Source organism: Streptomyces venezuelae (assembly GCF_008642375.1).
GTDB classification, from domain to species: domain Bacteria; phylum Actinomycetota; class Actinomycetes; order Streptomycetales; family Streptomycetaceae; genus Streptomyces; species Streptomyces venezuelae_G.
This window is the reverse complement of sequence record NZ_CP029194.1, coordinates 7,430,901-7,543,934: the sequence shown is the minus strand read 5'-3', so window position 1 is coordinate 7,543,934 and position 113,034 is coordinate 7,430,901. Positions and strand designations below refer to the sequence as shown.

Genomic DNA, 113,034 nt, shown 5'->3' with positions numbered 1-113,034 from the left:
ACGCCGGGGCCGCCGGGGAGGACGGGGGCGGTGACGGTGCCGGCGGGCGGATGCTGGTCGAGACCTCGGAGGGCGTGTACGCGACGCGCGCCCTGATCAACGCGACCGGTACCTGGGACCGCCCCTTCTGGCCCCGCTACCAGGGCCAGGAGACCTTCCGGGGCCGCCAGCTGCACACCTCCGGCTACCCGGGCCCGGAGGCGTTCGCCGGGAAGCGGGTGATCGTCGTGGGGGGCGGGGCCTCCGGGACCCAGCACCTCATGGAGATCGCCGAGGTCGCCGCGGAGACGACCTGGGTGACCCGGCGCGAGCCCGTCTTCCGCGAGGGCCCCTTCGGGGAGGCCGAGGGCCGCGCCGCCGTGGCGCTCGTCGAGGAGCGCGTACGGCTCGGCCTGCCGCCTCAGAGCGTCGTCTCGGTCACCGGCCTCCCGCTCAACGACGCGATCCGCGAGGCCCGCGCCAGCGGTGTCCTGGACCGGCTCCCGATGTTCGACCGGATCACCCCGACCGGGGTGGCCTGGGACGACGGGCGGACCGTCGACGCGGACGTGATCCTCTGGGCGACCGGCTTCCGCCCCGCGATCGACCATCTGACACCGCTGCACCTGCGGGAGCCCGGCGGCGGCATCCGGGTCGAGGGGACGCGCGCGGTCCGGGACGAGCGTGTCCACCTCGTCGGATACGGCCCCTCGGCCTCGACGATCGGCGCCAACCGGGCCGGCCGCGCGGCCGTCACCGACATCCGCCGCCTGCTCACCCGCGAGACCGTCGCCGCCGCGACGGCCTGACCGACGAGGCGGCCGGCGCGTTCGGATACGGCTCGGCGTTCGGGTACGACTCGGCGTTCGGATACGGCTCAGCGTTCGGATACGGCGCGGCGCTCAGCCTGCGGTGGCCGCGCGCCGGTTCGCGTTGAACTCCGCCACGTTCTCCTGGTGGAGCGCGTAGTCGGCCGTGAAGCGGGTGTCCCCCGGGGCCACGGTGACGAAGTACAGCCAGTCCCCGTCCGCCGGGCGGATCACCGCGTCCACCGCCTGCTCCCCCGGGTTCCCGATGGGTGTCGGCGGGAGGCCCTTCCGCTCGTACGTGTTGTAGGGGCTTTTGATCTTCGTGTCGGCGACGCTCGTGTCGACGGTGCTGCGGCCCAGCGCGTAGTTGAGGGTCGAGTCCATCTGCAGGGCCATGCCCCGGGCGAGCCGGTTGTGCACGACCCTGGCGACCTTGGCCATGTCCTCCGGGCTGTCGGCCTCCGCCTGCACGATGCTGGCCGCGGTCACCGCCTGGTAGACGCTCATCCCGTAGGCCCGCGCACCCTCGGCGATCCGCTCGGTGCCGAACCGTTCGCCCGCGGTCTGCGCCATGTAGCGGAGGAGGCCCTCCGGGGTGGTGGCGGCCACGACCGGGTACGTCGCGGGGAAGAGGTAGCCCTCCGGGTTGCCCCCGGCCGCGGCGGGGAGCGGGAGGACGGCGCCCGGTGCGGTCGCGGCCTTCCGCGCGGTTCCCTCGGGCAGACCGAGCGCCCGGTCGACGGCCGTGTAGACCTGTCCCGACCGCCACCCTTCCGGGACGAGGAGCGTACGGGGCTGTTCGACGGCCGGTTCCTCGCGCGGGAGCAGCAGGAGCGGGACGGTGATCGCGGCGGCCACGGCGACGACCGCGCCGAGCAGCAGCGCCAGGCGGCCCCGTCGGGTGAGACGGCCGCGGCGGGGCGGCCGGGGTGACCTGGGCGACCGGGGAAGTGAGGGGCGGCGAGGGTGTGCGTACGGTGACGCCTGCCGGTACGTCATGGGCGCACGCTAACCCGCGTCGCACAGGATTCCGGGGAGCCCCGCGCACGCGGCGGCGCCGCCGGTCCCCTGGGACGGGGGACCGACGGCGCCGGGCACTGCGATCGTCAGACGAGCCAACCCAGGAAGTGGAAGACGCCGGCGAGCAGATCGGTGATGACGTTCATGGTGGTGCTTCTCCTCGTACAAGTACATCAGTGGGACTGTGCGGTCGCGGTCTGCAGCCCGTCGCTCGCACTCCGTAATCTTCCGATGCCGTACGGGAGTTGGGCAACGATTCCCGAAACGATCACACGTTCTGGGGAACAACCGCTCCCACGTTCGTTTGTTCGCCTCCGGCGCGGCCCCCGATGGGGCCTTCGGCGGCGCCGGTCACGGCGGCCCGGGCGTCCCTGCGGACCAGGGCCGCGTACCGCCCGTCCCGGGCGAGCAGCTCCTCGTGTGTCCCGCGCTCCGCTATGTGCCCCGCCTCCAGGACGACGATCTGGTCGGCGTCACGGACGGTGGAGAGCCGGTGGGCGATGGTGATGGTGGTACGGCCGGCCGAGAGGGCGTCGATCGCCTGCTGCACAGCGTGCTCCGTACGCGTGTCGAGGGCGCTGGTCGCCTCGTCGAGGATGAGCACCGGCGGGTCGCGCAGGATCGTGCGCGCGATGGCCAGACGCTGCTTCTCGCCGCCCGAGAAGCGGTAGCCGCGCTCGCCGACGAGGGTGTCGTACCCGTCGGGGAGGGAGGCGATGTGGTCGTGGATCTGCGCGGCGCGCGCGGCGGCCTCGATCTCCTCGTCGGTGGCGTCCGGCTTGGCGAAGCGGAGGTTGTCGGCGACGGAGGCGTGGAAGAGGTACGTCTCCTGGGAGACGACGCCGACGGCGCGGGCCAGTGTGTCGAAGTCGAGGTCGCGCACGTCGACGCCGTCGAGGGTGACCCGGCCGCCGGTGACGTCGTACAGCCGGGGCACGAGGTAGCTGAGCGTGGACTTCCCGGAGCCGGTGGGGCCGACGACGGCCAGGCTGCCGCCGGCGGGGACGGTGACGTCGATCCCGTCGAGGGTCGGGCGCGCCTGGCCCTCGGGGTCGTAGCGGAACTCGACCTTCTCGAAGCGCACCTCGCCGCGGACCTTCGCGAGCCGGACGGGCTCGGCGGGCTCGGTGATGTCGACGGGCAGGTCCAGGTATTCGAAGATCCGGTGGAAGAGGGCGAGCGAGGTCTGCATCTGCACCCCGGTGGAGAGCAGGCTCACGGCGGGCCGGAAGAGGCCCTGCTGGAGCGAGACGAAGGCGACGAGCGTCCCGAGCGAGATCGCGGGGCCGCCCGACTGGAGCGCGATGCCGGCGGCCCAGTAGATCAGGGCGGGCATGGCGGCCATGACGATGCCGATGGTGGACATGCGCCACCGCCCGGCCATGGAGGAGCGCACTTCGAGGTCGACGAGGCGCTCGGACTCCTCGGCGAAGGACTTGGTCAGGGAGTCGGCGCGGCCCATGGTGCGGCCGAGCAGGATGCCGCTCACCGAGAGGGACTCGGTGACGGTCGCGGCCATGGCGGCCATCTGCTTCTGGCGCTGGGTGGTGATCGCCTTGCGCTCACGGCCGACGCGACGGCTGATCCAGACGAAGACGGGCAGCAGGAGCAGGGAGACGACGGTGAGCCGCCAGTCCAGGGCGAGCATGGCGACGACGGTCGCCACGACGGCGGTGAGGTTGGAGACGAGCGAGGTGGCCGTGGAGGTCACGGTCGCCTGCATGCCGCCGATGTCGTTGGCGATGCGGGACTGGACCTCGCCGGTGCGCGTGCGCGTGAAGAAGGCGAGCGGCATCCGCTGGAGCTGCTCGTAGACCCCGGTGCGCAGGTCGTGCATGACGCGCTGGCCGACCGTGGTGGAGATCAGGGTCTGGAGCACGCCGAAGACGCTGGTCAGGACCGCGGTGGCGATCATGCCGAGGGCGAGGAGACTGAGCAGCCCCGTCCGGCCCTGCGGGATCGCGGTGTCGAGGATCTCCTTGAGCAGGAACGGCGAGGCGACCGAGACCAGCGAGGCGGCGCCGACCAGGAGGCCGACGAGTGCGAGGCGGGCACGGTAGGGACGGAAGAGCCGCAGGATGCGCCGTAGCTGTGCGGGCTCCTTGGGCTGGGTGGAGTCGCGGGGCGGGGGCGTCCAGTCGGACTGGTCGTGGGGGCGCATGGGCTCCTTCGGGAGGCGGACGTACGTCGGTCGACAGATACCCTAGCTCATTGTTACCTATGCTCACAATGAACATGGTCCTGATATTGTTCCCGGCATGAGCACCTCCGACCACCCGAGTGGGACCGATCGGCCGAGCGGGAACCACCGGCCTGGCGGGACCGATGCCGACGGCCTCCTCGCCGAGCAGCTGCTGCGGCTCACCCGGCGCCTGCACCGCATCCAGAAGCACCACCTGGAACCGGTCGGCATCACCCCCGCGCAGTCCCGGCTCCTGCGCACGGTCGCGCACTTCGGGGAGCCTCCCCGAATGGCCGATCTCGCGACCCGGCTCGAGGTCGTCCCGAGGGCCGTGACCAGTCTCGTCGACGGGCTTGAGGCGGGCGGGCGGGTGCGCCGGGTCCCGGATCCGAGCAACCGCCGCGTGGTCCGGATCGAGCTCACCGAGGAGGGGCGCGCCACGCTGCGGGAGCTGCGCAGCGCGCGCCGGGCCGCCGCAGAGGACATCCTTGCTCCATTGACCGTCGATCAGCGCGAGGTGCTCGGAGGTCTGCTGTCCGCTCTGGTCGACCGGGTCCCGGAGAGCGGCTGCTGATCCCCCGGACACGGGGACGCGCCGAAGGGGAGCCGCTCCATGCCGCTGTTCGAGCCGAACCCGCAGGCCCTCCGGCCCGGTACGAAGCGGAGTCCGGCCCCGGACCGGGTCCCCGAGCTCCAGTCGAAGGGCACGCCGCGGCGGCTGCGCGAGGAGCTCTCCGCGCTCCTCGGCGCGGAGAAGGTCCTTTCGGGCCTCTCCGACCTGGTCCGTTACGCCTCCGACGCCAGCCCGTACCGTTTCGTCCCGCAGGTCGTCGTGGTCGCCGAGGACATCGACGACATCTCCGCCGTCCTGTCGTACGCGCACGGCAAGGGCCGCGAGGTCGTCTTCCGGGCCGCCGGGACCAGCCTCAACGGTCAGGCGCAGGGCGAGGACATCCTCGTCGACGTCCGCCGGCACTGGGCGGGCGTCGAGGTCCTCGACGGCGGCGCCCGCGCGCGGATCCGCCCCGGCACGACCGTCGTCCGGGCCAACGCGGCACTCGCCCCGCACGGGCGGGTCCTGGGACCCGATCCGGCCAGCGCGATCGCCTGCACACTCGGCGGCGTCGTCGCCAACAACGCCTCGGGGATGACCGCGGGGACCACCCGGAACTCGTACCGGACCCTGGCCTCGCTCACCTTCGTGCTGCCGTCCGGGACGGTGGTCGACACCGCGGACCCCGCGGCCGACGAGGAGCTCGCGCGCGCCGAGCCGAAGCTGTGCGCGGGGCTCCTGGCACTCAAGGCGGAGATCGAGGCGGACGCCGAGCTGACGGCCCGGATCCGGGCCAAGTACGCCATCAAGAACACCAACGGCTACCGGCTCGACGCCTTCCTGGACGGTGCCACGCCGGTCCAGATCCTGCGGGGTCTGATGGTCGGCTCCGAGGGCACCTTCGGCTTCATCGCCGAGACCGTCTTCGACACCCTCCCGCTGGACCGCGAGGTCTCCACGGCCCTGCTCTTCTTCCCCTCTCTGCCGGCCGCCGCGGCGGCGGTGCCGCTGTTCAACGAGGCCGGGGCGCTCGCCGTCGAGCTGATGGACGGCAACACCCTGCGGGCCTCGGTGAGCGTGGCGGGCGTCCCCGCCGACTGGGCGGAGCTGCCGAGGGCGACGGCGGCGCTCCTGGTCGAGTTCCGGGCCCCGGACGCGGCGGCGCGGGAGGCGTACGAGCGGGCGGCGGACGCGGTGCTCGCCGGGCTCGACCTGGTGGCCCCGGTGCCATCCGTGGAGAACTCCTTCACCCGGGACCCGAAGCGGATCAGCGGCTACTGGAAGGCCCGCAAGGCCTTCGTGTCGGCCGTCGGCGGCTCGCGGCCCTCGGGGACGACCCTGATCACCGAGGACTTCGCGGTGCCGCCGGCGCGGCTCGCGGAGGCCTGTGCCGAGCTGCTGGAACTCCAGTCCCGGCACGGCTTCGACGCGGCCGTCGCCGGCCACGCGGCCCACGGGAACCTCCACTTCCTCCTCGCGTTCGACGCCGGAGACCCGGCCGACGTCGAGCGGTACGCGGCCTTCATGGAGGAGTTCTGCAAGCTGACCGTGGAGCGGTTCGACGGCTCGCTGAAGGCCGAGCACGCCACCGGACGCAACATCGCGCCGTTCCTGGAGCTGGAGTGGGGGACGAAGGCGACCGAGCTGATGTGGCGGGTCAAGGAGGTCATCGACCCCGACGGGGTCCTCGCCCCCAGGATCGTCCTCGACCGCGACCCGGAGGCCCATCTGCGCGGCCTGAAGACGATCCCGGCCGTGGAGCGGATCGCGGACCCGTGCATCGAGTGCGGCTTCTGCGAACCGACCTGCCCCAGCCACGACCTGACGACCACTCCGCGCCAGCGGATCGTGCTGCGCCGGGAGATGATGCGCCAGCCGGACGGCTCCCCCGTCGAGGCCCGCCTCCTGGAGGCCTACGGCTACGACGCCGTCGACACCTGCGCCGGCGACTCCACCTGCAAGCTGGCCTGCCCGGTCGGGATCGACACGGGCGCGCTCATGAAGGAGTTCCGGCACGAGCGGCACTCGCCGCGCGAGGAGCGGATCGCCGCCCTGGCCGCGAGGAACTTCCGCGCGGTGGAGGCCTCGGCGCGGCTCGCGGTGGCCGCCGCCGACCGGATCGGCGACCGGGTCCTGGAGCGGGTGACCGGCTTCGCCCGCAAGGCCGTCCGGCCCGACCTCGTACCGGAGTGGCTGCCCGAGATCCCCGGCGCCGCAGCGCGCCGGCTGCCCCGCACCCACCGCCCGGCGGCCGTCGCGGTCTACTACCCGGCCTGTGTGAACCGGATCTTCGGCGGCCCCGACGGGCAACGCGGCCCCTCCCTGCCGGAGGCGGTCGTCGCCGTGTCGGCGCGGGCCGGGAAGCCGGTGTGGATCCCCGACGACGTGGCCGGAACATGCTGCGCCACGATCTGGCACTCCAAGGGGTACGAGCGGGGCAACGAGGTGATGGCCAACCGGATCGTCGAGGCCGCCTGGGGGTGGACCTCCGGCGGGAAACTGCCCCTCGTCGTCGACGCCTCCTCGTGCACGCTCGGCATCGCGCACGAGGTCGTCCCGTACCTCACGGCGGACAACCGCGAGCTGCACGCCGAGCTCACCGTCCTCGACTCCCTCGTCTGGGCGGCGGACGAGCTGCTCCCCCGGCTCGACGTGCGCCGCCGGGTCGCCTCCGCGGTGGTCCATGCGACCTGCTCCATGCGGCACCTGGGCGACGAGGAGCAGCTGACCCGGCTCGCCGAGGCGTGCGCCGAGGAGGTCGTCGTCCCCGCCGACGCGGGCTGCTGCGCCTTCGCGGGCGACCGCGGGATGCTGCACCCGGAGCTGACGGCCTCGGCGACGGCGCGCGAGGCGGCCGAGGTCACGGCCCGCTCCTTCGACGCGCACCTGTCGGCCAACCGGATGTGCGAGATCGGGATGGACCGGGCCACCGGCCGCACGTATCAGTCGGTGCTGCTCGCCCTGGAGCGCGCGACCCGTCCCTGACCTTCCGTCAGCCCGAACCCCGAAGGACCCCTCACCCCGGCCGGTGAGGGGTCCTTCGTATGTTCGGGTGATCGCACGGTGTCGGGTACGACTCCGTGCGATATCCGGAACAGTAAAGTCCAACTACCCGTCGCAAGAGTCCTATCCGCGCCCTTGCGCACCGTCGGCCACCGGGGCCAGGGTCCTGTGCGGGATTCATGAAACAGCCGTGCACACAGCTCCTGGAGGTTCCATGAACGAGCAGGTACCGCCCAGCCCGAGCCGTCGCAAGGTCCTCAGGACCACCGCGGGCGCGGCCGGAGCAGGCCTCGGCCTCGCCGCGGCCGGCGCCCCGGCCGCCCAGGCCGCCACCGCGTCCGCCGCCGCCACGGCCTCGGCGGCAGCGAAGACGGAGACCGCCGCCGAGGCCGCGCCCCGGCGTCGCGGACAGACCATGGCCGGCGTCCCCTTCGAGGGCCGTTCCACGGTCCGTGTCGGGATCGTCGGCCTCGGCAACCGGGGCAACGGCATGATCGGCCTCTTCCTCGCGCTCCCCTGGGTGCGGGTGGTGGCCGTCTGCGACCCGGTGCGGGAGAAGGCCGAGCGGGCCGCCGGCAAGGTGGTCGCCGCCGGTCAGCCCGCGCCCGCCGTCTACACCAACGGCGAGGACGACTACGAGAACCTCTGCGCCCGCTCCGACCTCGACTTCGTGTATGTGGCCACCCCCTGGGACCAGCACTTCCCGATGGCCAAGGCGGCGATGCTGAACGGCAAGCACGTCGGCGTCGAGTGTCCGGTCGCGATGACGATCGCCGAACTCTGGGAGCTGGTCGACCTCTCGGAGCAGACCCGCCGCCACTGCATGCAGCTGGAGAACTGCTGCTACGGACGGAACGAGATGCGGGTCCTGCGCATGGCGCACGCCGGCAGGTTCGGCCAACTCCTGCACGGCGCGGGGGCGTACAACCACGACCTGCGCGGCCTGATGTTCTCGCCGACGTACTACGAGGGGCCGTGGCGCCGGCTGTGGCACACGAAGCTGCGCGGCGATCTCTACCCCAACCACGGCTTCGGGCCCGTCGCCAACTACATGGACGTCAACCGGGGCGACCGGGTGGTGAGCATCAGCAGCTTCGGCACCCCGGCGCTCGGTCTCGCCGAGTACCGCGCGGAGCACATGCCGCCCGGCGACCCGAGCTGGAAGGAGACGTACATCGAGAGCGACCGGACGATCAGTCTGGTCCAGACGGCCAAGGGGCGGCTCATCCGGCTGGAGCACGACGTCTCCACGCCGCACCCGTACAGCCGGATCAACAGCCTGGGCGGCACGAAGGGCGTCTTCGAGGACTACCCGGCCCGGATCTACCTGGAGCCGGACCACACGAACGACCAGTGGGCCGACTTCTCGTCGTACGCCGCCGAGTTCGACCACTGGCTGTGGAAGGAGCACGCCAATCCGCCGGGCGGCCACGGCGGCATGGACTACATCATGATCTACCGGCTGATGCAGTGCGTGCAGCTGGGCCTCGTCCCGGACTTCGACGTGTACGACGCCGCCACGTGGACGGCTCCGGTGCCGCTGAGCCACGCCTCGATCAAGGCGAAGGGCGCGCCGCAGGAGATCCCCGACTTCACGCGGGGCGAGTGGCGCAAGGCCCGCTCGGGCGTGGACTCGGTCAGGCCCTCCTGAGCTGCGCGGCGCCCGGTCCCCGCGTGACGGGGGCCGGGCACCGCCGTGTTCAGCAGCTCCGCCGGTCCTCGGTGAGCGTCCCCTGAACCGTCGTCAGGCTCCGGTCCCAGCAGCCCTCGGAGCCGTACAGCCGGTAGCGCTCGGTCGTGGTGCCGACCGCGTGCCGCTGGTCGCGCGGCACACCGGTGGTGTAGGTCGCGTCCCCGGTGTACGTGTCGTCCAGGCGCGACCAGGAGAGGCGCCGCCCGTCGCGCAGGACGACGGTGTCGGCGCGGTCCCCGAGGGTGAGGACCGTCCGCAGCCGGTCGCCCGCGCCGACCGTCGTCTCACCGTCCATCGTGTACGCGCGCCGGACGTGTGTGGCGGTGCGGTCGCTGGTGACGGTCTCGTCGTCCGTCCAGCGTCCGGTGAACGCGTCCGGGTTCTCGCCCTCGCCCCAGCGGTGGACCGAGGTGTGGCCGACGGTCCGGTCGACGGTGGTGGCGATCCGGCCGTGCGAGGTGTTCAGGTGTCCCGCGACGGTGAGCCGGTGCCCTGCCCCGGTGTCGACGGTGTGCGGGGCGGTTCCGGAGGCCGCCGTGTAGACGGAGGAGTTGCGCGGGACGCTCTCCTCGTGCCGGTCGAGCCCGCCGGTGACGACCCGGCTGCCCTCGTCCTGCCAGAGCAGCACGTTGGTGGGGACGGACCAGCCGCTCAGACCGGCCGGGACGCCGGCGACGGAGACCTCCACACGGTGGGCGCGGCCGTCGTTGAGGAGGGCGGCGAAGGGCGTGAGGTCGTAGACGACCGGCCGGACGTCGAAGGCGCGCGGGCCGGGGGTGACGTACCAGAGGAAGGGGTTGGACCAGCCGCCCGTCCAGACCGTGGGGAAGGGGGCCGCGATGCCCGCGAGGCGGCCGTCGACGGCGATCCGGACCTCGCGGTGCGGGCCGTCGGTCGCCCGGCAGGAGTAGGGGGCGGTGTCGGGGACGGAGAGGTACCAGTATTCCTCGCAGCCGCCGCCGGAGCCGGTGGCGTACACCTCGGCGAGGAGCCGTTCGGTGTTGCGCGGAGTGGTGAGGGTGGGGCCGGTGAGGGGGATGACCCGGTCGGGGGTGCCGGCGGCGGGTTTCACGCGGCCCTCGGCGGTGTGGAAGGTGAGGGTGACCCGGACGTCGAGGACACCGGTGTACGTCTCGTTCACGACATTGCCGATGAGCATCTCGACGGGCTGGGGGCGGCTGAGGGTGTCGCGGTAGCGGGTGACGTCCTTCTCGACGGACCAGGTGATGCCGTCGGGCGAGGGCTGGGGCGTGGAGGTGCGGAAGATCTCCACGCCGCCGACGGCGACGTGGCCGAGGCGGTCGTACTGGCGGCCCTTGACGCTTCCTTCGAGCCGGAGGACGACCTTGTTCCAGCGGGTGCCGCACTCCTTCGGCGGGGTGTATCGGCCCTGGTACGGGGTGAAGTCGCGGAACTGCGCGGCGGCGAGGGTGACCTCGCAGCTGCGGGTGCCTGGGGTCTCGACGGGCGGGCCGGCGGTCACCGGGTCGTGCCAGTCGGAGGTGAACTCGGCCGGGGGCGTCGGGCCGTTCGGACCCTCGGCGGCGGCCGGGTGGGCGGTGAGGAGCGCCCCGGCCGCCAGGACCAGACCGCTGAGCATGCTCATGATCTTGAGTGATCTCATGGGCCGGAAGTGAAGCGCGGTCACCGCGGTGCGGTCCAGAGGACGATGAGCGGACATGGCGCGATCTGTTCCCTCGTGGGGAAAATCGATTGCCGCTCCCTGGGGAAGAAGCGAACCTTGCACGGTTTCCACTCCGCCGCCGCACCCCCGGCGCGCGATCCCCCGCACAGACAGACCCGGAGACCCTGGGACGCCATGCAGATTCGAGATCTTCCCTACGCCGACCCAGGGGTCCCCGATGTCCGCTCGGGTACCCGGTTCCTCCTCTGGCTCGGCCGCAACCAGCTCGGCGGACAGGTGAAGGCCCTCCTCTGGGGCCTGCTCCTCCAGCTGGGCATCGCCGGGCTGCCGCTCGGCGTCGGCGTCGCCGTGCAGGCGGTCGTGGACCGCGACGGCGGGCGGCTCGCCCTCGCCGCGGGCCTGCTCGTGGGCTGCGGGCTGGCCATCGCGGTGGGCGACACGATGCTCCACCGCGTCGCCGTCACCAACTGGATCACCGCCGCCGCCCGGGTCCAGCAGCTCCTCTCCCGCAAGACCGCCGAGCTGGGCTCGGTGCTGACCCGGCGGGTCGCCGCGGGCGAGGTCGTCTCCGTGTCCACGGGCGACGTCGAGAAGATCGGCTGGTTCGTCGAGGCGCTGTCCCGGTTCGCCGCCGCCGCCCTCTCCCTGCTGATCGTCTGCGTCGCCCTCGTCGTCTACCAGCCGGCCCTGGGCATCGTCGTCGCCATCGGCGTCCCCGTTCTCGCCCTCGCCGTGCTGCCGCTCCTCCCCCGCGCGACGCGCCGGGCCGACGTCCAGCGCGAGAAGGCGGGCAAGGCGACGGAGCTGGCCTCCGACACCGTCGCCGGGCTCCGCGTCCTGCGCGGCATCGGCGGCGAGGAGCTGTTCCTCGGCCGCTACCGCGCCGCCTCCCAGGAGGTCCGCAGGGCCGCCGTGCACAGCGCGCGGATGTGGGCGCTGATCGCCGCGATCCAGGTCCTCCTGCCCGGCGTCCTGCTCATCGTCGTGGTGGCGTACGGCGCGCGGCTCGCGCTCGACGGGCGGATCACGGTCGGCGAACTCGTCACCGTCTACGGCGCCGTGGCCCTCACCCATCACCCGATGCGGAACTTCGAGGAGATCGCGATGGCCTTCTCCTTCTCCCGGCCGTCGGCGAAGCGGGCCGCCCGGGTCCTCTCCCTGACCCGCACCACGACCACGACCACCACCGGTGCCGCGGGCGAGGCGGGCAAGGCGACCGGCGATCTGTACGACCCGATGACCGGGCTCGTCGCCCCGGCCGGCCGGTTCACCGCCGTCGTCTGCGGCGACCCGGACGTGGCCGGACGGCTCGCGGACCGGCTCGGCGGGCACCCGGCCGACCGGGACGAGGGGCACACCTCGGTCCTGCTCGGCGGGGTCCCGCTGGACGAGCTGCCGCTGGCGGCCGCCCGTACGGCCGTCCTCGTCCAGGACAAGGACCCGGTCCTGCTCTCGGGCACGCTCCGCGAGCTCCTCGACGTGCCCTCCTCGGGCGCGGTCCGGGCCGAGGACGCGCTCGCCGCCGCCCAGTGCGGCGACGTCCTCGACGCGCTCGCGCAGGCCTCCGTCGACACCGACGGGGACCCGATGCGGACGCGGATCACCGAGCGGGGCCGGTCGCTCTCCGGCGGCCAGCGCCAGCGGCTCGCGCTCGCCCGCTCCCTGGTGACCGACCCGGAGGTGCTCGTCCTGGACGAGCCGACGTCGGCGGTCGACTCGCACACCGAGTCCCGGGTGGCGGACGGGATCGCCCGGCTGCGCGAGGGCGGGACCACCGTGGTCCTCGCTTCCTCGCCGCTGCTCCTGGACCGCGCCGACCGGGTGGTCCTGGTCCACGCCGGGCAGGCGGTCGCCGTCGGCACCCACCGTGAACTGCTCGCGAAGGAGCCCCGCTACCGCGCGGTCGTCACCCGCGAGACCGACGAGGAGCTCGCCGCGGCGGACAGCCGCCTCCCCGACATCGACACGGACGAACTCGAAGCACTGGAAGGGGAAACGGCATGATCGGCCTGGCGCCACCGGAGTACGACCCGGCGGCCCCCACGACGGCGACGACGCTGCCCGTCGCGGCCGGCCCGACCGTACGGATCTACGTACGGGAGCTGCTGCGCCGGCACCGCAGGGCGTTCGCGCTGCTCATCGGGGTGAACGCGGTCGCCGTGATCGCCTCGATGGCCGGACCGTACCTCCTCGGTTCGGTGATCGACGAGCTGAGTGCCGGGGCCCGCGACCTCCATCTGGAGCGGACGGTCGCGCTGTTCGCGGTCGCGCTGCTCGTCCAGACGGTCTTCGTGCGGCTCGTCCGGCTGCGTGGGGCGATGCTCGGCGAGGAGATGCTCGCCGATCTGCGCGAGGACTTCCTCGTCCGCTCGGTGGGCCTGCCGCCCGGCGTCCTCGAACGGGCCGGGACGGGCGACCTGCTCTCCCGTATCACCACGGACATCGACCGGCTCGCCAACGCGATGCGCGAGGCCGTGCCCCAGCTGGCCATCGGCATCGTCTGGGTGGGGCTGCTGCTCGGCGGGCTCGCCGTGACCGCGCCCCCGCTCGCGCTCGCGGCGCTGCTCGCGGCGCCGGTGCTCGTCGTGGGCTGCCGCTGGTACTTCAAGCGGGCGCCGTCGGCGTACCGCTCGGAGTCCGCGGGGTACGCGGCGGTGGCCGCCGCGCTGGCCGAGACGGTCGACGCGGGCCGCACCGTGGAGTCGCACCGCCTCGGCGCGCGGCGGATCGCCCTCTCCGACAAGCGCATCACCGAGTGGGTGGCGTGGGAGCGGTACACGCTCTTCCTGCGGTCGGTGCTCTTCCCGGTCGTCACGCTCACGCACACGACGGTGCTGTGCGGTGTCCTTCTCCTCGGCGGGGTCTTCGTCTTCCAGGGCTGGATCGACGTGGGCCAGCTGACGACGGGCGCGCTGCTCGCCCAGATGCTGGTGGACCCGATCGGGATCGTGCTCCGCTGGTACGACGAGCTCCAGGTCGCGCAGGTCTCGCTGGGCCGGCTGGTCGGCGTCCGGGACATCGAACCGGCCGCGGGTGACCACGAGGTGCGCCCGGACGGGCGGGCCGTGCGGGCGGACGAGGTCCGGTTCGGCTACCGCGAGGGCGTCGACGTGCTGCACGAGGTGTCCCTGAAGGTGGCGCCGGGCACCCGGCTCGCGCTGGTGGGCCCGTCGGGCGCGGGCAAGTCCACGCTGGGCCGGCTCCTCGCGGGCATCTACGCCCCGAGGGAGGGCTCGGTCACCCTCGGCGCCGCCGAGCTGGCGCGGATGCCCGCAGAGCGGGTCCGCGAGCACGTGGCCCTGGTCAATCAGGAGCACCACGTCTTCGTCGGCTCGCTCCGGGACAATCTGCTGCTCGCCCGGACGGGCGCCGCCGATGCCGACCTGTGGGAGGCCCTGTCCGCGGTGGACGCGGACGGATGGGCCCGGGGCCTCGACGAGGGCCTGGACACGGAGGTCGGCTCGGGCGGCCGTTCGCTCACCCCGGCGCAGGCCCAGCAGGTCGCGCTGGCCCGGCTCGTCCTCGCCGACCCGCACACACTGGTCCTGGACGAGGCGACCTCGCTGCTCGACCCCAGGGCGGCCCGGCACCTGGAGCGGTCCCTCGCCCGGGTCCTCGACGGGCGCACGGTCGTGGCCATCGCGCACCGGCTGCACACCGCGCACGACGCCGACCTGATCGCGGTGGTCGAGGCGGGCCGGATCAGCGAGCTCGGCAGCCACGACGAGCTGGTGGCGGCGGACGGCGCGTACGCGGCGCTGTGGCGGTCCTGGCACGGCTGATCCTCGGCGACGAAAGGGGGCCCGCACCGGATGTCCGGTGCGGGCCCCCTTCCCGTACGCCTAGAAGAAGCCGAGCGCCGAGGCCCCGCCGACGCCGCCGAGCAGCATGAAGGCGGGCATCAGGACCTTGAGCTCGACCCAGCTGCCGGCCCGGAAGCGCATCCCCTTGGGCGGGCCGATCGGGTACCAGCGCTTGCGGCCCACCGGGATGGGCCACAGGATCGGGCAGCCGGAGACCGTCAGGGCGTCGCCGATGTCGTGGACGAGGGCGCCGAGGACGATCGGCAGGCCGAGCCAGAGGTACTCCTGGCCGGGGCCGGTGAAGAACCAGTCCGCGCCGTTGCCGGGCTTGTCGAGGACGCCCGCGAGGATCCAGGCGCTCGTGGCGCCGAGCAGCCAGACCAGGACGTCGCTGGACATCCGGGCGGCCCGCCACAGCAGCCCTTCGACGGCGAGGACCAGGTGGACGAAGAGGATGGCCAGGACCGCCCACCGGCCGCCGGTGACCGCCGCGGCGGAGGCGCCGGCGCCGATCAGGACGGCCCAGAGCCAGGTGTGGGTGAGCGTCCGGTGCCCGCCGGACCTGCGGGGGTCGGCGGAGGAGCGGGTGGCCTTGTAGACGGCGTACGAGAGCTTGTCGACGATCTCGCAGAGGAGCTTGGAGACCGGCCCGAAGGCACGGGAGATCGTCGCCGACTTGTGGTCGAGGTCGGGGGCGAGGGCGGCGCCCGCGCAGATGAGCGCGCCGACGAGGAGGACGGGCCAGGGCATCGGGCGGTCGAAGGCGGCGGCAGCCGCTCCGACACCCAGCCAGGCCGCCGCTCCGGACAGTGAGTGCGCCGGTCCCATCATGGTCGCTGCCGCCCCCGTTTCTCGTGCGCCGGCGCTCAGTTGACGACCGGTCGACGGACGAGCCTACCGTCCGTGATCAAGAAGGCCTCCGGCCGGTTCCCTCATCCGAACGGAATCCAGGCAAGATGGGGGCGTGACCCTTATCGATCGCCTTCCGCCGACCGCCGACCCCGACGCCCTCTTCGAGGCCTTCTCCTCATGGGCCGAGGACCGGGGCATCACGCTCTACCCGGCCCAGGAGGAGGCGCTGATCGAGGTGGTGTCCGGGGCGAACGTGATCCTGTCCACCCCCACCGGCTCGGGCAAGTCGCTGGTCGCGGCGGGGGCGCACTTCACGGCCCTGGCGAACGACCAGGTCACCTTCTACACGGCGCCGATCAAGGCGCTGGTGTCGGAGAAGTTCTTCGACCTGTGCAAGATCTTCGGCACGGAGAACGTCGGCATGCTCACCGGCGACGCCTCCGTGAACGCGGACGCGCCGGTCATCTGCTGCACGGCCGAGGTCCTCGCCTCGATCGCGCTGCGGGACGGCAAGTACGCCGACATCGGCCAGGTCGTCATGGACGAGTTCCACTTCTACGCCGAGGCGGACCGCGGCTGGGCCTGGCAGATCCCGATCCTCGAACTGCCGCAGGCGCAGTTCGTCCTGATGTCGGCGACGCTCGGCGACGTGTCGATGTTCGAGAAGGACCTGACGCGGCGGACCGGACGGCCGACCTCGGTGGTCCGCTCGGCGACCCGGCCGGTGCCCCTGTCGTACGAGTACGAGCTGACGCCGATCACGGACACCCTGACGGAGCTCCTGGAGACGAAGCAGGCCCCGGTCTACATCGTCCACTTCACGCAGGCGCAGGCCGTCGAGCGGGCCCAGTCGCTCATGAGCATCAACATGTGCACGCGCGAGGAGAAGGACAGGATCGCCGAGCTGATCGGCAACTTCCGCTTCACCACCAAGTTCGGGCAGAACCTCTCGCGGTACGTCCGCCACGGCATCGGCGTGCACCACGCCGGCATGCTGCCCAAGTACCGGCGGCTCGTCGAGAAGCTGGCCCAGGCCGGTCTGCTGAAGGTGATCTGCGGGACGGACACGCTGGGTGTCGGCGTCAACGTGCCCATCCGTACGGTGCTGTTCACGGCGCTGACGAAGTACGACGGCAACCGGGTGCGCACGCTGCGGGCCCGGGAGTTCCACCAGATCGCGGGCCGGGCCGGGCGGGCCGGCTTCGACACGGCGGGTTACGTGGTCGCGCAGGCGCCCGAGCACGTCATCGAGAACGAGAAGGCGCTCGCGAAGGCCGGCGACGACCCGAAGAAGCGCCGCAAGGTCGTCCGCAAGAAGGCTCCGGAGGGCTTCGTCGCGTGGAGCGACACCACCTTCGAGAAGCTGATCGGCTCCGAGCCTGAGCCGCTGACCTCGCGCTTCAAGGTCACCAACATCATGCTGCTCTCGGTGATCGCGCGGCCGGGCAACGCCTTCGACGCGATGCGCAAGCTCCTGGAGGACAACCACGAACCGCGCAAGGCGCAGCTGCGGCACATCCGCCGGGCCATCGCGATCTACCGCTCGCTGCTCGACGGCGGTGTGGTGGAGCAGCTGGACACCCCGGACGCCGAGGGCCGCACGATCCGGCTGACGGTCGACCTCCAGCAGGACTTCGCGCTGAACCAGCCGCTGTCGACGTTCGCGCTCGCCGCCTTCGACCTGCTGGACCCGGAGTCCCCGTCGTACGCGCTCGACATGGTGTCGGTCGTCGAGTCGACGCTCGACGACCCGCGCCAGATCCTCGCCGCGATGCAGAACAAGGCGCGCGGCGAGGCCGTCGGGCAGATGAAGCGCGACGGCGTCGAGTACGAGGAGCGGATGGAGCGGCTCCAGGAGATCTCGTACCCGAAGCCGCTGGAGGAGCTGCTCTGGCACGCGTACGACGTCTACCGGAAGTCCCACCCGTGGGTCGGCGACCACCCGGTCTCGCCGAAGTCGGTCATCCGTGACATGTACGAACGGGCCATGACCTTCACGGAGTTCACGTCCTGGTACGAGCTGGCGCGGACCGAGGGCATCGTGCTGCGTTACCTCGCGAGCGCGTACAAGGCGCTCGACCACACCATCCCGGACGACCTGAAGACGGAGGACCTGGAGGACCTGATCGCCTGGCTGGGCGAGATGGTGCGGCAGGTGGACTCCTCGCTGCTCGACGAGTGGGAGCAGCTGGCGAACCCGGAGGTCCAGACGGCCGAGGAGGCCCAGGAGAAGGCCGATCAGGTCAAGCCGGTCACGGCGAACGCCCGTGCCTTCCGGGTCCTCGTGCGCAACGCGATGTTCCGCCGGGTGGAGCTGGCGGCGCTGGACAACGTGGACGCGCTGGGCGAGCTGGACGCGGAGGCCGGCTGGGACGCGGACGCGTGGGGCGAGGCGATGGACGCGTACTGGGACGAGTACGACGACCTCGGTACGGGCCCGGACGCGCGCGGCCCGAAGCTGCTCGCCATCGAGGAGGACGCGGCCCACGGTCTGTGGCGCGTCCGGCAGACCTTCGCCGACCCGAACGGCGACCATGACTGGGGTGTCAGCGCGGAGGTGGATCTCGCGGCCTCCGACGAGGAGGGCCGTGCGGTCGTGCGCGTGACGTCCGTCGGACAGCTGTAGAGGAGAGACCTGTCGTGACCAATCCCGCCGAGAGGCTCGTCGATCTGCTCGACCTGGAGCGGATCGAGGTCGACATCTTCCGTGGGCGGAGCCCGCAGGAGTCGCTGCAACGCGTCTTCGGCGGGCAGGTCGCCGGGCAGGCCCTCGTCGCGGCCGGCCGGACCACCGAGGGGGACCGGCCGGTGCACTCGCTGCACGCCTACTTCCTGCGGCCGGGCCGGCCCGGGGTGCCGATCGTGTACCAGGTGGAGCGGGTGCGGGACGGCCGGTCGTTCACGACCCGCCGGGTCACGGCGATCCAGGAGGGGCGGACGATCTTCAATCTGACGGCCTCCTTCCACAAGCCGGAGGAGGCGGGCATCGAGCACCAGCTGCCGCCGCGGCACCTGACCGACCCGGAGAGCCTGCCGAACCTCGCGGACGAGATCCGCGAGCACCTGGGCGCGCTGCCGGAGGCGCTGGAGCGGATGGCCCGCCGCCAGCCGTTCGACATCCGGTACGTGGACCGGCTGCGCTGGACCCAGGGCGAGGTCAAGGGCGCGGATCCGCGCTCGGCGGTGTGGATGCGGGCCGTGGGGCCGCTGGGCGACGACCCGCTGGTCCACACCTGCGCGTTGACGTACGCCTCGGACATGACGCTCCTGGACGCCGTCCGGATCCCCGTGGAGCCCCTGTGGGGTCCCCGCGGGTTCGACATGGCGTCCCTGGACCACGCGATGTGGTTCCACCGGCCGTTCCGCGCCGACGAGTGGTTCCTGTACGACCAGGAGTCCCCGATCGCGACGGGCGGCCGGGGGCTCGCGCGCGGCCGCATCTACGACCGCGAGGGGCGCCTCCTCGTGTCCGTGGTCCAGGAGGGCCTGTTCCGCAAGCTGTGAGGGGCGCCCGGGCCGGTCACTCGTACTCCGTGCCGCCCTTGCGGGTCAGGTAGGCCGGGCTGACCGCCTTGGCGATGGCCCGGCCGCCGACGACCGGGCTGTACCGCTCGGTGGCCGGGCGGATGACGACGCCCTCCCGCAGGTGCGCCTCGCGCCCGGAGACGGTCTCCCGGCCGCTGGCGTGCGCGAGGACCGTGTCCAGGTCGTACGGGCCGGTGTAGAGGCTCGGGACGAGCGGGACCTCGCCGGGTGCGAGGACCTCGGCGGGGGCCAGCCAGTGGACCTGGCCGTCGATCTCGGCCGACACGTCGAAGAGGGCGTAGCCGACCGTCTGCGAACGGCCGTCGGCGCCATACGTGAGGTCCTGCACCCCGGCTCCGAAGACCTCGCCGAAGAAGCCGATCCTGCGGGCGCCGAGGCGCTCGGCGAGCCGCTGCGCGACGGCGGGCAGGCCGTGCGCGTGGACGGCGCGCCAGTACAGGTTGCGCGGGTCCTCCTGGAGGGCGAGGCCCTTCGCCCCGTACCCCTTGGAGGAGACCTGGACGCGCCCGTCCTCGGCGTGCCAGGTCAGCAGGCAGGCGGTGCCGTGGAGCTTCTCCGTCAGGACGACGGGCTCGCCGGGCTCGAAGATGTCCGGGTAGCGCTGGAGGTTCTCGATGTCGACCCAGGGCAGCAGGTCGGGGGCGGACTCGACGTCGCCGTTCATGGTGGTCGGGACCGGCGGAACCCATTTGGTGATGCCGAGGGTCTCGGCGAAGTCGGTCCCCTCGGCCGCGGCGCGCTCCAGGTCGGTGCCGGCGAGCGCGGCGGGGCGGCAGACGATGCCCTGCGACAGCTCGCCGCGCAGCCGTACGGCCCTGACCCGGTCGGAGTCCTTCCCGGCCAGGCGGCCGGTCAGCCCGAGCTCGTCGACGAGGGCGGCGGGCAGTACGGCCTGCTCCGGTATGTAGAGGGCCGCGTCGCCGGTGCGGTAGGCGCCCTTGGCGACGACGGCGCGGTAGAGGCCGACCTGAGCGAGTTCCAGGGCGTCGGCGTTGGGGTGGGGGTGGACGGTCAGGACTTCGGCGGTGACGCGCAGGGTCGACATGTCAGGACTCCGGTGGCTCGGGTTTCGTTCTCATCGGTGATCACTGTGCCGATGCGAATTTGCCTGGGCCATCGTTTTGTCGCCTGGTACCGTCGCCCGGTCGCGGGGGCGCCCCTAGATGCCCGGGAGGGTGTCCTGCGCGACCTCGTGGCGGCGCGAGCGGATGTCGGGGCCCGGCGGGTGGAGTCTGGCGTCGCAGGTCGGGCCGAGGCCCGTGCGGCGGGAGTCCGCGCCGGTGAGGGGCCGGCCGCAGAGCCGGCAGCACACGCGGCGGGGCTCTTCCTCCGTCGCGGAATCGATCGCGATCGCCAGTCGTTCTTCACCCATACCGAGATCAAACCCCATTTCGACCAGGAGCGGTCCATGAGCCTGTACGACATCCCCCTGAAGACCCTGACCGGGGAGCCCGTCTCCCTCGCCGACTACCGGGACCGCGCGGTGCTCGTCGTGAACGTGGCCTCGAAGTGCGGGCTGACCCCGCAGTACGCGGGTCTTGAGCGGCTGCAGAAGGAGTACGGGGAGCGCGGCCTCACCGTGCTCGGTGTGCCCTGCAACCAGTTCGCGGGCCAGGAGCCGGGCAGCTCGGAGGAGATCCAGGCCTTCTGCTCGGCGACGTACGGGGTGTCCTTCCCGCTCCTGGAGAAGACGGACGTCAACGGCGGCGACCGCCACCCGCTCTACGAGGAGCTGACGAAGGTCGCCGACGCCGAGGGCGAGGCCGGTGACATCCAGTGGAACTTCGAGAAGTTCCTGATCGGCCGGGACGGCACGGTCACCCGCTTCCGTCCGCGCACCGAGCCGGAGGCCGCGGAGGTCGTCGCCGCGATCGAGGCGCAGCTCGCCTGACGGTCCCCCGCCGCCGTTGCCGTCTCCGGTGGGCGCCTAGGCCCTCCTGGGGCGGAGCCGGCAGCGGGCCGGGCCCGCCGCCTGGAGGGTGATCGCGGGGGCGACCGGGACCTCGGTGTCGACGGCCTCGAACTCGTACTTCTGGAGGAGCATCGCCAGGGCGACCACCGACTCCAGCATCGAGAAGTGCTGGCCGATGCAGGCGCGCGGGCCGCCGCCGAAGGGGAACCAGGCGTACCGGGGGCGGGCGGCCTCCGCCTCGGGCGTGAAGCGGTCGGGGTCGAAGCGCTCCGGGTCCTCCCAGTAGGCGGGGTGGCGGTGGGTGACCCAGGGGGCGACGATGACGTCCGCGCCGGCCGGGACGGTGACGCCGTCGATCTCGGTGGCGGCGACGGCACGGCGGCCGATGACGGGCGCGGCCGGGAAGAGCCGCATGGCCTCCTTGAGGACCTGCGTGACGTACGGCAGGGAGTCCATGTCGGCGGCGCCGGGGGTACGGCCCGCGAGCACCCGGTCGACCTCCTCGTGCGCCCGCTTCTGGAACTCCGGGTGCAGGCCGAGGAGGTGGAGGGCGAAGCCGAGGGAGGTCGCGGTCGTCTCGTGGCCCGCGACGAGGAAGACGAGGACCTGCTCGCGCAGCTCGGTGGCGCTGAAGCTGCCGTCCTCGGCGCTCTCGGCCTCGGCGAGGAGCGTGAGGAGGTCCTGCCCGTCGCCGGGGGCGCGGCCGGACTCCCGGCGGTCGGCGATGATCCGGTCGCAGACCTCGTACAGCGCCTTGTGGACCGCGGCGGCCCGGCGGTTGCCGGGGGTGGGCCAGTCGCGGGGGGTGTTGAGCGGCGCGTAGCCGCGGCGCAGGACGTAGGCGCCGACCTCGGGGAAGCAGCGCTCGACGACCTCGACGGCCGCGTCGACGTCGGTGCCGAAGAGGATGCGGGCGACGGCGCGGAGTGCGAGCCGGGTCATCCCCTGGAGGACGTCGACGGTGAAGGCGGCGTCCTCCTGCCACTCCTCGGTGAGGGCGGTGACCTCGGCGGCGATGGCGGCTGCGTAGCCGTCGACGCGGCGCTTGGTGAAGAGGGGCTGGACGAGCCGGCGCTGGCGCAGGTAGTCCTCGTCCTGGCTGGTGAGCAGACCGTTGCCGAAGGACTCCCGTACCTCCTGGTAGAAGGCGTTGTCCTTGCGGAAGTTGGCCGCCTCGCCGGCGAGGACCTGCTGTGCGCCCGCGGCGGAGAAGACGCCGTAGACGGTGGCGCGGATCCCGGGCGGCCCGGCGGTGATCCGGACGACGTCGCCGTGCTCGCTCCGCGCGCGCAGGAAGGTGCCCAGTGAGTCGTTCTTGAGGTCGCGCATGGAGCCGAGCAGCGGATGTCCCGCGAGTTCGGGCGCTTCGGCCCGCGTGGTGGTGGCCATGATCGGTTCCCCTCGATTCGTCACTGCTGGGCGATTCTCCCCCAGGCAGTAACCCACACGTAGCCCGGACTGAACACCCGTCCGAATGCGCCCGGTTGGTCCGGCCCCGGGCGGCTGTCGGTGGCGTCTGCGAGGCTCGCTCCATGGACCGCCCCGAGCTCACTCTGCAACTGACGATCGACTGCGCGGACCCCCAGCGGCTCGTGCCCTTCTGGCTGGACGCCCTGCGGTACGTCCCCGACCCGCCGCCCGCCGGACACGCCTCCTGGCGGGAGTACTGGCGGGCGATCGGCGTGCCCGAGGAGGAGCTGGGCGAGGACGCCGGGGAGCTGCCCGAGTCCATCGTGGACCCGAAGGGCGTGGGCCCCCGCGTCTGGTTCCAGCGGGTCCCGGAGCCCAAGGCCGCCAAGAACCGCGTGCATCTCGACCTCAAGGTCGGCGGCGGCCGCGAGGTGCCGCTCGCCCTGCGCCGGGAGCGGGTGGACAGCGAGGTGGCCCGCCTGACGGCCCTGGGCGCCACGATCCTGTACGCGATGGACGAGCCGAACGGCATGGACTACTACGCGGTGGTGCTCCAGGACCCGGAGGGCAACGAGTTCTGTCTCGTGTGAGACGTCCGGGGGCGGGGTGTCCCGTGTCCCGCCCCCGGCGCCGGCTACTTCGCGAGCGCGCGGCTGATGACCATCCGCTGGATCTCGCTCGTGCCCTCGAAGATGGTGTAGATGGCCGCGTCGCGGTGCATCCGCTCCACCGGGTACTCGCGGGTGTAGCCGTTGCCGCCGAGGATCTGGATGGCCTGGCCGGTGACCTGCTTGGCGACCTCGCTCGCGTACAGCTTGGACATGGAGCCCTCGGCCGAGGTGAAGGGCTTGCCGGCGGTCGCCATCCAGGAGGCGCGCCAGACGAGGAGCCGGGCCGCGTCGATCTGGGTGCGCATGTCGGCGAGCTGGAAGGCGACGCCCTGGTTCTCGATGATCGGGCGGCCGAACTGCACGCGGGTCTTCGCGTAGTCGAGGGCGACCTCGTACGCGGCGCGGGCGGTGCCGACGGCCATGGCGCCGACCGCCGGGCGGGAGGCCTCGAAGGTGGCCATGGCGGCGTTCTTCACGCTCGCGCCGCCGCCCGCCTTCGCCTTCTCGCGGGCCCGGGCGAGGCGCTCGTCGAGCTTGTCCTTGCCGCCGAGGAGGCAGTGACCGGGGACGCGGACGTCCTCCAGGACGACCTCGGCGGTGTGCGAGGCGCGGATGCCGTGCTTCTGGAACTTCTGGCCCTGGGAGAGGCCGGGGGTGTTCGGCGGCACGATGAAGGAGGCGTGGCCGCGCGAGCCGAGCTCGGCGTCCACGACGGCGACGACGACGTGGACGTTGGCGATGCCGCCGTTGGTCGCCCAGGTCTTGGTGCCGTTGAGGACCCACTCGTCCTTGGCCTCGTCGTACACGGCCCGGGTGCGCATGGCGGCGACGTCGGAGCCGGCGTCGGGCTCGGAGGAGCAGAAGGCGGCGACCTTCACGTCGTTCGCGTCGCCGTACATCTGCGGGACCCAGGTGCCGATCTGCTCCTCGGTGCCGTTGGCGAGGACGCCGACGGCGGCGAGGCCGGTGCCGACGATGGAGAGGGCGATGCCCGCGTCGCCCCAGAAGAGCTCTTCCATGGTCATCGGGACGCCGAGGCCGGTCGGGTCGAAGAACTGCTGGGCATAGAAGTCGAGGGAGTAGATTCCGAGCTTGGCGGCTTCCTGGATGATCGGCCAGGGGGTCTCCTCACGCTCGTCCCACTCGGCCGCGGCCGGACGCATCACATCGGCGGCGAAACCGTGCAGCCAGTCCCGGACCTGCTTCTGGTCGTCGTTGAGTTCGAGCGTGAACTCGGCCATAGTTCCCTCCCAGCAGTACGTTACTTGCGGTAACAGCAGTCTGTTACCGGTGGGTACGGGCTGTCAACCTGCGGCGGAGCACTTCGGGCCGCCCGGCGCCGGGCGCCGGGCGGGTGTTACGTTGCGACAGCCTCACGGAATCGCACGGGCGGGGAGACACGCTTATGGACATCACACACCGGACCACCGATCAGCAGAAGCCCGCGGAACAGCGACGGCGCGAACTGCTGGAGGCGGCGGACCGGGTGGTGCTCCGGGACGGACCCAAGGCGTCCATGAACGCCATCGCGGCGGAGGCCGGCATCACCAAGCCGATCCTCTACCGGCACTTCGGCGACAAGGGCGGCCTCTACCGCGCCCTCGCCATCCGCCACACGGACGCGCTGCTCTCGGCGCTCCGGACCGCGCTCGACGCCCCCTCCGACCGGCGCCGCCGCGTCGAGTCCACCCTCGACACCTACCTCGCCTCGATCGAGGCGATGCCCCAGGTCTACCGCTTCCTCATGCACCCGGCGGAGGAGTCGCACCAGTCCGAGCAGGGCTTCGACGTCGGCCGCCACTCGGCCCCGCTGCTGCGCCGCATGGGCGAGGAGCTCGGCCAGGTCATCGCCGAACGCGTCGACCTGGGACCCGCCGCCGACGTCCAGGCCCGGATCTGGGGCCACGGCATCGTCGGCATGATGCACGCGGCCGGCGACTGGTGGCTCGGCGAGCGACCCTGCTCCCGCGCCGAGCTGGTCAGCAGCCTGGCCGACCTGCTGTGGGGCCGGCTCGCGATGGCCGACGACCGCCCCGGCGGGCCGGGGTTCTGACCGGACGCTCAGCCCTCCAGCACGGACGCGTCGCCGCCCCACGGCTGCTTGCGGATCGTCCGCAGCAGACGTGACTTACGCCACCCCGTCACATGGTCGGCGTAGACCCCGCCCTCCAGGTGGTCCGTCTCGTGCTGGAGGCAGCGGGCGAAGAAGCCCGTGCCCTCGATCCGTACCGGAGTACCGTCCAGCCGGACGCCCTCCACCACGGCGCGGTCGAAACGCGGCGTCGGCGCCTCCAGTCCCGGCAGCGAGAGACAGCCCTCCGGGCCCCGGATCACGTCGCCGTCCGCCTCCACCAGCGTCGGATTCACCACATGGCCCAGGTGGCGCGTGTCCTCGTCGTCAGGGCAGTCGTAGACGAAGACCCGCAGGCCCACGCCGACCTGGTTGGCCGCCAGTCCCACGCCGTTCGCCGCGTACATCGTCGCGAACATGTCCTCGACGAGCCGGGCCAGTTCGGGGCCGAAGTCGGTGACGGGCTCACAGGGCGTGTGCAGTACGGGGTCGCCGAGCAGAGTCATCTCTCGCACGAGGCCGGAACTGCCGGGGATGGGGCGGTTTCGCATGGCCGTAAGGGTACGGTCCGCCGTGACCAGGCTGTTTCGCGCGGCCTCGCACGGTGCCGCTGTTCGGGCTGCTGGCCTGATCTCGATAGGCTGAGCCCGGACCGACGCAAGGAGGAACAGGAACGATGTCAGGACACCCCGGTAATCCAGAGCCGCTGTCGCCGCGTGCCAAGCTGGCCGTGACGGCGGGCAGGGCCGCGGCCGCGGTGTCGCGGGCGGCGGGGCGCGGCAGCGGATCGGTGATCGGCGGCAAGGTCGCTCTCAAGCTCGACCCGGACCTCCTCGGCCGGCTCGCGCAGCATCTGGACGTCGTCCTGGTGTCGGCGACCAACGGCAAGACGACGACGACCCGGCTGATCGCGGAGGCCCTGCGAGCCGCCGGCCCCGTGGTCTCGAACGCCCTCGGCGCCAACATGCCCGCGGGCATCACCTCGGCGCTGGCCGGCGGCTCGGACTCCAAGTACGGCGTCATCGAGGTCGACGAGAAGTACCTCGCCGGCGTCGCCCGTGACACCACGCCCAAGGTCATCGCGCTGCTCAACCTCTCGCGCGACCAGCTCGACCGCGCCGCCGAGACCCGCATGCTCGCCGAGAAGTGGCGCGAGGGCCTCAACGGCACGAAGGCCGTCGTCGTCGCCAACGCCGACGACCCGCTCATCGTGTGGGCCGCCTCCTCCTCCCCCAACGTCGTGTGGGTGGCCGCCGGCCAGGAGTGGAAGGACGACGCCTGGTCGTGCCCCGCCTGCGGCGGTGTGATGCAGCGTCCGGGCGACGACTGGTTCTGCGGCGAGTGCGGCTTCCGCCGTCCCGCGCCGAGCTGGGCGCTCAACGGCGACCACGTGCTCGACCCCCACGGTTCGGCCTGGCCGATCCGGCTCCAGCTGCCCGGCCGCGCCAACAAGGCGAACGCCGCCACCTCGGCCGCCGTCGCCGCCGTCTTCGGCGTGCCGCCGCAGGTCGCCCTGGAGCGCATGTACCAGGTGCAGGCCGTCGCGGGACGCTACGACGTCGTCTCGTTCCAGGGCCGCGACCTGCGACTCCTGCTCGCGAAGAACCCGGCCGGCTGGCTGGAGACGTTCTCCCTGATCGACGCGCCGCCCACGCCGGTGATCCTCTCCGTCAACGCCCGCGGCGCCGACGGCACGGACACCTCCTGGCTGTGGGACGTGGACTACGGGCGGCTCGCGGGCCACCCGATCATGGTCATCGGCGACCGCCGGCTCGACCTGGCGGTCCGCCTGGAGGTCGCGGGCGTGGACTTCCGCGTCTGCGAGACGCTCGACGAGGCCGTCACGATGGCCCCGCCCGGGCAGATCGAGCTGATCGCCAACTACACCGCCTTCCAGGACGTCCGCCGCCGCGTCGGCAACTGACCCGTAGAGGACATGCAGCATGACTGACAGCAGCCTGCGCCTGGTCTGGGTCTACCCGGACCTGCTCAGCACCTACGGCGACCAGGGCAACGTCCTCGTCGTCGAGCGCCGCGCCCGCCAGCGCGGCCTGAACGTCGAGCGCGTCGACGTCCGCAGCGACCAGCCGGTGCCGACCTCGGGCGACATCTATCTGATCGGCGGCGGCGAGGACCGGCCGCAGCGGCTCGCGGCCGAGCGGCTGCGCCGCGACGGCGGGCTCAGCCGGGCCGCGTCCAACGGCGCGATCATCTTCTCTGTCTGCGCCGGCTACCAGATCCTGGGCCACGAGTTCATCAACGACCTCGGCGAGCGCGAGACCGGCCTCGGTCTGATCGACGTGATCTCGACCCGCGGCGAGGGCGCCCGGTGCGTCGGCGACGTCCTCGCGGACATCGACCCGCGCCTCGGCCTGCCCCAGCTGACCGGGTTCGAGAACCACCAGGGCATCACGCACCTCGGCCCGACGGCCCGGCCGTTCGCCCGGACCGTCTTCGGCAACGGCAACGGCACCGGCGACGGCACCGAGGGCGCGTACAACGACACCGTCTTCGGTACGTACATGCACGGCCCCGTCATGGCCCGGAACCCGCAGATCGCGGACCTGCTCCTGAAGCTGGCCCTCGATGTGAACGCGCTGCCGCCCACCGACGACCGGTGGTACGAGGCGCTGCGCGCCGAGCGCATCGCGGCTGCCACGCAGCCCGCCTGACGCGCCCTCACAGGCTCGTACGAAACGACGATGTCCACTGTGCGGACATCCGTTTCGGCCCCGCCACCCAGCACCGATAGGGTGGCGGGGATCCAGCCGGACGACGTGGTCCGGGAGTCGGCCCACGTTGCAAAGGTTTTTGGGCTATGCGCATTGGTGTGCTCACCTCCGGCGGAGACTGCCCCGGTCTGAATGCCGTCATCCGTTCCGTCGTGCACCGCGCCGTCGTCGACCACGGTGACGAGGTCATCGGCTTCCACGACGGGTGGAAGGGCCTGCTGGAGTGCGACTACCGCAAGCTCGACCTCGACGCGGTGGGCGGCATACTCGCCCGCGGCGGCACCATCCTCGGCTCCTCCCGGGTCCAGCCCGCGCACCTGGTCGGCGGCGTCGAGACCGCCCGCGGCCACGTCGCGGACCTGGGCCTCGACGCCATCATCCCGATCGGCGGCGAGGGCACCCTGAAGGCGGCCAACCTCCTCTCCGAGGCGGGCCTGCCGATCGTCGGGGTCCCCAAGACCATCGACAACGACATCGCCTCCACCGACGTCACCTTCGGCTTCGACACGGCCGTCACCGTCGCCACCGAGGCGCTCGACCGGCTGAAGACGACCGCCGAGTCGCACCAGCGGGTCCTCGTCGTCGAGGTCATGGGCCGCCACACCGGGTGGATCGCGCTGCACTCCGGCATGGCCGCCGGCGCGCACGCGGTCGTCGTCCCCGAGCGCCCCTTCGACATCGACGAGCTGACCGCCCGCGTCGGCGAGCGGTTCGAGGCCGGCAAGCGGTTCGCGATCGTGGTCGTCGCCGAGGGCGCGAAGCCGCGCGAGGGCTCGATGGACTTCAAGTCCGCCGGGAAGGACATCTACGGCCACGAGCGGTTCACCGGCATAGCGAACCAGCTCTCCGTCGAGCTCGAGCGGCGCCTCGGCAAGGAGGCCCGCCCGGTCATCCTCGGCCACGTCCAGCGCGGCGGCACCCCGACCGCGTACGACCGCGTCCTCGCCACCCGCTTCGGCTGGCACGCGGTGGAGGCGGCGCACCGCGGCGAGTTCGGCATGCTGACCGCGCTGCGCGGCACGGACATCGTGATGGTCCCGCTGGCGCAGGCCGTCGAGTCCCTCAAGACGGTCCCCGAGGACCGCTACAGCGAGGCCGAGTGCGTGCTCTGACGCCGCCATGAGCCCAGAACCGCCCCCGGTCGCGATCGCGGCCGGGGGCGGTTCTAGTCTGGTGCGGACAACAAGCGCGAATCGGGCTCCAGGAGTACTCAGATGGATCACAGCGGACACGGCATGACCATGGATCTGCCGCCGTTCACGCTGGCGCGGGGCCTGGAGTTCTCCCCCGACCTCTTCTTCCTCGTCGGCTGCATCGCGGGGCTCGGGCTCTACGGCTGGGGTGTGGCGCGGCTGCGGCGGCGCGGTGACGCGTGGCCCGTGAGCCGGACGGTGTTCTTCACCGTCGGTGTCCTGTCCGTCGCCCTGGTGATGTGCACCAAGCTCAACGACTACGGCATGGTCATGTTCAGCGTGCACATGGTGCAGCACATGGTGATCTCCATGCTGTCGCCGATCCTCCTGCTCCTCGGCGCACCGGTGACGCTGGCGCTGCGGGCACTGCCGGTGGCGGACCGGGGTTCGACGGGGCCGCGCGAGCTGCTCCTGAAGCTGCTGCACAGCCGGTACGTCAAGGTGATCACGCACCCCGGCTTCACGATCCCGATGTTCATCGCGAGCCTGTACGCGCTGTACTTCACGCCGCTCTTCGACTTCCTGATGGGCTCCAAGCCCGGGCACATCGGGATGATGGTGCACTTCCTGATGGTCGGCGTGGTCTTCTTCTGGCCGATCATGGGCGTGGACCCGGGCCCGCACCGGCCGGGTTACGTGATGCGGATGCTGGAGCTGTTCGCGGGCATGCCGTTCCACGCCTTCTTCGGCATCGCGCTGATGATGGCGAGCGAGCCGATGGTCGGGACGTACCAGAGCCCGCCCGCCTCGCTGGGGATCGACGCCCTCACCGACCAGAACGCGGCGGGCGGCATCGCCTGGGCGTTCAGCGAGATCCCGTCCGTGCTGGTGCTGATCGCGCTGGTCTACCAGTGGTACCACTCCGAGCAGCGGCAGGCGGTCCGCATGGACCGGGCCGCCGACCGGAACGGGGACAAGGAGCTGGAGGCGTACAACGCGTACCTGGCCTCGCTCCGGGCCAGGAGCTGAGACGAGGCCCGCTTCCGGCCCCGGCGCACGCGGGGGCGTCCAGGGAGTAGCGCGCGCCCCCCTTCCGGGGTCACGATGGGGACGACGACTTCCGCGGCCCCGGTCGGGAGGAGGCGGATCGATGTCCGGTCCCACGAAGACGATGGCGGCGCTCACCGGCGCGGCACTGGTCCTGACGACGACGTACACGGTGGCGCTCGGCAGCAGCGGATGGCTGTGGTTCGGCCTGATGGTGCTGGTGGTCGCCACGATCGGCATGGCGGCGGCGGACAGCTCGACGCCCGATTCTCCTCGCCGGCGCCCACGGGGCCGGCCCGGCCGACCGGGCACGACGACACAGCCCTGACCCGTCCTCGCTGCCCTGCCCGCAGACGCTGCCCCGCCCCCGCTAACCGCGCGGGGCGAGGACGACCCAGGTCTGACCCGGGGCGAAGGCGAGGGGCTTCCCGTCCGGGGTGGTGAAGGTGGTGCCCGCTTCGGGCGTGGGCCGGGACCAGCGGGCCTCGTACGAGCGGCCGTCGCGCAGCACGAGCGCGCTGCCGCTGCCCGTGGTCTCGGTGTACGGGGAGACCGAGCCGAACTTGTCCCGGAAGTCGGACGGGCGGATGGTGACGCGCTGGACGACGACCGTCTCGGGGGTGAGCGGTCCGGTGTCCGTGGCGCGGGCCTCGCGGCCGTCCATCGCGACCCGCCAGGCGCGGTCCGCGGCGGACCACGTGAAGGTGTAGCGGGCTGCCGGGAAGCGGACGGACGACGTGTCGACCGGGGTGCCGCCGGGCGGCGCGGACCCGAAGCGGAAGCCGATGTCCTGGGCGTTCTCCGCCGACGGATCGGTGGCGAGGGCGCGTTCCGGGCGGACGTAGAGGTTGTGCGGGGCGGCCCGGTCAGGGGAGCGCCGGAAGGCCCCGGGGGCGGTGGACTCGGTGACGAGGTGCAGCGGCGCGGCGTTCAGCAGGGGGTTCAGGGCGCTCTGCGCGCCGGAGTAGGCGAGCACCGGCCGGCCGTAGGGCGCGAGGAGCGATATGTCGGACTCCCGGGCGCTGCGGACGGGTCCGGTGAGCTCAGGGAGCCGGGAGGAGTACACGGCGAGGAGCCGGGTCACGCCGCCCTCGACCTGCTCGACGTAGACGAGGTCGGCGGCGCCGAGACCGGTGTGGGGGCGGGCCGCTTGCACGTTGTCGATCTTCACGGCGACGACGGGGGCGGGCCGCGCGGGGAGTCCGGTGAGCGGTGACCGGCCGGCGGGCGCGGGGGCCGTCGTGGGGGACGCCGGGGCGGTCGTGCCGGGGGGCGTCGTGGCCGGTGAGGGCGTCGGTGTGGGGCTGGGCTCCCGGGGGCCGGGGTCGGAGCAGCCGTACAGACCGGCCGCCGTCACCGCGCAGAGCACCGCGGTGAGGACACGGCCGGGACGTCTCGTTCCGTGCTGTCCCGTCATCGTGACGCTCCCCCACCAGTGGACCACGGGCCCGCGCGCCGATACAACGGGCATGACGACGACGAACGGGGGTCGCGGGTGTTCTACCACCTGATGAAGCACGTACTGCTGGGTCCGCTGCTCAGGCTGCTCTTCCGGCCGCGGATCGAGGGGCTGGAGCACGTCCCGGAGGAGGGCGCGGCGATCGTCGCGGGCAATCACCTCTCCTTCTCCGACCACTTCCTGATGCCGGCCGTGCTCGACCGGCGGATCACCTTCCTCGCCAAACAGGAGTACTTCACGGGGCCCGGCATCAAGGGGCGGCTCACGGCCGCGTTCTTCCGGGCCGCCGGTCAGATCCCGGTGGACCGGTCGGGGAAGGAGGCCGGGCAGGCGGCGATCCGCGAGGGGCTCGGCGTCCTGGGCAGGGGCGAGCTGCTCGGGATCTATCCCGAGGGGACGCGCTCCCACGACGGGCGGCTCTACAAGGGCAAGGCCGGGGTGGCGGTGATGGCCCTGACCGCCGGGGTGCCGGTGGTGCCGTGCGCCATGGTCGGCACGTTCGAGATCCAGCCGCCCGGAAAGGTCGTGCCGCGGATCCGCCGGGTCACGATCCGCTTCGGGGCGCCGCTGGACTTCTCCCGCTTCGCGGGGTCCGCGGACGAGCGGGCGGTGGTCCGCGCGGTCACCGACGAGATCATGTACGAGATCCTGCGGCTGTCCGGGCAGGAGTACGTGGACGAGTACGCGGCCGTGGTGAAGGCGGCGGAGGCGGGGACGGACGTGCCCGCGCGAAGGTTCCGCCGCCGGGAACGCCGAGGGCGGATCCGCGCACGGCGCAATCGCTTGGGGCGCCGGTCCCGCCGCCCGTAGCGTCGCGATCATGACCAAGGGAAACGCGTTCGTACTGGGCGGGTCGGGACAGGTGGGGCGGGCGGCCGTGCGGGCCCTCGTCTCGGACGGCTGGGAGGTGACGGCCGCCTCGCGGGGCGGCGCGCGCGACGAGAGGTGGCCGGACGAGGTCCGGACGGTGCGGCTCGACCGGACCGAGGAAGGGGCGCTCTCGGCGGGGCTCGGCGACGGCTGCGACGTGCTCGTCGACATCGTCGCGTACGGCGGCGGGCACGGACGGCAGCTGACCGGGCTCGCCGACCGGATCGGCTCGGCGGTGGTGGTGTCGAGCGGCGCCGTCTACGAGGACGAGGAGGGCCGCAGCTTCGACACCCAGGACCGGCCCGACGGTTTCCCCGCCTTCCCGGTGCCCGTCCCCGAGGAGTGGCGGACCGTCGCGCCGGGCGACACCACGTACAGCAGGCGGAAGATCGCCCTGGAGCGGGAGCTGCTGGCGGCGGGCGACGCGCTGCCGACGACGCTGCTGCGCGCGGGCGCGATCCACGGGCCCTTCTGCCCGGGCCCGCGCGAGCTGTGGTTCGTCAAGCGGGCGCTCGACGGGCGGCCGGTGCGCGTCCTCGCGTACGGCGGCGCCTCGCGGTTCCATCCGGCCCACGTGGACAACCTCGCCGAGCTCGTCCGGCTCGCGGCGGCGAAGCCGGGGAGCCGGGTGCTCAACGGCGCGGACCCCGAGGCGCCGACGGTGGCGGAGATCGGGGCGGCGATCGACGCGGTGCTGGGCGTGCGGAGTGAGCTGGTGCTGATGGAAGGGGAGCCGGCGGAGACCGTGGGGCTCACTCCGTGGACCGCGCCGCACCCGATCGTCTACGACATGACGGCGGCGGAGCGGGAGTTGGGATACCGGCCGGTCGTGTCGTACGCCGGGTCGCTCCCGGAGACGGTGGCGTGGCTGACCGCGCACCTGGCGGACCGGGACTGGCGTGAGGCCTTTCCCGGTCTCGCGAAGTACGGGGTGGACTTCTTCGACTACGCGGCGGAGGACGCCTGGCTGAAGACCCGGGGCTGACCGTGACCGGCCGGAGGGGCGGCCCCCTGACGACCGCCCCTCGCGTCAGTGCGGGGCGAGTTCGGCCAGGGCCGTGTCGAGGAGGCGGCGGAGCGCGAGGGCGTCGGGGGCGACGGCGGTGACGAGGGCCGCGGGGCCGGCGAGCGGGGCGATCACGGCCCCTTCGTCGAGAAGCCTCGACTCCCTGGGCTTGTCGGCGAAGTCGGGGTCCACCACGAGGAGTTGACCGGTGGCCCGGTGGCCGCCGAGGACCGCGCCGCCGTCCCAGCCGCCGGGGGCCCCGGGGCCGTACGCCAGTTCCTGGTCGAGCAGGGGCCGTCCGGCGCGGCGGACGGTGAGGCGGGTGACGAGGGTGCCGGGCGCTTCGCCGTGCCGGCCGAGGACCTGCTCCTCGCGGAGGACGAGCCGGGCCGTGGCGGCGAGCTCGACGGTGGTGCGCATCCGCAGGTGGGAGCCGTGGGCGGAGACGAGCTGCTCGGGCAGCCAGTGGAGGACGCTGGCCTCCCCCACCGCGATCCGGACGTCGTACGTGGCGGGCTCGGCGCTCCGGCCCGGCAGGGCGAGGGTGGCGGCGGCGGAGTCGACCAGGAGCCGGGCCCCGTCCCGTACCTCCGTCTCGATCGCGAGCCGGTCGCCGCCGAGCGGGGCGCTCATCGCCCCGACGACGGTGACCCGGGTCCAGCCGGCGGCGGCCCTGGTGCGGCGCAGGGCGAGGGGACCGTCGCTCTCCAGGAGCGGCAGCCGGCCGTCGGCGGCGGCGGCGATCCGTGCGGTGGCGCGCAGGCTCACGCGGCCGGCGCCCCGGCCGCGGTCCACGCGTCGAGCCGGCCGCGGACCCAGTCGGCGACGGGCCCGACGCCGTTCTCGGCGCGCAGGGAGGTGAAGGCGACGGGCAGCTCGCCGCGCTGCGCCTTCGCGTCACGGGCCATGCGCTCCAGGTCGGAGCCGACGTGCGGGGCGAGGTCGGTCTTGTTGACGACGAGCAGGTCGGCGGTGGTGACCCCCGGTCCGCCCTTGCGCGGGATGTCGTCGCCGCCGGCCACGTCGATGACGAAGATCTGGGCGTCGACGAGCCCCTTGGAGAAGGTGGCGGTGAGGTTGTCGCCGCCGGACTCGACCAGGATGAGGTCGAGGGGGCCGACGGCCTCCTCCAGTTCCTCGACGGCTTCGAGGTTGGCGGAGATGTCGTCGCGGATCGCGGTGTGCGGGCAGGCGCCGGTCTCCACGGCCTGGATGCGCTCGGGCGGCAGGACGGCGTTGCGGAGGAGGAACTCGGCGTCCTCGCGGGTGTAGATGTCGTTGGTGACGACGGCGATCGAGAGGGTGTCCCGCAGGACCCGGCAGAGGGCGGCGACGGTGGCGGTCTTCCCGGAACCGACCGGTCCGCCGAGTCCGACGCGCAGGGCGCGGCGGGTGCCGTCGGGGCGGTGGGCGTCGGCGGAGACCGCTCCGTGGTGGGTGTGGCCGTGGTCGAGGTGCATGGCTCTCCTGTCGGAGTGGTTACGAGGCGAAGAGGCGGACGGGCCAGGCCGCGTGCTGTTCGGCGGTGAGGTCGAGCAGCGGCGCGGAGGCGGCCGGCAGGGCTTCGACGCCCTGGCGGGCGGCGGCCGCCGCGCGGTCGGCGATGTCGTCCATCTCGGGTGCGAGGCGGGCGAGGACGGCGGTCGCCCGGTACGGGTCGAGGCTGAGGAGGCGTACGGCGGCGGTGGCGGGGCCGCCGACCGTCTCGTACGCGACACAGTGGGCGGCGTCCTCCGGGCCGAGTCCCGCGGCCCGGGCGGTGGCGCCGAGGACGACGGGCTGATGGGCACCCCGCGGGAAGGCCGCCGCGAGCGCGTCGAGTTCGGGGCTTGGCCAGGTGGCGCGGGCGGCCCGCATCAGCTGGCGGCCGAGCCTGCGGGCGGCGGCGCGCAGGGCGGGTGAGGGCGTGCGGGCGTCGGCGGCCGCGTCGAGCTCGTACGGGTCGAGTCCGTTCGCGGCGGCGGCGGCCAGGCCCGCGGAAGTGAGGCCGGTGGTGTGGAGCCGGCCGCGGCAGAAGGCCTCCAGGTCGTCGGCGTCCTTGATCCGGCCGGCCCTGACCGCCGCCTCGGCGCCGCCGGAGTGGGCGTGCCCGCCGGCGGGGAACCGTCCGTCGGCGAGCACGAGGAGTGCGGAGCGTGTCATCGTGTCCGCACCCTCAGAAGAGGAAGTAGCGCTGGGCCATGGGGAGTTCGATGGCCGGTGCGGGTTCGACCGCCTCTCCGTCGATGGTCACCGAGAAGGTGTCGGCGTCGACCTCGACCCGGGGCAGGGCGTCGTTCTCCCGCATGTCGGCCTTGGTGACCCGCCGGGTGTCCCCGATCGCGGTGAACTCCTTGTGCAGGCCCAGCTTCCGGGGCAGGTCGTCCTCGATCGCCGCCCGGGCCGTGAAATTGACGGAACCGGCCGCGGCCGCCCGGCCGAGCGCGCCGAACATGGGGCGGGGCATGACCGGTTGCGGGGTCGGGATGGAGGCGTTGGCGTCGCCCATCTGCGCGTACGCGATCTGGCCGCCCTTGACGACGGTGAGCGGCTTCACGCCGAAGAAGGCGGGGTCCCAGAGCACGAGGTCGGCGAGTTTGCCGGTCTCGACGGAGCCGATGAGGTGGTCCATGCCCTGGGCGACGGCCGGGTTGATCGTGTACTTGGCGACATAGCGACGGGCCCGGTGGTTGTCGGCCCGGCCGTCGCCGGGCAGCGCGCCGCGCCGCTTCTTCATGACGTGGGCGGTCTGCCAGGTCCGCATGATCACCTCGCCGATCCGGCCCATGGCCTGGGAGTCGGAGGAGATGATCGAGATGGCGCCCAGGTCGTGGAGGACGTCCTCGGCGGCGATGGTGGAGGGCCGGATGCGGGACTCGGCGAAGGCGAGGTCCTCGGGGACGGCGGGGTTGAGGTGGTGGCAGACCATCAGCATGTCGAGGTGTTCCTCGATGGTGTTGACGGTGTGCGGGCGGGTCGGGTTGGTCGAGCTGGGCAGGATGTACGGCTCGGAGACGACCGTGATGATGTCGGGAGCGTGCCCTCCGCCGGCGCCCTCCGTGTGGTACGCGTGGACGGTGCGGCCCGCGATGGCGGCGAGGGTGTCGCCGACGAAGCCCGCTTCGTTCAGGGTGTCCGTGTGGATGGCGAGTTGGGCGCCGGTCTCCTCGCAGACGCCGAGGCAGGCGTCGATGACCGCCGGGGTGGCGCCCCAGTCCTCGTGGATCTTGAATCCGAGCGCTCCGCCGCGGAGTTGGGAGTGCATGGCCTCCCGGGACATGGTGTTGCCCTTGCCGAGCAGGCCGATGTTGACGGGGAAGGTGTCCAGGGCCTCGAACATCCGGGCAAGGTGCCACGGGCCCGGTGTGACGGTGGTCGCCTTGGTGCCCTCGGCGGGTCCCGTGCCGCCGCCGACGAGCGTGGTGACGCCGGTGGCGAGCGCCTGCTCGACGACGGTCGGGGAGATGAAGTGGACGTGGGCGTCGACGGCGCCGGCGGTGACGATCTTGCCGTTGCCGACGATGATCTCGGTCTCGGGGCCGATCACGAGGTCGGGGTGGACGCCGTCCATGGTGTCGGGGTTGCCGGCCTTGCCGATGCCGGTGATCCGGCCGTCGCGGATGCCGATGTCGGCCTTGACGATGCCCCAGTGGTCGATGATCACGGCTCCGGTGATCACGGTGTCGGGGGCGCCCTCGGCGCGGGTGGTGCGGGCCTGGCCCATGGACTCGCGGACGACCTTGCCGCCGCCGAAGACCGCTTCCTCGCCGGCGCGGCCGGGGCCGCCGCAGCGGTCCTCCTCGATCTCGACGAGGAGGTCGGTGTCGGCGAGCCGGATGCGGTCGCCGGTCGTGGGGCCGAAGAGGTCGGCGTAGACGGCGCGCTGCAGGTCAGGCACGGGGGGCTCCGTTCGGGCCGGCGGCCGCGGCGAGCTCGGCATCGGCGACGGGGGCGGCTTCGGCGGTGCGGGCGGCTTCGGCGTCGAGGGGACCCGCGGTCTCGCCGCGCAGGCCCGGGACGATCCGGCGGCCCGCGATCGGGACGAACTCGACCTCGACGGGGATGCCGGGTTCAAAGCGGACGGCGGTCCCGGCGGCGATGTGGAGGCGCTGTCCGCGCGCGGCGGCGCGGTCGAACTCCAGGCCCGGGTTGACCTCGGCGAAGTGGTAGTGGGAGCCGACCTGGACGGGCCGGTCGGCGGCGTTGAGCACGGTCACGCGGGTGACGGGGCGCCCCTCGTTGAGGGCGACCGGGTCCTGCGCGTACAGGATCTCTCCGGGGATCATCGGCGTCCCCGCTCAGACGATGGGGTCGTGGACGGTGACGAGCTTGGTGCCGTCCGGGAAGGTGGCCTCGACCTGGACGTCGTGGATCATCTCGGGGATCCCCTCCATGACGTCCTCGCGGGAGAGCACCTTGCGGCCGGAGGCCATGAGTTCCGCGACGGTGCGGCCGTCCCGGGCGCCCTCCAGGATGTGGGAGGTGAGCAGGGCGACGGCCTCGGGGTGGTTGAGTCTCACACCCCGCGCCCGGCGCTTCTCGGCCACGTCGGCCGCGACATGAATGAGCAGGCGTTCCTGTTCGTGCGGGCTCAGTTGCACTCTTCCACCTCACAGTCGTCGACCGGGAAGGCACCCGGACAGCTGCGGACCCTACCCAGCTTCAACAGCCTGTTGAGCTGCCGGGACGCGGTCCGCGGCCGGACATTGCACGTTAGGGCGGAAGTTTTTCCGGCTCGTTAACTCCGGCTTTGCAGTTTCATGATCATCAGGTCGGATCGACGGTCATCGACATCAGACCCCTGAGTCCGTCCTCCAGGATGTCCACGGCCACGTCCCCGAAGAGCGCCTGCTGGGCGATGAAGCCCTGGGCGACGGCGATCAGCGTGCGGGCCACATGGTCGGCGGGGACGTCGGCGGTCAGGATGCCGCTCTCGCGGTAGGCGGTGACGAGCTTCGCCCAGGCGATGCGCATGCCGTGGTACCCCTCGGCGAGGGTCTTCGCCAGCTCCTCGTCGCGCAGGGTCTCCGTCCACACCTGGATGATCAGACGCGCGAAGGCCTGCCGGTCGGCACCCTCGATCCGCTCCTCCAGGAAGAGCCGGAGCACCGCGCCGAGCAGCACGTCGGGGGTGGGTGGCGGGGTGGCCCTGGACGCCTCCTCGAACGCGCCCCGGATGCCCGCGAAGGCCTCGGTCGCGATGGCGGCGATCAGTTCGTCCTTGCCGCGGAAGTAGCGGTAGACCGCGCCGGCCGACAGGCCCACCTCGGCCAGCACGTCCTGCATCGAGGTCGCGTGGAAGCCGTTGCGGGCGAAGCAGCGCGCGGCGCCGTCGAGGATCTGCCGCCGCCGGGCGTCGAGGTGTTCCTGGGAGACACGAGCCATGGAGCGAACCTAAAACGAATATTCATTCTTGACAACTCCGCGACGCCGCAGGACAGTGACATCAAGAAAAACGAACGATCCTTCTCTTTGATCGGAGGACGCCATGTCCGCCACCACCACCGCCCCCGGCGCGGGGCGCAGGACCATCGCGGTGATGGTGCTGATCCCGACCGTCGTGGCCCTGGCCCTCTGGGCCTTCGCCTGGCCGGCGGCCCGGACGGCCCCCCGCGACCTGCCGATCGGCGTCGCCGGCCCCGCGACGGCGGTGACCGCCCTGGAGGAGGGGTTCAGCCGCCACGAGGGGGCCTTCGAGGTCCACCGCTACGAGGACGGCGCCGCGGCCCGGTCCGCGATCGCGGACCGGGACGTATACGGAGCGGTGGTCGTGACACCGGGCGGTACGGAGCTCCTGACCGCCTCGGCGGCGAGCCCGGTGGTGGCCGGGCTGCTCCGGGAGGCCGTGACCGCGCAGGCCCCGGAAGGCGCGAAGGTGACGGTCACGGACGTGGTCGCCGCCCCGGCCGGTGACCCGCGCGGGGCCGTGCTCGCCTCCAGCCTGCTGCCGCTCGCCCTGGCGGGGGCCGCGGCGGGTGTCGTCACGACCCTCCTCGGGCTGCGCGGGACCCGGGCGGTGACCGCCCTCGTCGGCGCCTCGGCGCTCGCGGGGCTGGCCGGCACGGCCCTCGCCGACAGCTGGCTCGGCGCGCTCACCGGCGACTGGTGGGCGGAGGCCGGGGTCCTGTCCCTGACCGTCCTGGCGATCGGATCGACGTTCGCGGGGCTCGCCGCGCTCATCGGAAAGCCGGGCTTCGGGCTCGGGGCGCTGCTCGTGATCCTGATCGGCAACCCCTTCTCCGGGGTGTCGAGCGCACCGGAGCTGCTGCCCACCGCGGCCGGCTCGCTCGGGCAGCTGCTGCCGCCGGGCGCCGGGGGCGCGGCCCTGCGGTCGGTCTCCTTCTTCGACGGCGCGGCGGCGGGCGGACCGCTCCTCGTGCTCAGCGTCTGGGCGGCGGCGGGTCTGACCGCGACCCTGCTGGGCACCCGCAGGCGCCGTACGGAGCCGGCGGCGGCGCCTCTTCCGGTCCCGGCACCCGTGGGCTGAGCCCGCGGGCGACGAAAGACGGCCGCGTACCCCCGCTGCAGCGGACGGGGGTACGCGGCTCTTTCGTGCGCGCGGCCGCGACGTGCGCACGGCCCGCGTCGAGCGGACCGGAGCAGCGGCGGAGGTCGGCGGCGGAGGTCTAGGAGACGCCCGGTTCGCGGTGGTGGGCGGCGATGCCGAAGCGGCGCTGTTCGCCCGTGGCGGAGTCGACCGGACGCAGCGCGGAGACCGAACCGACCACCCGCTCCGGCGCCGGCTCGCCCGCCGCTTCCAAAGCCTCCAGGTCAGCGGCCGAGACCAGGGCGACCAGGGGCTTCCCGTGGCGGGTGACGACCACGCGCTCACCGCCGTACACGACGCGGTTGATGAGGTCGGCGAGCTCAGCCCGCGCTTGCGTCACCGGGATCTCGTAGGTCATGCTCCCCATCTTACGGTCTGTACGTCCTGTACATTTTTCACAGACAGTTCGATGGAGGTGCTCAGCCATGGACGCGCGCTACGTTCTGCCCGAGTTCACGGAGCGGACCAGCTTCGGAACCCGGACCCTCGACCCCTACTCGAAGCTCCTGGAGTCCCGGATCGTCTTCCTCGGCACGCCGGTCGACGAGACCTCGGCCAACGACGCCATCGCCCAGTTCCTCCACCTCGACCACGCGGCGCCGGGCCAGGACATCTCCCTCTACATCAACTCCCCCGGCGGCTCCATCAGCGCCATGACCTCGATCTACGACACGATGCGGACGCTCTCCTGCGACGTGGAGACCACCTGTCTGGGCCAGGCCGTCTCCACCGCGGCCGTCCTGCTCGCGGCCGGCACCCCGGGCAAGCGCCTGATCCTGCCCGGCGCCCGGGTCACGCTCCGTCAGCCGACCCTGGACGAACCCCTCCAGGGACAGCTCAGCGACCTCGACCTCCAGACCGCCGAACTGCTGCGCATGCGCGCGCTGGTCGCCGGGATGCTTGCCGAGCACACCGGGCAGGACCGGGAGCGGATCGACGCCGACACCGACCGGCTGACCGTCCTGGACGCACCGGCGGCCGTCGCGTACGGCCTGGCGGACCACGTGGTCGCGAACCGGCGCACCGCCGCCGGCGGTACGGGCCGGTGAGCCGGCCGTGGTCCCCGAACTGCCGCCGCTGCCGGCCCTGACGCGGGCCGAGGGCGAACTCGTCGACGCGTACCTCGAAGTCGTCGACCTCCTGGGGAAGATCAATCCATCCAGGAGCACGCATACTTATGGGGCGTTGCGCGCGGCCCAGGCCCTGGTGGGACGCGCGGAGGCGCTGCGCGAGGCCCTGACGCTCATGCATATACGGGGCGAGGCCGAGGTCCACGCGGACACATTGGCGCGCGCCCTAAGGGTGTTGGACGGGGAGCGCCGGACCGGCCGCGTCACCGTCCCCCGGACCCGGGCGAGTTGACATATTCGCGTGTCGTGTCGAGGTCCGGTCGGCCGACAGGCACCGCAGAATCCCTCGCTCGTTCGGCGTAGTCGACGAGTCGACATATGAAGCGGGGAAGTTGCGCAACAGGTGTACGCATTTGGCGGAATCGAACGTTCCATCGCTGGTACGCGGCTCGTCGGCCAAACCTCCGAAGATCACAAAGGCTCTCTGTCCACCCGAACGGATCAGTCGTGAGGAGCCTCACATATCGACGTTTCAGCTCGGTTTTCGCCCATGTCATGGGTCAAGATCCCTGTCGACGACAAGCCCCCGCCACCGCGGCGGGGCGGTCCGGGCGGACGCCGAGTCCTGCCGCTGTCCCGGACGTCTGGTCGACAGGAGTGGATCGGCAGGAGTGGAGGACCCAATCAGTACGGGACGTTCGAGCTGTCACGACAGCGAGGACCGTTCCTTGGGGTGAAGCCGCAGCCGCGGCCGGGCATCTTCGCCTGCCCGAACCCGACAGGTCATCCTTCTCAGGCGGCTGACGAAGGGTTGCGCATGACCGCGCAGATGCATGTCCCGTCCCTGCTGTCCCGGGCCGGAGCCGTCTCGGCTCTCACCCTCGCCGCCGTCGGCGGCACGCTGTTCGCACCAGGTGCGGCACCGGAGGCCCAGGCAGCGACGACACACGCGAACAAGGCACTGAGCGTCGCCGTGTCCAAGAAGGGATCGCCGTACCGGTACGGATCCGCCGGACCCACGCGGTTCGACTGCTCCGGGCTGACGCTCTACGCGTACAAGAAGGCGGGCAAGTCGCTGCCACGCACCGCGCAGCAGCAGTACAACAAGACCCGGCACATCTCCAAGTCCAGCAGACAGAAGGGGGACCTGGTCTTCTTCCACTCGGGCGGGAAGGTGTACCACGTCGGCATCTACGCCGGCAGCGGCAAGATCTGGCACTCGCCCAAGACGGGTTCCTGGGTGAAGCTCGACAGGATCTGGTCGTCGAAGGTCTACTACGGCCGCGTCCGGTGACGGCCCCCGGGCGCTGACCTCGGACGAGGGGTGTGGTGGCGCCGCCGCACCCCTCGCCTCAGTGGTACGAGCCCGACACCGGGGCCATCGCCCACGGCAATGTGATCCAGACCGTCTTGCCGCCCTCCTCGGTCGGAGTGACCGAGAGGCGGCCACCGGCCTCCGCCGCCAGGACCCGGATGATGACCATGCCCCGCCCGTTGTCCTGCTGGACCGCCGCCGGGAGGCGGCGGGGCCAGCGGGGATGGCTGTCGGTCACACCGATGTGCAGCCGCTCCTCCCGCTCCAGGCGGAGGTCGACCGTAAAGGTGGGCGACTGACCGAAGGTGTGCTGGACGGCGTTGGTGGCCAGCTCCGAGATGATGAGCCGGATCGAGTCCGCGATCTCCGCGTCACCGTCGAGCCCCCAGTCCCCCAGGACGTCCGCGACGTATCTGCGGGCCGTGCGGACCGAGGCGGGATCGCTCGGCAGAGTGACGGATACTTCCTGATGGTCTGCCATGGCGGCGCTGTCCCTTTCCCGCCGGGGACACCACCCCGGATTGCGCTTCGCGTCAGAGTGCCACCGATCGTGCCGCCCCGTACGGGGTTCCACCACGATATGTGCGCATCTATCGCCCGAAGCGGTGAACTCTGCTGCCCGGAAACTCTCTTGGGCAGCGGAGTCGACACGGTCAGACGGCGGCGGGCGCGGTGCGCAGGATCGTCCGCACCGCCCGCTCGATTTCGGAGTCCGTCAGGTCGGCACGGGCCGTGAGCCGCAGCCGCGAGATGCCGTCCGGGACGGACGGGGGCCGGAAGCACCCGACCGCCAGGCCCTGTTCGCGGCAGTCCGCGGCCCAGCGCAGCGCCGCCTCGGGTGAGGGGGCGCGCACCGAGACGACGGCCGCGTCCGGCCGCGCCGCGGTCAGTCCGGCCGCCGTGAGGAGCTCGTACAGGGTGGTGGCGACGGTCCGCGCCCGCCCGGCCAGCGCCGGTTCGGCCGCGATCAGACGCAGGCTCGCGAGCGCGCCGCCCGCGGCCGCCGGGGCGAGCCCGGTGTCGAAGATGAAGGTGCGCGCCGCGTTCACCAGGTGCTCGATGACACGGGCCGGGCCGAGGACCGCGCCGCCCTGGCTGCCCAGGGACTTGGAGAGGGTGAGCGTGGCGACGACGTCCTCGTCGCCCGCGAGGCCGGCCTCGTGCAGGGCTCCCCGGCCGCCCTCGCCGAGGACGCCGAAGCCATGGGCGTCGTCGACGACGAACCCCGCGCCGTGGGCGCGGCAGGCCTCGGCGAGCTCCGGCAGGGGCGCCTTGTCGCCGTCGACGGAGAAGACGGAGTCGCTGACCACGAGCGCCCGGTGCGCCGGCCACGCCTCCAGGGTCTTGGCGACGGCCTCGGGATCGGCGTGCGGCACGACGGCCGTCTCGGCGCGCGCGAGCCGGCAGCCGTCCACGATGGAGGCGTGGTTGGAGGCGTCCGAGACGATCAGCGAGTCCCGGCCGCCGAGTGCGGTGAGCGCGGCCAGGTTGGCGGCGTAGCCGGAGGAGAAGACGAGGGCCGCCTCGAAGCCGCAGAAGTCGGCGAGTTCGCGCTCCAGGCGGGTGTGCAGCCGGGTCGTTCCGGTGACGAGCCGGGAGCCGGTGGCGCCCGCGCCCCAGCGCCTCGCCGCCTCGGCCGCCGCCTCGGTGACCTCCGTACGGCGGGTGAGGCCGAGGTAGTCGTTGCTCGCCAGGTCGAGGAGCTCCGACTCGGCGGCCCGGGGCCGCAGCGTACGGACGAGACCGGCTTCCGCCCTGCGGCGCGCCTCGGCGTCGGTCCAGTCGAACGCGGTCCGGCGCGGGCCCTCGGCCCGGGCGTCGTCGGCCAGTGGCATGCGGCGATCCTTTTGTAGGCAGCCCACAGACCCTAACCGGAGTCCGTCGAGGTCGGGATGTGGTCATCCACACACCTCGTTCGGGGGCGTTTGTTCGGATCCTCCTTGGCCCGAGGGCGGGCGGTAGGCAAGGATCAGCGTTTATGGACCTGCTGAACACGCTGGTGGAGAAGGGGCTGCGGCGCGAGCTGCCGACCCGTGAAGAAGCGCTCGCCGTACTGGCGACCTCCGACGACGAGCTGCTCGATGTGGTGGCGGCTGCCGGGAAGGTGCGCCGTCAGTGGTTCGGGCGGCGCGTGAAGCTGAACTACCTGGTCAACCTGAAGTCGGGGCTGTGCCCCGAGGACTGCTCGTACTGTTCGCAGCGGCTCGGCTCCAAGGCCGAGATCCTCAAGTACACGTGGCTGAAGCCGGACGAGGCGTCCCAGGCCGCCGCCGCGGGTGTCGCGGGCGGGGCCAAGCGGGTCTGCCTGGTCGCGAGCGGGCGCGGTCCGACGGACCGCGACGTCGAGCGGGTCGGCAAGACCATCGAGGCGATCAAGGAGCAGAACGAGGGCATCGAGGTGTGCGCCTGTCTCGGTCTCCTCTCGGACGGCCAGGCGGAGCGGCTGCGGGACGCCGGCGCCGACGCGTACAACCACAACCTGAACACCTCCGAGGCGACGTACGAGGGGATCACCAAGACCCACACGTACGCGGACCGGGTGGACACCGTGCAGAAGGCGCACGCCGCCGGTCTGTCGGCCTGCTCCGGTCTGATCGCGGGCATGGGCGAGACCGACGAGGACCTCGTCGACGTCGTGTACGCGCTGCGCGAGCTCGACTCGGACTCGGTGCCGGTCAACTTCCTCATCCCCTTCGAGGGCACGCCGCTCGCCAAGGAGTGGAACCTGACCCCGCAGCGCTGCCTGCGGATCCTCGCGATGGTGCGGTTCGTCTGCCCCGACGTCGAGGTGCGGATCGCGGGTGGCCGTGAGGTGCACCTGCGCTCGATGCAGCCGCTGGCGCTGAACATCGCGAACTCGATCTTCCTCGGCGACTACCTGACGAGCGAGGGCCAGGCCGGCCAGGCCGACCTCGACATGATCGCGGACGCGGGCTTCGAGGTGGAGGGCGCGGGCACGACGACGCTGCCCGCGCACCGGGCGGACGCGCTCGCGGCGGCGGGTGCCGCCGCGGCCGGCGGCTGCGGTTCGCACGGCTCGGCGGAGGGCGCGGGCTGCGGCTCGCAGGCCCCGTCCGAGGGCGCCGGCTGCGGTTCGCACGCGGGCGGCGGCTGCGGTCCCTGCGGGGGCCACGCCGCACCCGCGGCCGAGCCCTTGGCGGCCGAGGCGGCTGCGGCGCCCGAGGCGGTCCCCGCGGCGAACACCGCGCGGACCGACCTGGTGGCGGTCCGCCGCCGGGGCGCCGGCACGGACCTGGCGCCGAATGCGTAACGACGAACTCCTCGCCCTGGACCGGGCGCACGTCTGGCATCCGTACGGCCCCATGCCGGGCCGTACGGACCCGCTGGTCGTCGCGTCCGCGTCCGGGGTGCGGCTCCGGCTCGCCGAACCCGCCGAGGGCCGGGACGAGTTGATCGACGGCATGTCCTCGTGGTGGTCGGCGATCCACGGCTACAACCACCCCGTGCTCAACGAGGCGGTGCGCGGCCAGCTCGACCGGATGAGCCACGTCATGTTCGGCGGGCTCACCCACGAGCCGGCCGTACGCCTCGCCGCGCGCCTCGTCGAGATCACCCCCGAGCCGCTGCGCCACGTCTTCCTCAGCGACTCGGGTTCGGTCGCCGTCGAGGTCGCGGTCAAGATGTGCCTCCAGCACTGGCGCTCGGTCGGCCGGCCCGGCAAGCAGCGGCTGCTCACCTGGCGCGGCGGGTACCACGGGGACACCTGGCAGCCGATGTCGGTGTGCGACCCCCAGGGCGGGATGCACGAGCTGTGGTCGGGGGTGCTCCAGCAACAGGTGTTCGTGGACGCCCCTCCGGTCGCGTACGAGGAGTCGTACGCGGAACTGCTGCGGACCGAGATCGCGCGGCACGCGGACGAGCTGGCCGCGGTGATCGTGGAGCCGGTCGTGCAGGGCGCGGGCGGGATGCGCTTCCACGACCCGGCGTATCTGAAGGTGCTGCGCGAGGCCTGCGACGCGCACGACGTCCTGCTCGTCTTCGACGAGATCGCGACCGGCTTCGGCCGCACGGGCACGCTCTTCGCCGCGGACCAGGCGGGTGTCTCCCCCGATGTGATGTGCGTGGGCAAGGCGCTGACCGGCGGCTACCTGTCGATGGCGGCGACGCTCTGCACGAGCCGGGTCGCCGACGGGATCTCCCGGGGCGAGGTCCCGGTCCTGGCCCACGGGCCGACCTTCATGGGGAACCCGCTGGCCTCGGCGGTGGCCCTCGCCTCGATCGACCTGCTCCTCTCGCGGGACTGGGCCGTGGACGTCAAGCGCATCGAGGCGGGGCTGCGCGACGGACTCGCTCCGGTCGCCGCCCTCCAGGGCGTGAAGGACGTACGCGTGTGCGGCGCGATCGGGGTCGTCCAGCTCGACCACGCCGTCGACATGGCGGCGGCCACGCGGGCGGCGGTCGGGGCCGGCGTGTGGCTGCGCCCGTTCCGGGACCTGATCTACACGATGCCCCCGTACGTGACCGGTGACGAGGACCTGGCCCGGATCTGCGCGGGGGTCCACGCGGCCGCCGCGGCGGGCTGAACGACGGACGGAAGGACAAGGACAGCGGTGGGAATCGTCGTGGTCTCCGGTACGGGGACGGAGATCGGCAAGACGGTCGTGACCGCGGCGGTGGCCGCCCTGGCCACGGCCGCCGGCCGGTCGGTCGCGGTCCTGAAGCCGGCGCAGACCGGGGTCGGGCCGGACGAGACGGGCGACGCGGACGAGGTCGTCCGGCTGTCCGGCGCCGCGGCCTCGGTCGAGCTGGGGCGCTTCCCGGAGCCGCTGGCTCCGGGCACGGCCGCGAAGCGGGCCGGACTCGCCCCGGTCGGGCCCCGGCAGGTGGCCGAGGCGGCTTCCGCGCTGGCCGCCTCGCACGATCTGGTGCTCGTGGAGGGGGCGGGCGGGCTGCTCGTCCGCTTCGACGAGGAGGGCGGCACGCTCGCCGACGCGGCGGCGCTGGTGGGCGCCCCCGTCCTGTGCGTGGTGCCTGCCGGTCTCGGGACGCTCAACTCGACGGCCCTGACGGCAGAGGCACTGGCGGCCCGCGGCATCGAGCAGCTCGGCGTCGTGGTCGGCAGCTGGCCGGCCGCGCCGGACCTGGCGGCCCGCTGCAACCTGGCGGACCTGCCGCAGTCGGCGGGCGCGCCCCTGCTCGGGGCCGTACCGGAGGGTTCGGGCTCGCTCGGCCCGGCGGAGTTCCGCGCGGCGGCGGCCGACTGGCTGGCGCCGGTGCTCGGCGGGACGTGGGACGCGGAGGCGTTCGGGGCACAGTTCGCGGCGGAGTTCCGGGCCTAGCCCGCCGTCGGCATCCGGACGTGGCCTGCCGCCGGATTCCGGGCGTAGCCCGCCGCCGGCATCCGGACCGACTTCGGGGGCCGATCCTGGGCGGACTCCGTACTCTGGGCGCATGCGTGCTCGCGTTCAGGAGATCGTCTTCGACTGTGCCGATCCGGCTGCCCTCGTCCGTTTCTGGGCGGGCCTGCTGGGCGGTGATCCGGTCGACCGCTCCGGCGACTGGTCGTACGTCGACCCGCCGGAGTTCGTCCGGCTCGCCTTCCAGCGTGTGCCGGAGGGCAAGTCGGTGAAGAACCGCGTCCATCTCGACCTGGAGGTGGCGGACCCGGACCGGGCCGCCACCGAGGCGGGGCCCGCCGGCGCGGTCCGTGTCGGCGGACTCGTGGCGGACGAGCAGGGCTCCTTCCAGGTCATGCGGGACCCGGAGGGCAACGAGTTCTGCTTCGTGACCGGGTGAGGGGCGCCCGATGACCCCGCCGTCCCCTCCGCTTCCCCCGGGTCCTCGGGTCCACCACCCGCTCTTCGCGCGCTTCTACGCCCGCGTCAGCGTGTCGGCCGAGACGCGCGGCGGGCTCGCCGCCCTGCGCGAGGAGCTGCTCTCCGGGCTCACCGGCCGGGTCGTCGAGATCGGGGCGGGGAACGGGCTGAACTTCGCCCACTACCCGGCCGGTGTCACGGAGGTCGTGGCCGTCGAACCGGAACCCCGGCTGCGCCGGCTCGCCGAGGAGGCCGCACGGCGAGCGCCCGTGCCGGTGACCGTCCGGCCGGGCACGGCGGAGGCGCTGCCTGCGGAGGACGGGGTCTTCGACGCGGCCGTGGCCTCGCTCGTGCTCTGCACGGTACGGAGCGTCCCGCGGGCTCTCGCGGAGGTGCGGCGCGTCGTGCGGCCCGGCGGTGAGCTCCGCTTCTTCGAGCACGTGGCGGCGGGGACGCCCGGGCTCGCGCGCGTACAGCGGGGACTGGACCGCACGGTCTGGCCGCTGCTCTTCGGCGGCTGCCACACCTCGCGGGACGCGATCGGGGAGATCGGGGTGGCGGGTTTCACCCTCGGCCCGTACCGCTCCTTCGACCTCCCGGAGCGCGGGCCGCGCCTGCCGAGCTCCCCGTGCGTACTGGGCGCGGCCCGGCGGTGAGCGGCGTGTCCCACCCGCCGGAACTCCGTGGCACGGGCTCCGATCCGCGTGGTGGGATCCGGCCATGACTGATCCGCAGATTCGTTCCGCCCGGCCCGACGAGGCCGACGCCGTCCTGGCCTTCTGGAAGGAGTCCGCCGAGGGGACGTCCGTCTCGGACGACGTGCTCGGGGTGACCCGGCTCGTCGAGCGCGATCCGGACGCGCTCATCCTCGCGGTCGCCGACGGGGTGATCGTGGGCTCCGTGATCGCCGGCTGGGACGGCTGGCGCGCCTCCCTCTACCGGCTCGCCGTGCTGCCCTCCCACCGTCGCCGCGGCATCTCCACCGCGCTGCTGCGCGCGGCCGACGAGCGGTTCGCCGCGCTCGGCGGGCGACGGGTGGACGCGATGGTCCTGGAGGCGAACGAGACGGGCAGGCTGCTCTGGACGGCCGCCGGGTACGAGCGCCAGGATCATTGGCGCCGGTGGGTGAAGCCTCTCCGGAGCTGATCCACGGCGGGCGGAGGAAGCCCGTCGCAGGCTGGTCGGCGGCGGGCGGGCCAGGCTCACCGACGGCTGATCATGACGCCGCTTTGCCCGTCCTTTACCATGGTCCTTCATCCCGACGACCGAAAGGTGTGAGCGTCCGCCCATGGGCGAGCCTCCCAGTAGCACTGGTTCCACGTTCCGACATCGAGCGATCCTCTCCCCTCTGGCTGATCATGGGACGGAGGTGAACCGATGACCGAAGTGCTTCTGCTCGTGCTGGCGCTCCTGCTCTCGCTCGCGTGCGGCGCCTTCGTCGCGGCCGAGTTCTCGCTCACGACCGTCGAGCGCGGCGAGCTCGAAGCCGCCGCCGAGCGCGGCGAGCGCGGCGCGGCGAGCGCCCTCAAGGCCGTCCGGTCGCTGACCTTCCAGCTCTCCGGCGCCCAGCTCGGCATCACCGTCACCAACCTGGTCGTCGGCATGCTCGCCGAGCCCTCGGTCGCCAAGCTGATCAAGGGCCCGGTCGAGGCCCTCGGCCTCTCGCCCACGGTGGCCTCCTCGGTCGCCCTCGTCATCGGCACCGCCCTGTCGACCGTCGTCCTGATGGTCGTCGGCGAGCTGGTCCCGAAGAACTGGGCGATCTCCTCACCCCTCGCGATCGCGAAGGTGGTGGCGACCCCGCAGCGGGTGTTCACGGCCGCCTTCAAGCCGCTGATCAGCCACCTCAACAACACCGCGAACCGGATCCTGCGCCGGCTCGGCATGGAGCCGACCGAGGAGCTGGCCTCCGCGCGCTCCCCGCAGGAGCTCGTGGCGCTCGCCCGGCACTCCGCGAAGGAGGGCGCGCTGGAGGCGGACACGGCCGAGCTGTTCGTCCGTACGCTCAACCTGGCCGAGCTGACCGCCGAGAACGTGATGACGCCCCGCGTCCAGGTCACCGCCCTGGAGGTGCAGGCCACCGCCGAGGACGTGGCGAACGCGACCCGCGCGACCGGGCTCTCCCGCTTCCCCGTCTACCGGGGCAGCCTCGACTCGGTCGTCGGCATCGCGCACATCAAGGACGTGCTGGCCATACCGGCCGGCGAGCGGGCGCGCCGCCGGATCGGCGAGATGGTGCGCGAGCCGCTGCTCGTCCCGGAGACCCTGACCGTGGACCGGCTCCTCGACCGGCTCTCCGGCAAGCAGACGATGGCCGTCGTCATCGACGAGTACGGCGGCACGGCCGGGGTCGTGACCCTGGAGGACATCGTCGAGGAGGTCGTCGGCGAGGTCCGCGACGAGCACGACCCGCACGAGACGCCCGACCTGGCACGGGCGGGCGAGGACGCGGACGGCCGCGAGCTGTGGTCCGCCGACGGCGCCGCCCGTACGGACCAGGTGGGGGCTATCGGCCTCCGGGTGCCGGACGGCCCGTACGAGACGCTCGCGGGTGTCGTCGCCAACGAGCTGGGACGCATCCCGGCCGTCGGCGACACCGTGGAGCTGGCGGGCTGGCGGCTGGACGTCGTGGACGCCTCCGGGCGGCGCGCGGCGCGCGTGCTGCTGCACGCCCCCGCGCACGGCGCCCCCCACGACTCCGACGAGACCGGGGAGGCCGGCCGATGATCGTCATCCAGCTGTTGATCGGTCTGCTGACCCTGGTCGTCAACGCGTTCTTCGTCGGCGCCGAGTTCGCCCTGATCTCGGTCCGCCGCAGTCAGGTCGAGCCGCTGGCCGAGGCCGGGAACCGGCGGGCGCGCAGCGTCATCTGGGGCCTGGAGCACGTCTCCGCGCTGCTCGCGGCGGCGCAGCTCGGCATCACGCTCTGCACCCTGGTCCTCGGCATCGTCGCCGAGCCGGCCATCGCGCATCTCCTGGAGCCGGTCTTCGACGCGGTGGGCGTGCCGCACGGCCTGGTGCACCCCATCTCGTTCGTGATCGCGCTGAGCCTGGCCACGTACCTGCACATGCTGCTCGGCGAGATGGTCCCGAAGAACATCGCGCTCGCCGAGCCGACGCGCACCGCGCTGATCCTCGGCCCTCCCCTGGTGACGCTCGCGCGGGCGCTGCGGCCGGTGATCTTCACGATCAACGCCTTCGCCAACGCGCTGCTCAAGCTGTTGCGGGTGGAGGTCAAGGACGAGGTCGCGGCGACGTTCTCGGACGACGAGCTGGCCCGCATGGTCACCGACGCGGGTCATGCCGGGCTCCTGGACGACCGGGCGGCCGAGCGGCTGCACGACGCCCTCGAGCTGGGCCGCCGCCCGGTGCGGGACGTCGTGATGCCCGCGGAGAAGGTCGTGTACGCACAGGTCGGCACCACTCCCGAGGAGCTGGAGGCGCTGTCGGCGTCGACGGGCTACTCGCGTTTCCCGGTGGTCGACTCGGAGCGCAGGATCCTCGGCTATCTGCACGTCAAGGACGCCCTGGACGTCTCCCCGCGCGACCTGCCGTTCCCGGTGACGGCGCTGCGGCCGATCGCCCGGGTCCGGGCGGCCACGCCGCTGGACGACGTCCTGACCGCGATGCGCCGGAGCCGTACGCATCTGGCGGCGGTCCTCGACGAGGACGGCAAGCCGGCCGGTCTCGTGACGATGGAGGACGTGCTGCGCGAACTGGTGGGGCGCCCGGCGGCGCCGTGACGCCCTGAAGCGGAGGGGCCCCGGGAGTTTCTTCCCGGGGCCCCTCCGGCGTGTCAGAGCGCGGTGGCGGTCAGCCAGGCGTCGAGCAGGGCGCGGTCCCCGGTGCGGGCGAAGCGCGGGTCGTCGGCGGTGTACCGGCGGTGCAGGAGGAGTAGCAGGTCGCCGCTGTCGCCGGTGACGCCCGCGGTCGGTTCCGTACGGGCGTCGGACGCCGCGCTTGCGCGCCGCCGGGTGAAGCCGCCCCCGCCGAAGGTGAGCGTCCAGACGGTCCCGGTGTCGCGGGCCGTGAACCGGAGCAGCTCGCCGTCGCGGTCGAGGTGGGCGATCCGCTCGGCGGTCCTCGGGACGTACAGGAGGGTGGCGAGGTGGTGCTCGATGCCCTCGGCGGCCGTGCCGGGGTGGATCGGTTCCGCGGCCCCGGCGAGGGCGATCTCGGCGTCGGCGAGGTGCACGACGGCCTCGAAGAGCACGTGGCGCGGGTAGTAGCCGGCGCGCGGCTCGGGTCCCGGGGACCAGAGCGGGGTGTCCGGGTCGGCGGCGCGCAGGGTCGTGACGAGGGCCTCGGCGCCGGCGGCGAACCAGTCGGGGTACGCGGCGTGGTCCCTCGGCAGGCCGAGCGGGACGTCCCGGGCGGGGACGCGGGCGGTGGCCCCCGTACGGACGAGGTGCTCGGCCCAGCGGTGGACGGTGCCGAGGTGCCGGGTCAGCTCGGCGAGGGTCCAGCCGGGGCAGGTGGGCACGGGGGTGGCGGGGTCGGCGTCCCGGACGGTGGCGACGAAGCGGCGGGCCTGCCGGGCGAGGGCCTCGCAGGCGGCGGCGTGGCCGGCGGCGGTCGAGGCGGCGGGGGCGGCCCCGCGCGTGCCCTCGGCGAGGCCGAAGCCTTCGGAGACCCTGAGCAGCTCGTCCCGCCGGGGTCCTTCCGGGTGGCGCAGGGCCGCCGCGCGGACGTGCCCGTCGAGGGCGCGGCGGTCGGCCGCCGGAAGTGCGGCGAGCGTGGCCGCGGTGCCCTCCAGCCACTTCACCGCCGTGCCGGGGTCCAGGACCTCGTCGTCGCTCGTCCCGACGGCCGTCACCAGCTCGGCCAGGGCCTCCGCCAGTGTGCTCAGGAGCGCGTCGCTCATCGGGTCTCCCCCTCCGGGTCCTCCACGGCATCCCGCGCATACCGCGCGGTATGATCTCTCCGCCATGGAGATCAATGCCACCTACACCAGTCTCGTCGCCCTCGGCGACAGCTTCACCGAGGGTATGTCGGACCTGAGGGCCGACGGCTCGTACCGGGGCTGGGCCGACGTCCTCGCGGGCCGGCTCGCCGCCCGTACGCCCGACTTCCGCTACGCGAACCTCGCCGTGCGCGGAAAGCTCATCGGCCAGATCGTCGACGAGCAAGTCGACCTGGCCGCAGGCATGAAGGCCGATGTGGTGACCCTGGTCGGCGGCCTCAACGACACCCTCCGGCCCAAGGTCGACATGGTCCGGGTGCGGGACCTGCTCACCGAGGCAGTGGAACGCCTCACACCCTCCTGCGAGCGGCTGGTCCTGATGCGCAGCCCCGGCCGCGAGGGCCCGGTGATGGAGCGCTTCCGCCCCCGCATGGAAGAGCTCTTCGCCCATCTCGACGAGCTCGCCGCCCGGCACGGCGCCCTCGTCGTCGACCTGTACGCGGCGCCGGCACTCGGCGATCCCCGGATGTGGGACGTGGACCGGCTCCATCTGACCGCCGACGGGCACCGGCGGGTGGCCGAGGCCGTGTGGCAGGCGCTGGGCCTCCCGCCCGAGGAGGACTGGCGCACTCCGCTGCCCCCGGCCGGGCGTCCCACCTGGGCGAGCCGGCGGATCGCGGACGCCCGCTTCGCCAAGGAGCACCTGGGGCCGTGGATCGGACGGCGGCTGACCGGCCGCTCCTCCGGGGACGGCCGGACGGGCGCCCACTTTAGCGCTGAGCTGGGCAAAGCCTTCTGGGTCACCCCCGCGGACCACGAAAACCCCGGCCCTGTGACGGACTGGCTGCAGCTGGAGCCCTGACCCGGAGCCTCCTCGAACACCCTTCAGAACACGATCAAGTGCCGCCCGGCCTACAGGTCCCCAGTTCGGCGTGCCGCCGGGAAGACCCCGATCCCCGCTCTGCCCCATGAGCACCAGGAAGAGGCTCTTCATAGCGGCCGGCCTGCGGGCACGCCGGATCGCCGCCTCGTCCGCATGCGCGTACACGCCGAAGAACCGTGAGGCCGTGCCCGCGGGGGCCCGCGCCCGGGCGGGACGACAAGGTCGTCGCCGCGTGGAACGGGCCGGCCATCGCGGCGCTCGCCGAGTGCAGGGGCGTACGTCGATCGGCCCGACCTCGTCGAGCGGGCCACCGAGGCCGCCGATCTGCTGGTGCGGGTGCACGTGAACGGGAAGGCGCGGCTGGCACGGACCAGCGAGGACGGGCAGGCCGGGGCCGATGCGGGGGTGCTGGAGGACTACGGCGATGTCGCCGAGGGGTTCCTGGCCCCGGCGTCCGCCACCGGAGAGGAAGTGCGGCTGGAGTTCGCCGGCTTCCTCGTGGACCTGGTCCTGGACCGGTTCACCGCCGAGGACGGCTCGCTGTACGACACCGCGGCTCCGTCCGGCTGGACCGCCGCCGCGGGCGCGCTGCTCTCGTACGCCGCCCACACCGAGTCGGAGACCCACCGTACGGCGGCCGAGCGGGCGCTCGCGGTGGTGCACGCGCTCGGGCCGCGGGCGCCGCGGTTCATCGGGCACGGGCCGGCGGTCGCCGAGGCGCTGCTCGACGGCCCGCGCGAGGTGGCGGTCGCCTGCCATCCGGAGGACCCGGACCGGGCGGCGCTGCACCGCACGGCGCTGCTGGGGACGGCGCCCGGGGCGGTGGTGGCGGTCGGGCTGCCGCGGGCGGCGGACGGCAGCGGAGGCGAGTTCCCCCTGCCGGCCGAGCGCACACTCGTACACGACCATCCGACGGCGTATGTGTGTCCACATTTCGTCTGCGCGCGGCCTACGGCAGATCCGGTCGAGCTGGGCGAGCAGTTGGGTACGGTTCATCCCTGAAGCACCCGGAGTGCCGTCAATTCCGCTTAGCGGTGCTGGAGTTCGGAAACCCCTTTTTTATCCATACAGCACCTGAGTGTCATGTTCGCTGCCTAGTCTCGTGTCTTCGAGGGTTGCCGGAGAGTGGCCGGAAAGTCACTGCGACCGCGCACCGGGGTGTGCGCACGAGGGGGAAGCGGAAGCCGGTGACGGCGGGCCGGGGGGCCCGCCGGGGGCTTCCGGGGGTTTGACGACTGCCACTCGGGGTGGCGGCACGCCTTGGGGGGGACGCTGTGTACACGTCTGTGTTCATTACGCTCATTTCGCTCGCACTATTCGGGATCGCCGCGTTCACGCTCTGGTGGCAGATGCACGCGTGGCGGACTCCCGAGGTGCTCGCCTCGACCCGCTTCGACCGCCCCGACGGGGGCGGCCGCCTGGCCTTTTCCCTACTGCTGCCGGCCCGCCACGAGCAGGCGGTCCTGGAGCACACCATCGATCGGCTGCTGGAGTCGAGCCACGCCGATTACGAGATCATCGTGATCGTCGGGCACGACGATCCGGAAACGGCGGCGGTCGCCGAACGCGCCGCGGGCCGCGCGCCCGACCGGGTGCGGGTCGTCGTCGACCACCACGAGACCAAGAACAAGCCCAAGGCCCTCAACACCGCCCTTCCGTACTGCCGGGGCGACATCGTGGGGGTCTTCGACGCCGAGGACCAGGTTCACCCCGAGCTGCTCGCCCACGTCGACCACGCCTTCCGCTCCACCGGCGCCGACGTGGTCCAGGGCGGGGTCCAGTTGATCAACTTCCACTCCAGCTGGTACAGCCTGCGCAACTGCCTGGAGTACTTCTTCTGGTTCCGCTCCCGGCTGCACCTGCACGCCGAGAAGGGCTTCATCCCGCTCGGCGGCAACACCGTCTTCGTGCGCACCGACGTGCTGCGCGAGGCCGGCGGCTGGGACCAGAACTGCCTCGCCGAGGACTGTGACCTGGGCGTGCGGCTGTCGTCCGTCGGCAAGAAGGTGGTCGTCGCGTACGACTCCGACATGGTGACCCGCGAGGAGACGCCCGGCTCGCTGATGAGCCTGCTCAAGCAGCGCACCCGCTGGAACCAGGGCTTCCTCCAGGTGTACCGCAAGAAGGACTGGCGGCAGCTGCCGGGCCGCGGTCAGCGCTGGCTGGCCCGCTACACGCTGATGACCCCCTTCCTGCAGGCCGCGTCCGGGGTGATCATCCCGGTCAACTTCGCCGTGGCGGTCTTCCTCGACGTGCCGGTCGGGATCGCGATCATCACCTTCCTGCCGATGCTCGCGGCGATGGTGACCTTCGTCTTCGAGATCGTCGGGCTGCACGACTTCGGCCGCCAGTACGGGCTGCGCGTGCGGTTCATCCACTACGTGAAGTTGGTGGTCGGCGGCCCGTTCTACCAGGTGATGCTCGCGGGCGCGGCGATCCGCGCGGTCTGGCGCGAGCACCGGGGCCGCAACGAGTGGGAACTGACCAGCCACACCGGCGCGCATCTCGCGGGGGCGGTCGCGGTGCGGGGCGCCGGCACCGTGCCTGCCCAGCGCGGCGAGAGCACCGGGAGCGGCAGGAGCGGGGCGCCCATCGCCTCCGCCTCGACCTCGTCCGCGCCCGCCGTATCGGTCGCGCCCGCCTCGTCCGCGCCCGCCGCCTCCGCCTCGACCACCTCCGCGCCCGCCGCCTCGGCCTCCCCGCCGGCCGTTTCCCTCGCGACCCGAGAGGACAGCAACCAGTGACCGCCACCCTGCCCACGGCCGCTGATCCCCAGCCCGGCGTGACGTCCACGGCCCTGGCCGAGGCCACCGCGACGGCCCCCTCCGCCTCCCGCCCGGCGCAGCGCAGCGTCCCGGTCCGGCCGCTCGTACGCTTCCGTTCCTCGCGCCCCGATCTGCTGCTGTGCGGGGCCCTGCTGCTGGTCATCGTCCTCGTGCAGGGCTGGAACATCACCGACTTCCCGACCCTGAGCGACGACGAGGGCACCTACCTCGCCCAGGCCTGGGCCGTCCAGCAGGGTGACGGGCTCGCGCACTACACATACTGGTACGACCATCCGCCGCTCGGCTGGATCCAGCTCGCGGGGCTGACGTACCTGCCGTCCCTCTTCGTGCCCGACTGGATGACCGTCGCGCCGATGCGGTTCTCGATGCTGGCGGTGTCCGCCGCCAGTTCCGTACTGATCTACGTGCTCGCCCGCAGGCTGTGGCTGCCGCGCTGGGCGTCCGGGCTCGCGATGGCCCTCTTCGGGCTCTCACCGCTCTCCGTCGTGCTCCAGCGCGAGATCTTCCTCGACAACATCGCCGTGATGTGGATTCTGCTGGCCTTCTGCCTGGCCGCGTCCCCCAGCCGGCACCTGTGGCACCACTTCGGCTCCGGGCTCGCGGCCGCCACCGCCGTGCTGACCAAGGAGACGATGCTGGTGGTGCTGCCGGCGCTGCTGGTGACGATGTGGCGCCACAGCCACCGCGACACCCGCAAGTTCGCCGTCACCGGGGCCATCACCGCCTGCGCGCTGATCGGCCTGTCGTACCCGCTGTTCGCCCTCCTCAACAGCGAGCTGCTGCCCGGCGCAGGCCACGTCTCCCTCATCGACGGCATCACTTACCAGATGAGCCGCCCGGGCTCCGGCTTCATCCTCACTCCGGGCACCGGCTCGAACGGAGTCTTCCGCTCCTGGCTCTACTACGACACCGTCCTGCCGCTCGGCGGGCTGGCCGGGGCCGCGCTGCTGCTCGTCACCATCGGGTGGTCGGTCACCGCCCGCGCGCTCGCCGGGCCCGCGCTGGCCTGCGTCATCCTGGCCCTCGTCGCCATGCGGCCCACCGGCTACCTCCCGGCCATGTACGTGATCCAGGCGCTCCCCTTCCTCGCGCTGGTCCTCGCCGGGGGCGCGGCCAGCGTCACGCACGCCGCGCTCCGGCGCCTCAAGGCCCCAGGGGAGCGGCGGCAACTGCTCTGGGCGCGCTGGGCGTTGGTCGGGGTGCTGGCCGGCTGCGCCGCGGTGTACGTACTGCCGCGCTGGTACGACGGCAACCGCACCGCGCTCACCGTCGACGCGAACGCCCCCTACCGGCAGGCCGCGGCCTGGCTCGGCAGCGACGTGGTCGACCCCGAGCACACGAGGGTGCTGCTCGACGACGCGCTCTGGCTGGACGCCGTGCACCACGGCTTCGAGCCGGGGCTCGGAGCCATCTGGTTCTACAAGGCCGACCTCGACCCCGCCGTCACCAAGACCCTGCCGCGGGGCTGGCGGGACATCGACTACGTGGTCTCCTCGCCGACCGTGCGCCGCGACGCGCGGGACCTGCCGAACGTGAAGGCCGCGCTGGAGCACTCGACCGTCGTGGCCGTCTTCGGCGAGGGCGAGGACCGCATCGAGATCCGCCGCACCGATCGCGCCGAAGCCACCGACCCCGCCGGCCCAGCCGACTCCGCAAGCCCCGCCGACTCCGCCGACTCCGCCGACCGCCCGACCGGGAGCTGATCGACCATGACCGAGGACCTGCGGTCCCTCCGTGCCCCGGTCGAAGCGGAACTCTCCGCTCCGAGGGCCCTGCCCGGCAGCGTCACCCTCATCATCCCGACCTTCGACGAGTCGGGGAACGTGGCCGAGCTGCTGCGCCGGCTCGGTGACGCGCTCCCCGCGCACCTGCCCTGTGAGGTGCTGTTCGTGGACGACTCCACGGACGACACCCCGGCCGCCATCGAGAAGGCCGCCGCCGCCCACCCCTTCCGGGTGTCCGTCCTGCACCGCGAGGTGGCCGACGGAGGCCTCGGCGGCGCCGTCGTCGAGGGGATCAGGCGGGCGGACACCGACTGGATCGTCGTCATGGACGCCGACCTCCAGCACCCGCCGCACCTGGTGCCCGAACTCGTCGGCGAGGGCGAGCGCACCGGCGCCGACCTCGTCGTGGCCTCCCGCTACATCAGCGGCGGCAGCCGGGCCGGGCTCGCCGGAAGCTACCGGATCGCCGTCTCCCGGAGCGCGACCTGGCTGACCAAAGGCCTCTTCCCGCGCGCCCTGCGCGGCATCAGCGACCCGATGAGCGGCTTCTTCGCGATGCGCCGCTCGGTGGTCACCGCGGAGGCCCTGCGGCCGCTGGGCTACAAGATCCTGCTGGAACTGACGGTGCGCTGCCGCCCCGGCAAGGTCGCCGAGGTGCCGTTCGTCTTCCAGGACCGCTACTCGGGCGAGTCCAAGTCCACCGCCCGCGAAGGCGTGCGCTTCCTGGCCCACCTGGCCTCGCTGCGCTCCGCGACCCCGCTGGCCCGGATGATCGGCTTCGGGCTGATCGGGCTCACCGGTTTCGTACCGAACCTGGCCGCGCTGTGGCTGTTGACGCACGCCGGCATGCACTACCTCCCAGCCGAGATCCTCGCCAATCAGGCCGGGGTGCTGTGGAACTTCGCCCTCATCGAGGTCCTGCTCTTCCGCGACCGCCGCCGACACCGGCACTGGGCGGACAGGGTGGGCCGGTTCGTGCTGCTCGCCAACGCCGATCTGCTCCTGCGGATCCCGCTGATCGCGGTGTTCGTCGCGAAGTTCGGAATGACCGTGCTGCCCGCCACCGCCCTCGCTCTGGTCACCACCTTCGTGCTGCGTTTCGCGGCGACGGAGGCCCTCGTCTACCTGCCGCGCAAGTCGGCCAAGTCGGCTAAGTCGGCCAAGTCTGAACGTCACGCCAGGAGTTGAGCCGCACAGAAAGGAACTTTCCATGCGTCTGAAGATCCGGCGGAGGGCAGGGCGGCGGACCGTCCTGGCGGCCGCCGGGGCGATGACCGCGGCCCTGCTGCTCACCGCACCGCAGCAGGCCACGGCCGGAGCGCCCAATCTGCTCTCCAATCCCGGTTTCGAGACAGCCGGCGCGCCCGGCTCCGACATGCCGTCCTGCTGGTCCGAATCCGGCTGGGGCGACAACGACTTCACCTTCGCCACCGTCGCCGACGCGCACTCCGGCACCAAGGCGATGCGGGTCTCGCTCACCCGGCGCATGTCCGGCGACCGCAAGGCCCTGGTCACCGAGAACAGCACCTGCGCGCCGACGGTCGTACCGGGCAAGCAGTACGACCTGTCGGCCTGGTACAAGTCGAACACCCCGGACGTGTCGGTGACCGTGTTCCGCCACGACACGACGGCGGGCTGGCAGTACTGGACCGACCTGCAGAATCCCCCTGTCAGCGCCGCGTGGGCGCGTACGGAGGTCCGTACGCCGGCCGTCCCGCCGAACACCGACAAGATCGCGTGGGGCCTGTCGGTCTACGGGGTGGGCACGCTCACCACCGACGACTACGCGCTGGAGGAGGTGGGCGCGGTCCCGCCGCAGCCGACCTGCTCGGGCACGGCGGAGGAGTGCGCCAAGGGCAAGTGGGAGGTGATGGCGACCAAGAACCCGGTGCGCTCGATGCACGCCGTCGTCCTCAGGAACGGCAAGGTGCTGCTCATCGCCGGCTCGGGCAACGACATCGCCCAGTTCAACGCGGGCACCTTCACCTCGGCCGTCTACGACCCGGTGAACGGGACGGTCAAGACGATCCCGACGCCGGTGGACATGTTCTGCTCGGGCCACGTGCAGCTGTCCGACGGCCGGGTGCTGGTGATGAGCGGCAACAAGGGATATCCGTCCGCAGACGGCAAGATCGGCTACCAGGGGCTGAAGGACTCGTACACCTTCGACCCGGCGACCGAGACGTACACGAAGACCAACGACATGAACGGCGGCCACTGGTACCCGTCCGCCACCATCCTCGGCAACGGTGACGTGATCTCCTTCGGCGGTCTGAAGGAGGACTCCACCGGCAACGTGACGGCGGAGAAGTTCTCGGCGGCGCAGAACAAGTGGCTGCCGATGAACGAGGTCAACCAGACCTGGTCCTACTGGGGCCTGTACCCGTCGATGATCCTCATGCAGGACGGGCGGCTCTTCTACTCGGGCAGCCACACCTTCGGCAACGGCACCCCCGGCACCGGAGCCTCCGTCTACGACTACGACGCCAACACCATCACCGACGTGCCCGGCCTGCGGAACAAGGACGAGCGCGACGAGTCGGCGAGCGTGCTGCTGCCGCCCGCGCAGGACCAGCGGGTCCTGACCATCGGCGGCGGCAACAACGAGCGCAACCCGGCCGCGAACCGGCTCACCGACATCATCGACCTGAAGCAGCCGAGCCCCGCCTACACGGCCGGCCCCGACCTCCCGCAGGGCCTGGTCGACCAGGGGCAGGGAAAGCGGCCGCAGACCGGCGCCGAGGGCAAGATGTTCGTGTCCGCGGTGCTGCTCCCGGACGGCAAGGTGCTGGAGACGGGCGGCGGGCTGCACGACCGGGCCGACCCGGTCTACGAGGCCTCGTTCTTCGACCCGACGACCAACACCTACCAGCCGGGCCTGGCCACCGACCCGATCCCGCGCACCTACCACTCCGGGTCGTTCCTGCTGCCGGACGGCCGGGTCATGTCCGTCGGCGACAACCCGGGCAACGGCACGTACAACCACAACGTGTCGATCTACACCCCGCCGTACCTCTTCAAGGGCGCCCGCCCGCAGATCACCTCGGTGATAGACAAGGAGTGGGTGTACGGGGACACGCAGCGGATCACCGTGAACCGGGCGGTCGCCAAGGCGGAGCTGATCCGTCCGGCGGCGGTCACGCACTCCTCGGATCCCAACCAGCGGTTCGTGGACCTGCCGATGACGGTGGTCGACGGCACCACCATCGACCTCAACATCACCAGCAACCCGAATCTGGCCCCGCCCGGCTGGTACATGCTCTTCGCGGTCGACGCGAACGGCGTCCCGTCCATCGCGCAGTGGGTCCACCTGGGCGGCCCGTCCGCCCTCGCGGCCACCGCCGAGGCACCGTCCGCGCACGAGCACACCTTCGCGAACGAGCTGGCGGCCCCGAAGCAGAACCCGACCAGGCGGGACTCCGTCCCGGTGGCGCCCAGCGTGGCGGGCTGCGACCGCCACTACGGCACGGTCAACGTGTGCGTGCCGACCCGCTTCCCGGCCGAGGTGAAGGAGACGACGAAGGCCCGCTGCGACTGGCTGGCCTCCCACCAGTACCCGAAGCGCATGAAGGTCAACGGCAGCGACCCACTGCGCCTTGACAAGGACGGCGACGGCTACACCTGCTGAACGACTGGAACGGGCCCGGCCGCGCTTCTCGCGCGGCCGGGCCCCTTCAGGTACGGCGCAATCCACAGACGCGAAAGGTGTCAGGAACTGCGTTGCTCCTCATGCGCGACCCACGCCGGCATTGCGTGCCTGGAGAGAAGTGACACACGGTGATCTCCACGCCGGCCTCCAAGGCCAGAGCGGCGATCTCGGCCTTCCAGGCCCGGGTCCGGCAACGTTCGAGCCGCCTGCGTCGGCGGTGATCAGCAGCCGCCGGGCATGGGGGGCGGGCTGCCCGGTTCCGTGCCACCAGCGGCGGATGGATGGCCCTGGCGGGTCGGCTCCGCGGCGAGATGGCGGGTGGACTTGGTGGTCCACCGCAGCGGCGACATCGGATCGCCGCGCACGTCGGGTTCGGCCAGGGCCAGCAGCGCGTCCCGCGGGCCGGGGTCCAGGTCGGCGACCCGCCTGCGGCCCCCGCCGGGCCGACGGGCGCGGCCCAGTGGCGGCTCACCGGAGTCCAGCTCCACGCCGCCCTGGACTCCAGCGGCAACCGTCTGGCGGTGAAGGTCGTCCATCCGGCTCAGGCCGAGGACGAGGAGTTCCGTGCCAGGTTCCGGCGTGAGGTTGCGCTGACAAGCAGGTATGGGCGTGTGAGCCCGAACTGCCGTGGGCCGCTGCGGGATCTTCTCCGTGTGGACCGACATTGCTCCTGAACCGGACACCCAAGACTGCCCGGCTCGGCGGTGTGACATCACAAGATCTTCGACAGAGCCGGAATACGCGACCGTCGACACCGCTCCACAACTCCTTGCCTTCGGGGGCTTTGGGCTTGGCCGCACTGCCATCCGGCGACGGCCGCGCGCCCAAGCGCCCCGAGCTGCTGCCCTACGAGTTCCCGGCCGGTCCGTGAGCGGACGGCGGGTCACTTCCGTGACCCGCGTCTCGTAGCAAGCTCCAGATCGGACCGTGGCGCTGGCCTGCACAAACCGCCAGTAGACTCTCTCCACGTGACTGCTGTGACTGCGAAGCCCCGCATCCCCAACGTTCTGGCCGGCCGCTACGCCTCCGCGGAGCTCGCCGTCCTCTGGTCCCCCGAGCAGAAGGTGAAGCTGGAGCGCCAGCTGTGGCTCGCCGTGCTGCGAGCGCAGAAGGACCTCGGGATCGAGGTTCCGGACGCCGCCCTCGCCGACTACGAGCGCGTTCTCGACCAGGTCGACCTCGGTTCCATCGCCGAGCGCGAGAAGATCACCCGGCACGACGTGAAGGCCCGGATCGAGGAGTTCAACGCCCTCGCCGGCCACGAGCACGTCCACAAGGGCATGACCTCGCGCGACCTCACCGAGAACGTCGAGCAGCTCCAGATCCGCCTCTCCCTGGAGCTGATGCGGGACCGTACGGTCGCCGTCCTCGGCCGCCTCGGCAAGCTCTCCGCCGAGTACGCGGAGCTGGTCATGGCGGGCCGCTCGCACAACGTCGCCGCCCAGGCGACCACCCTCGGCAAGCGTTTCGCGACCGCCGCGGACGAGCTGCTCGTGGCGTACGCCCGCCTCGAGGAGCTCCTCGGCCGCTACCCGCTGCGCGGCATCAAGGGCCCGGTCGGCACCGCGCAGGACATGCTGGACCTGCTCGGCGGCGACGCGGGCAAGCTGGCGGACCTGGAGCAGCGGATCGCCGGTCACCTCGGCTTCGCCCACGCCTTCACCTCGGTCGGCCAGGTCTACCCGCGCTCGCTCGACTACGACGTGGTCACCTCGCTGGTGCAGCTGGCCGCGGCGCCGTCGTCGATCGCCAAGACGATCCGTCTGATGGCGGGCCACGAGCTGGTCACGGAGGGCTTCAAGCCCGGCCAGGTCGGCTCCTCGGCGATGCCGCACAAGATGAACACCCGCTCCTGCGAGCGCGTCAACGGCCTGATGGTCATCCTGCGCGGCTACGCGTCGATGACCGGCGAGCTGGCCGGCGACCAGTGGAACGAGGGCGACGTGTCCTGCTCCGTGGTCCGCCGCGTCGCCCTGCCGGACGCCTTCTTCGCGCTGGACGGCCTCCTGGAGACCTTCCTGACCGTGCTCGACGAGTTCGGCGCCTTCCCGGCCGTCGTCGCCCGCGAGCTCGACCGCTACCTGCCCTTCCTGGCGACCACCAAGGTCCTCATGGGCGCCGTGCGCGCCGGGGTCGGCCGCGAGGTCGCCCACGAGGCCATCAAGGAGAACGCCGTCGCCTCCGCCCTCGCCATGCGCGAGCAGGGCACCGTGCAGAACGAGCTGCTCGACAAGCTGGCGGCCGACGACCGGATCCCGCTGGACCGTGCGCAGCTCGACGAGCTGATGGCCGACAAGCTGTCCTTCACGGGCGCCGCAGCCGACCAGGTCGCGGTCGTGGTCTCCCGTATCGAGGAGATCCTCAAGCAGCACCCGGAGGCCGCGGCCTACACCCCCGGCGCGATCCTCTGACCGGAACCCCCCGGTTCACCAAGGCGGAGCTGGAGGCCGCTCGCGACCGCGTCGTTCCCGACGTGGCCGCGAGCGGCCTTTCCGTACTCCTCTGCGGGATCAACCCGGGTCTCATGACGGCGGCGACGGGACACCACTTCGCCCGGCCGGGCAACCGGTTCTGGCCGGTGCTCCACCTCTCGGGCTTCACCCCGAGGCAGCTGCGGCCGGACGAGCAGGAGGAGCTCCTGTCGTACGGGCTCGGGATCACGAACGTCGTGGCGCGGGCGACGGCGCGGGCCGACGAACTGAGCCGGGAGGAGTACCGCGAGGGCGGCCGGCTGCTCGTCGGCAAGGTGGAGTCGCTCGCGCCGCGGTGGCTCGCGGTCGTCGGGGTCACCGCGTACCGGACCGCCTTCGGCGAGCCGAAGGCGGTCATCAGGCCGCAGGAGCGCATGATCGGTTCCACCCGGATGTGGGCGCTGCCCAATCCGAGCGGCCTCAACGCCCATTGGACGGCGGCGACGATGGCCGAGGAGTACGCCAGGCTCCGGGAGGCCGCGCGGGCGCCCGGTTCGTGAAGGGAGCGCCCGTGGAGTGGGGCGACTACCGGCCGTTCCAGCCGGTCGAGGACGGTCCGATGGAGGACATGTCCCCGGTGGCCGCGCGCCGGGAGTACGAGCACCGGATGGCGACCAAGGACGAACGGCTCTCGGTACTGGCCGCCCTGGTCGAGGCGAACGGGCTGCGGCTGGGCACGGACGCCGAGGCGGTGGACGCCCTGGAGCGGTGGTACCTCGCCGAGGTCGAGGCCGATCCCGAGCGCGCCCCGCGCCCCCGGCCGCTGTGGATCGCGGTCGCCTACGACCTGGGGCTCCAGATCGGCGAGACGATCATCGCGCGGGCCCCGGGGCTTTCCTGGTCCTTCTACCGCTCCCGGGCCGGGTCCCGGGACGTGGCGCACCAGCATCCGGTGATCATGGGCTTCACGGGCGTCCGGAACAAGCGGTACAACGTCGACCCGTTCCTCTTCGCGGCCGGAACCGGCGGCAGCCACCTCGGCGGCTCCGACGCGCACGGCAGCTTCCGCCGGTTCGTCGACTCGGCGGTCGCCTACGCCTGAGGAGGGTCCGCCGTGGTCACCAGGGCGAGGAGAGTGAGCGGCAGCTCCTTGTCCCACTGGGAGATCCCGAGGCCGACCCACAGGTCGCTGTCGCGCCAGAGACGCAGCTCCGGGGTGTGGGCGCCGAGTGTGGACCAGGGCTCCGGTAAGGACTCGCCGGCCAGGCTCCGCTCCAGGACCGGCCAGAGGTCGAGCTCCACCGGCGGGCCCCAGCGGGCGGTGAGCAGGGCGGCGAGGCCGTCCCGCTCCGCTTCGTACTGCTCCTCGGCGAGCGCCCGGCGGGTTCCGTCGTCCTCCCAGAAGTCCTCGCTCGTCGCGAGCTCCGCCAGGTGGAAGTCCGGGTGAGAGGCCGGGTGGGAGTCCGGACCGTCGCCGGAGCCGCCCGTGAGGCGCGCGCGGAACTCGTCGATCGTCGCCAGGTGGCGTGCCGTGGTCATGGGGCCAGTAAAGCGGCCGGCACTGACAGTTGGCGGCGCGTCAGGCCGGCCCGCGGGGTCCCCGGGCCGCGCGGCACGGGGGCGGCACTCGCCGCGCCGGGGCCCATTGAGTACCATCCGCCGAAGAGGTGCACGAGCTGGGAGGACACACTGTGGGGCGGCTGACCGGCGGGGATCCGTCTCTGCTGCGGCGGATCAACTCCGCGGTGGTACTCCATGCTCTGCGGGGCGCCGACGCGCCCACGCTCACGGACCTGACCCGGATCACGGGTCTGTCCCGGCCGACGGTCGAAGGTGTCGTCGAGGGACTCATGGAGGGCGGGCTCGTCGTCGAGTCCGCGCCCGAGGAGGGCGAGGCCCGGCGCCAGGGGCGTCCGGCCCGGAGGTTCCGCTTCCGTGCGGAGGCCGGTCATCTCCTCGGCATCGAGATCGGCCCGCACCGCGTGGCCGCGCTGCTCTCCGGTCTGGACGGCGGGATCATCGGCGCCGGGTCCCGCGAGGTCGCGGAGACGGCCCCCGAGGACGAGCGCCTGGACAAGGTGCGCGCGGTCGTCGCGGACGTCCTGCGCAGGGCCGGGGTCGCCCGGTCCAATCTGCGGGCCGTCGGCGTCGGCACACCCGGCATCGTGGAGGCCGACGGCACGGTGCGCCTCGGTACGGCGCTGCCCGGCTGGACGGGACTCGCGCTCGGCGAGCGGCTGCGCCGCTCCTTCAAGTGCCCGGTGATCGTCGAGAACGACGCGAACGCGGCGGCGGTCGCCGAGCACTGGAAGGGTGCCGCGACCGACTCCGACGACATCGTCTTCGTGCTCGCCGGGCTGAGCCCGGGCGCCGGGTCGCTGATCGGCGGCCGGCTGCACCGCGGCTACGGCGGAGCGGCCGGCGAGATCGGCGCCCTGCACCTGCTCGGCCGCGGCGTCACCCCCGAGCATCTCCTGTCCACCACCGACGAGCCGCTGCACCCGCTGGACGAGCAGGCGGTCGCCGAGGTCTTCGCGCTGGCCCGGAAGGGCGACGCGCGGGCGGAGGCCGCGGTGGACCGGTTCATCCAGCGGCTCGTGCACGACGTGGCGGCACTCGTGCTCGCGCTCGACCCCGAGCTGGTGGTCGTCGGCGGCTGGGCCGCCGGGCTCGACGGGGTGCTCCCGCCGCTCCGCGAGGAGCTGGCGCGCTTCTGCCTGCGGCCGCCGCGCGTGGTGCTCTCGCTGCTGGGCGAGGCCGCCGTGGGCACGGGCGCGCTGCGCCTCGCCCTGGACCACGTCGAGGAGCAGCTCTTCGCGGTCGACGGAACGGTGACGGCCCGCCGCTGAACCGCCGGTATCGGCGGTCCCTCGACGGGCCGGTGCGCGCGGAGCGCGGGTGTCAGGAGGCCATCACCAGGTCGACCGAGTCGCCGAAGGTGAGGCGGCAGGTGTCGGCGCGGTAGGTGGCGACCGAGACGGCGGCGGTGCGCCCCTCGGAGAGGTAGCGGGTCGTCACGACGAGGACGGGCGCGCCGGGCAGCCGGTCGAGCTCCTTGGCGTCGTCGGCGCGGGCGGAACCGAGCTCCACGGAGCGGTCCTGGCCGTCGAGGGCGAGGTGCTGGAGCTCGCGCAGCACCGTGCGGGCCCGGGCGGGTCCGGCGGGGGCGTCGATGGCGCTGAGGCCCGGCACGGAGGCGGCGGGCACGTACAGCAGCTCGGCGGCGACCGACTGGCCCTGGGTGACGCGGATACGGCGGACGATGTGCACGCGCTCGCCCGGCTCGGTCTCCAGGACGCGCGCGACGGCGGCCGGGACCACGTCCGAGACGGAATCCTGGGGCTGCCAGGTCTCGTCGCCGACGCCGGGCCAGGAGTGCTGGTCGGTGGAGACGTCCACACCGACGCGCGGCGGGGCGACCGTGGTGCCGACGCCGCGGCGGCGCTGGAGGCGGCCTTCCAGCTCCAGCTGCTCCAGGGCCTGGCGGAGCGTGGCACGGGCGACGCCGAAGCGCGCCGCGAGCTCCCGCTCGTTGGGCAGGATCTCTCCGACGGCGAAGTCCGAGTCGAGCGCTTCGCCGATCACTGTCTTGAGGTGCTGGTACTTCGGCTCCGGTACCGATTCCAGCTGCGTGGTCCCCACCCTGATCCTCCGCAATTCGCCGTGTCCCGCGGCGTTTTTCCGCGCCCTTGTTTATTAAAGGTTCCTGCACTAACTCTGCGACCATAAGGCGAGCCACCCCCTTGGTCAAGACCAATCCTCCGTCAGACGCCCCTGAATGTGACCCTCTGACCTAGATCGTTCACAGGACGTTCGCGCCGTCGTGTGCCCGGCGCAGCAAACGGCCCCGCCTCCCGCGACGGGAGACGGGGCCGGAGGTGGGGCCGGCGACGGGGCCGGAGGCGGGCGCTGAGTGATCCCGGCCCGGTGGTTCTCAGAGGCCGGCGAGGGCGTGGAGCTTGTCGGGGTTGCGGATGATGTAGACGCACTGGACGCGGCCGTCGCGCACCTCGACCTGGAAGACCGAGTCCGGCCTGCCGTCCACGAAGGCGACGACGGCGGGGGCGCCGTTGAGCTCGGCGAAGCGGTAGTCGTAGATGTCCCCCGCCCCCTTCGCCACGCCGCAGAGGAAGCGGCCGACCTTGTCGGCGGTGTCGATGATCCGCAGCGGGGCCTTGGACTTGCCTCCGCTGTCGCCGACGAGGCGCGCGTCCGGGGCGAGCAGGGAGAGGAGCTCGCCGAGGTCGCCGCCGGCCGCGGCGGCGAGGAAGCGCTCGGTGAGGTCGCGACGCTCGGTCGGGTCGACGTCGTAGCGCGGCTTGCCCTCGTCGACGTGGCGCCGGGCCCGGCCGGCGAGCTGGCGCACGGCCGCCTCGGACCGGTCGAGCACGGTGGCGATCTCCGCGAAGGGGAAGCCGAAGGCCTCGCGCAGCACGAAGACGGCCCGCTCCAGGGGGGAGAGGGACTCCAGGACGACGAGGACCGCCAGGGAGACGGAGTCGGCGAGCAGGGCGCGCTCGGCGGTGTCGGGGGCGGTCGGCCCGAAGTCGGTGACGACGGGTTCCGGCAGCCAGGGCCCGACGTAGGCCTCGCGGCGAGCCTGGGCCTGCCGCAGCCGGTCGACGGCGAGCCTGGTGGTGATCCGTACGAGGAAGGCGCGCGGCTCGCGGACGGCGCCGCGGTCCTCGGCGGTCCAGCGGAGCCAGGCCTCCTGGACGACGTCCTCGGCGTCGGCGGCGCGGCCGAGCATCCGGTAGGCGACACCGAGGAGCATCCGGCGGTGTTCCTCGAAGAGGTCGGTGAGGGTGTCGGTCGGCGTGGGCTCGGTATCGGTGGGCACCCGCCCATCCCAGCCGACCACCGCCGCTCTGTCCAGTTTCGGCCCCTGGTCTTGAACTCCTGGCTACCGAACGGTAATTCTTGCTGACGAGTCATCTGAGTAACCGCAGGGAGCCGGCATGCCCGCACGGATCGCGTTCTCGATCGAGACCCCTTCGGGTCCCCGTACGACGTCCCTGACGTACGAGCGGAGGGGCTCGGGGGAACCGCTGCTGCTGCTCCACGGCATCGGGCACCACTGGCAGGCCTGGGAGCCGGTGCTCGACATCCTCGCCGGCGAGCGCGAGGTCATCGCCGTCGACCTCCCCGGCTTCGGTGCCTCGGACGGTCTGCCCGAGGACTGCCCCTACGACCTGGCCGGCGTCGTCCCGGTGCTCGGCGCCTTCTGCGAGGCCGTCGGCTTCGACCGGCCGCACGTCGCGGGGAACTCCCTGGGCGGGCTGCTCGCGATCGAGCTCGGCCGGGAGAAGCTGGTCCGCTCGGTGACCGCCCTCTCCCCCGCCGGCTTCTGGTCGGAGGCCGAGCGGCGGTACGCCTTCGGGACGCTGCGGGCCATGCGGGGCGCGGCCCTGGCGCTGCCCGTGCCGGTGATCGAGCGGCTGTCCCGTACCCCGGCCGGTAGGACCGTGCTCACCAGCACCATCTACGCGCGCCCCGGCCGCCGTTCACCCGAGGCGGTCGTCGCCGAGACCCTCGCGCTGCGTGGGGCCACCGGCTTCCACCAGACGCTGGCCGCGGGCCGGGCCGCCCGCTTCCGCGACGACGTGCCCGCCGTCCCGGTCACCGTCGCCTGGGGCACCAGGGACCGGCTTCTCCTGCGCCGCCAGGGCGTCCGCGCCAAGCACGCCCTGCCCGACGCCCGGCTGGTGCGGCTGCCCGGCTGCGGCCATGTGCCCATGAACGACGACCCGGCTCTCGTCGCCCGCGTCCTCCTGGACGGCAGCCGCTGACCGCCTGCGGCCGAAGAGGCCGGTGCCCAGGGCGGCCCCGGCGCCCACGAGGAGGCTGCCGGCCGCCTGCGGGAGTCCGAAGGCGGCGCCCGCGACGGCGGCGGCGCTGAGCGCGGCGGCGACCGGGATCGCCCCGGTGTAGAGGGTGGCCCGCTCCATGCCGATCCGCTGGACGCCCATGTAGAAGAGGACGAAGCCGACGACGGTGGCCAGGGCCGCCTGCCAGACCAGGGCGCCCGTCTCCACCGCCGTCGGCATCCGGACGAAGCCCGCCCCGTCGACGGCGAGGCCGAGGAGCGTCGCCTCGACCGCGCCGACCCCGCACACGGCGGCGGTCAGCAGCTTCGGTCCGAGCAGGCGCAGCACCGGTACGGCGAGCACGGTGAACCCCACTTCGCCCGCGAGCGCCGCCACCGACCAGCCGATCCCGGCCAGGTCCGTCCGCCCCCAGCCCTGCACGGTGAAGGCGCCGGCGGCGACGAGCAGCGCGCCGTAGAGGACGGCGGGGGCGGGCCTGCGGCCGTCGGTCAGCGGGACGAGGACGGCGACGACGATCGGGGCGCAGCCGACCAGCACACCCGGGACGGCCGGTTCGGCGGTCCGTTCGGCGGCGAGCACCGCGAGGTTGAAGCCGACCATGCCGACGGCCGCGACCGCGCCGAGCCGCAGCCAGTGGCGGAGCGTCAGGAGGCCGAGCGGGGCCAGTCCGCCGCGGCCGAGGAGCGGGAGCAGGAGCAGACAGGCCGCCGCGTACCGCAGCGCCTGCCCGCCCGCGTACGGATAGGCACCGAGGAGGCTGTTGGCCGTGAAGGAGGCGCCGACGAGGGCGTAGGCGAGCGTGACGAGCAGGACGCCGCGCAGGGAGTTCGCGTTCATGGTCCCGACGTTAGGAAGCGGAGCGGTCCCGGTGGAGGTCCACTTTCCCCGCGCTATCGGGGACCACTTCCGTGCGTCGGAGGGGGCCCGCTCCGTTCCTCGTCCGGGCGCGCGGCGTGTCACCCCTGGTCCCCGCGCGTCAAGAACTCGTCAAGGCGCGCCAGGCAGGGCGGGAGGGGCCGTGACGGAGACGGACAGGGAGAGGGAGCCGGTCGAGGAGTACCTGGCGGGGTACGCCGAGATCCTCACCGATGTGTGCGCGGGGGGCCGCAGGCTCACCCGTGACGAACGCGAGGCCCTGCGCTCCTGTCGCGCTCCTCGGCCTCACCGTCATCACCCGCCACAAGGTCGCCGGGCCCAGCGAGGCGTTCATCATCACGGGCCGGCGCGGCAAGCAGGCGACCGATCCCGCCACCGGGCGCGTGTTCACCGACAACAGCGGCCAGAAGGTCGTGGTCGGCGGCGGAGTCTTCGGCCTCAAGCAGGCCGAGATCAAGGCCCAGACCGACGAGGCCGCCGCCCAGGCCAACGCCGCAGGACCCCTCGCCGAAGCCGTGCGCATCGAGGGCGAGGCCGCGGCCATCGCCGCGCGGGGCTCCGCCGAGGCCGGAGCCATGCAGAAGAAGGCCGACGCCTTCGCCCGGTACGGAGACGCCGCCGTCCTCCAGATGCTCGTCGAGGTCCTCCCGCAAGTCGTCGCCAAGGCCTCCGAGCCCCTCTCGGCGGTCGACAAGCTGACCGTCATCTCCACCGACGGGGCCAGCCGGTTGACCCGTACCGTCACCGACAACGTCACCCAGGGCATGGAACTCCTCTCCTCCACCACAGGAGTCGACCTCGCCCAGCTCCTCCAGGACATCACCCAGAAGAAGGCGACTCCGACGGCGGCACCGGGCACCGCGGGCACTCCGGTCGAGATCGGCGAGTAGGGCACACTCGTCGTACTCGTCGCAACCGTCGTACTCGTCGGAAGCGGACTCCCAGAGACAGAATCGTGAGGCGGACGTGCCATTCGAGACGGACGGGAGTCCTCCGCAAGCGGGGCCGCACGTCCAGCCCGCCTGGGAGTTGCTCCTGCCGGCGGCCGGTACCCCGGCCCGGCGGCGGGGGCGGGCCCTTCAGGAGGCCCTGCGGGACGCGGTGCGCTCGGGGCGGCTGACGCCGGGGACCCGGCTGCCGTCGAGCCGTGAGCTCGCGGCCGACCTCGGTGTCTCGCGGGGCCTGGTCACCGAGGCGTACGAACAGCTCACCGCCGAGGGGTACCTGCGCAGCGACCGTGGCGCGGGGACGTGGGTGGGCGGGGCGGCGCGCTCCGCCGTGCGCGGGGCCCACGGCCCGGCGCCCGGGATGCCCCGGGTCCTGGTGGACTTCCGTCCGGGCACCCCCGACCTGTCCCTCTTCCCGAGGACCTCGTGGGCGGCGGCCCAGCGGTCCGTCCTGGCGCGGCTGCCGCACCCCGCGCTCGGATATCCGGACCCGCGCGGGCTGCCCGGGCTGCGCGAGGCGCTGGCCGGGATGCTGACACGGCGGCGGGGTGTGGTGGCCGATCCGGAGCGGCTCGTGGTCTGTTCGGGCGTCGCGCAGGCGTCGACGCTGCTCGGCTTCGTGCTGCGGGGCCGGGGGCTGCGCGAGGTCGGCATCGAGGATCCCGGCAGCCCGGAGCACGGGCGGCTGTTCGCGGCGACCGGCATGGACACGGTGTGGCTGCCGCTCGACGAGGAGGGGCTGCGGCCCGGGCCGCTGGCCGACTCCGGGGTGCGCGCGGTGGTCGTGACTCCCTCCCACCAGTTCCCCTCCGGGATCAGCTGGTCGGCGGAGCGGCGCGCCGCGCTCCTCGACTGGGCGCGGACGGTGGACGGGTACGTCCTGGAGGACGACTACGACGGGGACTTCCGGTACGACCGGGCGCCCGTCGGTGCGCTCCAGGGGCTCGACCCGGAGCGCGTCGCGTACGCGGGATCGGTGAGCAAGTCGCTGGCGCCCGGGCTGCGTCTGGGCTGGATGCTCGTCCCGGGGGCGCTGCTCGACGAGGTCGTCGAGCGGAAACGGACGATGGACCTCGGCAATCCCGTACTCGATCAGGCGACGCTCGCGGAGTTCGTGACGGGCGGCGGCTACGACCGGCAGCTGAGGCGCTGTCAGCGTGCCTACCGGGGGCGGCGGGACGCGCTGCTCGCCGCGCTCGCCGCGCATCTGCCGGGCACCGGGGTGAGCGGGATCGCGGCCGGGCTGCACGTCATCGCGCGCGTGCCGGGGCGGTTCGGTCCTCCCGCGCGGTTCCTGACGCGGGCGGCGGAGGCGGGCGTGGCACTGCGGCCCCTGGAGGAGTACGGCACGGAGCGGCCCGCCGACGGGGACGTACGGCTGGTCGTCGGCTACGCGCATCTGGCGCCCTCGGCCATCGAGCGGGGAGTCCGGTTGGTGGCGGAGGCGGTGGGGCGGGAGTGACAGGTCGCGAGTGATCTGTTCACGCGGGGTTCGCGCGGGGGCCGCCCCCGGCCGTTAGGCAGGGTGCCGCGGCGCGATTCCCGCGCCCGGACACGCTCCCGGAGGTCTTCCATGTCCCACCCCTCGCCCACTCCTTCTCCGTCTGCCGCACGGCGCAGTCTGCTGCGCGGGTCGCTCGCCGCCTCGGCGGGACTCGCGCTCGGCGGCGCGGGCCTGGCGGCCCCGGCGTTCGCGCTGTCCGGGCGGCCGCGGGCCGGCTGGGGGGTGCAGACGGGCGACGTCACGGCCTCCTCCGGTCTGGTGTGGGTGCGTTCGGACCGGCCCGCGCGCATGCTCGTCGAGACCTCGGCGAGCGAGTCGTTCCGGCGGGTGCGCCGGCACCACGGGCCGCTGGTCGGCGCGGGCACGGACTTCACCGGGACGACCGCGCTGCGCGGGCTGCCGGCCGGCGAGCAGATCCACTACCGGGTGACGCTCGCGGACCCGGACGACCCGCGCCGGAAGGGCGAGCCGGTCGTCGGCACCTTCCGCACGGCCCCGGAGCGGCGCCGTGACGGGGTCCGCTTCCTGTGGTCGGGGGACATCGCGGGCCAGGGCTGGGGCATCAACCCGGACATCGGCGGCTTCCGCGCGTACGAGGAGATGCGCCGCCTCGACCCGGACTTCTTCCTGTGCAGCGGCGACTCGATCTACGCCGACGGGGTCATCCAGCCGAGCGTGACGCTGCCCGACGGGCGGATCTGGCGGAACGTCACGACGCCGGAGAAGTCGAAGGTCGCGGAGACGCTCGCCGAGTACCGGGGCAACTTCCGCTACAACCTCCTCGACCACAACGTCCGGGCGTTCAACGCGCAGGTGCCGTCGGTGGTGCAGTGGGACGACCACGAGGTGCGCAACAACTGGTACCCGGGCCAGATCCTGGACGACGCTCGGTACACGGAGAAGGACGTGGACGTCCTCGCGGCCCGCGCGCTGCGGGCCTTCGGCGAGTACACGCCGGTGTCCACCCTCCAGGCGCGCGGGGGCGGTCGTGAGCGCAGGATGCACCGGGTGGTGCGGTACGGGCCGCTCCTCGACGTGTTCGTGCTCGACATGCGGTCGTACCGGAACGCCAACTCCCCCGGCCGGCAGGCCGACGACACCACGGGCATCCTGGGCGCGGAGCAGCTCGCCTGGCTGAAGCGGGAGCTGGCCGCGTCGACGGCGGTGTGGAAGGTGCTCGCCGCGGACATGCCGCTCGGGCTCGTCGTACCCGACGGCTCCGCGAACTTCGAGGCGATCGCGCAGGGCGACCCGGGCGCGCCGCTGGGCCGCGAACTCCAGATCGCGGAGCTGCTGCGGTTCGTGAAGCACCGCCGGATCACCGGCACGGTGTGGCTGACGGCGGACGTGCACTACACGTCGGCGCAGCACTACGCGCCGGAGCGGGCGGCCTTCCAGGACTTCGCGCCCTTCTGGGAGTTCGTCTCCGGCCCGCTGGCGGCGGGCGGGTTCCCGGCGAACGCGCTGGACGCGACCTTCGGTCCGGAGCGGGTGTTCGTCCGGGCGCCGGAGCGGGCGAACCTGTCGCCGATGGAGAGCCCGCAGTACTTCGGCGAGGCCGACATCGACGGGCACAGCGGCGAGCTGACGGTACGACTCCGGGCCGAGGGCGGATCGGTGCTGTTCAGCAAGGTGCTGCGGCCGGGGCTCGTCGGACAGTAGGTCCTGTTCGGAGGCGATGCGGAGAGGGCCCCCGGGTGATTGTCAGTGGGGGGTCCTACCGTTTTCCTCATGACGCGATCCGTACATGCGCTGGCCTACGCACGCCCTTCCGCGCTGGAGTCCACGGGCTCCGGCCGGCTGCTCGGCCTGGAGACGGCGGGGGGTCTCACGCCCCGGGGTGCCGAGGCCCGCCCCCGTTTCTTCTCCGGCTTCCTGGCCGCTCCCCAGGTCGCCGCCCGCGGTCTGCTCGCGGTCGCCGACGTGGCTGCGGCCCGCTACCACCAGCGGTCGCGGCCGGGTTCGCTGGACCCGGTGGTGACGGGGAACGGGGACCGGCTGCGGTTCGAGTCCTTCTCCGGCTGCGGCGGGGTGTACGCGCGCCTGGACGTGCTCGACGAGGGGCTCGGCGGCGCGGAGACGGGTCACGGCACGACCAATGTGGACGTCAACGACCCGCTGCGCGAGGCGCTGTCGCGGATGACCGGGGACGATCCGCTGCATCTGCGGGTCGGGCCCGAGGAGCTGACCGTGACCACCCTCGCCGGGGCGGTCGTGGAGAAGAAGGTCCCGCTGCCGGACCGGTGGCTGCGGGGCTTCGCCGAGGCACAGGTCGCCTCGGCCCGGTTCGACCTGCGGGCCGAGCTGACGGGTGCGGAGGCCGTACGGTTCCTGCGTTCGCTGCCGCGCGGACAGGGCCGGGGGCGCGGTCCGCTGTGGGTCGTCCCTGCGGGCCGGACGCTGCGGCCGACGACGCGGCCGGGTCCGGGTGCGGTGTGCCTGCCGGGCCCCGACCGGCTGGTCGCCCTGGAGCGGGTGCTGCGGCACGCGACGGGGCTGCGGGTGTACGGGCCGGTGCCGGACGGCGCGGCGGCCACGGGGAGCGCCTGGGAGGTGACCCTGCCGGGCATGCGGCTCACGCTGACGCTGTCGCCGGACCCGGCACGGGGCTTCTCCGGCGAGGGCGGCGTCCTGGAGGCGCTGGCGACACAGGACGCGGCGGGGGACGCGGAGCTGGTGGCCGTGCTGCTGGCCTGGGAGCCCCGGATCGACCCGGCGGACCTCGCGGCACAGGCCGGACTCACGGCCGACCGGGTGCGGGCGGCATTGATCCGGCTGGGCACGGCGGGCCGGGTGGGGTACGACGTGGCCGAGGCGGCCTACTTCCACCGCGAGCTGCCGTACGACGCCGACCGCGCCGAGCGGCACAACCCCCGTCTGGTGAGCGCGCGTCGGCTGGTCGCGGACGGCGCGGTGGAGCTCGGAGGGGAGCGTGCGACGGTGACCTCGGGCGAGCGGCGCTACCGGGTACGGGAGTCGGGCGGAGCGCTGACCTGTACGTGCCAGTGGTGGGCGGACCACCAGGGGCGGCGCGGCCCGTGCAAGCACACGCTCGCGGTACGGATGGTCCGGCGCGGTGCGACGGCCGCCGAGCCGGTGCCGGGCGGGGAACAGGGAGCTGAGCAGGGGGCGGAGCAGGAGGCCACGGCGTGACGGTACGCGGAGCGGAGGAGCGGAAATCGGGGGCCGGGCAGTGACGCGAGGGACGGAGAGGGCCGTGGGGACGGGGAAGGGCGAGGGAACCGAGGTGGCTGAAGTGACCGCAATGGCTGACGTGTCCGCAGCGGCTGACGCGGCCGTGGACATCGGGAAGTTGATGGAGGCGGTGCGCGGCGGGCGCGCCGATGACGTGCCCGCGCTCCTGGACGGGCTGGGCGCGGCGGAGCAGCGGAGCGCCCTCACCCGGCTGAAGGCGCTGCGCGCCGAGGTGCGGGGCTGGGAGTCGAAGCGTCCGAGGGAGGCGGCGGACGTCCGGCGCGCGCTGTACGTCGCGGGGGCGGGCTGTCACGCGGGGGCCTCGGGGGCGGCGACCTGGCTCGGCGGCCGTGATCTGCTGCCCTGGCGCTCGGAGGGCGCCGACCTGGTGCTCCGGGTGGTCGCCGGGCGGACTCCGGAGTGGCTGGCCGACGTGGCGGGCCGGCTCGCCGCGCGGCCGTCCGTGGCGGAGCACAGCTACCGCCTGATCCGCGGGCTGGCCGAGCGGGCGGGCTGCGCGGTTCCGGTGACGGACGGCTATGTCCTCGGCTGGGCCTGGGAGTTCCGGGCGGGGAGTCGCTGGCGGCGGTCGGCCGACGCCCCCGCGCTCCTCGACCGGCTGCGGGAGGATCCGCAGACGCCGGTCCTCGCGGTCCACGCGCTCTCGATGACGGAGAGCCCCGACGAGCTGACCTGGACGCTCACCGAGGCTCCCCGGGCGCACTGGCCCACCGCCGTCGCGGCGCTCGTCGGGGAGGGCGTGCTGGTCCGGGCGGAGGTCCTGGGCGCGGCCGTCTCCCGGCTGCTGCGGGGCGGTCGTCCCCGTGACCTGCGGTTCCCGCTGGACGTGCTGCGGCTGGTCGGGCCGACGGCGGCGGAGTTCCGGGAGCGGGTCCCGGACCTGGTGGGGATGGTGGCGGACGGGCCGTCGCCGATCGCGGGGTACGCGCAGGAGGCGCTGGCCGGACTGGCGGCGGACGGGACGCTGCCGACCGGCGCGCTGGCCGAGATGACGGGCGCGGCCCTCTTCCGGACCGAGAAGAAGCTGGTGCGGGCGCAGTTGACGCTGGTCGGCAAGGTGCTGGCGCGGGAGCCGGGCGCCGCGGCCGAGCTGCTGCCGGCGGTCGCGGAGGTCTTCGGGAACGAGGACACCGAGCTCCAGGGGCGCGGGCTGAACCTGGTGGGCCGTCATCTGGCCGCCGTGGACGGGTCCGTACGGCTGGATCTCGCCGATCAGGCCGGGCTGCTGAGCCCGGTGCACCGGCAGGCCGCCGTGGAACTGTTCGGGGGGTCCGTCGACTTCGGGGCCGGGCTTCCGTACGAGGAGATCCTGCCGCCCGTACCCGAGCCTCAGCCGGTCGGGCCCCCGGCGGCGACGGTCGAGGAGCTGGTGGAGGACCTGCTGGCGAGGGGGGTCTCCGACGATCCGGTGCGCTTCGAGCGGGCCCTCGACGGGCTCGTGCGCCACGCGCACCGGGACCGGGAGGCGCTGACGCGGGCGGTGCGGGAGGCGTTCGGCACGACGAGCTGGCAGGAGCCGTACCACTTCGCATACGCGAGCCATGGTGTCCACTCCGTGCTCGCGGCGCTGCTCGGGATGGTGGAGCGGTCGTGGATCGACTCCCGGCTCTCGTGGGAGCCGACGGCCTGTCTCCACGAGGCACTGACCGGCATCCGGGACACACGGCTCTGGGAGGCCGCCTCCCTCGTCGGCACGGACGCCCTGCCCTTCCTGCTGGCCGCGCCGACGCTGAGCACCGGCGGCATCGATCCGGCGACGCTCGTGGAGCGGCTGCGCGCCTACCGGGACGCGGGCGTCGAGCCCTCCCCCGCCGACCTGGCCCAGGCGCTGCTGCGGGTCCTGCGGGCCGATCCGGGGGCCGGGCGGGCGGCCGAGGAGGCCTGGGCACTGGACACCCCGGCCGGGCTGCGGCTCGCCGCGTGGCTGCGGTCGGAGAAGCCGCTCGCGGCGGACGTGCGGGTCCTCGGGCGGGAGGAGGACCGGTCGCTGCTGCGGTGGCACGTCGTGCACCGGCTGGTCGTGGACATCGCCGACAGCGCCGTGGTGCGGGAGGAGTTCCCGCCCGCCTTCCGGTGGCTGGGCGGCGCCTTGGAGGCGGCGCCCGGCCTGTGCTCGCACTGGATCACCGGCGAGGAGCACTGGGCCTCGGTCCTTCCCGCCGACCGCGAGGTGCTCGCGGCCTGTCTCATGCCCTCGCTCGCGCGGTCCATCAGCGGCGGCACTCGGGAGACCACCGAGGCACTGACCGGGGTGGCCGAGGCCGAGGGCCGGGTGGGCCGGGCCGTCGCGCTCGCTCTCGCGCTCGGGCTGGGCAACGGGGACGCGGACGACCGGCTGCGGGCGGTGGACGCTCTGCTCGTACTCGCGTCCCGGGGTGACCTGGACGCGCGGCGGGTGGGCGAGGAGCTGGCGTGGCTGCTCGCCGAGGGTTCGGTGAAGCCGAACCGGCTGGCGGACGCTGCCCGGACGGCGGCGGCCACCGGGGCGTACGGGACGGTCTGGGCGGTCCTCGCCACGGCGCTCCCGGAGGCGCTGGGCGCCGCGAAGCCGGTACGGGGCCTGGGCGAGGTGCTCGCGGTGGCGGCCGACTGCGTGGAGCGGTGCGGGGCGCGGGGTGGGCTCGCGGGCCTCGACGGCGTCGCCTCGGCGAAGGGCTCCACGCAGCTGGTCGCCCAGGCGCAGCGGCTGCGGGACGCGCTCCGCCGGTGAGCCGATCGGAGCCCGTCAGGGGCCCGATCAGACCCTGACTCAAACGGTCTGAATCGGGCCCTAAGGCACCAGATCGGCGCTTAACCCATCAGTCACAGAACGTTCGTGATCACGCAACACCGCTGGGCCACAGTGAGGTCATGACCGATGTGACGTCTTCGAAGAGCAGCCGCCGCCCGCACCACTGGCGGCACGACCTGATCGAGCTCGCCGCCCTGTTCACCGCCGTGGTGGTGGCCGACACGATCGCCAAGACCATCGCCAAGGGGCCCGACGGCGCCTACCTCCTGGTGTTCTCGGCAATCGCGCTGGTCGCCACCGCCGCGTTCCACACCTGGTGGGCGCGGAGGCACAGTCATGCCAGCCATGCCCCGCCCCCCGGGGCCCCGGGGGGCGGGGCAGGCGGGCGTTCCACCACGGCTTCGACGGCCGACCGAGCGGCCGGCCGAGGCGCGGACGACGGAGGCGAGAGCACGGAGGACGCCCAGCGACCGCCCGCCGAGACGGCGCTGTGGCGCATGCGGACCACCGTCGAGGACACCCCGGGCAGCCTCGCCGCCCTGTGCACGGTCCTCGCCGGGCTGGGCGTGGACATCCTCACCCTCCAGACCCACCCGCTCGCCCGGGGCACGGTAGACGAGTTCCTGCTGCGCGCCCCCGCCGAGCTCTCCGCCCAGGACCTCGCCCGCGAGACGGCGGCGGCCGGCGGCCGAGACATCTGGACCGAGCGGGCCGACGCCCACGACCTGGTCGACACGCCGACCCGGGTCATCGGCCTCGCCACCCGTACCGCTCTCGACGCGGCCGAACTGCCGCTCGCGCTGCGCGGGCTCCTCGGCCGCTGCACGCTCCATTCCGTGCCCGCGCTCTCCCTCACGGGCCGGCCGATCGGCGAACAGGCCCCGGTCGAAGGGGTGCTGGAGGAGACCGTGATGCGGCTGCGCGATCCGCACGGCGGCACGCTCATCGTCGAGCGGCCCTATCTGCCCTTCACCCCGACCGAGTTCGCCCGCGCCCGCGCGCTCGTCGAGCTCGACGCCCGGCTCGGCCCGCGGCTGCCGCGCAGCCGGGACGTGCTGACCCTGCCGGAGGGCAACGAGATCACGGTCCGCCGCGCCGACCAGCGCGACCTGCGGGCCGCGCGGGCGATGCACGACCGCTGCTCGGCCCGCACGCTCGGCCTGCGCTACCACGGCCCCGTCGGGGACGCCGACCGCTACCTCGACCATCTGCTCAGCCCCCGCTTCGGGCGCACGCTCGCCGTGCAGACGGCCTCCGGCCGGCTCGTGGCCCTCGGCCACCTCCTGTGGGACGGCGACGAGACCGAGGTCGCCCTGATGGTCGAGGACGACTGGCAGCGGCGCGGCATCGGCTCCGAACTCCTCGGCCGGCTGGTGGCGATGGCCGAGGAGGCCGGCTGCGAGAGCGTGTACGCCGTGACCCAGGCGTCCAACACCGGGATGGTGGCCGCCATGCGGGCGCTGCGGCTCCCCCTCGACTACCAGATCGAGGAGGGCACGCTCGTCATCACCGCGCGACTGGCCACGGCGCCGCACCGGAGCCCGCGCTCCGCGCCGCGGCCGCTGCCTCACGAGGAGGTGCGGCGGGCGGAGCGCTGAGCGCCTGCGTCAGGTCCCGCCACAGGTCCTCGACGTCCTCCAGGCCGACCGACATGCGCAGCAGCCGGTCGCTGACGCCCGCCGAGCGGCGGTCTCCCTCGGCCACGATCCGGTGGCTGATGGAGGCCGGGTGCTGGATGAGGGTGTCGACGCTGCCGAGGCTGACCGCCGGCGTGATCAGCCGCACTCCGGCGATCACGTCGTGCGGGTCCCCGTAGACCTCGAAGGCGATCATCGCGCCGCCTATCCGCGGATAGTGGACGCGGGCGATCCTGGGGTCGGTGGCAAGCCGGCGGACGAGCTCGGCGGCCGAGGAGGACGCCGCCCTCACCCGTACGGGAAGGGTGGAGAGGCCGCGCAGCAGCAGATAGCCGGCGAGCGGGTGGAGCACCCCGCCGGTCGCGAAGCGGACCTGGCGGAGCGTCCGGGCGAACTCCTCGTCGCAGGCGACGACGCCGCCCATGACATCGCCGTGACCGCCCAGGTACTTGGTCGCGCTGTGCAGCACGATCCGCGCGCCCTGCTCGACGGGACGCTGGAGGACCGGCGTGGCGAAGGTGTTGTCGACCAGGAGCGGCACGGAGCCGCAGGAGTGGGCGAGGGCCCGGATGTCGGCCTCGGCGAGCGTGGGGTTCGCCGGGGACTCGACCATGACGAGGCCCGTGTCGGGGCGTATCGCGTCGGCGATGCCCGCCGGGTCGGTCCAGGTCACCTCGGTGCCGAGGAGCCCGGCCTCGAGGAGGTGGTCGCTGCAGCCGTACAGGGGACGGACCGCGACCACGTGGCGCAGCCCCTGGCTCGCCCGGGCGAGCAGGACGGCGGTGAACGCCGCCATGCCGCTGGCGAAGGCCACGGCGGCCTCGGTGCCCTCCAGGCGGGCGAGGGCCTCCTCGAAGCGGGCCACGGTGGGGTTGTCGAGCCGGGCGTAGACGGGCGGACCGTCGAGCCGCGCGCCGGTGGTCGCGAACTCGTCGATGCGGGCGGCCTCGGCCCGGGCGTCGTACGAGGGGTAGGTGGTCGACAGGTCGATCGGCGGGGCGTGCAGACCGAGCGTGGCGAGGTCCTCGCGGCCGGCGTGCACGGCTTCGGTGGCGAGCGCCCTCGGGGTGGCCGAGGGGTCGCGGTCCATGGCGTCCATGGCGGCACTGTGAACGTTTACCGGAAGGTAGCGGGAATGAGCCGTGCTACGTTCGACAGATGGCCGAATCTGTCGTACTGGACGCGGTCGATCTGCACATTCTTCGCCTCCTGCAGAACGACGCCCGGACCACCTACCGCGAACTCGCCGCCGAGGTCGGCGTGGCGCCCTCGACCTGCCTGGACCGAGTGGCCCGGCTGCGCCGCACGGGCGTGATCCTGGGTCACCAGCTACGACTGGATCCGGCCAAACTCGGTCGTGGGCTGGAAGCCCTGCTCCTCGTCCAGGTCCGCCCCCATCGGCGGGAACTGATCGGTCCGTTCGTCGACCGGATCCGGGCCCTTCCCGAGTCCCGGGCGCTCTTCCACCTCACGGGTCCCGACGACTATCTGGTCCACGTGGCCGTGGCGGACCCCGCCGACCTGCAACGACTCGTACTCGACGAGTTCACGTCACGTCGCGAGGTGGCCCGCGTCGAGACACGGCTGATCTTCCAGCAGTGGGAATGCGGCCCGCTCCTGCCACCCTCGGCGAGCCCTTCCTTGTCAGCCGACTGAGCCCGAACGAGGGTGACGGACCCGGCGGGAGAAGCCAGGATGGCCCCCATGCCAGAGACTTCCAGCAGCCAGCTGCCCCGCCAGGTCGCCGACGCCCACGTCGACGCACTCATCGCCCTCGACCCGATCACCGGTACGTACCTGGGAGTCAAGGAGAGCGCCGGTCGTCTGCCGGACTTCTCGCCCGCCGGGCAGAAGGCCGTGGCCGACCTCGCCCGGCGCACGCTCGCGGCGCTGGACGCGGCGGAGCGCACGCCCGGCGCCGAGAGCGACGCCGAGCAGCGGTGCGCCCGGCTGCTGCGGGAGCGTCTCACGGCCGAACTCGCCGTGCACGAGGCCGACGAGGGTCTCTGCGCGGTCAGCAACATGCGCTCGCCCGCCCACAGCGTGCGCATCGTCTTCACCATGATGCCGACGGAGACCGCCGAGGACTGGACGGCCGTCGCCACCCGGCTGCGGGCCGTCCCCGCCGCGCTGGAGGGCTACCGCTCCGCGCTGGCGCTCGGCCTGGAGCGCAAGCTCTACGCCGGGCCGCGCCCCACCGCCACCTTCGTCGGCCAGCTCACGGAGTGGGCCGGCGCGGAGAGCGGACGGCGGGGCTGGTTCGAGGAGTTCGCCGCGGCCTGTCCCGACACGCTGCCCGAGGAGCTCAGGGCCGAGCTCGCGGAGGCCTCCCGGGGCGCCACCGGGGCGGTGGCGGGGCTGCGGGACTGGATGCGGGACGTGTACGCCCCGACCGTCGCGGACGCGCCGAACACGGTGGGCCGCGAGCGCTACCAGCGCTGGACCCGCTACTTCAACGGCACCGACCTGGACCTCGACCAGGCCTACGCGTACGGCTGGTCCGAGTACCACCGGCTCCTCGGCGAGATGCGGACCGAGGCGGACCGGATCCTGCCCGGCGCGGGCCCCTGGGAGGCCCTCGCCCACCTCGACGAGCACGGCACGCACATCGAAGGGGTGGAGGAGGTACGGGTCTGGCTCCAGGAGCTGATGGACGAGGCCATCGAGGCGCTCGACGGCACCCACTTCGAACTGGCCGACCGCGTACGGCGGGTGGAGTCCCGGATCGCCCCGCCCGGCGGCGCCGCCGCGCCGTACTACACCGGCCCGTCCGAGGACTTCTCGCGCCCCGGCCGGACCTGGCTCCCGGTGGACGGCACGACCCGCTTCCCCGTCTACGACATGGTGTCGACCTGGTACCACGAGGGCGTGCCGGGCCATCACCTCCAGACCGCGCAGTGGGTGCACGTCGCCGACCGGCTCTCCCGCTACCAGGCGACCATCGGCAAGGTGAGCGCCAACATGGAGGGCTGGGCGCTGTACGCGGAGCGCCTGATGGACGAGCTCGGCTTCCTGCCCGACGCGGAGCGCCGGCTCGGCTACCTCGACGGCCAGATGATGCGCGCGTGCCGGGTGATCGTGGACATCGGCATGCACCTGGGCCTGGAGATCCCGGCGGACTCGCCCTTCCGGCCGGGCGAGCGGTGGACCCCGGAGCTCGCACAGGAGTTCTTCCAGCTGCACAGCAGCCGCCCGCCGGCCTTCGTGGAGAGCGAGATGACCCGCTACCTCTCGATGCCGGGCCAGGCCATCGGCTACAAGCTGGGCGAGCGCGCCTGGCTGCTCGGCCGGGCCAACGCGCGGGCCGCGCACGGCGACGCCTTCGACGCGAAGGCCTGGCACATGGCGGCCCTCTCGCAGGGCCCGCTGGGTCTCGACGACCTGGTCGACGAGCTGTCGCGCCTCTGAGGCGCGCAAGCGGAAACCTCGTACCAGCGCATGAGAATCCCCGGCCGTTTCCTTGATCGGCCGGGGATTCCCCTGCTACCTCTGGTGCATGACCAGCGCATACACTCCGGACGCCACCGACTGGCGGATCCTCGAAGCCCTGCAGTCCGAGGGCCGGGCCAGCTTCGCCGAACTGGCCCGCGCCGTGTCGATGTCGCCGTCCGCCGTGACCGAACGGGTGCGGCGTCTCGAGGACGCCGGCGTGATCGCCGGATACACGGCGATCGTCGACCAGGACCGGCTCGGGCTGCCCATCCTCGCCTTCGTCCGGCTGCGCTACCCGCACGGCAACTACAAGCCGTTCCACGACCTCATCGCCGCCACGCCCCAGGTCCTGGAGGCCCACCACGTGACGGGCGACGACTGCTTCGTCCTCAAGGTCGCCGCCCGCTCCATGCGGCACCTGGAGGAGATCTCCGGGAAGATCGCCACGCTCGGCTCGGTGACGACGAGCGTCGTCTACTCCTCGCCGCTGCCCCGGCGCTCCATCAGCCGTTGAGCGCGTCCCCGCCGGTGCGCAGCCGCACCGCGGAGCCGTGCCGCGCCTTCACGACCTCCAGCTGGGCCGGGACGCGACGGCGCAGGTCGCCGACGTGGCTGACGATGCCGACGCTGCGGTCGCGTTCGCGCAGCGAGTCGAGGACGTCGAGGACCTCGTCGAGGGTCTGCTCGTCGAGGCTGCCGAAGCCCTCGTCGATGAAGAGGGTGTCGAGCCGGACGCCGCCCGCCTCGTCCGTGACGACGTCGGCGAGGCCGAGGGCGAGGGCGAGGGAGGCGAAGAAGGTCTCGCCGCCGGAGAGCGTGGCGGTGTCGCGTTCGCTGCCCGTCCAGGCGTCGACCACGTGCAGCCCGAGGCCGGCCCGCTTGCCGCCGGAGCGCGCGTCGGAGTGGACGAGGGTGTAGCGGCCGGAGGACATGCGCTGGAGGCGGGCGGTCGCGGCTGCGGCGACCTGTTCCAGGCGGGCGGCCAGGACGTACGACTCCAGCCGCATCCGGCGCTCGTTCTCCGCGGACGTGCCCGCGGTGAGGGCGGCGAGCCGGGCCACCCGGTCGTACTCCTCGCGGAGCGGACCGAGCCGGTGGACCTCGGTGCCGGCCTGTCGGGAGAGGCCGGTCAGTCCGGTCGCCCGGTCGCGGGCCGCCGCCAGGTCGGAGGCGGCCTGCCGGAGCCGGCGTTCGGCCGCCGCGTGGGCGGCTTCGGCGGACGCCGGGTCGGCGGGCGGGAGTGCGGCGGCAGCGGCGGTGCCGGGCTCGGCGAGCCGGTCCGCGACGGCGGCCGCCTCGGCCTGCCAGGCGTCCACGCGCCGCTGGAGGTCGCGGCGTTCGGCCTCGCCGACGAGCGCATCGCGAGCCTCGGCCGGGGTGGCGAAGCCCGCGCGGTAGGCGGCGTCGGAGAGCCGGTCGTCGGCCTCCTTGAGCCGCTGGGCGGCCTGTTCGGCGGCGGTCACGGCCCGGGCGGCCTCGACGAGAACCTCGATCTTCCGCTCCAGCCGGGTGGCGTGCTCGGCGACGCTGCCGAACTCGCCGCGCCCGCGCGCGAGTTCCTCGTCGAGCGTCGCCTGCTCACCTTCGAGGGCCTCGCGGCGCGAGGTACGGGCGGCGGCCCGCCGCTCGGCCTCCCGCTGAGCGGCGACCCGCTCCTCGTACTCCCGCTCGGCCCGCGCGAGCGCCTCCCGGGCGCCGTGCGTCTGCCCGGCGAGCGCGTGCGCCTCACCGTGCAGGCGGGTCAACTCCTCGACCTCCCGGGCGAGTTCGCCGACGACGGGATCCGCGCCCGTCTCGTCGCAGAGGACCTCCGCGCGGGCCGCCGACCAGGCCGCCCGGGCGAGGTCCCGTTCGCGTTCGACGGCGGTGCGGGCCTCGTCGGCGCGGGTGTAGGCCGCGTAGGCCGCGTCCTCGGTGGCGCGGTCGACGTGGTCGGCGGTGGCGCGTGCCGGGGCGGGGTGGGCCGTGGAACCGCAGACCTGGCAGGCGTCGCCCTCGATGAGGGTGGCGGCGAGTTCGGCGGCAATGCCCTGAAGACGGCGGGACTTGACGTCGAGCCAGGTCTCGTGGGCGGTGTTCCGGAGCTCACGGGCCTCCGTGAGCCGCGCCTCGGCGGCCGCGGTGTCCTGCTCCAGAGTGTCGCGGCGGCGCGCCGCGGCGAGGCGGCGGCGAGCGGGCTCCAGACGGCCGGCGAGGTGCTCGGCGCGGGTCGCCGCGTCCGTCGCGGCCTGGACCCGTTCGGCGAGGGCGGTCCGGCGGGGCTCCCAGTCGGCGAGCCAGGCCGCCGCGTCCTGGAGGGCGCCCTCGTCGGCCCGGGCCTCGCGCGCCAGGGCCGTCCGCTCCTCGGCGAGCGCGGCGGCCCGGCGCTCGGCGCGGCGGGCCGCGTCGAGGCCGCCGAGCTCCCCGCGCAGCCGGTGTTCGAGGGCGGAGAGGTGCTCGGCCCCCTGGTCGGCGAGGTCGGGGGGCAGGAGCGCGCGGGAGCGTTCGCGGACCGCGTGCGCGACGGCGTGCTCGCGCTCGGCGTCCGTGCGCAGACCGAGCGCCGGGGCGACGCGCTCGGCCTTGAGGGACCGGTCGAGGACGGCCTGGTCGCGGTCGCGCTCGGGGGTCCGGGCGGTGAGCTGCTCGCGGCGCCGCAGCGCGTCGGCGTGCCGGGCCTGACGGTCGGCGAGCTCCCTCTCGGCGTCGAGAGCCGCGCGCGCGGAGACCTGTCCGCGCTCGGCGGCGGCGAACCGTACGCCGGTGATGTCGAGGGCCTCGCGGGCCTCGGTGCGGGCGACGGCGGCCCAGGTCAGCACGGACTCGGCGAGGCCGGGATCGCCGGGGCGCCCCTCCACGGGTGTACGGGCGGCGGCGAGGCCGCCGGCGGCCTGCGTCATGCGGTGGGCGAGCGTGAGGAGCCGCTCGTCCCCGTCCCGTACCTGCTGCTCGGCGGCGCGCCGGAGGTCGGCGAGGCGCTCCTCGACGGCGGCGAAGCGACGGGTGTCGAAGAGGCGGCCGAGGAGCTTGCCCCGGGCCTCGGCGTCGGCGCGCAGGAACTTCGCGAAGTCGCCCTGCGGGAGGAGGACGACCTGGCAGAACTGCTCGCGGCTCATGCCGACGAGCTGGGTGATCTCCTCGCCGATCTCCTGGTGCGAGCGGCTGAGTCCGGCCCACGCGCCGGTGGCGGGGTCGTACTCGCGGAGCCAGGTCTGGGCCTTCTCGGTGGTGAAGCCGGGGGCGCCGCGCTTCTTGGGCCGCTGCTGGGCGGGCCGGCGGGTGATCTCCAGGCGCCGGTCCCCCACGGTCAGTTCGAGGAGGACCTCGGTGTACGTGCCGACGGGGGCGTGGTCGCTGCGCAGGGAGGTGCCGGGGCTCTGGCGGACGCCGGGCACGCTGCCGTACAGCGCGAAGCAGACGGCGTCGAGGACGGAGGTCTTCCCCGCGCCCGTCGGGCCGTGGAGGAGGAAGAGACCGGCGGCGGAGAGCGTGTCGAAGTCGACCGTCTGCGTGGTGCCGAAGGGCCCGAACGCGGTGATCTCCAGGCGGTGCAGTCTCACCGGCCCACCTCGCGCTCGGCCGAGTCGACCCGTACGTCGTCGAAGGCGCCGTACAGCACCGCCCGCTCCGGGCCGTCGAGCCCCTCGCCACCGCGCACGTGGGCCACGAAGTCCTCCGCGATCTGCTGGTCGCTGCGGTCCCGGAGCCGCTGGGCGTAGGACGCGCCGGGGCCGTCCTCGGTCCGCTCGGGGTCGAAGACGAGGTTCAGGGTGTGCGGGAAGCGCTCGGTGAGCCGGGCCATGGGCTCGGCGGGCCGTGCCGGGTCGGTGAGGGTGGCCTCGACCCAGGACTGCTCGTGGGGCGCGAGCGCGGGGTCGGCGAGGAGGTCTTCGAGCCGCCCCCGGATCCGGGCGAGGGGGCGCGGGACGGGGCAGTCGAGGCGCTCGGCGGCGAGGACAGCACCGTCAGCGCCGAGGTCGACGAGCCACATCGTCTTGCGGTGGTCCGCCTCGGAGAAGGAGTACGCGAGCGGGGAGCCCGAGTAGCGCACCCGCGGGGTGAGGGTCTGGCTGCCGTGGAGGTGGCCCAGCGCGACGTAGTCGACGCCGTCGAAGACCCCTGCGGGGACGGCGGCGACGCCGCCGACGGTGATGTCCCGCTCGCTGTCGCTGGGGGCGCCGCCGGCCACGAAGGCGTGGGCGAGGACGACGGAGCGGGTGCCGGCGGGGCGGTCCGCGAGGTCGGCGCGCACCCGGTCCATGGCGGCGGCGAGCACGGCCTCGTGCCCGCACTTCGCCGCGCCGAGCTGTTCGCGCACGAGGGCGGGTTCGAGGTACGGCAGGCCGTAGAGGGCGACGTCGCCGTGGTCGTCGGTGAGGACGACGGGGGTTCCGATGCCGGCCGGGTCGGTACGGAGGTGGATGCCCGCCCGCTCGATGAGCCCGGCGCCGACGCCGAGGCGGCGGGCCGAGTCGTGGTTGCCGGAGATCATGACGGTCGGCACACCGGCCTCGGCGAGGCGGTGGAGGGCCGTGTCGAAGAGATCGACGGCGGGCAGCGGCGGCACGGCCCGGTCGTAGACGTCCCCGGCGACGAGGACGGCGTCCACACGGTGCGCGTGGACGGTCGCCACGAGGTGGTCGAGGAACGCGGCCTGGGCTTCGAGGAGCCCGACGCGGTGGAAGGACCGGCCGAGATGCCAGTCCGAGGTGTGCAGGAGCCTCACGATGCCGTCCCACCCCGCATGTGTCCCGCTCCTCGCCGCCGCTTCCCGTCATGTGCGCCCACCACGCTATCCCGGCCGGGGGTGTGGGTGGGGCCGGACGGGATTCCGGGGTGGACGGCGGCGCCGGCCGGGGTGCCGAGGCCGGGTGGGGTCAGGCGTCGCCGTACGCCTCGCCGCCGAGGGCGAGCACGGCCGTGCCGGCGGTGGTGTCGGCGAGCCAGGCCTCGAAGGCGGGCACGTCGGCGTCCGGGAGGCCGATCTCGATCGTGACGGCCTCGGCGTACCGCACGTCCCTGACGGCGCGGCCGGTCGCCCGCAGGTCGTTCTCCAGCTTTCCGGCCCGCTGGTGGTCGACGGTGACGGTGGCGAGCCGGAAGCGCTGCCGGGTCACCGTGCCGAGCTCGTCGAGCGCCTCCCCGACCACCCCGCCGTAGGCGCGGATGAGGCCGCCCGCGCCGAGCTTCACACCGCCGTAGTAGCGGGTGACGACGGCGGCGACGTAACGCATCTCACGGCGCAGAAGCATCTGGAGCATCGGCACGCCCGCCGTGCCGCCCGGCTCGCCGTCGTCGCTCGCCTTCTGCACGGAGGCGTCGGCTCCCAGGACGTAGGCGAAGCAGTTGTGCGTGGCGGTCGGGTGCTCCTTGCGGATGCGCGCGACGAAGTCCTGCGCTTCGCGCTCGTCGGCGACGGGGGCGAGCGCGCAGAGGAAGCGCGAGCGGTTGATCTCGGTCTCGTGCACACCCTCGCGGGCCAGCGTGCGGTACTGCTCCTGCATCCCGCCAGCCTACGTTCCGCCCACCTCGTACTCCCCGGCGGCCGGTTCGGGAGAGTCCCCCAGGCCCGCGTACGGCAGCGCGCGCAGCGCCAGCGCCCAGCCGAGGCGCGCCTCGCCGGACTCGCTGGAGCGGCCCGTGAGCTCGGCGATGCGGCCGATGCGGTTGAGGACGGTGTTGCGGTGGCAGTAGAGCAGTTCCGCGGCCCGGGCGGCCGAGCAGCCGTGGTCCAGCCAGACCCGGAGCGTGGTCAGGAGCGCGGCCCGCTCGCCGCCGGTCGCGAGGACGGGCCCGAGATGGACCGTGACGATCCGCTCCGCGATGTCGGACCGCCCGCTGAGGAGCACCTGCGCGAGCCGGTCGTCGAAGGCGGCGGCCTCCCCGCTGCCCGCCGGGAGGGTACGGAGCGTCTGCTCGGCGAGCCGGAGGGCCCGGCCCGCGTGGGAGAGCCGCTCGAACTCCGGGGAGATCCCGGCCGTGGCTCCGGTCAGCTCCCGCAGGACGTCGAGGAGGGCGCCCGCGGCCGGGTCGGCGGAGCCGCGGGGGCGGGCGGCCTGGCCACCCGCGGGGGTGTCGCGGCGCGGCAGCCGGACGATCCCGGCGTACCGCCCGGAGCGGGGTCGCCAGAACGACCACATCCCCCGCGCCTCCAGGGCGGGCGCCGGGTGCGGCGGGGCGGCCGGGTCCTGGGCGGCGACCACGACGACGTACCGGTCGTACGCGGGGACGCCGAGCGCGGCGGCCGCGGCGGAGGCGACGGCGGGGTCGTCGGCACGGCCGTCGAGGAGCGCCTCGAAGAGGGCGACGCGCCGGGTGTCCTGGCGGCTCTGGAGCTCCAGCTGGGCGAGCCGGTACGCGTCGGCCATCGCGACGGAGTACCGGTCGATCGTCTCCCAGACGCCGCTCGCCATGTCGAGCTCGACGTCTCGGCTGTCGGCCTCCCGGCCCGCCCGGGCCCTGAGGTGCTCGGCCATGACCTGCCAGAGGACCCGGCCGCCGCGCCGGTAGGCCTGGAGGACGGTGTCGAGGGGGACGCCCTGCTCGGCACGGCGGCGGCCGGTCTCGCGGGCCGCCCACTCGAAGTCGCCGCCGGTCGGGGCGAGGCCGCCGAAGTCCTCGAGGGCGCGCAGGAGGTTGTCGCGGCAGATCTCCCAGAGGTCGTCGCGGGTGACGGGTGCGTCGGCAGCGTACGTACCGGAGTGGGCGCGGATGTCGTCGACGGCCCGGTCGGTGAGCCGGTCGACGTCGGCGAGCATCGTCGTGGCCAGCGCGCGACGGAGCGCCCCGGACCCGGCGTCGGACCCGAGCGGCGTGTGGGCGCCGCCGGAACGCGGGGAGCCGGAGCGCGGGGCGGCGGGACGGGCGGCGGAGGCGGCGGGCCGGGCGGAGGCCGAGCCGGGCCGGGCGGCCGAGGCAGGGCGGCCGGCGGAGGAGGAAGAAGCAGGCCGGGCAGGGGTGGCGGCGGGGCGGGGCTCGCCGGGGCGCGGGGCGTCCGCGCGGTCGTGGCGATCGGGGCGCGGGGGGCCCTGGCGGTCCAGGCGCTCCGGGCGGTCCAGGCGGTCCAGGCGGTCCAGGCGGTCCGGGCGGTCTTGGCGGTCTTGGCGGTCCGGGCCGAGGGCGCCCGGGCGGCCCGGACGAACGACGTCCTGCCTGTTCCGGCGCCGCGCATCCCCGCCGTCCGGGTCGGCGGCATCCGGGCGCGCGGCCTGCGCGCGGGGTTCGCCGCCGGGGAGGGGGGCGGCCGGGCTGTGCGTCATGGCTCGCACCGTAACCCCCGGATTTGGCGAATGCCACGGGTCGCGCACGGCAGCGGGGCCGCTGCCCACCCCGGCGCGGCACATGGTGGGCATCTGCACATGGCATCCAGGTCGTGCGGCGTCGGATTCTTTGCCGTGTCAGCCGATCGTCAAAGCGCTGTCACCCCCGCGTCTCTGGAGCGTGTCATGTCACTGAGCGTCGCCGGCGTCCTGGGCGAGTCGGCCCGTCACTTCCCCGACCGGATCGCGGTCGTCGAGGGCGCGGCCCGGCTCACCTACCGCGAGCTGTGGACGGAGGCGCTCCGCTGCGCGGCCGGGCTGCGGGAGGCGGGCCTGAAACCGGGTGACCGGCTCGCCGTGCTGCTGCCGAACACGACCGAGTTCCTCCGCGTGTACTACGGCGCGCTCGCGGCCGGCGTGACCGTCGTACCGGTGCACGGGCTGCTCGTCGCCGACGAGGTGCGGTACGTCCTGGAGCACAGCGGCGCGGTGGGCGTCGTGAGCGGCGGGCCGCTGTGGGCGGTGGCCGAAGAGGCGGCCCGCGCGGCCGGGGTGCGCGCGTTCCAGGGAGCGCCCTCGGCGGCCGAACCGCTGGCCGCCGCCGAGCCGGCCGACCCCTCGGACGCGGCCGTGGTCCTCTACACGAGCGGGACGACGGGCCGGCCCAAGGGAGCCCTGCTGACCCACCTCAACATCGTCATGAACGCCTCCGTGACCTCCCGGGACCTCCTCGGCCTCGGCGAGGGCGACGTCGTCCTCGGCTGTCTGCCGCTCTTCCACAGCTACGGCCAGACCTGCGCGATGAACGGGACGCTGCGCCAGGGCGCGACGCTCGTACTGATGCCCCGGTTCAGCGGCCCGGCGGCCCTGGAGGTGCTCGCCGCCGAGGACGTGACGGTCTTCATGGGGGTGCCGACGATGTACCACGCGCTCGTGGAGGCCGCCGCGGTCTCCGACCGGCGCCCGACGGCCCTGCGCGCCGCCGTCTCGGGCGGCGCGGCCCTCCCGGTCGCCGTCCTGGAACGCTTCGAGGAGGCCTTCCGTACGCAGGTCCTGGAGGGGTACGGCCTGACGGAGACGTCACCGGTCGCCACCTTCAACCAGCCGCACCTCGGCCGCAGGCCGGGGACGGTCGGGCACCCGGTGTGGGGTGTGGAGGTGGGGATCGCGGACGCCGCCGTGGACCGGCAGGTCGTGCTGCTCGCGGACGGCGAGGTCGGGGAGGTCGTGGTGCGCGGGCACAACGTCTTCGCGGGCTACCTCGACGACGCCGCGGCGACGGCCGCCGCGATCGTGGACGGCTGGTTCCGTACGGGCGACCTGGGCGTCCTGGACGAGGACGGCTTCCTGCGGATCGTGGACCGGAAGAAGGACCTGGTCATCCGGGGCGGCTTCAACATCTATCCGCGCGAGGTCGAGGAGGTGCTCGTGCGCCACCCCTCGGTCTCGGAGGTCGCGGTGATCGGCGTCCCCGACGACGCGAAGGGCGAGGAGGTGTGCGCGGTGGTGGTACGCCGGGAGGGCGCGGCCCCGCTCTCCGGGGAGGAACTCGTGGAGTGGTCGCGGGAGCGCCTCGGCCGCCACAAGTACCCGCGGATCGTGCGCTTCGTCGAGGCGCTGCCGCTCGGCCCGACCGGCAAGGTCCTCAAGAGGGCGCTGGTGTAGGGGGGGTTGACCACAAGCCCTCCCTTAACCACATGATCTGGACGGTGCGTCACCGTCGACCCGAGGAAAGGGTGAATAGATGTCGGAGTACGTCGCGGAGCACGCCCCGGACGGTCCCGGGGCCCGTACGAGGAACGGCGTTCTGCGGGGCGCCCTGAAGGACGGTGTGGCGTCCTTCCTCGGAATCCCCTACGCGCGGGCCCCCGTCGGGGAGTTGCGGTTCCGCGCGCCGCAGCCGGCGGAGGCCTGGGACGGGATCCGGGAGGCCACCGCCTTCGGACCTACGGCGCCCAAGCGCCCGTACGCCCCGCCGCTCGCCGCGCTGCTCCCCGACCCCGAGGTGGCGGGCGACGACTGCCTCAACCTCAACGTCTGGGCCCCCTGGCCGGCCGCCGGGCCCGGCGGGGACGGTCCCGGCGACGGCGGGCGCCCTGTCATGGTCTGGATCCACGGCGGGTCGCTGATCCACGGCTCGTCGTCGGTGCCGGTCTACGACGGCACCGCCTTCGCCCGGGACGGCGTCGTCCTCGTCTCGATCAACTACCGCCTCGGCATAGAGGGGTTCGGGGTATTTCCCGACGCTCCCGCCAACCTCGGTCTGCGTGACCAGATCGCCGCACTGACCTGGGTACGGGAGAACATCGCGGCCTTCGGCGGGGACCCGGAGCGGGTCACCGTGTTCGGCGAGTCGGCCGGCGCGATATCGATCGGCGCCCTGCTGGCCTCGCCGCTCGCGAAAGGCCTGTTCCGGCGGGCCGTGCTGCAGAGCGGCGCCCCGACCTCCAAGTCGCTCGGCTACGCCCGGAGGACCACGGAGGCGATCGCCGCGCGTCTGAAGGTGCCGGCGACGGCGGAGGCGTTCGCCCGGGTTGACCGGGAGAAGCTCCTCGCGGCGCAGACCGCGGTGACGGGCAAGGGATCGCCGTTCCTCACCGGCAACCCCTTCCACATCACCGTGGACGGCGACGTCCTGCCGGAGGATCCGGGGGACGCGCTCGCGGACGGTGCCTCGGCGGAGGTGGAGCTGCTGATGGGCACGAACACGGACGAGTACCGCCTGTGGTTCGTGCCGGGCGGACAGGCCGACCGGGTGGGGCCGTTGGGTCAGCGGCTCCTGCTCCGGAGGGGCCGGATAGCGCCCCACACGGCCAAGGTGTACCGGGCGGGCCGGCCGCAGGAGAAGCCGGGCGAGGTCCTGGGCGCGATCGCGACGGACTGGGTGCTGCGGGTCCCGCTGAACATGCTGGCGGACTTCCGGGTGGCCTCCGGAAAGGCCGCGGCGACGTATCTGTACGAGTTCGGCTGGCCCTCGCCCGTGCTCGACCTCCGCGCCTGCCACGCGCTCGAACTCGGCTTCGTCTTCGACACGCTCGACGCGCCGGAGACACAGATGCTGACGGGCCCGGACGCGCCCCGCGACCTGGCCACGGCCATGCACGCCGCCTGGGTGGCCTTCGCCGCGACCGGCGATCCGGGCTGGCGTCCGTGGGACGCGGCGCGCCCGGTGATGACCTTCGGTCCGGGCGGTCCGACCCTGGTCGAGGCACCGCGCGAGGAGGAGCGGCTCGCCTGGGGAAGCTGACGGGTACGCGATGGAGGGCGGGGAGGGAAACGGGCCGTCAGGCCCCTTCCCCGTCCCCCTACCCGCACGCCTCGGCGAACTCGTCGCTGTCCCCGGCCCGGTCCCTCTCCGCCGCCGTCGGTCCGCGCTGGGCGAGCGCGCAGAGCCGCTCGATCGACGCCTCGGCGTCGAGAGGCACGGTGTAGGGGCGGGACCCCTCGACCGCGGTGATCCGCTCGCCTGTCGAGTTCGGCGACAGCGTCGTGTCGAAGCGCACCCAGTAGCGGTACCGCATGGTCTTGTCCCGGGTGTCCCAGACCACTTGCTCACCGGCGCGGGTCACCGTGTGCAGGGTGTCGCCCCTCTCGTCGAGGAAGCGGCCGAGCGCGTACACGCCGTCGTCGGTGAGCGTACCCTCCCATTCCTTGCGCTCGATGTCCCAGATCCGGACGGATCCGCCCGCGTAGTGGACCGCGAGTCGTTTCCCGTCAGGGGAGACGAGCACACCGCGGACGGATTCGCCGTGGTCCCCCCGCGCGATCCACCGGGTGTACTCGCCCGTGCCGAAGTCCCAGCCGCCGACCTCGCCGACGGTCCGCACGACCGCCTTGCGCGTGCCGGGCACGGCGGCGCCCCAGGTGCCGGCCGCCGCGCCGGCGAGTGCCCACTTCTCCTGTTCCGAGGGCCGGTAGGGCCTGCCGTCCTGCTTCCCCGTGTCGAGGTTCCAGCGCGACATGTAGGAGAGGCCCGAGATCACGGCGTGCCGGTCGTCGGCGAAGGAGGCGCCGATCCACGACGGGGTGAGCCCGGTCAGCGGATCGGGTCCCTTGGCGGTGAGATCGGGCGGGGCCGGCAGCTCCAGCTCGTGTTCCATCCTGAGGGTGTGCGTGGTGCCGGGTCCTGACGCACCTTCGGTCAGCCGCCAGACGAGCATGCTCCGCCGGTCCTCGGTGACGGTCAGGACGTTGGAGCCGTCGGGACTGAAGGAGGTGTACGAGCGGGCCAGCGGTTTCGGCGACCGGGCGAAGCCCATCAGCGCACGGGTCTTCAGGTCCCACAGCTGGAGCACCCCGCCCGTGGCGTCGACGACCGCGAGGCGCCGGTGTTCCCCGTCGGCGGTGCGGAAGCCGCTGAGGAGGACGTTGGTGTCGAAGGAATCCGGAGGACGGACCCGCACGGTGACGATGCTTCCGCCGACCGCGACGGCGGCCCGCAGATCGTCCGGCGGGCCGGTGAGGGCCACCGCCGGAAAGCCGTTCCGGCCCGTGACGGAGGCGTCCTCGGGTGCGGGGGACGGCGCGTCGAACGTGCCGGGCCGGCCCTTCTCCAGGTCGATGACGAGGAAGCGCATCCGGCCGAGGTCGCCGCCCATGCGGCCCACCGGGTTGACGAGGTAGCGCCCCGTGGCGTCGAGCCGGGGCACGTGGAGCGGGCAGACCTCCACCGTCGTGGTGGTGTACGTGTGCGCGCGCCGCGGCTCGCGGCCGAGCCGCCAGACTTCGAGGGTGCCCTGCGCGGTGCAGGTCACGAGGGTGCGGCCGTCGCCGCTGACGGTCGCGGAGGCCGCCGCCCGCTCGCCCCAGGGCCGCTTCGGCGCTCCCGTCGCGAGGTCCCAGGCCAGCAGGCGGCCGGGCGCGTCGTCCGGGGCCGCACCGGCGGGCACGATCCGGCTCACGACCGTGTCGTCCGCCCCGAACCACGCCTCGACCGCGTCCCAGCCCTTCGGCGGGGTCAGCGTCCGGCCGACGCGGCCACCGTCGGCGGTGCGCCACACGAGCACCCCTTCCTGACGGATCGCGGCGAGGACCCGGTCCCCGGAGCCGTCGAAGCGGAGGTCTCTCGCTGGGCGCGGGTTCTTCTTCGCGGCCACGGCCCCGCGCAGCGGGACGGACCGCACCTTCGCCCCGTGGTCGAAGGCCGCCTCCTCGGACGCGTGGACACCGAGGGACATGACGCCCCATCCGCTCGACCTCGCCATGACACGGCCGTTCGGTGAGACGGCGAACCGCGCGTTGTCACCGGTACGAGTCCGGGCCCACGGCTCGGGCCGTTCGACGTCCGCCGTGCGCAGGTCGAGCTGGATGACGTCACCACCGTCCACAAGGGCGTACAACTGCTCACCGGAACCGGTGAAGGAGAGGGCCCGGACGTCGGAGCTGCCCTCCATGACGACTCGGTCGACGTCTCTCATCCGCAGATCCTGGGCGATCAGCGTCGAGCGGGCCGGCTGCCGGTCCGCGGCGCGGAAGGCTCCGACGGCGAAGAGCGACGACGCGGTGAGGGACACTCCGTCGAGCGAGGCCGCCTGCTGGGCCAGCCGGTCGGAGGTGAGCCGCCGCTGCTCCGCGACCATGCCCCGGTAGAGGAACGCCCCCACGACCAGGGCCAGGGAGGAGACGACGGCGACGATCGCGGTGAGCTGCCTCACCCGTCGGGCGCGGGTGGCACTCCGGGCGGCCTCCAGGCCTCTGCGATCGCGCAGTTCGCCGCTGCGCCGGATGAACTCGCGGTCGTCCTCGGTGAGTTCGTGCCCCCGCTCGGCGAGCCGTTCCTCGGCGAGGGCCAGGGCGGGATCCTCCAGGAGGTGGCCGTCGGGCCGGCCCTCGCGCCGCCAGCGCTGCCCGTCGTAGCGCAGGGTGCCCAGCCATTCCAGGAAGGCACGGTCCTCGGTGAGCAGCTCGGTGAGGGGGCGCCAGTGTGCGATGAGCGCCTCGTGCGCGAGCTCCACCGTCTCGCGCCCTTCCTCGTCCACGCCGAGCACGAGGATGCGGGAGCCGGCCAGCGCGCGGGCCACGGCCCACCGTTCCTCCCCCGCGTCGCGCCGGAGCAGCCGCGCCCGCAGCGCGGTGCGCGTTCCCGGCGGGATCCGCACCAGTGCGCGCAGCAGGCTTCGCGCGGCCGGCGAGTGAGACCCGCCCTGTATGTCGTCCCAGGCCATGTCCGCCCGCTCGCCGAGGGCGCTGCCGACGCCGCCGAGCCGCTCGTAGACGTCGAACCGGAGGCGTCCGCCGCGGCGCTGCTCCCAGAGGGTCTCCAGGAGGAACCCGAGCAGGGGCAGCGCCCCGGGCCGCCCGACGGTGTCCTCGACGATCCGGGCCGCGAGGCCGGCGGCGTACTCGACGCCTGGTATCCCTTCCAGCGGTCGTACGACGGCGTCGGAGAGCTGCCGCGCGGCCATCGGCCCCAGCTGGTGCGCGGGCGCGCCGCCGACGAGCCGGCCCAGTTCGGGGTGGCTGAGCATCGCGTCCTGGAAGTCGGAGCGGACGACCGTGAGCACCTCGGTACCGGGGCGCGCCGCGGCTTCCAGGAGCTCGCCGACGGTGTCGCGCAGCTCGCCGTCCGGCAGGGTGAGCAGGGCTTCGGCCTGATCGACGGCCACGACCACGCGCCGGTGTCCGGCGTCCGGCTTCGGGGCCGACGGCAGGGCGAGCCGTCGTCCGGAGACGGCGCGCACCAGGACGACCTCGACGCCCTGTTCCCTGAGGCGCGGTACGACGCCGGCCATGAGGACGGAGGACTTGCCGGACCCCGAGGGTCCGGTCAGCGTGACACAACCGCTCGGTCCGCCGGCCGCCAGGAGGCCGAGGACCGCGGCGATGTCGGCGTCCCGGCCGAAGAAGTCCCGGGTGTCGTCCTCGGTGAAGGCGTGCAGGCCGGGGAACGGGGAGCGTGGGGCGAGCAGTCCGGCGAGTTCCGGGAGCTGCGCGGTGATGGTGCGCGTCGGGATGCAGAAGCTCTGGCCGCCGATCCGGGAGGCGGTCGCCGTGACGACGCCCACCACGGCCCCTGTCGTCTTGTCCCACACGGCCGCGCCGCTGAAGCCCGGGCGGATCGGGTCCGAGGCGCCGTCCGGGGACATCTGCAGCCAGCCGACGCCGGTCCGTCCGTGGAGCGTGGCGGTGTGCCAGCCGCCCTCGGCGACGCTGTCGGGCAGCCCGAGGACGAGGGCCCGGTGCGCCATCGTCGAGGGCGGGTCGGCCATGACGACGGGACGCCCGCCGGGCAGGGCGCCTCCGAGGCGGAGGACCGCGAGATCGCCCCGGCCGTCCGGGTGCTCGGGCACCCAGTCCCGGGTCAGTGCCGTGACGGACTCCGCGTCGCTGTGGGCCTGGAGCAGCCGGACGTCCAACGGGGTCCGTGGTGGCTCGGCGTGTCCGCGTGGCAGTCCGGCCGCGTCGGTGACGACATGGGCGCAGGTCAGGACCAGCCGCGGAGCGATCAGGACGCCGACTCCGGCGACGCCCGCCGGGCCGGTGATCCGCACCGTGGCGGCGGCGAGCGCCTCCTCGGCGATCTCGTCGTGGGAGGGGGGCCGCTCGGTCATGGCTCGTCCGCTCCCGCTCAGCCGGCCCGGCGGGAGATGTCCGACCAGTTCAGGGTGACCGTGAAGTTCGCCTCGGTCCCCGTCGTCGCGATGACGACGTCGGCGCCCGCGGTGAGGGAGATGCCGAACTCCAGGCCGATCTCGTCCGGGGGGTTCTCCATCCGGGCGAAGCGGGACACGAAGCTCTCCGCGACGGGCCGCACCGCGTCGAGCATCTGGTCGAGCGTGCGCGAGGCCTGGACGGCGGCCCGCGCACCGCGGCCGACCCGGGTGACCGCCTCCGCGTCCTCGGTCTCCCTGATCCGGACCAGGACCGGCTCGTCGCCGGGCCGTCCCGTCGGCACCTGCACCGTCACTTCGGCCATCGTCTGCGCACTCCCGTCCTCGTCGGTCACCCGTCCGACACGACCTGACATCGGAGAGAGCGACGCAGTCAAGGCGATTTGACGCCAACAGCCTTACAGAACAGTCATGTTGGCGAGCGGGAATCCCACCGCGACCGTGTCTGTTGAAGACGTCGACGGCGCCAGGGCGGCGCCGTCGATCCACGGCCCTCAGGAGGCAGCGCGTGCACGGCACACCGGAGACCATCCGCCAGATCCTCACCCAGAGCGGCGACACCTGGGCGGTCGTCGGCCTGTCGTCGAACCAGCGACGGGCCGCCTACGGAGTCGCGGCCGTCCTCCAGCGTTACGGCAAGCGGATAGTCCCCGTACACCCGAAGGCCGAGACGGTCCACGGCGAGAAGGGCTACGCCTCGCTGGCCGAGATCCCGTTCCCGGTCGACGTCGTGGACGTGTTCGTGAACAGTGAGCTGGCCGGCGCGGTCGCCGACGAGGCGGTGGCGATCGGCGCCAAGGCGGTCTGGTTCCAGCTGGACGTGATCGACGAGGCCGCCTTCGCCCGGACCCGCGAGGCGGGGCTCGACATGGTCATGGACCGCTGCCCGGCCATCGAGATCCCCCGCCTCGGCTGACGGGGCCGCGAGGACTCTGGGGGCCTGGGAGCCACACGGACCGCAAGGGCCACACCGGCCGCCCGGGCCGCCTCAGGCGACCGGGACGCCGAGGCCCTCCAGGACGACCGCGCCGGGGAGTTGGGCGAAGGCCTTCCCCGGCATGATCAGCTTGCCGCGCCGGCGGCCGCTGCCGACGAGGACCCACTCGGTGTCCACGACGGCGGCGTCGACGAGGAGGGCCCAGTCGGCCGGGAGTCCGACGGGGGTGATGCCGCCGTACTCCATGCCGGTCTCGCCGGTCGCGGTGTCCATCGGTGCGAACGAGGCCTTGCGGGCGCCGAGGTGCTTGCGTACGGCCCCGTTGACGTCGACCCGGGTCGCCGACTTCACGACACAGGCGGCCAGGGTCGTCGTCTCGCCCCGCTTGCCCGCGACGACCACGCAGTTGGCGGACGCGTCGAGCAGCGCGGACCCGTAGTGCTCCACGAAGTCGGCGGTGTCGGCGACGTCCGGGTCGGTGTCCACGTACACGAGCCGATCGGCCGGTACGGCGCCGTGCCAGGCACGGACGGCGGCGGCGACGGGGCCGGTCAGCTCGGCGAGGCAGTCGGCGGCGGGGCGGGCGTTGGCGAAGTCTCCGACGGGTGCGCGCATACGCGTCACGCTAACAACCCGCTTCCGGGTCGTGGACGTCCGTCTCAGCGTGCGGGCGGGATGGAGACGGCCATCGTCATCTCGACCGTCTGGTCCCCGTCGTTGCGGTAGGTGTGCGACACGTTGGCCTCGAAGACCGCGGACGTCCCGGCCGGCAGGGAGTGCTCCACCCCGTCGACGACGAGGGTGAGGACTCCGGCGGAGACGTGCAGGAGCTCGGTGGTGCCGTCCGGATGCGGGTCGGAGTCGCTTCCCTCGCCCGGCACGAGGGTCCAGGACCAGAGCTCCAGCGGCCCGCGGGCCTCGGTGCCGACCAGGAGGGTGGTGTGGCTGCCGGTGGAGGTGGACCACATGCGGACGGCCTGGTCGGGCGGGACCAGCCGGACCTGAGGACCCTGCTCGTAGTCGAGGAGCGTGGTGATGGAGACACCGAGCGCGTCCGCCAGCTTCACGGTCGTGCCGACGCTGGGGTTGGTCCTGGCCTGCTCGATCTGGATGATCATGCCCCGGCTGACCCCGGCCCGGGCGGCGAGCGCGTCCAGGGTGAAGCCCCGCTCCTTGCGCCAGCGCTTCAGGTTCCGGGCGAGCGACTGCGTGAGCTGATCGAGGTCCGACACATTCCGTCCAATATTCTGAATGACAGAGTTCAATGAACTGAACTACGGTGGGCTGCACCCGACTGTTCACTGCACTGTACTGCGTGCTGCCGCACGCGACTGCGAGGATCCATGACCGCCCTGTTCGCCCTGGCCACCGCGCTGCTCTGGGGCCTCGCCGACTTCGGCGGCGGACTGCTCACCCGCCGGATCCCGGCCCTCACGGTCGTCGTGGTCTCCCAGACCCTCGCGGTCCTCGTCCTCGGCACCCTGGTCCTCGCGACCGGAGCCTGGACCGAGGCGGGCCCCCAGCTCTGGTACGCGGTCGGGGCCGGCGTCGTCGGCCCGGCGGCCATGCTCGCCTTCTACAAGGCACTGGCCCTCGGCCCCATGGGCGTGGTCTCGCCGCTCGGTTCGCTCGGCGTCGTCGTCCCCGTCTCGGTCGGCCTGATCCTCGGCGACCGCCCCGGGCTCCTCCAGCTCGCGGGCGTCGTCGTGGCGATCGTCGGCGTGACCCTCGCGGGCGGCCCCGAGCTGCGCGGCGCGCCCGTGCAGCGCCAGGCGGTCCTGCTCACCCTGTTCGCGGCCTTCGGCTTCGGCTCGGTGATGGCCCTCATCGCGGAGTCCTCCACCACCGTCACCGGACTGTTCCTCGCCCTGCTCGTCCAGCGCGTCACCAACGTCCTGGTGGGCGGCGGCGCCCTGTACCTCTCCGTGCGCCGGGGCGGCCGGGCCCTCCCCGACGGCGGCCCCGCCGTCATCCGCGCGGCCCTCCCCGCCCTCGCCTTCGTCGGCCTCGCGGACGTCGCGGCCAACGGGACGTATGCGATCGCCGCCCAGCAGGGACCGGTCGTCGTCGCGGCGGTCCTCGCCAGCCTCTACCCGGTCGTCACGGCCCTGGCCGCGTTCGCGGTCCTCAAGGAACGTCTCCGCCCGGTCCAGGCGGCCGGTGCGGCCCTCGCCCTCGGCGGCACGGTCCTCCTCGCAGCGGCCTGACGACCCAGCCCACGCAGCCCACGGAGCGGGACACGGCCTACGAGGACGTGCCCGCCTGTTCGACCTCCCAGGCCGCGAGCGCGGCGAGCTGTTCCGAGGTCACGTGCTCCGGGATCGGCTTGGGGGCCGGGGTGCGCAGCGGCGGCTGCCAGCCCTTCTCCGGGTCCCAGCTGCGGACGATCCTGGCCGGGGCGCCGGCCACCACCGAGTGGTCCGGCACCTCGCCGCGTACGACCGCGCCCGCGGCGACGACCACGTTCCGGCCGATGCGCGCGCCGGGCAGGATCACCGCTCCGGTCCCGAGCCAGCAGCCGGGCCCGATGGAGACCGGCTCCGAGCGGGGCCACTGGCGGCCGATGGGCTCGTCGGGGTCGTCGTAGCTGTGGTTGGTCGAGGTGATGTAGACGTACGGGCCGCAGTAGGTGTCCGAGCCGATGGTGACGGTCGTGTCGGCGATGACGTGGCTGCCGCGCCCGAGGACCACCCCGTCGCCGAGGGTCAGGACCGTCTCCGTGCCGAGGTCGAGGCCCGGCAGCATCCCCGCCGTGAGGGTGACCTGTTCGGCGATGATGCAGCACTCGCCGATCTCGATCCACGGCTCGCCGAAGACCGTGCCCTGCGGGAACGCGAGCCGGGTCCCCGCGCCGAGGCGGCGGAAGCGCAGCTTCCCCGGGTGCTCGGCGGTGACGGAGCCGGCCTGCTGCGCCCAGCGCCAGGCACCCTGCACGGCAGCGGCGACGGCCCTGCGCCGCCAGGCGGCGAGGGATGAGAACGTGTTTCTGTTCCTGGGCACCCGGCCACGGTAGTCGGCGCCGTCGTGCCTGATCACCGCGGTGCGCTGTGATGTCGGTCATGGGCACCGCATAGGGTGCGCCCGGGGGCCACCCCCGGGCGTGACACGAAAGCTGAACGATCAGGAGCGAACCATGTCAGAGGCGTTGATCAAGGGTGTGGGCGGTAAGGAGCCGCAGATCGACCCGACCGCGTTCACGGCCCCGACCTCGGTGGTGCTGGGCGAGGTGACCCTCGGCGCCCGCGCCAACATCTGGTACCACACCGTGCTGCGGGCGGACTGCGGTCCCATCGCGATCGGCGAGGACTCCAACGTCCAGGACAACTCCACGGTCCACGTCGACCCCGGTTTCCCCGTCTCCATCGGGGCGCGGGTGACCGTCGGCCACAACGCGACCGTGCACGGCTGCGTGATCGAGGACGACGTGCTCGTCGGCATGGGCGCGACGGTCCTCAACGGGGCCCGGATCGGTGCGGGTTCGCTCGTGGCCGCCCAGGCCCTCGTTCCGCAGGGCATGCAGGTGCCGCCGGGTTCGCTGGTCGCCGGCGTCCCGGCGAAGGTCCGCCGCCCGCTCACCGAGGAGGAGCAGGCGGGCATCAAGCTGAACGCCGAGGTGTACCTGCACCTCGCCAAGAGCCACGCGGAGGCCTTCGCGGACTGAGCCGTACGGTCACGGTCCGAAGGCGAAGGAGGGCGGCACCCCCTGCGGGTGCCGCCCTCCTGTCCGTCTTCCCGGCCGTTGTCCCGGCCGTCTTCCGGGCCGTCTTCCCGCCCGTCTTCCGTCCGGATCAGTCCCCGACGGCGACCGGCTCCGGCTCCGCGGCCTGGGGCCGCTCCGCCGCCGCCTTCTTGGCACGGTTCTTGATGATCAGCATCGAGGCGACGCCGATCACCACGGCGAGGACGAGTCCCAGCCAGGAGAAGCGCTTGAGCCAGGCCTCGGCGACGATGCCGACCGAGTAGACGACGGCCGTGGTGCCGCCGGCCCAGAGGATGCCGCCGAAGACGTTGGCGACGAGGAACTTCCAGTACGGCATGTGCAGGACGCCCGCGAGGGGCCCGGCGAAGATGCGCAGCAGGGCGATGAAGCGGCCGAAGAAGACCGCCCACATGCCCCACTTCTCGAAGGAGCGCTCGGCGAGGGCGATGTTCGCCTCGCTGAAGTGCTTCGGGAACTTCTTCCCCAGCCAGGCGAGCAGCGGCCTGCCGCCCTTGCGGCCGATGGCGTAGCCGATCGAGTCGCCGATGATCGCGCCGGCGGTGGCGCAGGCTCCGAGCACCCACGGGTTGATGTCACCGTGCTGCGAGGCGAGCAGCGCCGAGCTCACGAGCACGATCTCGCCGGGCAGCGGGATGCCCAGGCTCTCGAGCCCGATCACCACGCCCACCAGCGCGTAGATCGCGACCGCCGGGATCGTCTCCAGCCATTCCTGCACGTGCAACGCGGTTCCTCCCGTGTCGGCCGCCCGGCGTGCACCGCGTCGGGCACGCCGGGGCAGCCTACCCGGTCAGGAGGGGCGGACCTCGACGCCGAGGGTGAGGCCGGGGTCGGCCGAGGAGGAGCCGACGCGGACGGTCCGGCGGCCCGTGCCGAGGAGCCAGCCGTGCCGTGCGGTGTCCCAGGAGGACAGACTGCGGGCGGTGACGTGGACGGTCACCCGCCGCCGCTCGCCGGCCGCGAGCTCCAGACGGCGGTAGCCGGCGAGGGCGGAGCGCGGCTGGTCGATGCCGAGGGCGGTGAGGTCCGGGGAGGGACCGAGGTAGACCTGGGCGACCTCGACGCCGTCCCGGCGGCCGGTGTTGCGGACGCTGAAGGTGACGTCCAGCCCCTCCGGGGCGCCGGGGGCGACGGTCAGGTCCTCGTACCGGAAGGTCGTGTACGAGAGGCCGTGCCCGAAGGGGTAGAGCGGGGTGACGCCTTCGGCCTCGTACCAGCGGTGGCCGACGTGCACGCCTTCCCCGTACTCCTCCACTCCGCCCTCGCCCGGGTAGCGGCGCGGGTCCCCGGCCGTGGGGTGGCGGTCCTCGGCCGCCGGGAAGGTCTGGGTGAGGCGCCCACCGGGGTCGGCGTCGCCGAAGAGGACGGCCGTGGTGGCGGCCGCGCCCTCCTGCCCCGGGTAGTACATCTGGAGGACGGCGGCGGTCCGCTCCCGCCACGGCATGGTGACGGCCGACGAGGTGTTGAGGACGACGGTCGTCCGGGCGTTGGCCGCGGTCACGGCCTCGATCAGGGCCTCCTGGTGGCCGGGGAGGGCGAGGGTCGCGCGGTCCTGGCCCTCGGTGGCGTCCTCGTAGGCGAAGAGCACGACGCTGTGCGCGGCGCGCGCGGCCCGGACGGCATCGGCCAGGTCGGCGGCCCGGGTGGCCCCGGTGACGGCGCGGAGCCGGAAGGTCTGTCCGGCGGGGCCGCCGCGGGCGGTGACGGTCAGCTCGTGCGCTCCGGCGGTGAGGCGCCGGGTGGCGCGCCGGACGTGGAGTCCGTCGGGCGCGCGGCCGAGGAGGCCGCCGACGAAGTACTCGGCGATGCCCTGTCGGACGGGGAAGAGCTCGGTGCCGTCGAGGGTGACGGTGGGCCGGGGGCCGCTGTAGTGGACGAGGAAGGTCCACTCGTCGGGGTCGGTGGCGGTGAGCGTGGCCGTACGGGTCCAGGTGGCACCGGCGGCGACGTCGACGCCCTCCAGGTCGACGGACGGTGTCAGCGGCGGCAGCGGCCGCCCGAAGAGGTCCTCCCCCACGGCGTAGGCGACGGAGGCGTCCTCCCCCGCCCTGGCGCGGATCGCGTCCAGGGGGCTGGGCGCCGCGTCGGGGACGACATGGGCGCTGCCCCCGCCGCTGACGAAGGGCACGGAGGCCGTGGGCCCGACGACGGCGAGGGAGCGGGCGGCCCGGTCGGTGAGGGGCAGGGCCCCGCGCTCGTTGCGCAGGAGGGTCGCCCCGGCGACGGCGACCCGGAGGGCGAGCCGGGCCCCGGAGGCGGCGTCCCTGGCGGGGCGCACCGGAGTGTCCTCCAGGAGCCCGAAGCGCTCGCGTACGGAGAGGATGCGGCGTACGGCGCGGTCGACGGCGGCCTCTTCGATCCGGCCCGCGCGGACGGCCTCGCGCAGGGCGGCGCCGTAGCGGGAGCCGCCGGGCATCTCCATGTCGAGTCCGGCGGTGAGGGCGGGGCCGGTGGAGTGGACGGCGCCCCAGTCGCTCATGACCCAGCCGTCGAACCCCCAGCGGTCGCGCAGGATCCCGGTGAGCAGGGTCGCGTTCTCGGTGGCGTGGACGCCGTCGACCTTGTTGTACGCGGCCATGACGGCGCCCGCGCCGGCGGCCACGGCGGCTTCGAAGGCGCGCAGCTCGGTCTCGTACAGGGTCTGTTCGTCGGCACGGACGTCGACGGTGGTGCGGTCGCGCTCCTGGTTGTTGAGGGCGAGGTGCTTGACGGTGGCGACGAGGCCTTCGGCCTGGATGCCGCGGATCTCCTCGGAGACGAGGTCGGCGGTGAGGAGCGGGTCCTCGGAGAAGGTCTCGAAGTTCCGTCCCGCGTACGGGGTGCGGATGAGGTTGGCCATGGGGGCGAGCAGGACGTCCTGGCCGAGGGCGCGGCCCTCGCGGCCGATGACCCGGCCGTAGGCGCGGGCGAGGCCGGGGTCGAAGGCGGCGGCGAGCATGACGGGCGCGGGGAGGGCGGTCGCGGTGCGGCGGACGCGGATGCCGGCGGGGCCGTCGGCGAGGCGGAGCGGCGGGATGCCCAGCCGGGGCACTCCGGGGACGTGGCCGGCCTGGCCGAGGCTCGCGGGGTCGGCGGCGCCGTGAAGGAGGGAGACCTTCTCGTCGAGGGTGAGCCGGGCGAGGAGGTCGTCGACCCGGCCGGCGGGCGGGGCGGTCCGCGGGGGCCGCGTGCCGGCCGTCGCGGGTGAGGCGGCGACCGCGAGGGCGGCGCCGCCGGTGAGCGCGAGGAGCAGCGCCCGCCGGGAGAACCGCGGGCCGCGCCGACGCGCCGGAAGGGGAAGCGCGGCTGCGGGTTCCGCCGGGGCGGCGGGGGCGGGTGACGGTTCGTCGGACACGCGGCGGCTCCTCGGCACGGGGTGCGGGCCCGGCCCGGATGCGTCCGTGCCCTGACCGCACTATGCGTGACGGGATGTCCGATTCCCCGTCGGCGGCCCGGAACACGACCGTCCGGGCACCCGAAGGGCCCCCCGGGCGCCTGCGGCGGAAGTCGATCTTGGTGTAGCTAGAGTGCTCGCCTCGGTCTGTTCATACGGGAGGGGCAAGACCATGGATGATCGCGCGCAGCTTCGAGTGTCCGCGTACGCCGTCGCGGTGGAGGACGACCGGCTGCTCCTGGCCCGCCTGTCGGAGGCGTCGCCGGTCTTCACTCCGGGGTTGTGGCACCTGCCGGGCGGAGGGATAGACCCGGGCGAGCAGCCCGTGGAGGCCCTGGCCCGCGAGCTCCGGGAGGAGACGGGACTCGAACTCACCGACGCCCGGCTGCTCGACGCGCGGACCTACGCCGTCCAACGGGGCGGCGTGGACTGGCACCTCACCGCGCTCTTCTACGCGGTCGGCCTCAAGGCCGGGGCGCCGGCCGTGGTCGAGGTCGACGGTTCGACCGACGCGGCGGCCTGGGTCCCGCTGACGGACCTCCAGGACTCCATGCTGTCCCCGGCGGCCGCGGACGCCCTTCGCCTGCTCGACTCCGCGGCGGCGAAGTGAAGACCCCGCTCACCGCGGTTCGTTGAGGACCGCGGCGACCCCCGCCTGCGGGGGTCGCCCGGCCGACGGCGAGGGACCCCGCCCCCGCCGCTCCGCTCACTTCGCCGGGTTGTGGGGGCGCAGCGTCCAGAGGACGGTCATCTCGCCGGTCACGGCGCCGTCCTCGCGGGTGATGTCGATCCGCACCGGGAACTCCGGCCGCTGTCCGGCGTCGAGTTCGGCGACGACCTCGGCCACGGGGCGGCCCAGGGTCGCGGTGGCGGTGACGACGCCCATGGCCAGCTTCTTGTAGCCGATCTCGGCGCTGACGGCGAGCGGCACGGCGCGGGTCAGCTGGTCGCCGAAGGCGGCGAGCACGATGGCGCCGCTGGCGGACTCGGCCAGGGTGAACATCGCTCCGGCGTGCGGGCCGCCGACGTGGTTGTGGTAGGCGGGCTGGTCCGGCAGGCGCACGACGGCGCGCTCGGCGGTGGTCTCCAGGAACTCCAGGTTGAGGGTTCCGGCCATGGGGACCGTGGCGGCGAGCATCTCGCCGACGGTCATCTGGTCTGCGCTCATGGCCGTTATGTTACCCGCGGGTAGCACCCTTGGCCATCCCTCTCGTGGCCCCGCCGCCGCCGCACCTCTATCGTTACTGGCCATGTGGCCAGGACAGCAGCCGCCCGGGGGCGAGCAGAACCCGCAGGACCAGAGTCAGAACCCCTACCAGCAGTCGGGGTACCAGCAGCCGAACCCGTACCAGCAGCCGCCGGCCCAGCCCGGTTACCAGCAGCCGCCGACGCAGCCCGGGTATCCGCAGCAGCCCGCTCAGCCGGGCTACCCGCAGCAGGGGTACGGCCAGCAGGGCTACCCCCAGCAGCCGGGGTACCAGCAGCCGAATCCGTACCAGCAGCCGACCGTGCCGCAGTACGCGGTCCCGGGCCAGGGAATGGGTCCGGGGCAGCCCGGGGCGCCCGGCCCGGGCGGCGGCAAGAAAAGAACGACCCTCATCGCGATCGTCGCCGCGACCGCCGTGGTCGTCGCGGCGGGCGTCACCGGTTTCCTGGTGCTCTCCGAGGACGACGACAAGAAGCCGGTCGCCGACGACAAGAAGCCCTCCGTCTCGGCGCCGCCCTCCGCGGCACCGTCCGAGGCCGGCGAGCCCTCCGCGCCGCCGCTCGACAACCCGCGGGACGGCGCGGCCCAGCAGCCGACGATCCCCGGCTGGAAGGTCGTCCACAATCCCAAGTACGGCACCTTGTTCGACGTACCGCCCGAGTGGGAGGTGCTGAAGCCGGGGATGATCACCGCCTTCGAGGACGAGAAGAAGAACGACGGCATGCCGCTCATGACGATGTCGAGCCCCAGCGTCCTGAAGAGCAAGTGGTGCAGCTACGACACCGACAAGAACGGCACCGATTCGAACTGGTCCCTGAGCACCGCGGGCACCAAGGGCGGCCAGGGCGCCAAGAGCACGTCCGAGGCCGCGCGCGGCGAGGCCGGTTCCTGGGTGTGGGGCGGCTACGCGCAGCACATGCCCAAGGACACCATCAAGATCAGCAAGCCCGTGCCGTACACGACGGCGTCCGGGCTCACCGGCAGCATGGCGACGGCCACGGCGCCGGGCGTGAAGAAGCGCAACAAGTGCGAGTCGGACGGCAAGTCGATCGCGTTCACCTTCAAGAACGCCAAGGGCGACTTCACGTCGTGGGTGCTCTACGGCGCCGACGGCGTCAAGGACGAGCTGCCGGACGCCACCATGAAGAAGATCCTCTCCACGGTCAGGCTCACGTCCGCGTCCTGACCTGACGGTGGGAACCCCCGTACGGCGTTCCCCACCGTCCGGATATCGGTTTGGCAGGAGGGGGAGGCGACAGGGATAGTCCCGGGGTGAACAAACCCGCCGCCTCCCCCCGCCGTACCCCCTTCGCCTCCCGGCGGCCCGAGTGGGCGGGCCGCAACTACGTCCTGCTCACGGCCGCGACGGTGGTGACCAACCTCGGCGCGCACGGCGCGCTGATCGCCACCACGTGGGCGGTCTTCGAGAGCGGGGGCAGCGCGGGCGACGTGGGACTCGTCGCGATGGCCCGCTTCCTGCCGCTCGTCCTCTTCCTGCTCATCGGCGGGGCGGTGGCCGACCGGATACCGCGCCACCGGGTGATGGTCGCGGCCAACGCCCTCAACTGCGTCTCGCAGGCCGTCTTCGCCGTCCTCGTCCTCTCGGGCGACGCGCAGATCTGGCAGATGATGCTGCTCACCGCCCTGTGCGGCGCCGGGCAGGCCTTCTTCAACCCGGCCGCCGAGGGCATGCTCCTGACCAGCGTCACCGGCGAGCAGGCCGGCCGGGCGTTCGCCGTCTACCGGATGGCGATGCACGGCGCCGGAATCGGCGGCGCCGCGCTGGGCGGCGCGCTCGTCGCCTTCGTCGGGCCCGGCTGGGTCCTCGCGATCGACGCCCTCGCCTTCGCCGTCGCGGGCGGGCTGCGGGCCTTCCTCGATGTGAGCGGCACCCCCGAGCGGGCCCCGAGCGGCGGTCTCCTCGCCGATCTGCGCGAGGGCTGGCAGGAGTTCGTCGGCCGGCCGTGGCTGTGGTCGATCGTCGCCCAGTTCTCGGTGGTCGTGGGCCTGATCGGGGCTGTCGAGGCGGTCTTCGGACCTCTCGTCGCCCGGGACGAGCTGGGCGGCGCCCGCCCCTGGGGCATCGCGCTCGCCGCGTACGGGGTGGGAACGGTCGCCGGCGCCGTCCTGATGACGCGGTGGAAGCCGCGCAGGCTGCTGTTCGTCGGCACGCTCTGCGTCTTCCCGATAGCGCTGCCCTCGGCGGCACTCGCCGTACCGCTGGACGTGGTGGGGCTCACGGCCGCCATGTTCATCAGCGGCATGGCGATCGAGGTCTTCGGCGTCTCGTGGATGACGGCCCTGCACCAGGAGATCCCGGAGGAGAAGCTCTCCCGGGTGTCCGCCTACGACTGGTTCGGCTCGACCGCCCTGCTGCCGCTGTCCACGGCGCTCGCGGGCCCGGCCGAGAGCGCGTTCGGCCGGAGCGAGGCCCTGTGGGGCGCGGCGGCTCTGATGGTGTTCGTCACGGCACTGGTCCTGCTGGTGCCCGACGTACGGAACCTGACCCGTCGTCCGCACTCCAAGGAGGTCGCGGGCACGGCGCCGGATAAGGCGTCGGCGCCGGAGGCGATGCCGGCTCCGGCTCCCGCCCTCTCAGCCGATACCGAAGGCGCCCTCGGGCGGAACGGGTGACGGTACGGCCCCGGCGTCCAGGACCGGTTCCGCGTCCCCGGTGAACCGGTCGAGCGTCGCTCCGTGTTCCACGCGCGCGGGGAAGGCGTCCGCGGCGGCCCGCCGGGCGAGGTGGGCGAGGTCGATCTCCCGGGCGGAGGCGACCAGGACCGCGTTCCCGAAGCGCCGGCCGCGCAGCACGGCCGGCTCGGCGACGAGGGCGAGCTCGGAGAAGACGGCGGCGAAGGTCGCGAGCTGGGAGCGGAGGAAGGCGAAGGGCGCGCCGTCGGCCAGGTTGGCCGCGTAGAGCCCGCCGGGCCGCAGGACGCGCCGGACCTCCCGGGCGTACTCGATCGAGGTGAGGTGCGCGGGCACCCGCGAGCCGCCGAAGACGTCGCCGACGATCAGGTCGGACGAGGCGTCCGGCGCCGTCTCCAGCCAGCGCCGGGCGTCGGCGCCGTGCACGGCGACTCCCGAGCCCTCGGGCAGCGGCAGGTGCTCGGCGACGAGGGCGAGCAGCTCCCGGTCCGCCTCCACGACGTCCTGGCGCGAGCCGGGCCGGGTGACGGAGACGTACCGGGGAAGGGAGAGCGCCCCGCCGCCCAGGTGCAGGACGTCCAGCGGTTCGCCCTCGCCTGCGGCGCCGTCGACGACATGGGCGAGTCTGCGCGCGTACTCGAACTCCAGGTACGCCGGATCGTCGAGGTCGACGTACGACTGGGGCGCGCCGTCGACCGTCAGGAGCCAGGCCCGCTCCCGGTCCACGTCGGGCATGAGGCGCGCGGTGCCCTGGTCGACCTCGCGGATGACGGGGATGTGCTCGTTCACGCTCTCATTGTGCCGGGGTGGGAGACGTCGACCACGGACGGGTCGGGTCCGGACGGCCGGACCCAGGCGGGGGCGTCAGGCCGACCACACCTCGGCGACCGCCACGGCGTGCCGGGCGGCCTGGGCGCGCCCGGCGCGGGCCGCCGCGGCACGCAGGGCCGGGTCGAGCGGGTTGCGGCCGAAGGCCTTGCGGGACGCGGCGTCGGGGGTGATCACCTCGACGCGCGCGCCGGCGGCGGCGAGAGCGGCACCCTGCCGGGCCGGGGAGAGCACGACCTTGTTGCCCTGGGGGGTGGGGGCGATGACGACGACCCGGTCGTACCCGGCGGCGAGATGGGCGTTGGCCGTGGAGTGGATGCCGCCGTCGATCCATCGGCGGCCGTCGATGGTGGCGGGCGGCCAGAGCCCGGGGATCGCACAGCTCGCCGTGACGGCGTCGGTCAGGGGAACCCCGCTGTCGGCGCCGTACGCGACGAGTTCGCCGCTCACGGCGTCGACGGCGGTCACCAGCAGCCGCCGCGCGGGCCAGTCGAGGACCTGTCCGAGCCGCCTGGCCACGGTCTCCCGGCGCTCCGCCTCGCCGACGGTACGGGCTCCGAGGGCGAGCGCGCCGATCCTGCGCCCGTACGCCTCGGGGGTACGGGCGGTGAGGACGGCGACGGCATACCGCAGCACGAGGGGCAGCCCGAGGCGGGCGGCGGGCTCGGGCGCCGCCCCGCTCAGCTGCCGCTCGTACAGCTCTTCGAGACCCGGCGCGCCGGCGGCGAGCTGCGCGCCGACCACCGCGCCCGCAGAGCTGCCGACGACGAGACCGGCATCCGCCAGATCCGTCCCCGCGTCGGCGAGCCCCCGCAGGATCCCGATCTCCCAAGCCGCCCCGACGAGTCCGCCCGCGCCGAGCACCAGAGCCGTCCGCTTCTCGTTCCGTGTCATGTGCCCAGTGTGTCCCGGCAGTTGGG

Annotated in this window: 95 protein-coding genes, 5 pseudogenes and 1 riboswitch (1 of these 101 cut by a window edge); of the genes and pseudogenes, 58 read left to right on the top strand and 42 right to left on the bottom strand. The window is 73.3% G+C overall.

Annotation, left to right across the window (positions count from 1 at the left end; genetic code table 11):
* Positions 1-788, top strand: partial view of an NAD(P)-binding domain-containing protein gene (locus DEJ46_RS34390; protein WP_150272630.1) — the 3' portion only. Its footprint begins 358 nt before the window's first position; 788 of the gene's 1,146 nt are visible here — the last part of the coding sequence; its start codon lies beyond the left edge, outside the window; the stop codon is at positions 786-788.
* A gap of 93 nt (positions 789-881) precedes the next feature.
* Here DEJ46_RS34390 and mltG read toward each other — a convergent pair whose 3' ends face one another.
* Together mltG and DEJ46_RS34380 are read right to left on the bottom strand one after the other, a co-directional pair.
* Positions 882-1,787, bottom strand: coding sequence for an endolytic transglycosylase MltG (gene mltG / locus DEJ46_RS34385; RefSeq protein ID WP_150272628.1), 906 nt, complete (start codon positions 1,785-1,787; stop codon positions 882-884).
* Positions 1,788-2,076: 289 nt separating this feature from the next.
* Positions 2,077-3,969 carry an ABC transporter ATP-binding protein gene (locus DEJ46_RS34380; protein WP_223835324.1) on the bottom strand — a complete coding sequence of 631 codons (1,893 nt, stop codon included), beginning with the start codon at positions 3,967-3,969 and terminating at the stop codon, positions 2,077-2,079.
* 97 nt (positions 3,970-4,066) lie between these two features.
* Between DEJ46_RS34380 and DEJ46_RS34375 the strand changes: the two genes are divergently transcribed.
* The 3 genes from DEJ46_RS34375 to DEJ46_RS34365 all read left to right on the top strand — a co-directional run bounded on the left by DEJ46_RS34375 (position 4,067) and on the right by DEJ46_RS34365 (position 9,197).
* Positions 4,067-4,564, top strand: coding sequence for a MarR family winged helix-turn-helix transcriptional regulator (locus tag DEJ46_RS34375; protein ID WP_190623031.1), 498 nt, complete (start codon positions 4,067-4,069; stop codon positions 4,562-4,564).
* Positions 4,565-4,603: 39 nt separating this feature from the next.
* Complete coding sequence (locus DEJ46_RS34370) at positions 4,604-7,528, top strand: FAD-binding and (Fe-S)-binding domain-containing protein (protein ID WP_150272626.1); 2,925 nt, start codon at positions 4,604-4,606, stop codon at positions 7,526-7,528.
* Between the two features lie 232 nt (positions 7,529-7,760).
* Positions 7,761-9,197 carry a Gfo/Idh/MocA family protein gene (locus tag DEJ46_RS34365; RefSeq protein ID WP_150272624.1) on the top strand — a complete coding sequence of 479 codons (1,437 nt, stop codon included), beginning with the start codon at positions 7,761-7,763 and terminating at the stop codon, positions 9,195-9,197.
* A gap of 49 nt (positions 9,198-9,246) precedes the next feature.
* On the opposite strand, the gene DEJ46_RS34360 is transcribed toward DEJ46_RS34365, so the two are convergent.
* Complete coding sequence (locus DEJ46_RS34360; protein ID WP_150272622.1) at positions 9,247-10,863, bottom strand: peptide-N4-asparagine amidase; 1,617 nt, start codon at positions 10,861-10,863, stop codon at positions 9,247-9,249.
* Between the two features lie 195 nt (positions 10,864-11,058).
* On the opposite strand from DEJ46_RS34360, the gene DEJ46_RS34355 reads away from it, so the two are divergent.
* Together DEJ46_RS34355 and DEJ46_RS34350 are read left to right on the top strand one after the other, a co-directional pair.
* The gene (locus tag DEJ46_RS34355; protein WP_150272620.1) at positions 11,059-12,888 is read left to right on the top strand and encodes an ABC transporter transmembrane domain-containing protein; all 1,830 of its coding nucleotides are present in this window, start codon (positions 11,059-11,061) and stop codon (positions 12,886-12,888) included.
* On the top strand, positions 12,885-14,666 hold the full coding sequence (locus DEJ46_RS34350) for an ABC transporter ATP-binding protein (protein ID WP_150272618.1): 1,782 nt from the start codon (positions 12,885-12,887) through the stop codon (positions 14,664-14,666). Before DEJ46_RS34355 ends, DEJ46_RS34350 begins: the two co-directional genes overlap by 4 nt.
* Before the next feature lie 60 nt (positions 14,667-14,726).
* On the opposite strand, the gene DEJ46_RS34345 is transcribed toward DEJ46_RS34350, so the two are convergent.
* On the bottom strand, positions 14,727-15,518 hold the full coding sequence (locus DEJ46_RS34345; RefSeq protein WP_150272616.1) for a metal-dependent hydrolase: 792 nt from the start codon (positions 15,516-15,518) through the stop codon (positions 14,727-14,729).
* Positions 15,519-15,651: 133 nt separating this feature from the next.
* Here DEJ46_RS34345 and DEJ46_RS34340 point away from each other — a divergent pair, with 133 nt between their 5' ends.
* Together DEJ46_RS34340 and DEJ46_RS34335 are read left to right on the top strand one after the other, a co-directional pair.
* The gene (locus tag DEJ46_RS34340) at positions 15,652-18,165 is read left to right on the top strand and encodes a DEAD/DEAH box helicase (protein WP_150272615.1); all 2,514 of its coding nucleotides are present in this window, start codon (positions 15,652-15,654) and stop codon (positions 18,163-18,165) included.
* Positions 18,166-18,179: 14 nt separating this feature from the next.
* Positions 18,180-19,043 (top strand): acyl-CoA thioesterase, encoded by an 864-nt coding sequence (locus DEJ46_RS34335; protein ID WP_150272613.1) that lies wholly within the window; start codon positions 18,180-18,182, stop codon positions 19,041-19,043.
* A 16-nt stretch (positions 19,044-19,059) separates the two neighbouring features.
* Here the strand turns inward: DEJ46_RS34335 and DEJ46_RS34330 are convergent, their stop codons facing one another.
* Positions 19,060-20,130 carry an RNA ligase (ATP) gene (locus DEJ46_RS34330; protein WP_150272611.1) on the bottom strand — a complete coding sequence of 357 codons (1,071 nt, stop codon included), beginning with the start codon at positions 20,128-20,130 and terminating at the stop codon, positions 19,060-19,062.
* A 114-nt stretch (positions 20,131-20,244) separates the two neighbouring features.
* On the bottom strand, positions 20,245-20,457 hold the full coding sequence (locus tag DEJ46_RS34325; protein WP_150272608.1) for a DUF6011 domain-containing protein: 213 nt from the start codon (positions 20,455-20,457) through the stop codon (positions 20,245-20,247).
* A gap of 36 nt (positions 20,458-20,493) precedes the next feature.
* On the opposite strand from DEJ46_RS34325, the gene DEJ46_RS34320 reads away from it, so the two are divergent.
* Positions 20,494-20,976 (top strand): glutathione peroxidase, encoded by a 483-nt coding sequence (locus DEJ46_RS34320; RefSeq protein WP_150272606.1) that lies wholly within the window; start codon positions 20,494-20,496, stop codon positions 20,974-20,976.
* A 36-nt stretch (positions 20,977-21,012) separates the two neighbouring features.
* Here the strand turns inward: DEJ46_RS34320 and DEJ46_RS34315 are convergent, their stop codons facing one another.
* Positions 21,013-22,386 (bottom strand): cytochrome P450, encoded by a 1,374-nt coding sequence (locus tag DEJ46_RS34315; RefSeq protein ID WP_150272604.1) that lies wholly within the window; start codon positions 22,384-22,386, stop codon positions 21,013-21,015.
* A gap of 143 nt (positions 22,387-22,529) precedes the next feature.
* On the opposite strand from DEJ46_RS34315, the gene DEJ46_RS34310 reads away from it, so the two are divergent.
* Positions 22,530-22,997, top strand: coding sequence for a VOC family protein (locus DEJ46_RS34310; protein ID WP_150272602.1), 468 nt, complete (start codon positions 22,530-22,532; stop codon positions 22,995-22,997).
* A 44-nt stretch (positions 22,998-23,041) separates the two neighbouring features.
* Here the strand turns inward: DEJ46_RS34310 and DEJ46_RS34305 are convergent, their stop codons facing one another.
* Entirely contained in the window at positions 23,042-24,259 is a 1,218-nt protein-coding gene (locus DEJ46_RS34305; RefSeq protein WP_150272600.1) for an acyl-CoA dehydrogenase family protein, read from the bottom strand.
* A 164-nt stretch (positions 24,260-24,423) separates the two neighbouring features.
* Here DEJ46_RS34305 and DEJ46_RS34300 point away from each other — a divergent pair, with 164 nt between their 5' ends.
* Positions 24,424-25,071 carry a TetR family transcriptional regulator gene (locus DEJ46_RS34300; RefSeq protein WP_150272598.1) on the top strand — a complete coding sequence of 216 codons (648 nt, stop codon included), beginning with the start codon at positions 24,424-24,426 and terminating at the stop codon, positions 25,069-25,071.
* Positions 25,072-25,079: 8 nt separating this feature from the next.
* Here DEJ46_RS34300 and def read toward each other — a convergent pair whose 3' ends face one another.
* Positions 25,080-25,640, bottom strand: a complete 561-nt coding sequence (gene def, locus DEJ46_RS34295; RefSeq protein WP_150272596.1) for a peptide deformylase — start codon at positions 25,638-25,640, stop codon at positions 25,080-25,082.
* A gap of 125 nt (positions 25,641-25,765) precedes the next feature.
* Between def and DEJ46_RS34290 the strand changes: the two genes are divergently transcribed.
* The 5 genes from DEJ46_RS34290 to DEJ46_RS34270 all read left to right on the top strand — a co-directional run bounded on the left by DEJ46_RS34290 (position 25,766) and on the right by DEJ46_RS34270 (position 30,329).
* Positions 25,766-27,013, top strand: coding sequence for a Mur ligase family protein (locus tag DEJ46_RS34290; RefSeq protein ID WP_150272594.1), 1,248 nt, complete (start codon positions 25,766-25,768; stop codon positions 27,011-27,013).
* A 19-nt stretch (positions 27,014-27,032) separates the two neighbouring features.
* Positions 27,033-27,761: a type 1 glutamine amidotransferase gene (locus DEJ46_RS34285; RefSeq protein ID WP_150272592.1), complete on the top strand. Its 729-nt coding sequence runs from the start codon at positions 27,033-27,035 to the stop codon at positions 27,759-27,761.
* 146 nt (positions 27,762-27,907) lie between these two features.
* On the top strand, positions 27,908-28,933 hold the full coding sequence (locus DEJ46_RS34280) for a 6-phosphofructokinase (protein WP_150272590.1): 1,026 nt from the start codon (positions 27,908-27,910) through the stop codon (positions 28,931-28,933).
* 102 nt (positions 28,934-29,035) lie between these two features.
* The gene (locus tag DEJ46_RS34275) at positions 29,036-29,983 is read left to right on the top strand and encodes a cytochrome c oxidase assembly protein (protein WP_150272588.1); all 948 of its coding nucleotides are present in this window, start codon (positions 29,036-29,038) and stop codon (positions 29,981-29,983) included.
* A gap of 121 nt (positions 29,984-30,104) precedes the next feature.
* On the top strand, positions 30,105-30,329 hold the full coding sequence (locus tag DEJ46_RS34270; RefSeq protein WP_150272587.1) for a hypothetical protein: 225 nt from the start codon (positions 30,105-30,107) through the stop codon (positions 30,327-30,329).
* A 42-nt stretch (positions 30,330-30,371) separates the two neighbouring features.
* Here the strand turns inward: DEJ46_RS34270 and DEJ46_RS34265 are convergent, their stop codons facing one another.
* Positions 30,372-31,418: a DUF3048 domain-containing protein gene (locus DEJ46_RS34265; protein ID WP_150272585.1), complete on the bottom strand. Its 1,047-nt coding sequence runs from the start codon at positions 31,416-31,418 to the stop codon at positions 30,372-30,374.
* A gap of 78 nt (positions 31,419-31,496) precedes the next feature.
* Here DEJ46_RS34265 and DEJ46_RS34260 point away from each other — a divergent pair, with 78 nt between their 5' ends.
* Positions 31,497-32,270 carry a lysophospholipid acyltransferase family protein gene (locus DEJ46_RS34260; protein WP_223835323.1) on the top strand — a complete coding sequence of 258 codons (774 nt, stop codon included), beginning with the start codon at positions 31,497-31,499 and terminating at the stop codon, positions 32,268-32,270.
* 10 nt (positions 32,271-32,280) lie between these two features.
* A complete protein-coding gene (locus tag DEJ46_RS34255; protein ID WP_150272581.1) occupies positions 32,281-33,315 on the top strand; it encodes an NAD-dependent epimerase/dehydratase family protein in 1,035 nt (344 codons plus the stop codon).
* A gap of 45 nt (positions 33,316-33,360) precedes the next feature.
* On the opposite strand, the gene DEJ46_RS34250 is transcribed toward DEJ46_RS34255, so the two are convergent.
* From DEJ46_RS34250 to DEJ46_RS34220, 7 genes are all read right to left on the bottom strand, one after another.
* Positions 33,361-34,104, bottom strand: coding sequence for an urease accessory protein UreD (locus DEJ46_RS34250; protein WP_150272579.1), 744 nt, complete (start codon positions 34,102-34,104; stop codon positions 33,361-33,363).
* Positions 34,101-34,796 carry an urease accessory protein UreG gene (gene ureG / locus DEJ46_RS34245; RefSeq protein ID WP_150272577.1) on the bottom strand — a complete coding sequence of 232 codons (696 nt, stop codon included), beginning with the start codon at positions 34,794-34,796 and terminating at the stop codon, positions 34,101-34,103. The genes DEJ46_RS34250 and ureG overlap by 4 nt, the downstream gene beginning before the upstream one ends.
* A gap of 19 nt (positions 34,797-34,815) precedes the next feature.
* Positions 34,816-35,478: an urease accessory protein UreF gene (locus DEJ46_RS34240; protein ID WP_150272575.1), complete on the bottom strand. Its 663-nt coding sequence runs from the start codon at positions 35,476-35,478 to the stop codon at positions 34,816-34,818.
* Between the two features lie 13 nt (positions 35,479-35,491).
* Complete coding sequence (locus DEJ46_RS34235; protein ID WP_150272573.1) at positions 35,492-37,213, bottom strand: urease subunit alpha; 1,722 nt, start codon at positions 37,211-37,213, stop codon at positions 35,492-35,494.
* Positions 37,206-37,601 (bottom strand): urease subunit beta, encoded by a 396-nt coding sequence (locus DEJ46_RS34230; RefSeq protein WP_223835322.1) that lies wholly within the window; start codon positions 37,599-37,601, stop codon positions 37,206-37,208. The genes DEJ46_RS34235 and DEJ46_RS34230 overlap by 8 nt, the downstream gene beginning before the upstream one ends.
* Before the next feature lie 12 nt (positions 37,602-37,613).
* A complete protein-coding gene (locus DEJ46_RS34225; RefSeq protein ID WP_150272572.1) occupies positions 37,614-37,916 on the bottom strand; it encodes an urease subunit gamma in 303 nt (100 codons plus the stop codon).
* 166 nt (positions 37,917-38,082) lie between these two features.
* Positions 38,083-38,700 carry a TetR/AcrR family transcriptional regulator gene (locus DEJ46_RS34220; RefSeq protein ID WP_150272570.1) on the bottom strand — a complete coding sequence of 206 codons (618 nt, stop codon included), beginning with the start codon at positions 38,698-38,700 and terminating at the stop codon, positions 38,083-38,085.
* A gap of 103 nt (positions 38,701-38,803) precedes the next feature.
* Here DEJ46_RS34220 and DEJ46_RS34215 point away from each other — a divergent pair, with 103 nt between their 5' ends.
* Positions 38,804-39,802 (top strand): ABC transporter permease, encoded by a 999-nt coding sequence (locus tag DEJ46_RS34215; protein WP_150272568.1) that lies wholly within the window; start codon positions 38,804-38,806, stop codon positions 39,800-39,802.
* A 139-nt stretch (positions 39,803-39,941) separates the two neighbouring features.
* On the opposite strand, the gene DEJ46_RS34210 is transcribed toward DEJ46_RS34215, so the two are convergent.
* Positions 39,942-40,220, bottom strand: coding sequence for a type II toxin-antitoxin system Phd/YefM family antitoxin (locus DEJ46_RS34210; RefSeq protein ID WP_150272566.1), 279 nt, complete (start codon positions 40,218-40,220; stop codon positions 39,942-39,944).
* Between the two features lie 67 nt (positions 40,221-40,287).
* On the opposite strand from DEJ46_RS34210, the gene DEJ46_RS34205 reads away from it, so the two are divergent.
* From DEJ46_RS34205 to DEJ46_RS34195, 3 genes are all read left to right on the top strand, one after another.
* Positions 40,288-40,911 (top strand): ATP-dependent Clp protease proteolytic subunit, encoded by a 624-nt coding sequence (locus tag DEJ46_RS34205; RefSeq protein ID WP_150272564.1) that lies wholly within the window; start codon positions 40,288-40,290, stop codon positions 40,909-40,911.
* A 7-nt stretch (positions 40,912-40,918) separates the two neighbouring features.
* Positions 40,919-41,224, top strand: a complete 306-nt coding sequence (locus tag DEJ46_RS34200; protein WP_150272563.1) for a hypothetical protein — start codon at positions 40,919-40,921, stop codon at positions 41,222-41,224.
* 314 nt (positions 41,225-41,538) lie between these two features.
* Positions 41,539-41,746: riboswitch (cyclic di-AMP (ydaO/yuaA leader) on the top strand.
* 3 nt (positions 41,747-41,749) lie between these two features.
* Positions 41,750-42,226: a C40 family peptidase gene (locus DEJ46_RS34195; protein ID WP_150272561.1), complete on the top strand. Its 477-nt coding sequence runs from the start codon at positions 41,750-41,752 to the stop codon at positions 42,224-42,226.
* Between the two features lie 58 nt (positions 42,227-42,284).
* Here the strand turns inward: DEJ46_RS34195 and DEJ46_RS34190 are convergent, their stop codons facing one another.
* A complete protein-coding gene (locus DEJ46_RS34190) occupies positions 42,285-42,728 on the bottom strand; it encodes an ATP-binding protein (RefSeq protein ID WP_150272559.1) in 444 nt (147 codons plus the stop codon).
* A 172-nt stretch (positions 42,729-42,900) separates the two neighbouring features.
* Positions 42,901-44,082 (bottom strand): 8-amino-7-oxononanoate synthase, encoded by a 1,182-nt coding sequence (locus DEJ46_RS34185; RefSeq protein ID WP_150272557.1) that lies wholly within the window; start codon positions 44,080-44,082, stop codon positions 42,901-42,903.
* A 143-nt stretch (positions 44,083-44,225) separates the two neighbouring features.
* Here DEJ46_RS34185 and bioB point away from each other — a divergent pair, with 143 nt between their 5' ends.
* From bioB to DEJ46_RS34145, 8 genes are all read left to right on the top strand, one after another.
* Positions 44,226-45,518 carry a biotin synthase BioB gene (gene bioB / locus DEJ46_RS34180; protein ID WP_150272555.1) on the top strand — a complete coding sequence of 431 codons (1,293 nt, stop codon included), beginning with the start codon at positions 44,226-44,228 and terminating at the stop codon, positions 45,516-45,518.
* Positions 45,511-46,791: an adenosylmethionine--8-amino-7-oxononanoate transaminase gene (locus tag DEJ46_RS34175; RefSeq protein WP_150272553.1), complete on the top strand. Its 1,281-nt coding sequence runs from the start codon at positions 45,511-45,513 to the stop codon at positions 46,789-46,791. The genes bioB and DEJ46_RS34175 overlap by 8 nt, the downstream gene beginning before the upstream one ends.
* A 27-nt stretch (positions 46,792-46,818) precedes the next feature.
* Positions 46,819-47,547: a dethiobiotin synthase gene (bioD, locus tag DEJ46_RS34170; protein WP_150272551.1), complete on the top strand. Its 729-nt coding sequence runs from the start codon at positions 46,819-46,821 to the stop codon at positions 47,545-47,547.
* A gap of 112 nt (positions 47,548-47,659) precedes the next feature.
* A complete protein-coding gene (locus DEJ46_RS34165; RefSeq protein WP_150272549.1) occupies positions 47,660-48,004 on the top strand; it encodes a VOC family protein in 345 nt (114 codons plus the stop codon).
* Positions 48,005-48,014: 10 nt separating this feature from the next.
* Positions 48,015-48,680 (top strand): class I SAM-dependent methyltransferase, encoded by a 666-nt coding sequence (locus tag DEJ46_RS34160; RefSeq protein WP_150272547.1) that lies wholly within the window; start codon positions 48,015-48,017, stop codon positions 48,678-48,680.
* A 64-nt stretch (positions 48,681-48,744) separates the two neighbouring features.
* Complete coding sequence (locus DEJ46_RS34155) at positions 48,745-49,170, top strand: GNAT family N-acetyltransferase (protein WP_150272546.1); 426 nt, start codon at positions 48,745-48,747, stop codon at positions 49,168-49,170.
* A gap of 231 nt (positions 49,171-49,401) precedes the next feature.
* On the top strand, positions 49,402-50,751 hold the full coding sequence (locus DEJ46_RS34150) for a hemolysin family protein (RefSeq protein WP_150272544.1): 1,350 nt from the start codon (positions 49,402-49,404) through the stop codon (positions 50,749-50,751).
* Positions 50,748-51,767, top strand: coding sequence for a hemolysin family protein (locus tag DEJ46_RS34145; protein ID WP_150272542.1), 1,020 nt, complete (start codon positions 50,748-50,750; stop codon positions 51,765-51,767). The genes DEJ46_RS34150 and DEJ46_RS34145 overlap by 4 nt, the downstream gene beginning before the upstream one ends.
* Before the next feature lie 53 nt (positions 51,768-51,820).
* Here the strand turns inward: DEJ46_RS34145 and DEJ46_RS34140 are convergent, their stop codons facing one another.
* Positions 51,821-52,888 carry a maleylpyruvate isomerase N-terminal domain-containing protein gene (locus DEJ46_RS34140; protein ID WP_150272541.1) on the bottom strand — a complete coding sequence of 356 codons (1,068 nt, stop codon included), beginning with the start codon at positions 52,886-52,888 and terminating at the stop codon, positions 51,821-51,823.
* A gap of 64 nt (positions 52,889-52,952) precedes the next feature.
* Between DEJ46_RS34140 and DEJ46_RS34135 the strand changes: the two genes are divergently transcribed.
* Positions 52,953-53,789 carry an SGNH/GDSL hydrolase family protein gene (locus tag DEJ46_RS34135; protein WP_150272539.1) on the top strand — a complete coding sequence of 279 codons (837 nt, stop codon included), beginning with the start codon at positions 52,953-52,955 and terminating at the stop codon, positions 53,787-53,789.
* 15 nt (positions 53,790-53,804) lie between these two features.
* Here DEJ46_RS34135 and DEJ46_RS40220 read toward each other — a convergent pair.
* Positions 53,805-54,005, bottom strand: a pseudogene (locus DEJ46_RS40220) (aminoglycoside phosphotransferase); the annotation flags it as partial.
* Between DEJ46_RS40220 and DEJ46_RS34125 the strand changes: the two are divergent.
* From DEJ46_RS34125 to DEJ46_RS34105, 5 genes and pseudogenes are all read left to right on the top strand, one after another.
* Positions 53,966-54,812: pseudogene (locus DEJ46_RS34125) on the top strand (hypothetical protein); the annotation flags it as partial. The pseudogenes DEJ46_RS40220 and DEJ46_RS34125 sit on opposite strands and share 40 nt — an antisense overlap.
* Before the next feature lie 272 nt (positions 54,813-55,084).
* Positions 55,085-56,320, top strand: a pseudogene (locus DEJ46_RS34120) (glycosyltransferase); the annotation flags it as partial.
* A 272-nt stretch (positions 56,321-56,592) separates the two neighbouring features.
* Positions 56,593-58,299, top strand: a complete 1,707-nt coding sequence (locus DEJ46_RS34115; protein WP_223835528.1) for an ArnT family glycosyltransferase — start codon at positions 56,593-56,595, stop codon at positions 58,297-58,299.
* A 6-nt stretch (positions 58,300-58,305) separates the two neighbouring features.
* Positions 58,306-59,508, top strand: a complete 1,203-nt coding sequence (locus tag DEJ46_RS34110) for a glycosyltransferase (RefSeq protein ID WP_150272537.1) — start codon at positions 58,306-58,308, stop codon at positions 59,506-59,508.
* A 22-nt stretch (positions 59,509-59,530) separates the two neighbouring features.
* A complete protein-coding gene (locus tag DEJ46_RS34105; protein WP_223835321.1) occupies positions 59,531-61,948 on the top strand; it encodes a galactose oxidase-like domain-containing protein in 2,418 nt (805 codons plus the stop codon).
* Positions 61,949-62,072: 124 nt separating this feature from the next.
* On the opposite strand, the pseudogene DEJ46_RS34100 reads toward DEJ46_RS34105, so the two are convergent.
* Positions 62,073-62,574 (bottom strand): annotated as a pseudogene (locus DEJ46_RS34100) (ISAzo13-like element transposase-related protein); the annotation flags it as partial.
* Positions 62,575-62,937: 363 nt separating this feature from the next.
* On the opposite strand from DEJ46_RS34100, the gene purB reads away from it, so the two are divergent.
* The 3 genes from purB (at position 62,938) to DEJ46_RS34085 (ending at position 65,482) form a co-directional block, all read left to right on the top strand.
* Complete coding sequence (purB, locus tag DEJ46_RS34095; RefSeq protein ID WP_150272535.1) at positions 62,938-64,380, top strand: adenylosuccinate lyase; 1,443 nt, start codon at positions 62,938-62,940, stop codon at positions 64,378-64,380.
* Positions 64,381-64,442: 62 nt separating this feature from the next.
* Positions 64,443-64,940 (top strand): G/U mismatch-specific DNA glycosylase, encoded by a 498-nt coding sequence (mug, locus tag DEJ46_RS34090; RefSeq protein ID WP_150272533.1) that lies wholly within the window; start codon positions 64,443-64,445, stop codon positions 64,938-64,940.
* Positions 64,941-64,951: 11 nt separating this feature from the next.
* Positions 64,952-65,482: a hypothetical protein gene (locus tag DEJ46_RS34085; protein ID WP_150272532.1), complete on the top strand. Its 531-nt coding sequence runs from the start codon at positions 64,952-64,954 to the stop codon at positions 65,480-65,482.
* Here the strand turns inward: DEJ46_RS34085 and DEJ46_RS34080 are convergent.
* Positions 65,473-65,919 (bottom strand): hypothetical protein, encoded by a 447-nt coding sequence (locus tag DEJ46_RS34080; protein ID WP_150272530.1) that lies wholly within the window; start codon positions 65,917-65,919, stop codon positions 65,473-65,475. The two genes, DEJ46_RS34085 and DEJ46_RS34080, sit on opposite strands and share 10 nt — an antisense overlap.
* 152 nt (positions 65,920-66,071) lie before the next feature.
* Here DEJ46_RS34080 and DEJ46_RS34075 point away from each other — a divergent pair, with 152 nt between their 5' ends.
* Positions 66,072-67,229, top strand: coding sequence for an ROK family transcriptional regulator (locus DEJ46_RS34075; protein ID WP_150272528.1), 1,158 nt, complete (start codon positions 66,072-66,074; stop codon positions 67,227-67,229).
* Positions 67,230-67,281: 52 nt separating this feature from the next.
* On the opposite strand, the gene DEJ46_RS34070 is transcribed toward DEJ46_RS34075, so the two are convergent.
* Both DEJ46_RS34070 and sigJ read right to left on the bottom strand, forming a co-directional pair.
* Complete coding sequence (locus tag DEJ46_RS34070) at positions 67,282-68,022, bottom strand: GntR family transcriptional regulator (protein ID WP_150272526.1); 741 nt, start codon at positions 68,020-68,022, stop codon at positions 67,282-67,284.
* Between the two features lie 292 nt (positions 68,023-68,314).
* The gene (gene sigJ, locus DEJ46_RS34065; protein ID WP_223835320.1) at positions 68,315-69,220 is read right to left on the bottom strand and encodes an RNA polymerase sigma factor SigJ; all 906 of its coding nucleotides are present in this window, start codon (positions 69,218-69,220) and stop codon (positions 68,315-68,317) included.
* Positions 69,221-69,338: 118 nt separating this feature from the next.
* Between sigJ and DEJ46_RS34060 the strand changes: the two genes are divergently transcribed.
* Positions 69,339-70,169, top strand: coding sequence for an alpha/beta fold hydrolase (locus DEJ46_RS34060; protein WP_150272522.1), 831 nt, complete (start codon positions 69,339-69,341; stop codon positions 70,167-70,169).
* A 471-nt stretch (positions 70,170-70,640) separates the two neighbouring features.
* Here DEJ46_RS34060 and DEJ46_RS40990 read toward each other — a convergent pair.
* Positions 70,641-71,045 (bottom strand): annotated as a pseudogene (locus DEJ46_RS40990) (EamA family transporter); the annotation flags it as partial.
* A gap of 281 nt (positions 71,046-71,326) precedes the next feature.
* Here DEJ46_RS40990 and DEJ46_RS34050 point away from each other — a divergent pair.
* The 6 genes from DEJ46_RS34050 to DEJ46_RS34025 all read left to right on the top strand — a co-directional run bounded on the left by DEJ46_RS34050 (position 71,327) and on the right by DEJ46_RS34025 (position 81,080).
* Positions 71,327-71,974: a flotillin domain-containing protein gene (locus DEJ46_RS34050; protein WP_223835319.1), complete on the top strand. Its 648-nt coding sequence runs from the start codon at positions 71,327-71,329 to the stop codon at positions 71,972-71,974.
* Between the two features lie 76 nt (positions 71,975-72,050).
* Positions 72,051-73,493, top strand: a complete 1,443-nt coding sequence (locus DEJ46_RS34045; RefSeq protein WP_223835318.1) for a PLP-dependent aminotransferase family protein — start codon at positions 72,051-72,053, stop codon at positions 73,491-73,493.
* A gap of 111 nt (positions 73,494-73,604) precedes the next feature.
* Entirely contained in the window at positions 73,605-75,197 is a 1,593-nt protein-coding gene (locus DEJ46_RS34040; protein ID WP_150272519.1) for an alkaline phosphatase D family protein, read from the top strand.
* A gap of 69 nt (positions 75,198-75,266) precedes the next feature.
* On the top strand, positions 75,267-76,688 hold the full coding sequence (locus DEJ46_RS34035) for an SWIM zinc finger domain-containing protein (RefSeq protein WP_223835317.1): 1,422 nt from the start codon (positions 75,267-75,269) through the stop codon (positions 76,686-76,688).
* 112 nt (positions 76,689-76,800) lie between these two features.
* Positions 76,801-79,461, top strand: a complete 2,661-nt coding sequence (locus DEJ46_RS40620; RefSeq protein WP_411757842.1) for a DUF6493 family protein — start codon at positions 76,801-76,803, stop codon at positions 79,459-79,461.
* 140 nt (positions 79,462-79,601) lie between these two features.
* A complete protein-coding gene (locus DEJ46_RS34025; protein WP_150272517.1) occupies positions 79,602-81,080 on the top strand; it encodes a GNAT family N-acetyltransferase in 1,479 nt (492 codons plus the stop codon).
* On the opposite strand, the gene DEJ46_RS34020 is transcribed toward DEJ46_RS34025, so the two are convergent.
* Positions 80,989-82,218 (bottom strand): trans-sulfuration enzyme family protein, encoded by a 1,230-nt coding sequence (locus DEJ46_RS34020; RefSeq protein ID WP_411757797.1) that lies wholly within the window; start codon positions 82,216-82,218, stop codon positions 80,989-80,991. The two genes, DEJ46_RS34025 and DEJ46_RS34020, sit on opposite strands and share 92 nt — an antisense overlap.
* A gap of 59 nt (positions 82,219-82,277) precedes the next feature.
* On the opposite strand from DEJ46_RS34020, the gene DEJ46_RS34015 reads away from it, so the two are divergent.
* From DEJ46_RS34015 to DEJ46_RS34005, 3 genes are all read left to right on the top strand, one after another.
* Positions 82,278-82,775 carry an Lrp/AsnC family transcriptional regulator gene (locus DEJ46_RS34015; protein WP_150272515.1) on the top strand — a complete coding sequence of 166 codons (498 nt, stop codon included), beginning with the start codon at positions 82,278-82,280 and terminating at the stop codon, positions 82,773-82,775.
* A 48-nt stretch (positions 82,776-82,823) separates the two neighbouring features.
* Positions 82,824-84,527 carry a DUF885 domain-containing protein gene (locus DEJ46_RS34010; protein WP_190623030.1) on the top strand — a complete coding sequence of 568 codons (1,704 nt, stop codon included), beginning with the start codon at positions 82,824-82,826 and terminating at the stop codon, positions 84,525-84,527.
* Positions 84,528-84,615: 88 nt separating this feature from the next.
* Positions 84,616-85,065 (top strand): Lrp/AsnC family transcriptional regulator, encoded by a 450-nt coding sequence (locus DEJ46_RS34005; RefSeq protein ID WP_150272512.1) that lies wholly within the window; start codon positions 84,616-84,618, stop codon positions 85,063-85,065.
* Here DEJ46_RS34005 and DEJ46_RS34000 read toward each other — a convergent pair.
* From DEJ46_RS34000 to DEJ46_RS33985, 4 genes are all read right to left on the bottom strand, one after another.
* Entirely contained in the window at positions 85,055-88,090 is a 3,036-nt protein-coding gene (locus tag DEJ46_RS34000; protein WP_150272510.1) for an AAA family ATPase, read from the bottom strand. The two genes, DEJ46_RS34005 and DEJ46_RS34000, sit on opposite strands and share 11 nt — an antisense overlap.
* Positions 88,087-89,256, bottom strand: a complete 1,170-nt coding sequence (locus DEJ46_RS33995) for an exonuclease SbcCD subunit D (protein ID WP_150272508.1) — start codon at positions 89,254-89,256, stop codon at positions 88,087-88,089. The genes DEJ46_RS34000 and DEJ46_RS33995 overlap by 4 nt, the downstream gene beginning before the upstream one ends.
* A 151-nt stretch (positions 89,257-89,407) precedes the next feature.
* Positions 89,408-90,034: a YigZ family protein gene (locus DEJ46_RS33990; RefSeq protein WP_150272506.1), complete on the bottom strand. Its 627-nt coding sequence runs from the start codon at positions 90,032-90,034 to the stop codon at positions 89,408-89,410.
* Positions 90,035-90,043: 9 nt separating this feature from the next.
* Positions 90,044-91,789 (bottom strand): PucR family transcriptional regulator, encoded by a 1,746-nt coding sequence (locus tag DEJ46_RS33985; protein WP_223835316.1) that lies wholly within the window; start codon positions 91,787-91,789, stop codon positions 90,044-90,046.
* A gap of 186 nt (positions 91,790-91,975) precedes the next feature.
* Here DEJ46_RS33985 and DEJ46_RS33975 point away from each other — a divergent pair, with 186 nt between their 5' ends.
* Complete coding sequence (locus DEJ46_RS33975; RefSeq protein WP_150272504.1) at positions 91,976-93,454, top strand: long-chain-fatty-acid--CoA ligase; 1,479 nt, start codon at positions 91,976-91,978, stop codon at positions 93,452-93,454.
* A gap of 79 nt (positions 93,455-93,533) precedes the next feature.
* Entirely contained in the window at positions 93,534-95,036 is a 1,503-nt protein-coding gene (locus tag DEJ46_RS33970; protein ID WP_150272502.1) for a carboxylesterase/lipase family protein, read from the top strand.
* A 58-nt stretch (positions 95,037-95,094) separates the two neighbouring features.
* On the opposite strand, the gene DEJ46_RS33965 is transcribed toward DEJ46_RS33970, so the two are convergent.
* Positions 95,095-99,339 (bottom strand): trypsin-like peptidase domain-containing protein, encoded by a 4,245-nt coding sequence (locus DEJ46_RS33965; RefSeq protein WP_150272500.1) that lies wholly within the window; start codon positions 99,337-99,339, stop codon positions 95,095-95,097.
* Between the two features lie 17 nt (positions 99,340-99,356).
* The gene (locus DEJ46_RS33960) at positions 99,357-99,704 is read right to left on the bottom strand and encodes a CU044_2847 family protein (RefSeq protein WP_150272499.1); all 348 of its coding nucleotides are present in this window, start codon (positions 99,702-99,704) and stop codon (positions 99,357-99,359) included.
* Positions 99,705-99,907: 203 nt separating this feature from the next.
* On the opposite strand from DEJ46_RS33960, the gene DEJ46_RS33955 reads away from it, so the two are divergent.
* Entirely contained in the window at positions 99,908-100,315 is a 408-nt protein-coding gene (locus DEJ46_RS33955) for a CoA-binding protein (RefSeq protein WP_150272497.1), read from the top strand.
* 72 nt (positions 100,316-100,387) lie between these two features.
* On the opposite strand, the gene DEJ46_RS33950 is transcribed toward DEJ46_RS33955, so the two are convergent.
* Both DEJ46_RS33950 and DEJ46_RS33945 read right to left on the bottom strand, forming a co-directional pair.
* Positions 100,388-100,951 carry a YbaK/EbsC family protein gene (locus DEJ46_RS33950; RefSeq protein ID WP_150272495.1) on the bottom strand — a complete coding sequence of 188 codons (564 nt, stop codon included), beginning with the start codon at positions 100,949-100,951 and terminating at the stop codon, positions 100,388-100,390.
* Positions 100,952-100,995: 44 nt separating this feature from the next.
* The gene (locus DEJ46_RS33945; protein ID WP_150272493.1) at positions 100,996-101,568 is read right to left on the bottom strand and encodes a helix-turn-helix domain-containing protein; all 573 of its coding nucleotides are present in this window, start codon (positions 101,566-101,568) and stop codon (positions 100,996-100,998) included.
* Positions 101,569-101,679: 111 nt separating this feature from the next.
* Between DEJ46_RS33945 and DEJ46_RS33940 the strand changes: the two genes are divergently transcribed.
* Positions 101,680-102,543: an EamA family transporter gene (locus DEJ46_RS33940; RefSeq protein WP_150272491.1), complete on the top strand. Its 864-nt coding sequence runs from the start codon at positions 101,680-101,682 to the stop codon at positions 102,541-102,543.
* Between the two features lie 37 nt (positions 102,544-102,580).
* Here the strand turns inward: DEJ46_RS33940 and DEJ46_RS33935 are convergent, their stop codons facing one another.
* Positions 102,581-103,336 carry an acyltransferase gene (locus DEJ46_RS33935; RefSeq protein ID WP_150272489.1) on the bottom strand — a complete coding sequence of 252 codons (756 nt, stop codon included), beginning with the start codon at positions 103,334-103,336 and terminating at the stop codon, positions 102,581-102,583.
* A 133-nt stretch (positions 103,337-103,469) separates the two neighbouring features.
* Between DEJ46_RS33935 and DEJ46_RS33930 the strand changes: the two genes are divergently transcribed.
* The gene (locus tag DEJ46_RS33930; protein WP_150272487.1) at positions 103,470-103,997 is read left to right on the top strand and encodes a gamma carbonic anhydrase family protein; all 528 of its coding nucleotides are present in this window, start codon (positions 103,470-103,472) and stop codon (positions 103,995-103,997) included.
* 127 nt (positions 103,998-104,124) lie between these two features.
* Here the strand turns inward: DEJ46_RS33930 and DEJ46_RS33925 are convergent, their stop codons facing one another.
* Positions 104,125-104,778 (bottom strand): DedA family protein, encoded by a 654-nt coding sequence (locus DEJ46_RS33925; RefSeq protein WP_150272485.1) that lies wholly within the window; start codon positions 104,776-104,778, stop codon positions 104,125-104,127.
* Between the two features lie 66 nt (positions 104,779-104,844).
* Positions 104,845-107,388, bottom strand: a complete 2,544-nt coding sequence (locus DEJ46_RS33920) for a glycoside hydrolase family 3 C-terminal domain-containing protein (RefSeq protein ID WP_317852204.1) — start codon at positions 107,386-107,388, stop codon at positions 104,845-104,847.
* Positions 107,389-107,599: 211 nt separating this feature from the next.
* On the opposite strand from DEJ46_RS33920, the gene DEJ46_RS33915 reads away from it, so the two are divergent.
* Complete coding sequence (locus DEJ46_RS33915; RefSeq protein WP_150272484.1) at positions 107,600-108,037, top strand: NUDIX domain-containing protein; 438 nt, start codon at positions 107,600-107,602, stop codon at positions 108,035-108,037.
* Positions 108,038-108,133: 96 nt separating this feature from the next.
* Here DEJ46_RS33915 and DEJ46_RS33910 read toward each other — a convergent pair whose 3' ends face one another.
* Positions 108,134-108,595, bottom strand: a complete 462-nt coding sequence (locus tag DEJ46_RS33910) for a DUF4442 domain-containing protein (RefSeq protein ID WP_223835315.1) — start codon at positions 108,593-108,595, stop codon at positions 108,134-108,136.
* Positions 108,596-108,677: 82 nt separating this feature from the next.
* On the opposite strand from DEJ46_RS33910, the gene DEJ46_RS33905 reads away from it, so the two are divergent.
* Both DEJ46_RS33905 and DEJ46_RS33900 read left to right on the top strand, forming a co-directional pair.
* On the top strand, positions 108,678-109,820 hold the full coding sequence (locus tag DEJ46_RS33905) for a hypothetical protein (RefSeq protein WP_150272482.1): 1,143 nt from the start codon (positions 108,678-108,680) through the stop codon (positions 109,818-109,820).
* Positions 109,821-109,906: 86 nt separating this feature from the next.
* Positions 109,907-111,268 carry an MFS transporter gene (locus DEJ46_RS33900; protein ID WP_150272480.1) on the top strand — a complete coding sequence of 454 codons (1,362 nt, stop codon included), beginning with the start codon at positions 109,907-109,909 and terminating at the stop codon, positions 111,266-111,268.
* Here the strand turns inward: DEJ46_RS33900 and DEJ46_RS33895 are convergent.
* Positions 111,230-112,075: a spermidine synthase gene (locus DEJ46_RS33895; protein WP_150272478.1), complete on the bottom strand. Its 846-nt coding sequence runs from the start codon at positions 112,073-112,075 to the stop codon at positions 111,230-111,232. The genes DEJ46_RS33900 and DEJ46_RS33895 overlap by 39 nt on opposite strands.
* 75 nt (positions 112,076-112,150) lie before the next feature.
* Entirely contained in the window at positions 112,151-113,008 is an 858-nt protein-coding gene (locus DEJ46_RS33890; protein WP_150272477.1) for a patatin-like phospholipase family protein, read from the bottom strand.
* Between the last annotated feature and the right edge of the window lie 26 nt (positions 113,009-113,034).

Excerpts from the sequence above, each read along its gene's own strand:
- mltG (WP_150272628.1), bottom strand. The coding sequence starts at position 1,787 with ATGACGTACCGGCAGGCGTCACCGTACGCACACCCTCGCCGCCCCTCA.
- DEJ46_RS34380 (WP_223835324.1), bottom strand. The coding sequence starts at position 3,969 with ATGCGCCCCCACGACCAGTCCGACTGGACGCCCCCGCCCCGCGACTCC.
- DEJ46_RS34375 (WP_190623031.1), top strand. The coding sequence starts at position 4,067 with ATGAGCACCTCCGACCACCCGAGTGGGACCGATCGGCCGAGCGGGAAC.
- DEJ46_RS34370 (WP_150272626.1), top strand. The coding sequence starts at position 4,604 with ATGCCGCTGTTCGAGCCGAACCCGCAGGCCCTCCGGCCCGGTACGAAG.
- DEJ46_RS34365 (WP_150272624.1), top strand. The coding sequence starts at position 7,761 with ATGAACGAGCAGGTACCGCCCAGCCCGAGCCGTCGCAAGGTCCTCAGG.
- DEJ46_RS34360 (WP_150272622.1), bottom strand. The coding sequence starts at position 10,863 with ATGAGATCACTCAAGATCATGAGCATGCTCAGCGGTCTGGTCCTGGCG.
- DEJ46_RS34355 (WP_150272620.1), top strand. The coding sequence starts at position 11,059 with ATGCAGATTCGAGATCTTCCCTACGCCGACCCAGGGGTCCCCGATGTC.
- DEJ46_RS34350 (WP_150272618.1), top strand. The coding sequence starts at position 12,885 with ATGATCGGCCTGGCGCCACCGGAGTACGACCCGGCGGCCCCCACGACG.
- DEJ46_RS34345 (WP_150272616.1), bottom strand. The coding sequence starts at position 15,518 with ATGATGGGACCGGCGCACTCACTGTCCGGAGCGGCGGCCTGGCTGGGT.
- DEJ46_RS34330 (WP_150272611.1), bottom strand. The coding sequence starts at position 20,130 with ATGTCGACCCTGCGCGTCACCGCCGAAGTCCTGACCGTCCACCCCCAC.
- DEJ46_RS34325 (WP_150272608.1), bottom strand. The coding sequence starts at position 20,457 with ATGGGTGAAGAACGACTGGCGATCGCGATCGATTCCGCGACGGAGGAA.
- DEJ46_RS34320 (WP_150272606.1), top strand. The coding sequence starts at position 20,494 with ATGAGCCTGTACGACATCCCCCTGAAGACCCTGACCGGGGAGCCCGTC.
- DEJ46_RS34315 (WP_150272604.1), bottom strand. The coding sequence starts at position 22,386 with ATGGCCACCACCACGCGGGCCGAAGCGCCCGAACTCGCGGGACATCCG.
- DEJ46_RS34310 (WP_150272602.1), top strand. The coding sequence starts at position 22,530 with ATGGACCGCCCCGAGCTCACTCTGCAACTGACGATCGACTGCGCGGAC.
- DEJ46_RS34305 (WP_150272600.1), bottom strand. The coding sequence starts at position 24,259 with ATGGCCGAGTTCACGCTCGAACTCAACGACGACCAGAAGCAGGTCCGG.
- DEJ46_RS34300 (WP_150272598.1), top strand. The coding sequence starts at position 24,424 with ATGGACATCACACACCGGACCACCGATCAGCAGAAGCCCGCGGAACAG.
- def (WP_150272596.1), bottom strand. The coding sequence starts at position 25,640 with ATGCGAAACCGCCCCATCCCCGGCAGTTCCGGCCTCGTGCGAGAGATG.
- DEJ46_RS34290 (WP_150272594.1), top strand. The coding sequence starts at position 25,766 with ATGTCAGGACACCCCGGTAATCCAGAGCCGCTGTCGCCGCGTGCCAAG.
- DEJ46_RS34285 (WP_150272592.1), top strand. The coding sequence starts at position 27,033 with ATGACTGACAGCAGCCTGCGCCTGGTCTGGGTCTACCCGGACCTGCTC.
- DEJ46_RS34280 (WP_150272590.1), top strand. The coding sequence starts at position 27,908 with ATGCGCATTGGTGTGCTCACCTCCGGCGGAGACTGCCCCGGTCTGAAT.
- DEJ46_RS34275 (WP_150272588.1), top strand. The coding sequence starts at position 29,036 with ATGGATCACAGCGGACACGGCATGACCATGGATCTGCCGCCGTTCACG.
- DEJ46_RS34270 (WP_150272587.1), top strand. The coding sequence starts at position 30,105 with ATGTCCGGTCCCACGAAGACGATGGCGGCGCTCACCGGCGCGGCACTG.
- DEJ46_RS34265 (WP_150272585.1), bottom strand. The coding sequence starts at position 31,418 with ATGACGGGACAGCACGGAACGAGACGTCCCGGCCGTGTCCTCACCGCG.
- DEJ46_RS34255 (WP_150272581.1), top strand. The coding sequence starts at position 32,281 with ATGACCAAGGGAAACGCGTTCGTACTGGGCGGGTCGGGACAGGTGGGG.
- ureG (WP_150272577.1), bottom strand. The coding sequence starts at position 34,796 with ATGCACCTCGACCACGGCCACACCCACCACGGAGCGGTCTCCGCCGAC.
- DEJ46_RS34240 (WP_150272575.1), bottom strand. The coding sequence starts at position 35,478 with ATGACACGCTCCGCACTCCTCGTGCTCGCCGACGGACGGTTCCCCGCC.
- DEJ46_RS34230 (WP_223835322.1), bottom strand. The coding sequence starts at position 37,601 with ATGATCCCCGGAGAGATCCTGTACGCGCAGGACCCGGTCGCCCTCAAC.
- DEJ46_RS34220 (WP_150272570.1), bottom strand. The coding sequence starts at position 38,700 with ATGGCTCGTGTCTCCCAGGAACACCTCGACGCCCGGCGGCGGCAGATC.
- DEJ46_RS34215 (WP_150272568.1), top strand. The coding sequence starts at position 38,804 with ATGTCCGCCACCACCACCGCCCCCGGCGCGGGGCGCAGGACCATCGCG.
- DEJ46_RS34210 (WP_150272566.1), bottom strand. The coding sequence starts at position 40,220 with ATGACCTACGAGATCCCGGTGACGCAAGCGCGGGCTGAGCTCGCCGAC.
- DEJ46_RS34205 (WP_150272564.1), top strand. The coding sequence starts at position 40,288 with ATGGACGCGCGCTACGTTCTGCCCGAGTTCACGGAGCGGACCAGCTTC.
- DEJ46_RS34195 (WP_150272561.1), top strand. The coding sequence starts at position 41,750 with ATGACCGCGCAGATGCATGTCCCGTCCCTGCTGTCCCGGGCCGGAGCC.
- DEJ46_RS34190 (WP_150272559.1), bottom strand. The coding sequence starts at position 42,728 with ATGGCAGACCATCAGGAAGTATCCGTCACTCTGCCGAGCGATCCCGCC.
- DEJ46_RS34185 (WP_150272557.1), bottom strand. The coding sequence starts at position 44,082 with ATGCCACTGGCCGACGACGCCCGGGCCGAGGGCCCGCGCCGGACCGCG.
- bioB (WP_150272555.1), top strand. The coding sequence starts at position 44,226 with ATGGACCTGCTGAACACGCTGGTGGAGAAGGGGCTGCGGCGCGAGCTG.
- DEJ46_RS34175 (WP_150272553.1), top strand. The coding sequence starts at position 45,511 with ATGCGTAACGACGAACTCCTCGCCCTGGACCGGGCGCACGTCTGGCAT.
- DEJ46_RS34165 (WP_150272549.1), top strand. The coding sequence starts at position 47,660 with ATGCGTGCTCGCGTTCAGGAGATCGTCTTCGACTGTGCCGATCCGGCT.
- DEJ46_RS34160 (WP_150272547.1), top strand. The coding sequence starts at position 48,015 with ATGACCCCGCCGTCCCCTCCGCTTCCCCCGGGTCCTCGGGTCCACCAC.
- DEJ46_RS34155 (WP_150272546.1), top strand. The coding sequence starts at position 48,745 with ATGACTGATCCGCAGATTCGTTCCGCCCGGCCCGACGAGGCCGACGCC.
- DEJ46_RS34150 (WP_150272544.1), top strand. The coding sequence starts at position 49,402 with ATGACCGAAGTGCTTCTGCTCGTGCTGGCGCTCCTGCTCTCGCTCGCG.
- DEJ46_RS34145 (WP_150272542.1), top strand. The coding sequence starts at position 50,748 with ATGATCGTCATCCAGCTGTTGATCGGTCTGCTGACCCTGGTCGTCAAC.
- DEJ46_RS34140 (WP_150272541.1), bottom strand. The coding sequence starts at position 52,888 with ATGAGCGACGCGCTCCTGAGCACACTGGCGGAGGCCCTGGCCGAGCTG.
- DEJ46_RS34135 (WP_150272539.1), top strand. The coding sequence starts at position 52,953 with ATGGAGATCAATGCCACCTACACCAGTCTCGTCGCCCTCGGCGACAGC.
- DEJ46_RS34110 (WP_150272537.1), top strand. The coding sequence starts at position 58,306 with ATGACCGAGGACCTGCGGTCCCTCCGTGCCCCGGTCGAAGCGGAACTC.
- DEJ46_RS34105 (WP_223835321.1), top strand. The coding sequence starts at position 59,531 with ATGCGTCTGAAGATCCGGCGGAGGGCAGGGCGGCGGACCGTCCTGGCG.
- DEJ46_RS34080 (WP_150272530.1), bottom strand. The coding sequence starts at position 65,919 with ATGACCACGGCACGCCACCTGGCGACGATCGACGAGTTCCGCGCGCGC.
- DEJ46_RS34060 (WP_150272522.1), top strand. The coding sequence starts at position 69,339 with ATGCCCGCACGGATCGCGTTCTCGATCGAGACCCCTTCGGGTCCCCGT.
- DEJ46_RS34040 (WP_150272519.1), top strand. The coding sequence starts at position 73,605 with ATGTCCCACCCCTCGCCCACTCCTTCTCCGTCTGCCGCACGGCGCAGT.
- DEJ46_RS34035 (WP_223835317.1), top strand. The coding sequence starts at position 75,267 with ATGACGCGATCCGTACATGCGCTGGCCTACGCACGCCCTTCCGCGCTG.
- DEJ46_RS40620 (WP_411757842.1), top strand. The coding sequence starts at position 76,801 with ATGGCTGACGTGTCCGCAGCGGCTGACGCGGCCGTGGACATCGGGAAG.
- DEJ46_RS34025 (WP_150272517.1), top strand. The coding sequence starts at position 79,602 with ATGACCGATGTGACGTCTTCGAAGAGCAGCCGCCGCCCGCACCACTGG.
- DEJ46_RS34020 (WP_411757797.1), bottom strand. The coding sequence starts at position 82,218 with ATGGACGCCATGGACCGCGACCCCTCGGCCACCCCGAGGGCGCTCGCC.
- DEJ46_RS34015 (WP_150272515.1), top strand. The coding sequence starts at position 82,278 with ATGGCCGAATCTGTCGTACTGGACGCGGTCGATCTGCACATTCTTCGC.
- DEJ46_RS34010 (WP_190623030.1), top strand. The coding sequence starts at position 82,824 with ATGCCAGAGACTTCCAGCAGCCAGCTGCCCCGCCAGGTCGCCGACGCC.
- DEJ46_RS34005 (WP_150272512.1), top strand. The coding sequence starts at position 84,616 with ATGACCAGCGCATACACTCCGGACGCCACCGACTGGCGGATCCTCGAA.
- DEJ46_RS33990 (WP_150272506.1), bottom strand. The coding sequence starts at position 90,034 with ATGCAGGAGCAGTACCGCACGCTGGCCCGCGAGGGTGTGCACGAGACC.
- DEJ46_RS33985 (WP_223835316.1), bottom strand. The coding sequence starts at position 91,789 with ATGACGCACAGCCCGGCCGCCCCCCTCCCCGGCGGCGAACCCCGCGCG.
- DEJ46_RS33975 (WP_150272504.1), top strand. The coding sequence starts at position 91,976 with ATGTCACTGAGCGTCGCCGGCGTCCTGGGCGAGTCGGCCCGTCACTTC.
- DEJ46_RS33970 (WP_150272502.1), top strand. The coding sequence starts at position 93,534 with ATGTCGGAGTACGTCGCGGAGCACGCCCCGGACGGTCCCGGGGCCCGT.
- DEJ46_RS33965 (WP_150272500.1), bottom strand. The coding sequence starts at position 99,339 with ATGACCGAGCGGCCCCCCTCCCACGACGAGATCGCCGAGGAGGCGCTC.
- DEJ46_RS33960 (WP_150272499.1), bottom strand. The coding sequence starts at position 99,704 with ATGGCCGAAGTGACGGTGCAGGTGCCGACGGGACGGCCCGGCGACGAG.
- DEJ46_RS33950 (WP_150272495.1), bottom strand. The coding sequence starts at position 100,951 with ATGCGCGCACCCGTCGGAGACTTCGCCAACGCCCGCCCCGCCGCCGAC.
- DEJ46_RS33940 (WP_150272491.1), top strand. The coding sequence starts at position 101,680 with ATGACCGCCCTGTTCGCCCTGGCCACCGCGCTGCTCTGGGGCCTCGCC.
- DEJ46_RS33930 (WP_150272487.1), top strand. The coding sequence starts at position 103,470 with ATGTCAGAGGCGTTGATCAAGGGTGTGGGCGGTAAGGAGCCGCAGATC.
- DEJ46_RS33915 (WP_150272484.1), top strand. The coding sequence starts at position 107,600 with ATGGATGATCGCGCGCAGCTTCGAGTGTCCGCGTACGCCGTCGCGGTG.
- DEJ46_RS33910 (WP_223835315.1), bottom strand. The coding sequence starts at position 108,595 with ATGAGCGCAGACCAGATGACCGTCGGCGAGATGCTCGCCGCCACGGTC.
- DEJ46_RS33905 (WP_150272482.1), top strand. The coding sequence starts at position 108,678 with ATGTGGCCAGGACAGCAGCCGCCCGGGGGCGAGCAGAACCCGCAGGAC.
- DEJ46_RS33890 (WP_150272477.1), bottom strand. The coding sequence starts at position 113,008 with ATGACACGGAACGAGAAGCGGACGGCTCTGGTGCTCGGCGCGGGCGGA.